Raw genomic sequence first — 112188 nt, 5'->3', positions numbered from 1 at the left:
CCTGGAGTGGCCCGAGGACCGGCTCGGCGGGGCACTCGCCTGTATCTCGTTCGGCTTGACCGGCCTTGTCGGCGGGCTGTGGACTCTCTTCGCGCGGGGCAACGGGCGTCACGCGAAAGCAGCGACTGTGGAGCGGTGGCACGGTGTCGGCATGGGCGGCGCAGCCATACTGACCCTCTGGGCGCAGGCGGCCAACGGCTGGCCGATGCGGGCGATCCCCTCGATCTGGGGGCCGATCGCGCTGCTCTTCCTGGCCTCCATGGTGGCGTTCGCCATCGCCGCCGTCCGCGGCGATTTGGATGACGAGGCCCCGTCCACCCCGCAGGTGCCCCCGCCCCCGCCACCGATGGGCGGACCCGGCCAAGGCAGACGCCGCGCACCCCCACGCTCAATGGGACGGTGAACTCGGACGCTCAGAAGTCCGACGGTCCCGATCTGAGATTCACCGGCACGTCGACCGCGCGGGAGCCCCCCATCTCGGTTCATGCCACGCCGCTCGACTTCGATATCACCGCGCGGTCCGCCGTTTCGTTCAGCCCGACCGCTCATGACTTCGGCAGTCAGGCCGTCGGCAGCAGCAGTGGTTCGCAGCAATTCACCCTGACCAACGGCGGCGACACGGCAGCGAACGTGAGCGGTGTGAGCATCGGTGGGACCAACCCGGGAGGCCTGCACGGTGACGGTCACCTTCACGCCCACCGCGACCGGCGCCCGCTCGGCGACGCTGAGCCTGGCCGACAACGCACCCGGCAGCCCCCACACCGCAGCCCTGGCCGGAACAGGCACCGGCAGCGGCGGGAACAACGGCGGCGGAGGCGGGGGCACATCGATCCTGCCCATCAACGTCTCTGGCCTTCTGTTCCCTACAACAACATCAACATCAAGAACAACATCAACAGCCACGACGTCACGTCGAACAACACCCATCAGCTGGACGTGGACATGCCGGAGGCACCCCGCAGATACGCGAGCAAGGCCCCGCCCGCAGCAGGGCGGTCCGGGCCTCTGGCCGTACGGTCGGCCGCAGGTCCTTCGACGTTGACACGCACCACACGCAGGCCCGATCCGCGCGTCGCGGCCGCGTCCGATCGTGACGCCGCAGGAGGTGACGGAGGCCTGCATCGGTCGGATGCGGCAAACCGTCCTGGCGGAGCTCCTGGACCACCCGGACCTGGCCGAACTCGGCACCCGGCTCGATGAGATCGCTCGTCCCGATCGAGCCGGCCGGAAGACTCGGGGGTCTGCCGGAGTCCAGGGGAGCCGGATCAGCGGCCCAGCATCCAGCGATACGCCATCCCGTGCCGAGTGCATCGTGACCGGGCCCGGCCACCCTTGCGGTACTGGGAGCAGCTGCACGAGGGACATGACCCAGTGCGGGCTTCGTCACCTTCCTGCGCCCTACATGGGGATTCGTCGCTGAGCAGCGGAGATGAGCCTTGGGCGCTGCTGGTGGCTTTGTTCGTACTCCATCACCTGCCGGGCCACGCTGACGGGTGCCTGCTCCAACCGGCCGATGATCTCGTCGGGGTCCATCGCGTCGTAGCCGGCCCAGGGTTCACCGCCGCGCAGCTGCTCGATGGCGTCCAGGACGGCGTGCCGGTTGTCATGCGCGTGTTCGTAGCCCTGGATCACCGTGAGGTCGGGACGGGACAGGCCGAGCAGGCGCTGCTGGATCTCCGTGATGCCCAATTGGCTGTAGCCGGCGATGGGCAGGTCTTCCTCACGGCTGGCCTCGCCCAGGATTTCCTCCTTGGCCCGGTGGGTGGCCTCGGGCGTGGCCCGGAGGATCTCCTCCGCCGCGTTGATCACCGTCCTGCGCTGTCGGTGGCGCTGCTCGTAAGCCAGGGCCTGACGAACCGCGCCGTCACCGACGTCGTGCAGGTGGATCTTGATCCGTTCCGGGTCCATCGCGTCGTAGCCGGCCCAGGGCTCGGCTTCGCGGAGATCCTCGATGGCATTCAGCGCTCCGGTCCGGCCCGCGTGTGAGCGTTCGTAGCCCTCGATCAGTGTGAGTTCTGTCTGGGACAGGCCACGCAGCCTGTGCCGGATCTCCGTGATGCCGAGCTGGCTGAAGCCGGGGATGGGCAGGTCCTGTTCGCGGGCGAGCGCGCCATGGGCCTCCTGGGCCATGCGGGTGGCGTCGGGCAGCTCCCACCAGGCGTCTTCAGCCGTCTCTCTCACGCGCCTGGTGGCTCTGCGGATGGCTGCTCGCAGCCGGGCCACGCCCGCGCGGACCGTGCGGATGACGTCGTCGAGGAGACTGCGTTCTTCTGTGGTCTCGGCCGGGGGCGGGCGGTGGCCGTCGGTAGCTGCCGCCACGGCCCGGGCGTGCCGGGCAAGATCCTCCTCGAGGGCCTCCAGCAGTTGTTCGTCCTTGCGGCGCAGCGTGGCCAGGAGGTCGGCGGTCTCCTGGTCGTGGAACTGTTCGGCGATGTCCTTGCCTGCCTGGCAGGTTGCGAGAGCCCGGGCTGCGGCCGCGTACTCGGCCTCGGCGTTCTTCAGCAGCCGGCGCTCGTGGGCCGGCTTGTGACCGCGCACCATCTCCGCCACGGCCGACACCCCTGCCTCCAGGGGCAGCAGGGTCGCCCGTACGACGCCGCGCATACCGATCCGCGTCAGCTGTGCAGCAGCGGACAGCAGTCCGTGGGAAGGGCGCATCTCACGGACGCGGTCCTCGATGCGTTCGAGGTGGTTCTGGGCCTCGGCCACCTGGCGCTCGAGTCTTTGCCGTTGGGCGCCTGGCGGTGTGAGGGTGACATCCGTGCGGAATCGGTCGACGACAGCGGCGTGAGCCTCGCGGGCGTCCTCCAGCGCCGGTATCAGTACATCGGTCATCGTTGCCATCAGCTGCTCCTGGGAGGTCGGTGCGGCATCGCCGCCGGGCACGAAGAAGGGCCGCCCGCCCGCGCGCCGGTACGTGGCATGGCAACCGGAACCCATCCTGCGGAAGGTTCTCGAAGATCGCCCGACGAGCCGGTTGGCCTGTGGGCCAGGACGTTGTCACCCCGGGCGTCGGTGTGGTGGCTGCTCAGGGATTGCCCGGGTTGTGCAATCGGTGATCTCAGGATTCGGTAGGCGGGTCGGGGGCGAGGGCTTTGCGCCGAAGAGGCGTTCTTCGAATACGTCCATCCCGATCAACAGCGCGAGCATCAGTACCGGAACAAGCAGGGCCAGGACCATGGTCGCCTCCCTGTACGGCTGGCCGTGTGCCGCGGTGACCGCGTGGTGCCGAAGCGGGCACATGGGGCAGGAGGCCGGGCGGGCATCAGGTCGGCGTCACTTCGGTGGGATGCGCCGCTCGCCGCCGCCATGCGGCCATCGTCACCCGGATGGCCGCCGTGCGGAAACGCGGACGCGCCAGCGGGAAGCATCCCGAGCACACCGGCGACGAGGCTCGAGGCATGCCCTGGACGTCGTCAGGAGTGCCTTGCACCGGCGCGGCGTCGCCGGGAACACCCACGCCGCGCTGGGCCGTTCGGGTGAAGCGACACTCTCCGCTGCCCGGCCGGGCAGCGCCCACGGCCCACGGCCCGGGGCCGTCGGCCGTGACGGGTCGGTCGATGGAAACCGGACAGGACGCACCGTTCCTTGGCAGTGAGCGGGAGTGAGTCCGCGCACTGGCACGCCCCGAACACCGCCGGAGAAGCCCACCACCTGCGAACTTCGAACTTCATCCCGGATCGCCACCACGCCCCCGAGGCCCACCGCCATCTGATCTCCCACGGGATCGCTCTGGTGGTGATCTGGGCGGGCGGCCCCACGGGGTAGTCGATGACACCTTGGGCTCAGGCGGGAATGTCGGTCAGCTGAGGTAGTTCGCGCGTCCATCGTCGTCGAGCTCGAAGGGACCCTCGGGGATGATGCAGAACTCATTGCCCTCGGGGTCGGCCATCACCAGGAACCCGCCGTCGGCGTAGTGCTCCATCCTGCGCCCGCCGAGCACCTCGACCCGCTGCTGCTCGGCGGCCAGGTCGGTTGAGGTGATGTCGAAGTGCAGGCGGTGCTTGTCGGACTTGGGCTCGGCGGTCTGCTGGAAGCCCAGGCCCAAGCCGTTCTCACGCCGCAGCCAAACGTACGGCCCCGTGCGGCCCACGACCGGCCTGCCGAGCAGCTCGGACCAGAACGCGGCAAGCCGCTCGGGGTCGGTGGCATCGACGATGAGGGTATTGATCTGCATGGGTGAGTACGCCATACCCTGATCCTTTAGGCCCGCAAGGCCGCTCAGCGGTGCCCCCACCTGCGCCGTGCGCGGCTGAAGAACCAGTCGGCCAGTGGCTGCTCGACCCGCCAGGGCTGGGTTCGGGCCTTCGCCGGTGACGCCGGCTACTTGGCCTCCGACACCTCCGCGCAGCTGAAGCTCCAGTACGCGACGGGCCGCGCCTGCGGCATCTCGGCGCACCTCGTCTCTCTCGGCCTCCCGTTGCTCGACGTCGAGCCGCAGCCCGACACCGGGATCCTCCGCACGGCGGACGCGACCACGGCCGACACCCCGTGCTCGGCCGAGTACAGCTCTCCCTTGCTGTCAGTGCAGAAGCTCTGCCCCAAGGTCACCACGACCCTCGCCCCCGGCAAGGGCACGGCATCGTCGACCGTGGCGCAGGCACGCATCGGGCTGCCCGGTGTGCCGCTCATCGAGGTGTCCGGGCTCACCGCGACCTCCAGCAGCGAGTGCGCCACGGCCACGGGCAGCACCACGCTCACCCTGAAGATCGCAGGAGTTCCGGTTACCGTGTCGGGTGATCCGAATACGGAGCTCCCGCTCGTTGGAGGTGGACGTCGATTCTCTATGGCCGCGGACACGGGCCGGTCATGGACTGTGAAGGATGCGTCCGCAGAGCAGGTCGAGCTTGGCCCGGCCGAACCCATGCGCTTGAGGCGCTTGAGCGTGTCGCATGCCCCTCGAACTGGCCGGAGCTCCATGAGCTGCTGAGGACAGCGGTAACTGCGTCGAAGTCGCGGCGTAGGCCGTTGACCAGGGAGTGCAGGGCAGGGAGTTCGTCCTGCGTGACCCGGTCCATCCAGGCCGGGAGTTGATCGCCGCGGAGGTCGAGCATCATGTCGGCGAAGTCGCGGACGTGGCGTGCGACGGCGTCGAGGTACGGGCAGGGGATACTGGCCCACCACCAGCGGACGATGGCCCGCAGGAAGCCCAAGCGCGGTCAGGCCACCTCCCGGGGCTACCGCGGGGCGAAGCGGCAGGCGGCAAAGGCGCACCAGAAGATCGCCCGGCAGCGCCAGGACATGGCCAGGAAGTGGGCCAGGCATGTGGTGCGGGACCATGACGTGCTGGCGGTCGAGGACTTCCGCCCCAAGTCCCTCGCCCGGACCACCATGGCACGCAAGGCCGCGGACGCGGCAATCCCAGCCACCAGGCATGAGTTGATCAACATGGCGCGCAAGCACGGGCGCATCCTGCACCTCGTGCATCCCGCGCACACCACCATGGACTGCGGCCGGGGCGGAGCGAGAGCCAAGCACGCCCTGCCGCTGTCGGAACGTACCTACACCTGCACCGCATGCGGAGCCATCTCGCCAAGGGACAAGAACTCCGCGCGCGTGATGCTGGTCCGGGCTGGTCTCCAGCCGGCTGGTGCCGATCGCAGAAGACTCGACCGTCCACCGGACGGCCAAGCAGCGTGAGCCAGGAATCCTCTTCCTTCAGGAAGAGGAGGATTCAATGGGCTGAGCCCGTGTCAGTTCGGCAAGCTGATCACCGCGCTGCGCCGCGAAGGCGTGGATGTGGTCCGCAGAGCACGGCCGCTACTTCGTGCGCAGCATGAGGGCGTAGCGGGTGTTGTCCCCGTACACGCCGGTCTCGTCCCCGCGGATGCCAAACCGTTTCTGGAATCGGGCCACAGCCTGCCGGACCTCCGTGTCGAAGCGGCCGTCGATCGCACCGCCGTCGTAGAGCTGCGGGATCTGGAGCAGACGCACCTGCAACTCGTACACCCCATGCCCGCTGTCGCCCTCACGCAGTACCCCGGTGCCGGGGATCTCGGGGAGCGAGGTGCCGCCGGGCAGTGGCTGTTCGGGTTGCTCCAGGGAGGCAGGTGGCGCCGCCGGCTCGGAGTGCTCGTTCGTGAGCAGCGATGAGGCAAGGATCAGTCCGCTCACGGCACCCAGCCCGAAGAATCCGGCGGCCCGGGCGTGCCGCCGGTTGGTGAACCGCCGATGTCCTGGGCTTCCCTTCAGCACGGTCGGCCGGACGGTGTCCGGGCGCGGTGGCGCCTGATGGGGCGGGGCGCCGAGAGGCGCGGTGTGTGGAGCAGAGCGTCCCGGGTCAGCCGTCCAGGAGGCGTCCGGAGGCGAGCCGGCTCCGCGGCCCACGCTCGCCCGCACAGGCCCGAGGACGGGACGGGTTGCCGACGGCTCGGACCGCGTCGGGCCTGCGTCGCTCGCGGTGGGCTGCTTCCCTGCCTCCTGCCGCGCGCCCTGCGACCACAGCGGCTGCACCATGGGGTCCTGCGGAGCCTGGCGCACATGACTGGTCCGCGGCGGATCCACGACGGACGGCGGAACGCCTTGCGGAGGGGCGGAAACCAGGCCTGCGGGCCCGGGCCCCATCCGCTGTGTTCGCGGATATCCGGCCGGAGGCGGGGGAGCCTGCGGAGACGAGGGGGCCTTGGCAGGATCTGCTCGGCTGCCGTTCGTGGCCGCTTCGTTGTGGTGATCGAAGGATCGCGGCGGGCTCGCCCTTCGTCGGCTTCCGTCCTCCACATGGAGCGCCGCGCGTGCGGCGTCAAGGGCGTCCAGGATCGCCTGGAAGGATTCGTGGATCTCTTGCGCGGCGTCACGCTCCAAAGCGAGGGCCGGCTGTGGTTCGGTGCCGTCGCGTTCCATCGGCATTCCTCCTCGACCCACATCCGTGGGGCGCCCGTTTCCTTGTGAAGCGATACGCAGTCCGTCCAGGGCTGTCTCAATCCGCTGTCAGGGGTCGGCAGATGGGGAACAGGAAGGACAGTGGCCGCATCGTCAACCGGTGGCGTGAGGACGGTGACCGGGGTGCCGAGCGCGGGCACGTGGAGAACGCCAGTGTCTTGCCGGGCGAGTTCATCGCCCGTTCCTCCTGTAGTCTGCCGAACCGGTGCAGCTGGTGGTGCTGTTCCAGTGGGTCACCTGCATTAGTGGGTCACCTGCATCAGGATATTCGTTGCGGCGAATGGCCACTGCCGCTCGTTGTCCGTGCTTACGCCGGGGCGGCGGGACTGCACCCAGTTCGAGGGACAGGGGACTTGGGCGTCCCTGCCGCCTGCCACAAGCGTGGACCCATCTGGCCTCGGCACCCTGACGGGTGCTGCACTCCTCTTCTGTCCGGGTACGGCCTCGACAGAGCATCGACCGACTTGGCAGCACCGCCGGGGTGATACTGCGCGACCTGCCGATCGAGGAAGCCACCGCGTGGCTCAACGCTGATCAACGCACCGGCCTGCACACGGTGTTCGCTGTGGCACCCTCGACCACCGACGCCCGACTGGCCCGTATCTGCGCCGCCGCCGGAGGCATGCTCTACGCCCCTGCCGTCGCCGGAGTTACCGGCTCGACGGACCCCGCTTCACGACGCTCTCCCCGACTTCGTGCTGCGCCTGCGGGCCGCCACCGACCTGCCGATCGGAGTCGGCATCGGCATATCCAATCCTGCGCAGGCCCGGGAAGCCAGCCGCATCGCCGACGTCACGATCGTGGGCTCCGCCCTCATCCGCAGCATCGACACCACCCAAGATCCGCGGCAGCAAGCCGACGCCGCGGCCAACCTCGCACGCCTGCTCAAAGCCGGGCTGCGCCGCTCCGCCACCCCACAGAGCGCCGCATGGCTCGCCCACTGCCTAGGTCTGCGCCACCCCCGCCCGACCCCCTCGACGCACGCACCGCCTTGGCGGAAGCCGTCGCGCCCGCGGCGGCCACACGCCACCTAGGCTGACTTCGGTACCAATTCGGCCTCGACGCCCGAATCTTCCGGTTGAATGGCAAGCCGGAACACAGGCGGAGGCGGGCATGTCCGAGTACCAGCACTACCAGTTCCTCGCCGCCGACCGCCCCCTGACCGACGAGCAGGTCGCCGAGATCCGCAAGCTGACCACTCGCGCCACTCTCACCCGCACCACGTTCGTGAACAGCTACCAATGGGGCGGCTTCGAGGGCGACTGCGACCAACTCATGGAGACCTATTACGACGGGTACCTTTACTTCGCGAACTGGGGCTGTCGCAAGGTCATCCTGCGCTGGCCCGCCCACGAGCTCCCCTTGCACGTCGCCGAGCGCTACTGCACAGGAACATCAGCCGAAGCCCGCCAGCACGGCGAATACGTGCTGATCACGCTGGTCTCCGACGACGAGTACAGCGGGTTCGACGACTTCAACGACCTGTTCGAACCCGACGACTATGGTCCGGACGCCCACCGGGAAGAAGAATGGCTGCCCTCGATCGCCCGGGCACGCCCGGACGTCGCGGCTGGCGACATGCGCCTGCTCTATCTGGCCTGGCTCCTCTGCCTGGGCAACGACGACCTTGGCGAGGACGACGTCGAGCCCCCATTGCCCGCCGGCCTCGCCGACTTGCCCGACTCTCTCATCGACGTGGCCACCTTCCTCCGCATCGACCCCGACCTGATCTCCACAGCCTCCGCCCCGCGTCCTCACCCCGATCCAGAGCCCACCCGTCCCATGTACGAGTCCTGGATCAGCGCGCTGCCGCAGGCGGAGAAGGACGCCACTTTGTTGCGTCTCCTCCACGACGGCGATCGCCACGCCGTGACCGACCTGCGCCGCCGGTTCCGCCTGGCCCACCCCGGTGCCGCCCCCATCGAGAGCAGCCGCACCGTGGCGCAGCTGCAGGCTGCGGCTCCCACCGTGACTGCTAAGCGCATTGCACGCGAAGAACATGAGCAAGCCGCACGCGAGGAAGCAGCGCGCCTGCAGGCCGAAGCTGCCCAGCAGCTTCGCATCGCCACCATCGCGAGCGACCCGGAGGCCGCCTGGAGCCGTGTCACCCAGCTGATCGCGCACCAGAGGGGCCGCAATTACCCCGCCGCCGTGCAGATACTTGGCGACCTGGCCGCCCTCGCGGACCGCGACGGCACCACCGAAGGCTTCGCAGAGCGCTACCGAAGGCTACGTCTCCAGCACCACACCAAGAAGGCCCTACTGCGTCTCTTGGACGCTGGGGGCCTGTGAGCGCCAACCGCGCTTCGTGGCCGACCAATTCAGCCGATGCCCGACCGTGGGCGACGACCGCCTCCGCGGCCGGGAACGGCGCGCCGAGCGGCGATCCAGCTCGGCCCGCAGGCCGGCTCCTTCGTCAGCCGGACGCCGGTGGGCGCGCCGGGGGCACGACGCTGGGGCCCGTCGCGGGTGTCTCCGTGATGGCGCGGCCATCCTCGTGGCGTGTCCAACTGACCCAGGTGGAATCGTGGTGAAGAGCCTGGATGGACGTGCAGTTGGGCTGCCGGCGACCTAAAGGGGGTGGCGCAGGAGGCCAGCCGAGGGATTCCCCGTCAGGGCCTGGCCGGTGGGGTTGCGGCCTAGGTGTGGGCGGGCTGGAACAGTTCAATGAGGTTGCCGGCGGGGTCGGCGATGAGGATCTGGCGTCCGCCTGGGCCGGAGACGACGTCGCTGCGGAAGGTCAGTCCGGCGGCGCGTAGCCGGTCGATCTCGCTGTCGAGGTCGTCGAGGATCAGGTGGATGCGGTTGCGGCCGGCGGCGGTGGCGTCGTCGGGGGTGGCGCGGGCTCCGGAGCTGGCGGCTCCGGAGAGCAGGAGCCGCAGGGACCCGCGGGTGACGTCGGCGAAGGCGGGTGCGGCGCTGGTGCGCAGGGTGAAGCCGAGATGGGTTGTGTAGAAGTCGATGGCGGCTTGGACGTCGTCAACGATGTAGCGGACGCTGGCGAGTTCGTCGGGGGTCGTCACGGCTGGGCCTCCTGTGTCTGGGCGAGGATGGGCAGCAGGTAACGGATGCGGGCGTCGATGTCGCCCGCTGTGCGTTGGAAGGCGGGGTGGCCGGCCTGGTCGGTGGCGCCGGCTGCCGGGTCGGGGACGCTCCAGTGGACTCGGCGTGGACGCCCCGGAAACACGGGGCAGACCTCCCGGACCTTGTCGCACAGGCTTTTCTACAACTTGGCGGGACAGCGTTTCGCACGCCTTCCAGTCCCGTCCGACGCCTAGGCTCGGCCCGTGGGACAGCCGGAGCGGCGCGCCGAGGGCGCAGGACCGTTCACCACCAGGCTCACGTGGCGCCTTCCCGACGGTGGCACCGCGGTGTGGGAGTCGCGTCTCGCGCGGCGGCGCGGAATGCTCGTCGTCCGTTCGCCCGGCGCGGCGGCCGGTGGGCAAACCCGTGCGGATGCTATTTCCATCGGCCGGCTGCGCAGACTCAACGTCATCGCGGCGATCGCCTTCGTCGTCGGCGGGGCGCTCTTCGCGGTCGGCGAGGCCGTTGCCCAATTCGGCTCCGGCGACGCCACCGAGTGCGCCTCGATCTACTTCGTGGGCGGCCTGTTCTTCAACACCGGCGGCTACGCCTCGCTGCTTCAGGTGATCAACGCACCCCGCTACGTCGGCGATGGCCAGGGCCGGCTGGTCACCCGCCGCTGGCGGTGGTGGAGCTACGAGCCGATGCGGTGGACTGCCTGAGTGCATGCGTCCTCTTCGCGGGCACGCTCGTCTTCGCCGTTCCCTGCTGGACTCCTTCCTGCTCGGCCTGAGCGTCCAGCAGGTCAACCGGCTGATCTGGGCGCCCGACGTGGTCGGCTAACGTGCTCTTCCTGGTCTCCGGGCATCTGGGCTTGGTCGAGATCTGCCACGGTCGGCCCTGCGTCCGCCCCCACAGCCTCAGCTGGTGGATCGTCGCCGTGAACCGGCTCGGTTCCTTCCTGTTCATGGTGTCAGCGCTCGCGGCCTTCACGCGCCCCGCCACGGGCAGCATGGTCAACGCCGGCATCGCCAACTGGGGCACCCTCACGGGCGTCCTGTGCTTCTCACTCGCCGGCCTCATCCAGCTCTACGAACACCCCTAGGCTCGCGCTGCGAGACCGCAAGACCATCACCGGCGCACTGGCCTTGGCTGGTTTTCCGGTGACCCCGTTCGGCGTACCGACCGCCCGCGGTGGTGCAGCGCGCCCCGTACCGTGGCGTCCGTGTACGGGCTTGTCGATCAACTGCATCCGGCGGGAAGAGTCGCGGGCCTCAGCCTGGGCTGCCTGGTCCCAGGGCACTTCGATCGTCCACAGGAACCGAAACCATCTCAGCAGGTCCATTCCGTACGAGCGTTGAGTCGTCGCGGGGCGACCGGCCGCTTGCAGGGCCTTGCAGAACGCCGTGGCGAGACGCCCCCCTCGGGGGTCGGATCAAGGAGCTTGTAGGGCTCTCAGGGATCGCCGGTAGCTTGCAGTATCCCCACCCCGGCACCTCACCGTCGCCAGGGCCCGCCCAGGATAACCAGCCACGGCAGACCCTCCCGTATCGATCTGGCGTGCACGCCCATCGCCGGTTGATCCACCTCTGTTCGCCGCTCGGTCACGACTTCCGCGTGGCCGGGCGGTGTCAGTTCGGCGACTCGGAATCCGCCATGAGTTGGAGCAGGTCGCGCAGTGTCTCGCGCTGTCGATCGTCCAGGGCGTGAAGCGGCTGGGTAGCGAACGGCATCCGGGTGCGCAGGTCGGCAGCCACGCGGAGACCGGTCTCGGTGGCGGCGACCAGCTTGACCCGGCGGTCGCCGGGGGCGGGGCGCCGTTCGACCAGTCCGCGGCCCTCCAGCCGGTCGATAATCGTGGTGACGTTGGAAGGTTCGGCGTGCAGGTACTCGGCGATCCGGCGCATGGGTACCGGCTCCTCGGCCGCAAGCAGCGCCTTGGCCTGCAGCGGAGTGAGGACGTGCTCGGCCGCGGCCTGCTCCGACTCCCGGGCGTACCGGCGGTTGATCGCGGCGAACAGGGCGACGATCTGGCGGGTGACGTCATCGGATCGGTGGGACATCACTCCACTCTAGCCATTCACTTGACAGGGACAGATATGGATCGCCATAGTTATGTAACACCTTAGTTATCGATCATAAGTATTGACTGAAAGTGAGACCGACCATGACCACCGGAACCCCGTCTACCGAGAAAACCGTCCTGATCACCGGCACCTCCTCGGGCATCGGCCTGGCTGCTGCCATCGCCTCGGCCCAGGCCGGCTGGAACGCCGTCGCGACCATGCGCGACACCTCCCGGGCCGAGGCCCTGCTCGCCGCCGCAGATGCGGCCGGAGTGGCCGGACGGATCCGGGTACGGCAGCTGGACGTCACCGACCCGGCCTCGGTGGAGGCCGCCGTCGCGGGCGTGATCGCCGAGCACGGGCGCCTTGACGCGGTGGTCAACAACGCGGGGGCTGGGCACGTGGGCACCCTCGAACAGGAGTCCATGGCCGGCGTCCGCCACGTGCTGGAGGTCAACTTCTTCGGCGTGTTGCACGTCACCAAAGCCGCGCTGCCGCACCTGCGCGCGACCGGTGGGCGGGTGGTGACCGTCACCAGCGTCGGTGGCGTCGTCGGTCAGCCGTTCAATGAGGCGTACTGCGCCGCCAAGTTCGCGGTCGAGGGCTTCATGGAATCGCTCGCGCCGGTCGCCGCGACGACGGGAGTGAGCGTCACCGTGGTCGAACCAGGCGCGGTGGCCAGTGAGTTCGTCAGCAACGTCGGCTTCGATCCCGCCGTGATCGATGCCGCGGGCCCTTACGCGCCCGCGCTGCGCGCCTACGTCGAGCGGACCCGTAATGCTTTCGCCAACGGCGCACAGTCCCCAGCGGACGCCGCCGCACCGATCATCGAGGCGCTCAGCGGCGACCGGCCCGCCTTGCGGATCCAGACCTCGGAGGCGGCCCGCTCCTTCGTCGGCACCAAGCTCGGCGACCTCGACGGCTCGTCCGTCCTGGCCGTGACCGGCAGCTGGGTCGCCTGACCCCGAGCTCCAAAGGGACGATCAACGTCGGGTGGTCCGCCAGCGGAAGGCGCCAGGGGCGGCCACCCCCTTCCCGCCGCGCTCGCACACGACCTTCAACAGCCGCTCGAACTGCCGCATCCGCAGCCCAGTGAACGTCTCCGCCCACAACGGCTCATTCGTGGGCGCCGGAGGCCCGAGGGGAGCAGACCGTTGGTGCGGGAACGGGAGACATACTTCCGGCTTGTGGATCAAGGAATGGGATATGCCGAGGCGGCGAGGGCTGTCGGCATCAGCGTCCGTACGGGCGAGCGGTGGCGAAACGGCCGAGGCGCATCGGGTCGGTTCAAGGCGGCACCACCGGTCAACGCGGCGGCGCCCGCCGCTGCGCCGACGCCTGCTGCCCCTTCCTGGTATCGGGGCGAGGCCGACCGTATCCCCATAACCGACCGGTTGCGGGAGAAGGCCACGATCCGGGCGATCGTGGCCGAGTTGGGCCGAAGCCCGTCGACCATCAGCCGCGAGATCCGCCGCAACTGCACCGTCCTGGCCAACGGCCGCTGGCGGTACCGGCCCCATGCCGCTCCGCGCCGCGCTGACGCCCGCCGACCTCGCCCCGAGACCGGAAAGATCGGCCACAACCCGGAACTGCACGACTTCATCCAAGCCCACTTGGCCCTGCGCTGGAGCCCCGAGGAGATCTGTCACGTTCTGCGCAGACGCTTCGCCCATCGACCGGAGATGCAGGTGAGGCACGAGACCATCTACCAGGCCCTTTACGTCCAAGGCCGTGGTGAACTCCGCTGCGAACCAACTCAGGCTCTGCGCACTGGACGTGCCATGCGTCGCCCTCGCCGCCCGGCCGACCGGCGGCGCTCCCGTGCCGTCAAGAACAGGTCGTGATCAGCGAACGGCCCGCGGAAGCAGTCGAACGGACTGTCCCCGCGGACCGTTGCGGAACACGCCCGACGGGGGACCCTGCCGACGGCGCGGACTCGGTCAGTTGTCGCGCAGACGCGCCAGCGTCGCGTCCAGGTCGGCCTGGCGGGGCCGGTTGTAGGGCAACTTGGCGAGCATGGCCGCGATGCCGCAGGTGTTGGTCACGGCGGAGAAGACCAGGCCGCCGGCTATGCCTGCGGACAGCATTCGGAAGGCCGGGTGGACCACCTCGCCCAGCGCCAGGCCGAGCAGGACCAGGGAACCCGCGGTGAGACGCACCTGGCGGTCCATGGCCCACTTGGCCTTCGCGGCTCCGCCCTCGGGACGGTGCAGGTCGTGGCCCTGCGCGGCCCAGGCGCCAGTCCCACCGGCCAGCGTGGCGGTGTGGATGCCCTTCTCGGCGAGCATCTGGCAGGCGTTCTCGGAGCGGGCGCCGGAGGCGCAGACGACGAGAACCTCGCCGCGCTCGGCAGCCGTGCGGATGTCGGACAGCGCCCGATCGAGCTGGTCGAGGGGGATGCTGAGTGCGCCGGGTATGTGGCCGCCTGCGTACTCACCAGGGGTGCGGACGTCGATGATGGTCAGTTCGTGGAGACGGGAGCGGGCCTGGCGGGGGTCGAGGGTGATGGGGGTGGTCATGGCAGATGTCATCCTTGTGGGTCGATGGTGCCCCGCTAAGGGGAGTGTTCATACCCCGCGGGGTGTCGGTGAGGAGTGGGTGGGGAGCTTGATCTGGCGGGTGCGGAGCCGCGGGCGGTGCTGAACCGGCTGCGCCGGGTGCAGGGGCAGCTCTTCGGGGTGATCCGGATGATCGAGGAAGGTCGCGACTGCGAGCAGGTCGTCACCCAGCTCGCCGCCGCCTCCCGAGCCCTCGACCGCGCCGGTTTCGCGATCATTGCGAGCGGCCTCCAGCAGCGCCTGGCCGACTTGGAGGACGGCCGGGGCGACGGCGAGGACCGTGAGCAGATGCGCGGCAGGCTGGAGAAGCTGTTCCTCTCAGTGGCTTGATCCCTGTTCATGTGCCCGAGATGTGCCGGTATGGTCAGGTCAGCACGTCGACGAGCATGAAGGCGGCGACCGCGAACAGCACGTAGGCGAAGAGACGCTGAAGCGTGTTGCCCTTGATCTTCTTCGACAATCGCTTGCCGTCCCAGGCGCCCAGGATCGCCGCCGCGGTGAACGGTGCGATGACCGGCCAGTCCAACCGCATTCCGGTGCCGGCCCGGGCGCCGAGAGCGGCCAGCGAGTTGACCGTGATGACCAACAGGCTGGTCCCGACGGCCCGGCGCATGGGCAGGCTCAGCACACTCACCAGGGCCGGTACGGCCAGGAAGCCGCCGCCCACGCCCAGGAACCCGGTCACCGCGCCGAGCCCGGCGCCCGCGGCACCGGCCTTGCCGGCGTGCACCTCGCCGGAGGACTGGGTGCGCGTGGGACGCAGCATGCGCAGGGCGGCGAGCGCCGCTATGACGGCGAAGGCGACCGTCAGCAGGGTCTGGGGTAGGTGTCCGGCGGCGGCCCCGGCGATCATTGCGGGCACGATGCCCGCCGCGGCGAACGGCAGCCCGGTGCGCCAGGAGATATTGCTCTCCCGGGCGTGCCCCACGAGCGCCGTGACCGATGTCAGGGTGACGATGACCAGGCTGGCCGTGGTCGCTTCCGCCGGGGTGAAGCCGAGCAGGTAGATCAGAGCGGGCACCGCCAGCACGCTGCCACCACCGCCCAGCCCACCGAGGGCCAGGCCGATGACGGCACCGGCGACGAGCGCAAGGATCAGAGCGGTCATCCTATCGAGCCGCTGTTCGCGCGTTCGTCGACGACCGGGTGACCGGCGGCGGCCCACGCGTTCATGCCGCCCTTGACGTCCACCGCCCGGGCGCCGCGTACGGCCAGCAGCTTGGTGGCCTGCTGCGAGCGGTTGCCGTTGCGGCAGATCACCACCGGCGGCCGCCCAAGGGCCGCGCTCGGCACTGACGCACCGGCGGCCAGGCCGGGCAGCGGCGTGTGTACGGCGCCGGGCGCATGCCCGGCGTTCCACTCGCCCCGCTCCCGCACGTCCAGCAGGACGGCCGGAGCGTCGGCGCCCTGGGTGCGCCGGTGGGCCTCGTCTACGATGACGCGGCCCTCGCTGCGACGGAAGAGGAACATCACACAACCTCTCGGAAGTTGGAGTGAACAGAGCGGAGGGGAAACGATTCAGCCGGTGACGATGGTCAGTCCGGCGTCGGCGGCGGAGTCGAAGCCGTCGTCGATGGCCACGACCTGCCGTCCGGCGGCGTCCAGCAGGGAGGCGGCGATGCCGGCCCGCATGCCACCGGCGCAGTGCACCCACACCGTGCCCGCCGGGACCTCGCCGAGCCGCTTGTGCATCTGGTGGATCGGAATGTGCACGGAGCCGTCGATGTACCCGTCGGCCCGCTCGGAGTGGCGGCGTACGTCCAGGACGACGATGCCGTCCGTGCCGTGCTGGGCCAGGCCGGCGAACGTGGACCGGGGGAAGGAGGTGAGGGAGTCGCCCTCGGGCACCCACTCCTGCGGTGTGCCGGTCGCGGCGGCCGCGGGCCGGTCGATGCCGACGCGGACCAGCTCGCGCTGGGCGGCGGCCAGCTGTTCGGGGGACTCGGCGAGTAGGGTGACCGGCTTGCCCCATGGGATCATCCACGCCAGGTAGGTGGCGATCTTGCCGTCGGCCTCGAAGTTGAACGATCCGGCGACGTGGCCTTCGGCGAAGGCGACCCGGTTGCGCAGGTCCACGACCCACTCGCCGGCCGCGAGGCGGGTGGCGATTTCGTAGGCGTCCGCGACGGCCGGGGGAGTCAGGTCCACCGGGGCGGGGCCGTCGGCGTTGGCGGGGCCCATGTGAGCGTAGTAGGCGGGCACGTCGTCGAGTTCGGCGAGCAACCGGGCGACGAAGGAGTCCACGTCCGTGGTGAGCGCCGTGTTGACGGATTTCTCCTTGCCGATGGTGGTGGCGTCACCCTCGGCCTGCGCGGAGGAGCAGAAGCTGCCGAAGCCGTGCGTGGGCAGCACGGACGTCTCGTCCGGCAGTTCGGCCGCCAGACGGTGCGCGGAAGCGTGCTGAGCGCGGGCCAGCTGCTCGGTCAGGCGAGGCTCCACCAGGTCGGGCCGGCCCACCGTGCCGATCAGCAGTGACCCGCCGGTGAACGCGGCCACCGGCTGCCCCTGCTCCTGCAGCACGTACGAGGTGTGGTGCGGAGTGTGACCCGGGGTGGCGACGGCGCGCAGCTCGAGTCCGGCGTCGACGGTGACGGTGTTGCCGTCGGCCACCGGCACTCGCGCGAACGACACCCGCGCGCCGGCCGGCACCAGATAAGCGGCTCCCGTCACTCGCGCCAGCTCCAGACCGCCGGTGATGTAGTCGTTGTGGATGTGGGTTTCCACCACATGAGAGATCCGCACCCCGCGCCGGGCCGCTGCCGTCAGCACTTGGTCGAAGTCTCGAGGTGGGTCCACCGCAACGGCCGTCTGCCTGCCGCCGGCCAGGTAGCCGCGGTTGCCGAGGCCCTCGAGCTCAATGGTGTCGATGAAGAACACGGAGATGTCACCTTCCCGATGATTACCCCGGGGGGTATGTGTTTACCAACGTAACACGAGTACCCCCGGGGGTATTTCGGAGCGCCTGTGAGTACTCCCTTACGGCGCCCTCGCGCGCGTGCCGCAGTGGCTGTCGGCATTTGGTGCGCGGCCGAAAGGGCGGGGTGTCACGAGCGGAGCTGGGTTCCTCCTCGATGCACCGGTCCCGCCGCAGCCACGCCGGTCAGGGCGGCGGTCAGCCCTGCCCCGGCGACGAAGGGCCACAACGGGCGCAGCGACGCCACTCGGCGCGGTCGGCCCGCCCGCAGCAGCGCGATGGCGACCAGCAGCAGCCCGTGCCCGGCATCGCCGAACATCAGGCCGAACATCACCACATAGACGAACCCGGCCGCCATCGTGGGGTAGGGCACGATTCCGGACGAGCTGACCAGAGGCGTGAAGGAACGGCGCACGGTCCTCGCCGTATGCCCCGGGGCGCCGTACCTGCTCCGGCCAGCGAGGCCAGCGGGTCGACACCCCTCAGGACCTGCAGCGGCACCAGCGCGCGCCCCCGGCACCGGTGATGCGCGCCGCCGCGACCGCACCGTGCCGGACCGCGCTGCCGAGCCGTTCCTCCAGCTGCGCCTTGCCCGCGCGCAGGGCCGTCCGGCCCTCGCGCTCCAGCGCCTCCAGGTCAGGGGGAGCCTCGCTGAGAACGGCCACGGCCGACTCGTTTTCTCGGGGCCCAGGTGCCTCATCCGGCGGGTATGCGGCAATCTCGGTGCGACGTCTCTCCTCAACCCTCCTCCTCGCCGCCCGTCGACCTGCGTATGCGTGCGAGGAGAGATACAAGGGAGGGAGGGAAGGAGACGACACGACGGGATCCGACGTTTCGCCGCCCTGCGGCCGCTGCAGTGTCTCCCCGGGCCCGAGAGTCCGGGGGCAGGATGGGCGATGAATGGACATGGAGAATGCCACCCCCCTTGGGGACGGCTCCGGTCAGCTTCCGGATCCGGCCACCTCAGCCACGGCAGTCGTCGACGCGCGGGGGACCGTGACGGGATGGAGTGCCGGCGCCCAGCGGATGCTCGGGTACCCGTACGAGGACGTTGTAGGGCGTCCCGCGGCGCGTCTGCTCGGCTGCAACGCCGACGTCACGGCGGACTCTTCCGCGGTTCTGGAGGGGCGGAGCGGGACCACCCTGCTGCGACACCAGGACGGCCACGACATGGAAGCCGAGCTGCATGCCTATGCGTCGCTCGACCGCGACGGCAACGCACAGTGGCTCATCTTGGCCACACCGTCACATCCACAAAGGGAGGAGGCGACGACAGAGGAGGCGTTCGCGCAGTGCCTGTTGCCTGTGATGATCTACGACACCGAGTTGCGGGCCCTGCGAGGGAGCGTCGGCGCGGCCCGGGAACTCGGACTCACGGAGGATCAGATGCGCGGTCGGCGTGTCACCGACATCCTGCCTCCCCACATCTGCAACACCGTGGAAGAGGGCATGAGCCGGGTGTTCGATACGGGAGAGCCGGAGCGATTTCACGTGCATGGCCGACCGCGGCGCGGAGCCCGCGAAAGGTTCTGGGCCGTCACCGTGTCCCCCCTCAGGAACTCGGCAGGGCTGGTGCGAGCCGTGCAGCTCATTGCGCTTGATGTCAGCGAACAGCACTGGGCCCGGGAGCGGCTCGTCCTTCTGAACGACGTCAGCACACAGGTGGGCAGCACCCTCGATGTGACGCGCACGGCCCAGGAAATGGCCGACGTGGCGGTGGGTCGGCTCGCCGACTTCATCAGCGTGGACCTGTTGGACTCTCTGTTCAGCGGCGGCGAGCCCAGTCCTTCCGCCGAGGGTTCCGTCGCCCTGCGTCGCGCCGCGCAACAGTCCGTCCTCTCCGGCATACCCGAGTCCGTGATCCGGCCGGGAGAGGTGGACTATTACCCGGAATCCTCGCCCCCCGCCCGCTGCCTGGTCACGGGCCGGTCCTCGCTGCACCACACCCTGGACGAAGCCATCGAGAATTGGCAGACGGACGACCCTCGGCGCGCAGCGAAGGTCCGGGCCCTCGGGATGCATTCGATCATGGTCATTCCGCTGTGCGCCCGCGGAATCACGCTCGGGGTGGCCGTACTCGTCCGCCACCGGCGCCGGGAGTCCTTCGACGAGGACGATCTGCTCCTCGCCGAGGAGATTGCCGCACGCGCTGCCGTGGCCGTGGACAACGCCCGCCGCTTCACTCGTGAGCAGACGACCGCGCTGGCCCTGCAACGGAGTCTGCTTCCGCAGCGGGCCGCCGCCCAGGAAGCGGTGGAGGTGGCCTACCGCTACCTCCCGGCTCGGTCCCGGGCTGGGCTGGGCGGCGACTGGTTCGATGTGATCCCGCTGTCGGGCGCCCGGGTCGCCCTGGTGGTCGGAGACGTAGTGGGCCATGGTTTGCGCGCCTCCGCCACCATGGGGCGGCTGCGGACCGCGGTACGTACTCTGGCGGACGTCGACCTGCCTCCCGAGGAGCTCCTCGTCCACCTCGACGACTTGGTCACCCACCTCGGGGCGGAGGAGGAGAGCACCGCCACGGATCCCGAGCTCGAGATCGGCACCGATCTCGTCGCCACATGTCTGTACCTGGTCTACGACCCGGTGTCGCGCCGCTGCACCGTCGCTGGTGCAGGCCATCCCCCGCCCGCCGTGGTCACGCCCGACGGCACGGCGGAGTTCGTCGATCTTCCTGTCGGCCCTCCGCTGGGCGTGGGCGGGCTGCCTTTCGAAGCGGTCGAATGGGAGCTGCCCCGAGGCAGCCTCCTCGTGCTGTACACGGACGGTCTCATCGAGGTCCCCGAACACGACCTCGGCAGCGGCATGGCGCTGCTGCGCCAGCGCCTGCAGCGGCCCGTCCGCTCGCTGGAGGCCACCTGCGACGACCTGATCCAGACACTGCTTCCCGCACGGCCGTCGGACGACGTGGCACTGCTCGTCGCACGCACCCGAGCCCTCGACACAGGCCAGGTCGCCACCTGGGATCTGCCTTCCGACCCGGCCGCCGTGGCCGGCGCCCGTGACAAGGTCTCCCGTCGCCTGGCGGACTGGGGTCTGCAGGAGGTCGCCTTCACCGCCGAGCTGGTGGTGAGCGAGCTGGTCACCAACGCGATCCGCTACGGCGCCCTTCCCATTCAGCTGCGCCTGATCCGCGACACCGCACTCATCTGCGAGGTCTCCGACGGCAGCAGCACCGCCCCCCACATGCGGAGAGCCCGCATGTTCGACGAAGGCGGGCGAGGCCTGCTGCTCGTCGCCCAATTCGCGGAGCGTTGGGGCACGCGCCACCGGGCCGGAGGGAAGTCGATCTGGGCGGAGATCAGCATTCAGAACGAGCGGCCGTGACTGCGCCCGCCCGCCTGACGCCACTCGTCTATCCCCGCCATCCCGCCCGGAGCGGTCCTGGCAGTCGGACCCGGCCCCGCTCTCCCGCGCACCGCGGGCACGCGCCACCCAGGAGAACGGCCCGCCCGAAGCAGCCGGAGCCCGACGAGTCCTGCGCGGAGCCCGTGGTGCATTGCAGTCCGGAGAAACGCCGGTGTCAGGGTCGTGCTCACGGCTCCAGCTCGATGTCGATCTCAGGCGGCTGGTGGAGGGTGTTGTGGACCGTGCAGTGCGAGGCCACCGCCAGCAGGGCCGCCCGGCGCTGCTCGGGAAGTTCCGGCGGTGGGACGACGACGAGGCGCACGGAGGCGACGCGGGCCGGGCGGTCGGCGGCCATGGTGAACTCGGTGCGGACGCGCAGTCCGGTGCGGGGCAGGCCGTGGCGGTGGAGGTAGCGGCCCGCGTAGAAGGCCACACAGGTGGCCAGGGAGGCCGCGAAGAGTTCGGTGGGGGTGGGTGCGGTGTCCGTGCCGCCGGCCTCGGTGGGTTGATCGACCCGAAGGCGGTGTCCGCGGATCTCCACGGTGTAGGCGTCCTGGTCGACGTGGGCGACCTCCAAACGGTGCACGTCCGGGTTGTGCGGCTGGTCGGTACTGAGGGTCTGCGGTGTGCTGCCGGTCATGGCCGGGCCCTTCTCGCTGGTGTCGGCTGCTGCGGATTCCAGTCGACCGCGCAGGGCGCGGCGGATCGAGAGGCCGACAGGGTGCGCCGGGGACCGTTCGGCCCTCGTCTGCGTCGGCGCGGCGATACACCCTGCCGGGTATTTCGTCAGGGGGTTCGGGGCGGGTAAGCGGGCCATGGGGGTCGTCGGGGCGGGTCGACGACATACCCAGGTGGGTACTCGGCTCGGGACCAGTGACCCATGCCTCGCGCTCATCTCCGCACGACAGTGGGGACATGGGCACATAGAGCGTGTTTCTCGGCGGCGGAACGGCCGGCACTATGACGGCCAACCGGCTGTGTCGCACGTAGGACGAGTGCGAGTACCGGATCACGGTCATCGACCAGGACGACGACCACCTCTACCGGCCCGGCCTGCTGTTCGTGCCGTTCGGGGCGGCCCAGCCGCACCACCCCTGACGTCGGCCACAAACACGAGGACATCCGCCACCTGGACTGTCGCCGTCGACCCCAAGCCGCCCGTGCACCTGCTCCTGAGGGCGAGTCGCCACCACATCGACAGGCTCTACGGCGAGGCGGCACAGCGGGTGGAAGCCCTGTGCCGCAACCGGTGACCAGCAGCACGCCCATCTGCGTGGATCAACTCTCCGGCAGCACGAGCGTGCACGTCTCCCCGGGCGCGATGGTCACGGCCCGGTCTGCCAGCACCACGCGGATCGGGGTCTCCTCCGAGTCGGGCACACCGATCTCCAGCTGCCCGCTCCGCCGCCGTACGCCGACACCCCAGTGACCGCGATAGCGCAGGGAGAACCCGTACTCGGAGAGCGCCGGAAGAGGTACCGGGTCCAGCCAGAGGGCGTCTTCGCGTGGCTCCAGTCCCGTCAGGCCGCGCTGGACCAGGTCGAGGGTCCCGGCCATGGCCCCGAGATGGATGCCCTCGCCGGTCGTGCCGCCCTGGATGTCGGCGATGTCCGCCTCCAGGGCCTCGCGGACGTACTGCCATGCCTCGGCCCGTCTTGCTCTGGCGAGGACGAACCCGTGGACGAGTTCGCTGAGTGTGGAGCCGTGGCTGGTGCGCTGAAGGTAGTAGTCGACGGTTCTGCACCAGATCTCGTCGTCCAGGTCGTACCCGAGGCGCCGGAACAGGTGCCGCAGGTCGGCGGGCGAGAACAGGTAGCCCAGCATGAGGACGTCGGCTTGCTTGGACGCCTTGTAGCGGTTGACCGTGTCGCCCTCGGCCTCGAGGATCCGGTCCAGCCGGCGGATGCTGTCGTAGCGCGCACGGTAGGCCTCCCAATCCAGCTCGGCGAGGTCGTCGTAGCCGTCGAACTGGCTGATGACGCCCTGGTGGAACGGCACCCGCAACTGCCGGGAGATCTCCTCCCACCTCGGGAGTTCGTCGCTGTCCAGCCGGACGCGATCGAACAGTTCCTCACGGCGCCATGCGGGAAGGCGCCGCAAGAGGTCCACGGCGCGGGTGAGCACCCAGGCGGCCATGACGTTGGTGTACGCGTTGTCGTCCAGCCCTGGCAGGGCGGCACCCGGGTAGGCGTCGTGGTATTCGTCGGGGCCGACGACGCCGCGGATGCGGTAACGGTCCGTGTCGGGGTCGAAGGCCGCGAGGTTCGCCCAGAAGCGGGCGATCTGCAGCAGCATCTCCGCGCCTTTGGTGTGCAGGAAGTCGGTGTCGCCAGTGGCTTCGCAGTACTGCCACACGTTGTAGGCGACGGCGGAGCCGACGTGGTGCTGAAGCCGGGATTGGTCGGGCAGCCAGCGCCCCGAGTGCGGATTGAGATGCCACTCCTGGGCTTCTTCGCGACCGTCGCTGCCGCTCTGCCAGGGGTACATCGCCCCGGCCCGGCCGGTCGCGGCGGCCGTCCGGCAGGCCCGCGGGAGGCGCCGGTAGCGGTAGTTCAGCAGTGCCCGGGAGACCTCCGGGAAGTGCAGGTTGAGATACGGCAGGACGAAAAGCTCATCCCAGAAGACGTGACCGCGGTACGCCTCGCCGTGCAGGCCCCGGGCGGGCACTCCCACGTCCAGATCCGCGGTATGCGGTGACAGCGTCTGCAGGACGTGGAAGAGATGGAGGCGCAGGACGCGGCCTGTGTGCAGAGCGATTCGCGCAACCGTTCGGCAGCGGGGTCGTAGCCCGTCCACTCCCATATCCAGTCCGACATCCGCCGCCCTTCCCTCTCCTCCGGGGGCCGTTGGGCCCGGGCCTGCGCGGTGAGCTTCAGACCCGTTGGGGAACGACGGCGACCGGGCATTCCGCGTGGTGCAGTAGGACGTGGGCGACCCTGCCGAGCTGAAGGCCGAAGTGACCGTGCCGGCGCTGGGCGCCGACGACGATCAGGTCGGCTTCGGCCGATGCCTCCAGGAGGGCCCCGTGGGCGGAGCCTTCGACCGGTCGGCGATGGATGTCGACCCGGGGATGGTCCCGTGCGGCCTCGCGCAGGGCGTCGTCGAGGCCGGCCGAGGCCCGTTCCTCGCGCAGCCGGGCGGCGTCGTCGGCGATCAGCATGTGGTCCACGGGCTCGTGGGCCGGGTTGCGCCAGGCCCGTACGGCCGTCAGAGCGCACCCGCGCACGTCGGCCTCGCGGACGGCGAACCGTACGGCACCCGCGCCGACGCTGGGGTCCCCGACCCCCACCACGACCCGGCCGGCCGGCCCACGGAGGTTCCGTTCCGCGCCACGGACCACGATGACCGGGCACGCGGCGTGCGCCGCCACCGCGAGGCTGACCGATCCCAGCAGCAGCCCCGCTATTTCGCCACGTCCACGAGAGCCGGTGACCAGGGCGAACGCCTCGGGTCCCGCCCGCAGCAACACGGACGCGGCATCGTCGGGAAGTACCTCGCCCGACGCCTTCACCGCGGGATTGCGACGCCGGGCACGTTCCACGCAGGAAGCGATGATGTGTTGCGCCAGTACCGCCTCAGCAGGACGGTCGGTGCTGAAGGACGGTTGGACTCCCTCGTATCGCTCCCACAGCGAGGCATGGACCAGGCGCAGCGGCACCCCGTGCCGTGCCGCCTCGTCCACCGCCCAGTCGACCGCCAGCAGACTGGAGTCCGATCCGTCGACGCCCACGACCAGCGGGAGTTCCATCGCTGCCACCGCCTTCTCCGTCCGGCTGCCGAGAGACCCCCTGTGAATACCGTCGCACCGTCCGAGTACCGCCGCGACACCCCGACCGGGTCTCGGATCGGGCGGCCTCCGGCCGGATTGCGGTCCACCAGGTCGCAGAGATGCTGGAGTCATACCGCCTGACCAACTCCGGTACGCCCCTGAAGGACATAGGACATGTCTGACGCTCCGCACATCGTGAGCGATGTGATGACCCTGCCCGTGGTGGCCGTCGGGCGCGATGCCGGGTTCAAGGAGATCGCGCGGGTTATGGGGCAGCGGCAGGTCAGTGCCGTTCCGGTCGTGGGGGGTGAGGGGCGGGTCGTCGGTGTGGTCTCCGAGGCCGACCTGCTGCCCAAGGAGGAGTTCCGGGATTACGGACTCACCCGCCACGATCGGATCCGTCGCCGGTCTGCCCTGGCCAAGGCGGAGGCGCTGACTGCTGAGGAGCTCATGAGCACGCCCGCGGTCACGGTCCGCCCCGACGTCACCTTGGCCCAGGCAGCCCGAATCATGGCCAAAGAGCACGTCAAACGACTGCCCGTGGTCGATGACGAGGACAGGTTGTCGGGCATCGTCAGCCGAGGCGATCTGTTGAAGGTCTTCTTGCGATCGGACGAGGACATCGAGGAGGAAGTCCGCCGCACCGTGGTGTCCTACCTGTTCTCCACGGTCAGTCACGCCATCCACGTGTCCGTCAAGGACGGGGTCGTCACGCTCCGAGGCCGCGTCCACGACACCTCGCTCATCTGGGTCGCCGAGCGCCTCGTCCGCGCTCTGGACGGCGTGGTGGGCGTCGAGGCACGGCTCAGCGGTGAGGACGCCGCCTCGGCCGGACGCGAGACCACGAAGTGAGCAGCGGCCGCTGCGCCGCTGATGGACGGCCAGGCACAGCGCATTGAGATCCCCGTCGACGCCGCGCCGCCGGTCAACCGGTCGCTCGCGAGCAGCACCAGTAGCGGAGCCTCCCCTCCAAGGTCGGTCGAGGGGCCGGCCTTCGTCGGCGCATCGGCGTCTACTGAGCGGCCGGAGTGATGCGACGGCCAGTGAGGCTCGTGGGCCGGATCGACACCCACATCTCGCGTTCCCCGCCGGCCCATGGGGTGGTGTGGGCGTGTCGGGTGAGCCTGCGCACGGCGTCGGGCTCGGTCACGACGCTCGCGGGGCCGACGGCGAGCACGCTCCAGCCCTGGCTCAGAGCCTCGTCCACGTGGTCGACCTCGAAGGCGACTTCCCTTTCCACGGCTGCTGCGGCCACCGAGTCAGGCGCGGTTCGGAAGACGATGGCTTCATCGACCACCTCGTAGTTGACGGGGACGACCGCCGGGCGGCCGTCGGACGCCGACACTGCGACGCGCCCGACGCCGTGCGTGGAGAGCAGCGTGCGGCATTCGTCCGGGTCGAGGTCCCGCAGCTGCGGCTGCAGGAGGGCGTGGCCCTGGCCGGGCGGGAGATCCATGCCTCCGCCGAGCAGAGCGGTGGCTGTGGTGCCGAGTGCGTCTGCCAGCCTGATGAGAGCCGCCATCGTGGGGTCGGCGGGCCGTTCCTCCAGGTAAGCCAGGTAGTGGGGGGACATTCGGGCTCGGCGGGCTGTCTCCTCCAGGGTGAGGCCCTGTCTGCGGCGCTCGACGCCCACGCGTCGGCCCATGTCGCCGGGGTTGGGTGTCCCGGTCGGCGAGCCGGCTGCAGGCGCAGGCTCCGCATCACCCGTATACGGCTGTGTCTCATGGGTGGTCCCGGGCTGTCCGTGCTCGAGATGGCGGATGTGCGCGTCGGGCCCGGGGAAGACCAGCGTCACTTCGTCCGTGTCCGACCACCGCACGTCGTAGGGAGGTGTCCCGTCCTCGTGGTGGAGCCCGATGATCTCGCCGTCGCGCTTGGCGCCGTCAGTCATCGGACTTTCGATGACGAGTTGGTCGCCGAGGTGAGCTCGCATGATCGCCGTCCTCTGCTCAGAATGGTGCTGTATCCAACCTGCCACGCGAGACACACCGCCGCATGTGACGCGAGCCCCGTATCCGCGAGGCGGGCGGCCCGTATCCGGGAGGCGACATGCACCACCGAACGGTCGAGGAGCTCATGACCCGGAACGTCGTCCGGGCACGGCCTGACACGCCGTTCAAGGAGCTGGTCAGGCTGCTGGCGGAGAACGACGTCACCGCCGTGCCCGTGGTGGACGATCTGGAGCGCCCCATGGGTGTGGTGTCCGAAGCCGACCTGCTGCGAAAGAGCGCCGACCAGGCCGATCCGTCGGGCAGGGCCCCCGTTCCGCACCTGGAGGCCTGGGAGCGGGCCAAGGCCGAGGGTTCCCGGGCCGAGGAACTGATGTCGGCTCCCGCAGTGTGCGCACGTCCGGAATGGACTGTGGTCGAGGCCGCACGCCTTATGGAGGCCCAGCACGTCAAGCGGCTGCCTGTGGTGGACGAGGCGGACCGGCTCCTGGGCATCGTCAGCCGTGGTGATCTGCTGCGGATCTTCCTGCGCCGTGACGACGCCATCCGCGAGGAGATCACCGGGGAATTGCTGCGGCGCACGATGGGGATCGATCCCTCGGAGGTGAGGGTCGAGGTCCGCGAGGGGCGGGTCGAACTCGGCGGCGCCGTGGAGTTCCGGAGCCTGATCCCCGTCATCGAGCAGCTGTGCCGCGGTGTCGACGGCGTTGTTTCGGTCGCCGGCCACATCGCGTACAGGACGGACGACGCCCGCCGTTCCCCGACCGGCACCTGACGAGGGTTTGCCGGCACGGTTGCGGGGAGCCGCCTCCGAGGTGTCACACGGGATCTGCCGTGGATGATCCTTCTTGAATCCGCCGGGTTTCACATAGGCCATCCGGCGGGCTGAACGGTGCCCGGCTGGCGCGTCTCCACGCCTTGAATGTCGTTTCCGGCGGCGTTCAGCAGCTGGTGGGCGAGGTCGTGCATGGCCCGGCCTGCGGCCAGTTCGTCACCGATCTCCGGCACGTTCGTGTCTGCCGGATTGCAGTGCGCGGTTCCGTGGCCGGTGAGCGCCGTGGTGCCGGTGTCCAGGACCACGTGCGCCTTCGTTGTTCCGTCATCGTCTTCGAAGAGGTGGAGACGAACCTTCCACTCAGCCGTGTGCGACATTGCCTTCCTCCTCACTCCGGCCCGTCAGTCACCGGCGGAAGCGCCCGGACCACAGCGGCTCCACCAGGTCCCATTCAACGTCCCACTGCGCGTACCTTCTCCGATCCAGGGCCAGACACATGGCTGCTCGCGCCGCGTAGAACCCGGCGACCACACAGAGTGCCGTCATACCGCCCACGAACCAGCCGTTGGCCTTCGCGGTGACCGCGTTCATCGGTGCAGCGGTGATGGTTCCGTCGCGGTCCACCCACACCCGCACGGTGGCGCCCTTGGATGTTCCCGGTTCCACGAGGGCGGTTCCCGTCCGCACAACGCCGTTCCGCTCGGTCCAGCGGATCTGCGCCGTTTGCTTGGAACGGTCATCGCCCAGGACGTTGGACGCGAGTCGGGCGGTGACCTCGTGTCGTTCCGCAGCCTGGGCATGCACGGTGCGCATGGATGACTCGTACGCCGTCAGCCCCGCGCTGAGCGCCGCCATCGGCAGTCCGAGGACGAGGAAGAGCATCAGCACGCGGCGGAACCAGGATTCGAACCTGTCGGACGTACGCCTCAGCGGGTTCGCCCCATGCGGCGCGTCCTCTTTGCGCGGCCGGGGGGGACCGGATGCGGACGGCGAACCGGGTGCGCTCATGGTGCGGCCTCCAGCACGTTGCTGGTCCGTTCCCCCCGCCTTGTCCACCATCGAACAGCAGCGGGCTTCGGTCACGGGGCCGAAAGTCCCTGCGGGACCGGCGTTCGGCCCCGAGCGGTCGGCTGTCGACGCGGTCAACCTCAGCAGGCGACGGTCATATCTGCGGCACGACCGCAGTGGGACAAGACGCGTGATGCAGTAGCGCGTGATTGATCAGGCCCAGTTGCAGGCCCCGATGCACAAGTCGCGGGCGGGCGCCGATGACCAGCAGGTCCGCTCCTGACGCCGTTTCCAGCAATGCCTGGCGCGCCGGTGCCTCGATCAGGCGCCGTTCAACCTGGGCGTCGCGGTCCCGCCCCGCGACGCGCAGGGCGTCGTCGAGCACTTGTGCAGGCGGTTGCGGGTGCGCCTCTAGGGGCCACGACGGAGCCTGAGGTGTGCTGAAAGCACCGGACGGGGCGCTCCAGGCGTGCACTGCCACCAGCCGACAGCGCCGCGCCTGGGCCTCGCGGAACGCGAACTCCAGCGCCGTGCCGCTGCTCTTCTCGTCCTCGACGCCGACGACAATGTTCCCGGACCGGGCATCCCGGTGAGCCACTTCGCCGCGGACCACGACGACCGGACAGTCGGCTCGCGCAGCCACGGCGAGGCTGACCGACCCCAGGAGCATGTCGGCGAGATCTCCAAGCCCTCTGGACCCGAGGACCAACGCGAAGGCGTTGCGCCCCTTGTCGATCAGGGCGGAGGCCGCGTCCTCCTGCGACACCTCGCTCGACAGCCGCACCCTGGGGGCGGACTGCCTGGCCCGTTCCGAGGCAGCTCTGATCAGGTCCGACGCTTCGTGACCGCCGGCAGCCGCGTGCAGGATGTGGAGCGGCACTCCATGCCGGACCGCCTCGTCGGCGGCCCAGTCGACCGCCTCGAGACTCGCCTCGGATCCGTCGACGCCGACCACCACGGGAATCGTCACCGCCCCTGTCTCCTCTCGTGCCGGATTCCACGCCTCCGGCCCCTCCTCCACAGGTCCACATGCGTCGCGGAGGGGATCGGGTGATCCTCGAATGAGAGAACGCACCGCGCTCGGCACGGAGGCGATGTTCGGACCATCCACTCGATCGGACTCGTCCACCGTCATTTCCAGCTTCTTATGAGCAGGAGGCCGCCGCCATGCAACCAGCCGTCACCGTGGGCCTCGACGGTTCGCCCGAGAGCCTTGCTGCTGCCCGCTGGGCCGCCGACGAGGCAGAGAAGCGCAAGCTCACCCTGCGCCTGCTGCACGCGTGGCCGCTGCTGGCGCCGGAACCGGCCCGCGTCCCGTCGGAAGTCGATCAGAACTACTGGGCGAAGCGTCTCGTCCACACCGCGCGAGCAGAGCTTCAGGGGCGCCACCCGGACCTGTCCATCGTCGGGAACCTGGTTGCCGACGACGCTCAGAACGCCCTGCTCCAAGCAGCGTCGGAGTCGGAGATGACGGTGCTGGGCTCGCGTGGGCTGGAGCCCGTCGAGAGCTACTTCCTGGGGGACGTCAGCATGCCCGTCGTGGCACGGGCGGAACGGCCGGTGGTGCTGGTCCGCGCCGAACCCCGGGAACAGGGACCGCACCTGACACCCGCGAGCCGTGTGGTCGTGGCCCTGAAACTGCACGGATCCTCCGACGCCCTGCTCGACTTCGCCTTCCATACCGCTGCGGCCAGGGGCATTCCTCTCCTGGCCGTCCACGGCAGAAGCGTGCCGCTCCATGCACGGGTGCCCTGGGGCGTGGACCACGAGGTCACCGGAGAGATGACGCGGGATGCGTACAAGCAGCTGAGCGAGGCGCTCCACCTGTGGCGGGGGAAGTACCCGCGGGTGGACGTGGCCGACAGCGTTCGTCTCGCAAGCCCCGCCAAGGCCGTCGTACAGGCCGCCGAAGGCGCCGCGCTGCTGGTCGTGGGCCGTCGCCGACATCGTCATGGTCTGGCGCCGCACCTGGGTCCCGTGGCGCAGGCCGCCATTCATCACGGGCGCTGCCCCGTCGCCGTCGTCCCTCATGACTGAGTCCGGCGGCCGCGGGACATCGGCGCGGTCGGCGCCTCGGGCCGATGCGTCCGCGCTCCGGACCGGTGCCCGGTACGACGGCGAGCCGCTGCCGCGCGCAGAGGTGTTCGAGACCCACACGGCGATCGTGTTCTTCGCTTGCGACCGCGCCTACAAGGTCAAGAAACCGGTCGATCTGGAGTTCTTGGACTACACATCGGTGGCGGCTCGCCGGACTGCGTGCGAGCGCGAAGTCGCTCTCAACCGCCGCTTCGCCCCCGACGTCTACCTGGGTCTGGGCGAGTTCCGCAGTCCTGACGCGAAGGAGTCCGAACCCGTCGTGGTGATGCGTCGCATGCCGGCGGATCGCCGCCTCTCCCACCTGGTTCGAGAAGGAGCCGCTGTCGACGACGTCCTCCGGACCGTCGCCCGGCACCTCGCCGGCTGGCACGCGGCCGCGCCCCGTGGCCGCGACGTGGACGAACAAGGCACGCGGGACTCGCTGTTGTCGCGTTGGGATGCCGGCTTCGCACAGGTCCGCGCACTGGCCGCCGAAGGCGTCATCCCCGACGGGGTGACCGAGGTCGAGCGGCTGGTTCGCCGCTACCTGGCCGGCCGGAAGCGGCTGTTCGACTCCCGCATAGAGCAGGGACGGGTGATCGACGGCCACGGTGACCTCCTCGCCGAGGACATCTTCTGCCTCGACGACGGCCCTCGCGTCCTGGACTGCCTGGAGTTCGACGACCATCTCCGCTACATCGACGGCCTGGACGACGCCGCCTTCCTCGCCATGGACCTGGAACAGCTCGGCGCCCCGGAGGCCGCGGCATATTTCCTCGGCCAGTACGGCGAGTACTCCGGAGATCCCGCGCCCCCTTCCCTGTGGCACCACTACGTCGCCTACCGCGCGTTCGTCCGCGCCAAGGTCTCCCTGATCCAGGCCCGGCAGGGGGCGCCCGGCGCGGCGGCGGCAGCGCGGCGGCTGGCCTCGATGGCGCTGCGCCACCTGCGCACCTCCGCCGTCTCGCTGACCCTCGTCGGCGGACTGCCTGGCAGTGGTAAGTCCACCGTTTCCGGAGCACTGGCTGACCGGCTGGGAGTCACCCTGCTCAGCAGCGACCGGCTCCGCAAGGAGCTTGCCGGTATCCCCGCGGAACAGTCCGCTGCGGCCGGCTACGGCGACGGCCTGTACACATCGGAGTGGACGGCCAAGACCTATGCCGCCCTGCTCGATCGTGCAGCCGCCCTGATGTCTTCCGGCGAGCCCGTCGTTCTGGATGCCACCTGGTCAGATGCGGGACAGCGTGAGGCGGCACTGCGCGTGGCCGAACACACCAGCGCCGACCTGGTGGCCCTGCACTGCCACGTGCCGGACTCCGTGTCGGCGGCCCGCCTGACCACGCGCGCCGCCGGCACATCCGATGCCGGCCCCGACATCGCCGCCGCCATGGCGGCCAGGGAATCGCCCTGGCCCGAAGCCGTCACGGTCGACACCAGCGGCCCATTGGAATCCGCGGTCGCCCAGGCGCTGACAGCCGTGCGCCCATGGGGCGCCGGTCAGGCCCCTGTCTTCCGGCGCCCCTACATGGAGCCGGACTGAGCTGCACGGGTGGCCGTGTGCCCGGGTGCACAGTGGGGTGACCGTGGAGGCGGGAGAGCGAGGGAGTGAGTACCGTGCGAGCGCTCGTCTATCACTGCCGGCAACAGACCTCCTGGGACACCGTCGCGGACCCTGCGATCGAGGAGGCGACCGACGCGATCGTGCGCGTCGACGCCACGACCGTCTGCGGCAGTGATCTGCACATCCTGCGGGGAGACCTCCCTGAGGTGAAGCCGGGGACGGTCCTCGGCCACGAGGCCGTGGGCGAGGTCGTGGAGGTTGGTGGGGAGGTCCATTACCTGCGCCCCGGGGACCAGGTGATCGTGTCGTCCGTATCGGCCTGCGGCCACTGCAGGGCTTGCCGTGACGCCATGTACGGGCAGTGCCACGGGGGCGGCGGATGGATCCTGGGGAGTCTGATCAACGGTACCCAGGCCGAATTGGTACGGGTGCCCTTCGCCGATCACTCCCTCACTCCACGCCCCACCGACCTCCCGTTCGACGACGCGGTGCTGCTCGCCGAACTCCTCCCGACCGCCTACGAGGTCGGCGTGCGGAACGGACATGTGAGCCCGGGAGACACGGTCGTCGTGGTGGGCGCGGGTCCCGTCGGTCTCGCCGTCGTAGTCGTTGCGCGGCTCTACTCACCCCGCAGGATCATCGTGGTGGACCTGGCCGGCGCCCGGCTGGAGACCGCCCTCCGCGTGGGGGCGGATCTCGCCGAATCGCCGGGGAAGATGATCGCCGACCTGTCCGATGGGCCGGGTGCCGACGTGGTCGTCGAAGCGTCAGGGGATCCGGACGGCTTCGTACTGTGTACGCGCGCTGTCCGAAGCGGAGGGCACATCGCCAACATCGGCGCGCACGGCAGACCGGCGACGCTGCATCTCGAGTCCCTGTGGCGTAAGAACGTGACGATCAGCACCGGTCAGGTGGACACGTCCTCCACGCCGTGGCTGCTCGACCTGATGAGGTTCGGGCGCCTGCCCGTCTCTCCGCTCGTCACCCACACCTTCGGTCTGGACCGGATGGAAGACGCCTACGAGGTGTTCGCACGCGGCAATACCACGGGAGCCCTCAAGGTCGTGCTGCACCGTGAGTGAACTCTCCCGATCGGCAGGAGCCCGACGGGGCTGCCCGATGCCAGGGTTCACGTTGCCGGGCTGGTCCTGTCCTTCGGCTCCGTCGACCTGTCGACCAGGAACCGTGCAGTGTCGGACAGCGTGGTCAGCTCGGGGTAGTCCTCCTCGTCGATACGGATTCCTGTGCGCTCGGAGAGCAGTTCCACCAGGCTGAGGAAGTCGAGCGAATCGAGTTCGAGCACGTCACGGAACTTGTCGTCCGCTTCGACCAGTGTGAAGTCCGCGTCGGGGATGATCCGGGTGATCGACTCCTTGACCACCGACAGGGCTTCCGCGTCGGTAAGGGGCTTCATCTGACTCACAACTCCTCCGGTCTCTGCAGCAGTCGGTCGACCACCGTCAGGTAGCGCGCCCCTACAGCACCGTCCGTGGCCCGGTGGTCGGCTGCCAGGGTCGCGGTCACCACCGGACGCACACCGAGCATGCCGCCAGCGGCCCAGGGCCGCTCGACGACCGCGCCGAAGCCGACCAGGGCCACCTGAGGCGGATGGATGACACCGAACACGGTCTCCACGCCCTGGTCGCCCAGATTGGTGACGGTCAGGGTGGCGCCGGACATCTCACTGCCGCGCAACCGTCCCCGGCGGGCGCGCTGGACCAGGTCTTTGAGGCCGGCCATGAGGGCGTCGGGTGACAGTGTGTCGGCGCCGTGGATGACCGGCGCGAGCAGTCCGCCCTGCCGAAGCGACACCGCGACACCCAGGTTGACCGCGGGGCCGGGGACGAATCCGTCGTTCTGCCAGTAGCCGTTGAGGCTCGGCACCTCATGTGCTGCTGCGGCTGCGGCCTTCAACAGGAGGGCCGCGGGAAGGAGGCGGTCGGTGGGCGGACGGCCACGGTTGAACCGCCGCAGCCAGTCCTCGGCCGCCGTGAGGTCGATCGTGGTCGACAGGTAGTAGTGAGGGATCTCCCGCTTGGAGCGGCTCATGAGGTCCGCGATGGCACGGCGCATGGCATCCGTGCGGCTGTCGGCCGGCACGGCCACGTGCCCATGATGCTCGCCGTCCCGCCGGCGCTCAGGCGCCCGCTCCGGTTCGTGCCGTCCGGTGCGTGCGCGCGTGGCCGTGTGTACGTCGGCGGCGCGCACGGCTCCGTCGTCCCCGGTGCCCCTGACCGTTGTCAGGTCGATGCCGAGGTCCCGGGCGAGCCGCCGGGCGTACGGGGTGGCCCGCACTCTTGGCACAGGGGTGGGCGCGGCGCGCTCCACGTCGGCACGGGTGATCCGTCCGCCGCGTCCGGTGCCGTGCACGGCGGTCAGATCGATGCCCCGCCGCAGCGCGAGGTGCCGTACCAGCGGTCCCGCCCCGATGGCTGATGCGGCCTCGGCATCCAGCGTCGGCGGTAGTTGTGTGGAGCTGTCCGATGTGCGCATGGGCTGCCTGGCAGGCTTGGTCCTGGACCCCGTGCCTACAGGCTTCTGGTCGGGCCTCGGCTCGCGGAGCACCGTCCGCCGAGGTTGCGGGTGTTCGGGCTGTGCGGCCGGCTCCTGCTCCGCCTCCGCGTGCGCGGGGACGCGGATTGTCGACCGCGGCACAGCCTCGGCGGTCACTGAGGCGACCGGCTCCGCGCCGGCCCTCAACGGCTCTTCAGGCGCGGCCTCGCCTTCGATCACCGCGAGTGGTGTCCCCACTGGCACTCGGGTCCCCGGCTGGACGAGCACTCGTCCCACGGTGCCGGACTCGAAGCACTCGACCTCGATGGCTGCCTTGTCGGTTTCCACGACGGCGACCACGTCCCCCTTGTGTACCAGGTCCCCTGGACCCACGAGCCACTCCTGCAGCAGGCCCTCGTCCATGTCCGCGCCGAGCGAGGGCATGGTGAACTCGGCCATCTCAGCTCGACCTCCCGGCGACCGCACCTGGTTCGTGCGCGCTGGTCGGCACGGGCTCGCCGAGCGCCCGGCGTGCGGCCGTGACGATTGCGGCGGGCTGCGGCAGCGCAGCCTCCTCCAGTCGGCGCGCGTAGGGTATGGGGACTTCGGCGCTGCACACCCGTTCGATGGGAGCGTCGAGGTCGTAGAAGTGCTGTTCGGTGAGGCGCGCGGAGATCTCCGCGGCGAGACTGCCGGTGCGCCACCCTTCGTCGACGACGACGGCGCGGTGCGTGCGCGCGACCGAGTCGCCGATGGTGGCGTCGTCCAGGGGACGCAGGGTGCGCAGGTCCACGACCTCCGCGCTGATGCCGACGCTCGCCAGGTCTTCGGCGGCGGCCAGCGCCTTGGGCAGCGAGCCGCCGTAGGTGATCAACGAGACGTCCGTGCCGGGTCGGCGAATGGCGGCGTGGTCGATGTCGACCGGGCCCGTCTCGCTGGGCAGCCTGCCGGAGGCGTTGTACAGGGTGCCGTGCTCGAAGATCAGCACGGGGTCGGGGTCGGCCAGTGCTGGGGCGAGCATGTGGCGAGCGTCCGTGATGGTCGCCGGGGCAAGCACGCGCAGGCCCGGGATGTGCGCATACCAGCCCTCCAGGCTGTGCGAGTGCTGGGCGGCCAGCTGCCGTCCGGCGCCCGTGGTCATCCGGATGACGATCGGGACGGGCAGCTGGCCGCCCGACATGTGCAGCAAGGTCGCTGCGTTGTTGAGGATCTGGTCCAGGGCCAGCAGGCTGAAGTTGACCGTCATGATCTCGACGATCGGCCGCAGGCCCGCCAGGGCCGCGCCGATACCGGCGCCGACGAAGGCGGACTCCGACAGCGGGGCGTCGCGGATCCGTTCGGGCCCGAACTCCTCCAGCAGGCCGAGGCTGACGCCGAAGCAGCCGCCATACCGGCCCACGTCCTCACCCATCAGGAACACTCGCTCGTCGGTGCGCAGGGCCTCGCGCAGGGCCTCGCGCATCGCCTCCCTATAGGTCGTCTTCTGGTCGCAGGACGTGGCGGGCCCGGCGGTACGGGTGTGGGTCGTGGTCATGGTCGGCTCGCTTCCACCGGGCTGGTGACGTACTTCAGCAGATCCTCGACGGGCTCTTCGGGAGCCCGCTCGGCGGCCTCGACGGCGCCGTCCATCTCGGCCGACAGACGGTCCTCCAGGGCGGTGCGGGCTTTGTCGGTCAGCTCCTTCGCTTCCCGCATCCGCCGGGCGAGGCCTTCGACCGGGTCGCGCTCCTTCCAGTGTTCGATCTCGGTCTTGTCCCGGTAACGGTCGGAGTCGTACATGGAGTGGGCGCGGAAGCGGTAGGTGCGCATCTCCAGGAAATGCGGTCCGGTTCCGGCATGCACCCCTTCGGCCGCCCGCCGGGCGGCGTCCTCGACGGCGAAGACGTCCATGCCGTCGACGGCCCAGGAGACCATGCCGTACGCGGCGGCACGCAGTGCGAGGTCGGTCTGGGCCTGGTGACGGGCCAGGGCCGTGCCCATCGCGTACAGGTTGTTCTCGCAGACCAGCAGCAGGGGCAGTCCCCAGAGAGCGGCGAGGTTGGCGGTCTCGTGGAACTCTCCCTCGGCGAAGGCGCCGTCGCCGAAGAAACAGCAGGTGACCCGGTTGTGACCGGTCATGCGGTCGGCGAGGGCGAGGCCGGCCGCGAGAGGGAGCCCGCCGGCGACGATCGCGTTGCCGCCGTAGAAGCGGCGGCCGGCATCGAAGAGGTGCATGGAGCCGCCGCGGCCACGGCTGCAGCCGGTGGCCTTGCCGAACATCTCCGCCATGATCGCCTCGGCCGGGACCCCGCGGGCGAGTGCATGGCCGTGTTCGCGGTACGTCGACACGACCGCGTCGTCGTCCGTGAGGGCCTCGTTGACGCCGACGGCCACGGCTTCCTCGCCGATGTAGAGGTGCATGAAACCGCGGATGCGGGCCGCGCTGTACAGCTCCACGCAGCGTTCCTCGAACCGGCGGACGCGCAGCATCGACTCCAGCAGGGCCAGACGGTGCGCGGCCTGACGGTTTGACCGGGCTGCGGGCCGGGGTTTGCGTGGAGCGCGGGTGGTGCTCATGTGGACGCCTCCGTCGTGTCCTGGGAGGAGCCGACCTGTTCCAGGGTGGAGATGTCGCCCTCGGGCAGGCCGAGTTCACGTGCTCGCAGCAGGCGGCGCATGACCTTTCCACTGCGGGTGTGGGGCAGGTGCTGGTCGAAGGCGATCTCGCGGGGTGCCACGGCCGGGCCGAGCCGGCGCCTGGCGAAGGCCACCAGTTCCTGCCGGGTTTGAGCAGTTGCGTCGAAGCCTGGCCGCAGCGTGACGAACGCCTTGACGATGTTCCCGGCGACGGGATCGGGCCGGCCGATCACCCCGGCCTCGGCGACCGCCGGGTGCTCCATCAGGGCGCTCTCGACCTCGAACGGCCCGATGAGGTGTCCCGCCGACTTGATGACGTCATCGGCGCGCCCGACGAACCAGTACCAGCCGTCCGCGTCGCGTCGTACCAGATCGCCGGTGAGGTACCAGCCGTCCGCGAAGGCCGCCGCGGTGCGTGGCTCGTCGTGCAGATAGCCGCGGAACATGGACGGCCAGCCGGGCCGGAGCGCCAATTCGCCCTCCACGCCTGGCTCCTCCAGTACGGTCACGTGGCCCTCGGTCCTCTTTGCCCGGCCGTCCTCGCCGCGCCGCAACACCGCCGCCTCCACGCCGGGGAGCGGACGCCCCATCGACCCTGGGCGGATCTCACAGGCGGCGAAGTTCGCGATCATGATGGCGCCGGTCTCGGTCTGCCACCAGTTGTCGTGCACCGGTAGCCCGAGGACGTCCTTTCCCCAGACCACGGCCTCCGGATTGAGCGGCTCACCGACGGATGCGAGGAACCGCAGTGCGCTGAGGTCGAACGAGCGGGGCAGATCGTACGGCCCTGAGCGCGGCGTCGTCCGCATCAGCATCCGCAGCGCCGTCGGCGCCGTGTACCAGACACTGACCCGCTGCTCGGCGAGGATCCGGTACCAGCGGCGGGCGTCGTAGTCGCCTTCGTCCACCACGACTGTGACCCCGTGCATGAGCGGCGCGACGATGCCGTATGACATGCCGGTGACCCAGCCCGGATCGGCCGTGCACCAGAACACGTCGTCCTCGTGGAGATCCAGGGCGTACAGCGCGGTCGCGAAGTGGGCGACGGCCGCCTCGTGCACGTGCACGGCGCCTTTGGGGGTGCCCGTGGTGCCGCTCGTGAAGTGCAGCAGGGCCATGTCGTGCGGCGAGGTCGGCGGAATGATGAAGGTGTCGGCCGCCTCGGCCATCAGCGCGGCGAAGGAAACCGTGCCGGGCAGCTCGTCCGCGCCTTCGCCGACGATCAGCACGTGGCGCACGGTGGCAAGCCTCTCGCGTTGCCCGGCGACCTTCCTGCGGTACAGCTCCGCCGTGGTGACCAGTACCTGCGTGTCGCTCAGTGTCAGGCGCATGGCGACCGGGTCCGGTCCGAAGGCGGAGAACAGGGGGCACAGGACGCTGGTGTTCTTGAGCGTGCCGAGGACCACGGTGTACAGCTCGGGGCACCGGCCCAACAGCGTCGCCACCCGGTCGCCGTGACCGATTCCGAGGATCCGGAGCACGTTGGCGAACCGTGCCGTGTTACGGGCCAGCTCCCCGTACGTCACACAGGTCACGGAGTCGTCCCGCCCGACACAGCGCAGCGCGACTGCCGCAGCATGGTCCGAAGCCGCGTGCCGGTCCACAGCCTCGTGCGCGATGTTCAGTCCCCGTCCACCGGGGAGCCCCTGCAGCGCGGCGCGCGCCTCCGACCAGGTGAAGCCCGCACACACCTTCTCGTAGTCGCTCAGATTCGGCTCGACGCGAGGCGCTGTGTCCTTTTGGATCGTTTCCCACCGCATGGCAGCCACCTTCCTGCCGGCCTTCTTCGACCATCTGTCCAGGCCGCCCCGCACGCACTGGGCCGAACGGCCCCTGCGTGTGGCCGTCGAGCCCTATGAGGCTCCGCACTGGTGAAGACGGCGGGAAGGGCGTCGGCCTGACCGAAGGGGCGGACGAAAGGACCCGGGCCGTGGCCCGCATGGCCCTACCCATGTGGTGCAGGACGGGAAATCCTGCGTTCGTGGACTGCATGAGGCACCGGGGATGCCCGACCCGCCCGGCCCGGAGCCGAAGGAGAACGGTCATGAGTGCAAACCCCGACGTGTACGACTCGTCGCCTCCCGCGTCCAGCGGGTTGGTGATGGACAGACACGGCATGGTCGCGCTGGTTGAGGTGTTGGCCGGGCGCGGCTTCACCGTGGTCGGCCCCACCGTGCGGGACGGCGCGATCGTGCTGGCCGAGCTGAACTCGGCCGACGAGCTGCCGCACGGATGGGGCGTGGAACTCGAAGCCGGAAGGTATCGGCTGCGGGAGCGGGCCGACGGTGCCGCCTTCGCGAACGCGGCGGGCCCCCAGTCGTGGAAGCAGTTCCTGCATCCGGCAAAGGTGCGGCAGTGGCGCGCCGATCGGGTGGGCGAGGAGACGGTGTTCACGCCCGAGGAGACCTCGCCGCCGCGGTACGCCTTCCTCGGGGTGCGTCCCTGTGACGCGCGGGCCATCGCCATTCAGGACCGGGTGCTCACCGGTGGGACCCACCGCGACCCCGAATACCAGGGGCGGCGTGCGGGAGCGCTGCTCATCGCGGTCGAGTGCACGGAGCCCGGCGGCACCTGCTTCTGTGTCTCCATGGGCACGGGACCCGCGGCCCCTCCCGGCTGTGACCTGGTGATCACCGAGGTGGTCGATGACGACGGCCACCGCTTCTGGATCCGCGGCGGCAGCCAGGAAGGCGACGAGATCCTCGCCGAGCTGCCCGTCCGCCCGGCAGACCGCGCCACCTGTGCCGCGGCCCGCGCAGGCGTTGCCGCCGCGGCGGACCGGATGGGAAGGACCATGCCCGAGGCCGACCTGCGGGACCTGATGGCCGGCACACTCGACGCCCCCCGCTGGGACGACGTTGCCGGGCGCTGCCTGACCTGCGGCAACTGCACCATGGTGTGTCCCACCTGCTTCTGCACCACGACCGAGGACGTCACCGACCTCACTGGTGACCACGCTGAGCGGTGGCGGTTGTGGGACTCCTGCTTCGACCTGGACTTCTCCCAGCTGCACGGTGGCCCCGTCCGTACGTCCCCGCGCAGTCGCTACCGGCAGTGGATGACCCACAAGCTCGGCACCTGGTACGACCAGTTCGGCTCCTCCGGCTGTGTGGGCTGCGGCCGCTGCATCGTGTGGTGCCCGGTGGGCATCGACATCACCGAGGAGGCGGCCGCCCTGCACGACTGGACGCGGTCGGGAACATCGGGGGAGGCCCCGTGACCGTGCTGCCGCCGCCTCTGGACCTCCTCCCGCTCGTACAGCGTGAACGGCTGCTGGGCGTCGGGTACGACGTGTCGTTCCCGGCCGGCACGCGCCTGTTCGACGAGGGCGGGGAAGCCGACCGCTTCTGGCTGCTGCGCAGGGGCGAGGTCGCCCTCGACATCTGCGTTCCCGGCAGACAGCCGGAGGCCCTCATAGAAACGCTTGGTGCGGGTCAGCTGCTGGGCTGGTCGTGGATCTGCCCGCCGTACCGCTGGCACCTCGGTGCACGGGCGGTGACCGCGGTGGAAGCCACGGAGTTCCCCGCCACCGACGTCCTCGCCCTCTGCGCGGCCGACCCGGAACTCGGATACGCCCTGATGCGCCGCTTCACCGAGGTGGTCGCCGAGCGCCTGCAAGCCACCCGCATCAGGCTGCTGGACCTCTACGCACCCCATGGGAGTGGCCCGCCATGAGCACCGTGACGCCGCCACTGCCGTACCGGGTCGCCGAGACCCGGACGGAGACCGTCGACACCCGTTCGCTGGAACTGGTTCCTGCCGGCAGGGAACTCCCGCCCTTCGCACCCGGTCAGTTCGCGATGATCTACGCGTTCGGGGTCGGTGAGGTGCCGATCTCGGTCAGTGCGCTGCACGGTCCGTACGGGGGGCTCGTGCACACCGTGCGCGCGGTGGGCGCGGTCTCCACCGCCCTGCACGACCTGCGCCCGGGGGACACCGTCGGGCTGCGCGGGCCGTTCGGCACCGGTTGGGACCTGGACGCGGCAGTCGGTCAGGACGTGCTGGTGATCGCCGGCGGCATCGGCCTGGCGCCACTGCGACCGGTGGTGCACGCGATCCTGGACCGGCCGGCCGCCTACGGTCGGCTGGGGATCCTGGTGGGCACCCGTACACCTGGCGACCTGATCTACCAAGAGGACGTCGAACGCTGGCGCGGCAGGGCCGAGGTGGGGGTGACCGTCGACCGCCCCGGCCCGGGCTGGCAAGGCTCGGTGGGGGTCGTGACCACCCTGCTGGACGCGTTCGCCCTCCGGTCGGACCGGACCCACGCGCTGGTGTGCGGGCCCGAGGTGATGATGCGCCACACCGCACGCGCCCTGCTGGGCCGAGGCCTCGCCGCGCAGCGCGTTCAGGTGTCGCTGGAACGCAACATGCGCTGCTCCACCGGCCATTGCGGCCATTGCCAGCTCGGTCCGCTGCTGGTGTGCAGGGACGGGCCGGTCGTCGGCTACGACCGCGTGGAACGTCTGCTGGCCGTACGGGAGTTGTGAGATGGAAACCGAGCGAGGACTGGCCGGCGACTCGGGACGGCCCAACGCCCGAGGACCGGCGAACTCCCACCCCCTGCCCACGCTCGCCGTGTGGAAGTTCGCCTCGTGCGACGGCTGCCAGCTGACCCTGCTCGACTGTGAGGACGAACTGCTCGGCCTCACCGAGCAGGTACGGATCGAGCACTTCCTGGAGATGTCCGGGGCCGAAGGCCCCGACGGGGGGCGCGCGGAGCTGGCCGGCCGGGGTCCGTACGACCTCTCCCTGGTCGAGGGCTCGATCACCACGGCCGAGGACGCCGAGCGAATCCAGCACATCCGGCGCATCTCCCGGCGGCTGGTGACCATCGGCGCCTGCGCCACCGCGGGCGGCATCCAGGCACTGCGCAACTTCGGGGACGTCGACGAGTTCCGTGCCGCGGTCTATGCCCGCCCGGACTACATCGCCACCCTGGAGACCTCGACCCCGATCTCAGCCCACGTACCGGTCGACTTCGAACTCCGGGGCTGCCCTATCGACCGCCGCCAGCTCCTCGAAGTCATCACCGCCCACCTGGTCGGACGCAAACCCCAGATTCCCAGCCACAGCGTCTGCTTCGAGTGCAAGAGGCGCGGCACGACCTGCGTCACGGTGGCCCATGGCACCCCCTGCCTGGGCCCAGTCACTCACGCCGGTTGCGGTGCCATCTGCCCCGCCTACGGACGCGGCTGCTACGGCTGCTTCGGGCCGACCAGCCGGCCCAACCTGCGTTCCATGGTTGCGCAACTCGGCCGCGACGGAATGAGTGAGGCGGACATCCTGCGTGTCTTCCGCACCTTCAACGCCGCGTCCCCGGAGTATGCCCCCGTGGCCGATCTCGCGGCCGAGGAGCAGGACACCGCTGGGGCAGGAACAGAAACCAACCCGGAAAGGCCCGCGTGAGCCATCGCGGAACCCGCGTCCTGCGGCTGGACGCACTGGCCCGAGTGGAAGGCGAAGCCGCCCTGCACCTGTGCGTACAGGAGGAGACGGTCACCGACGCCCGAATGCGCATCTACGAACCAACCCGGTTCTTCGAAGCCTTCCTGATCGGGCGCGCCCACGCCGAGCCGCAGGACATCACAGCACGGATCTGCGGCATCTGCCCGGTCGCCCACCAGATGAGCGCCCGCCAGGCGATCGAGAACGCCTGCGGTGTCACCGTGGAGGGGCCTCTCGCGGAGCTGGGCCGCCTGCTGTACTGCGGGGAATGGATCGAGAGCCACACCCTGCACATCTACCTGCTGCACGCCCCCGACTTCCGCGGCCGGACCGATGCCGTCGACCTCGCTCGCGACCATCGGGCAGCCGTCGAGCGCGGCCTGCGGATCAAACAGACCGGCAACGCGATCCTCGAACAGCTGGGCGGACGCCCCATCCATCCGGTCAACGTCCGTGTCGGCGGCTTCTACCACACACCGGCGCCCGAAGAACTGCGTCCGCCGGCCGAACGACTGCGGCAGGCCCACGACGACGCGCTGGAGACCGTCCGCCGGGTGGCGGCGTTCGACTCCCCCGACGCGGGCAGCGACCATGACCTGCTCGCACCGCGCGACCCGGGCCGCTACGCCATCGACTCCGGCACACCGACGGTCATCGCTCCCCATGGCCGAATGCCGGCGCCCCGAGAGTTCCCCGTGTCCGACCTCGAACAGCACGTTCACAAAGAGCAGGTGCCGCACAGCACCGCTCTGACCGCAGCGCTCGACGGCCGCCGCTACCTGACCGGCCCACTGGCCCGCTACGCGGTCAACGGCCGGTGGCTCCACCCGGTGGCGGCCGAGGCCGCCAGGGACGCCGGGCTGGGCGATCCCGTGGCCGGGGACAACTGCGCCAACCCCTTCCGAAGCATCGTCGTACGCGCTGTGGAGGTGGAGCAGGCCGTCGTCTGCTGGTGGTACACGGGTGGGACGTCCGCTGAGCTGCACAGATGGCGCACGTCAGGGGCTCCATGCGGTGCCATGGCCCGTGACTGGTCCAGATCTTGGATTGGGAGGAGCGATGCGGGCTGGTCCGCGGGCAAAGGTGAGGACCGATGGCACTGCCAGGCGTCAGGCAAGCCAGGTGATCAGCTTGCATCCCACGCGGCAGACGATCGGCTTTGCTGGTCAACTCCGGGATCTGGGCGTCAGGGTGTGAACGTGTGTCCCTGCGTCCGGGGCCGGCTCAGCGGTGCACGTGGGGGCCTCGACCTGACCGGCGGTGGCGAGCGAACGGCGCCGCGCCGTCAGCCCGTCTTGTGCCCCCATCGCGGGCCGACCAGATCCCACTCCCTGCCCCACTGGTCGATGCGCCGCCGGTCGAGACACCACCGGGTGGCGCCCCCGGCGCCGAACACCAGGCCGGTCACGGCGAGGGTCGATGCGACTCCGAGGAATCCCGCTTCGACTGACGCATCCGTGCCGCTCGGCGGTGGAGCGGTGAGGTTTCCTTGCGTGTTCGTCCAGAGGACGATCGTGGATCCGGCCTTTCGTCCGCCGTCCACCAGGGTCTTGTCGGTATGGGTGGATCCGTCCGCGAGGGTCCAGCGGACCTTCACGAGGGCCCGGTAGCCCTTCACCGGGGCCCGCGGGGCGTCCGCGAGGAGCACGGCCTGTACGGGGGTGAGCTCTGCACGCTGCTGTGCGAAGACGTCGTCGGCGGCCCGGGCAGTGAGCACACCGGCTAGCGTGCCGCCCACCGCGATGAGCGCCCAGACGGCCAGCACGAGCCACGCCTCGAGAACGTCGTCGCGTCGGCGCAGCGGGTTGGCCCGCCACCGCCACAGCCACCTCTTCGTTCGCCTGCCTGTACGCATCGGTGCGCACCTCCTCGTCGTCATTCGAGCAAGGTGACAGCCGCACCCGCATCGTGGTAAGGGCCGGACAGGGGGGAGCCGTGGGGCCGACCGGGGCCAAGTCCGGGAGATGGATGGGCCGTTCAGCCTCGCCGTCGCCGTCGCCGTCGCCGTCGCCGTCGCCGTCGCCGTCGCCGCGCGCCGTCACCGCCCACCGGGACGCCGCAGCCGCCCGCCCGCGGACCTGTGCGCTCCGCCCCCGCCACCGTCGCCATCGGTGGCCTGACCGGCCACCTGCCAGGGACCATCGGCCCCTCACCCGCGGTGCCGCCGCGCGCCCACTCTCGAAGGACATCACCACCTGTTCCGAGCCCCGTGCGGGAGGAGGGCACCATGCGATCCGTGCCTCTCGACGCCGAGACCCTGGAGGCCTGCGTAGCGGCCGCAGTGGCCGCGCCGTCGTTCTTCAACACGCAGCCCTGGCGCTTCAGGCTGGACCCCGACACCGTCGCCTTCGAGGTGCGCGCGGACCCGGAGCGGAGCCTGCGTCATGCGGATCCGGTCGGCCGTGCACTCCATGTGTCGGTGGGCGCGTCCGTCCTGAACCTGCGCGTCGCGGTGTCCCACTTCGGCTGGTCACCCGTCGTGCGGTTGCTGCCCCGACCCGAAGACCCCGGCCTGCTCGCCATCGTCCGGCCCACGGGATCGAGGGGCCGGCACACCACGGGACACCGCGGCGACCTCTACCCGGCGATCTGGCGCAGGCACAGCAGCCGCTTCCCGTTCTCCGGCAGGCCCCTGGCGCCGCAGGCCCGCGCCGAACTCGCCGAGGCCGCCCAGGCGGAAGGCGCCTCACTGACCTTCCCCGAGGTCGCCGAGACGGTACGTCTGCTGCGCGTGACGGGGGAGGCCGAGCACCGCAACCGCGCCGACGCCGATCGCGGCACGGAGAGCCGCCGCTGGGTGCACCGGGAGCCGGGCGAACCGTTCGACGCGGGCCTCCCGCAGACGGCACTCGGCCCGCAGGACGCCCGTGAACGCATTCCCATGCGGGACTTCACCGCCGCACGGCACCCCGGGTGGCTGCCCACCCAGGACTTCGAGACCGCCCCGGCCATCGCCCTGCTCAGGACCGAGCACGACCGGCGCACGGACTGGCTGCGCGCGGGAGAGGCGCTCGAACACGTCCTGCTGGTGGCCACGGCCCTCGGACTGCGTGCGTCCCTGCTGCATCAGCCGATGGAATGGCCCGACCTGCGCCGCCGCCTGAGCCCGGACCCCCACCATACCGGCCACGCGCAGATGCTGATCCGGCTCGGCTACGGCCCGCAGGGCCCCGCCACCCCGCGTCGTGTCCCGCATGCGGTGCTGGACGCGGAGGTGCCGAACCGATAGCCGGGTTCGGCCCTGCACCACGGGTCGCGCAGTCCCTCCGACACCGGTGACCAACGCGTCCCGGATCGGGGCACCGCCGCAGCGATGCGGCGGCGCCCCGATCTCTGCGTCCACTGCGTCCGCCGATGCGGGAGACACGCCTCAGATATACCCCAGTGGGTACCTGGGTGGGGACCAATGAACCCTGACTCCGCCTCACCTCCAGTACGAGAGTGGCGCCATGGGCAAACACATCGTGATTCTCGGCGGCGGAACCGCCGGCACCATGACGGCGAACCGCCTGTGCCGCACATACGACGAGCGTGAGCACCGGATCACCGTCGTCGACCAGGACGACGACCACCTTTACCAGCCCGGCCTGCTGTTCGTGCCGTTCGGGCTGGCCCAGTCGCACCACCTGGTCCGGTCCCGTCCGCGGCAGCTGAACGCTGCCGTCGACTACAAGCAGGCGCCGATCGAGCGGGTCGACCTGGACGAGCGGACGGTGCACCTCCACGGTGGCATCCGGCTGGGCTACGACGTGCTCGTCGTGGCCACCGGAGCGCGGCTGCTGCCGGAGGAGACCGAGGGGCTGACCGGCCCCGGCTGGGGCGAGAGGGTCTTCACCTTCTACGACCTGCCCGGCGCCGTCGGTCTGCATCATGCGCTGGAGCGCCTCGACGGCGGCCGCGTCGTGATCGACGTGGCGGACCTCCCGGTCAAGTGCCCCGTGGCACCTCTGGAGTTCGCCTTCCTCGCGGACTGGTACTTCCAGCGGCTGGGCATCCGGGACCGGGTCGAGCTGAGCTACGTCACCCCGCTGGACGCCGCCTTCACCAAGCCGGTCGCCGCGAAGGCGCTGGGTGGTCTGCTGGCGGAGAAGGAGATCGAGCTGGTCACCGAGTTCACGCTCGGCGAGGTCGACGGCCCGGGCGGCCGACTGCTGTCGTACGACGAGCGCGCGGTGCCCTTCGACCTGGCGGTGGTCGTGCCGCTGCACGGAGGCGCGGAGTACGTCGGATGCTCCGAGGGCCTGGGAGACGAGCTGGGCTTCGTCCCGGTCGACCCGCACACCCTCCAACACCCGCACCGCCCCGAGGTGTTCGCGATCGGCGACGCTGCGGGCCTGCCGGCGTCCAAGGCGGGCTCGGTGGCCCATTTCGAGGGCGAGGTGCTGGTGCACAACATCGGCCGCTTCCTCGCCGGACAGCCGCTGGACGCCTCCTTCGACGGGCACACCAACTGCTTCGTCGAGACCGGCTTCCACAAGGCCCTGCTCATCGACTTCAACTACGACACCGAGCCGCTGCCCGGCCACTTCCCGGCCTCGGTCGGCCTGCCGCTGCTGAAGGAGTCGCACGCGGGCCACCTCGGCAAGCTCGCCTTCGAATGGCTGTACTGGCACAGCCTGCTGCCCGGCCGGGAATTGCCCGGCATCGGCTCGGCGATGCCCGAGCGCGGCAAGAACCACATGCCCGTCTGAGGGGAGAGGACCCCGTCATGCCCACTGCCACCTACGATTCCGTCTCCGTCCCCGTCGACGACGAGGGCTTCTTGACCGACCCCGGCCGGTGGACCGAGTCCATGGCCGAGCAGATCGCCCGCGAGGTGGGGATCGAGACGCTCAGCGACCGGCACTGGACGGTCATCCGCTTCATGCGCGAGCAGTACGCCGCCAAGGGGACCGGCCCGACCGTCCGCGTCCTCGGCAAGACCTCCGGCGTGAGCGTCAAGGAGCTCTACCAGCTCTTCCCCAAGGGACCCGCGAAGATCGCCGCGAAGATCGCCGGGATCCCCAAGCCCCGCGGCTGCATCTGACCTGAAGGAGCACTCCGTCATGGCTGACACCGCCACGATCGAGAAGGTCTCGATCATCGTCTCCAAGGGGTCCCTGGAGGGGATCTACCCTGCCCTGATCATGGCCAACGGCGCCCGAGCCGAAGGGATCGAGGCCGACCTGTTCTTCACCTTCTTCGGCCTGGACGCCATTACGAAGAAGCACTGGGAGCACATCAAGCTGGCCACCGTCGGCAACCCCGGCCTGCACCTGCCCACGCTGCTGGGCGGCATGCCGGGCGTCCCGGACCTGGTCACCCACTACATGGGACGCAAGATGGACAAGCTCGACATCCCTCCCATCCCCGAGTTCATCGAGATGATCTCCGACACCGGTGCGGGCATCTACGCCTGCAAGGCCTCGGTCGACCTCTTCGAGCTCGACAAGGACGACCTCGTGGACCAGGTCCAGGGCGTGATCACCGTCGGCGAGTTCTACGAGCACGCGGCCGGCGGCCAGATCATCTACACCTGACCGGCACAGCTCCCGAGCGGTTCCGTCCGGCCGGACAGTGAGGGCCGACCGGCCCAAGCCCACCTACCGGGATCCGGACATCCTGGATCTGCTGGGCAATCCGGACGCCGGGTGTCGCCCGGCCGGGTGAGAGGGGGTGATGGGCCATGGCGGGAAAGGCACCGTCTCGGAGGGCAAAGGAACATGCGCTGGGCGATCTCGGGCGCCGTCTCGCCGCACGGCGCACGGATCTCGGACTGAGCCGGACGGAGACGGCCGCCCGCGCCGGCATGGCGCCGGGCTACCTCCAGTACCTCGAGGAGCACCCCGGTGCCGCACCCGGCTCGGGCGTTCAGCTCCGGCCGGCCGAGGTCCTGGCAACCACCGTGCGGGACCTCACGGGCGGCGACACCGATCTGCCGGACGGCGTGGGGCAGGCCGCCCGCAGTCCCAGCTTCACGTCGCTGAGCGTCTCGGAGTGCCGGGCCCTGCTCTCCACGCACGGAGTGGGGCGGATCGCGGTGCCCACGGTCTCCGGGCCCGTCGTCGTGCCCGTGAACTACAGCGTCGTAGACGGCGCGATCGTCTTCCGCACCGAACCCGGCAGCACACCGTCGCTGGCGTCCGGATGCCAGGTCGCCTTCGAGGTGGACCGCATCGACGACGCGTTCAGCAGGGGCTGGAGCGTGCTGGTGCGGGGCCGTGCCCGGACCGTGACGGACCCCGACGAGGTGCGTCGGCTCACCGACCGTGCCTGCAGCGCACCCTGGGTCGGCGGGCGCCGCGACCAGTGGGTGCGCATCGATCCCTTCGTCGTCACAGGGCGACGCATCACCGTGTGACGCGAGACGTTCTGCGGCCGGACCCGGACCGATGGACCCTCACCCCAGCCCCAGCCCCGGCCCTGGCCCCGGCCCGACGGACGATGGCCGAAACGCTCCAGCGTCCTACCCGGGCGAGAGACGGACTGGCTCATGTATCCCAACGATGGTTTCCGCGAACTCGAGCGGGCGGAGTGCCTGCGTCTGCTGGCGAAGGCGCTCCTCGGTCGCATCGTCCACACACGTCAGGCCCTGCCTGCGGTGCTGCCCGTCAACTTCTCTCTCGACGGTGACGGCGCGGTGCTGCTGCGTACCTCGGCGGCGTCGGAGTTGGTCCGCGCCGTCGATGGCGCGGTGGTTGCCTTCGAGGTCGACGAGGTCGATGCGGCGGCGCACTCGGGTTGGAGCGTCGTCATCACCGGGCCGGCCACGGTGGTGAGGGACCCCGAGGAGCACGAGCGCCTCATCCGGACCGGCCCGCGCTCCTGGGCACCCTCGCCCGAGTAGGTCTTCGTGTGCGTCGAGCCCGAGCTGGTCCCCGGCGCGAACTCGTCGGCGGGCGCACGTGATACGGAGTGGACCTGAACTCCTGAGCGCCGACCGGCATGGCCGGGTCCGGCGGCACGGCAGTGTGCCGAGGCCGGGGACCGAACGGTCCTGACGGACAGGGGCCGTACGGCGCGGTGACGGGTTCCCGGTGGCCCTGCCCCCGGCCGCGACGGGCGACGAGCATCGTCAGCGGAGACGCCGCGGGCGGCGTCACGAGCAATGCGGAGGCAGAGATGACGTGGGCACCCCACGCAGAAGCAAACCAGAGCGCCGTTGACGCGCCTGTCGAGGCGTGGCGCGGCCTCGGCGGCTCGCGCTGGCACGACACCATCGACGTACGCGACTTCATCCAGGCCAATTACACGCCGTACGAAAGTGGTTCCCAGTTCCTCGTGGGACCGACCCCGCGCACGCTCGCCGTCTGGCGCAGGGTCAGCAGCCTGTTTCCGGAGGAGCGACGCAGGGGCATCCTCGACGTCGACACCGCGACCCCGTCGACGATCACCTCGCACGCGCCCGGATACATCGACCGTGACCGCGAGTTGATCGTCGGACTGCAAACCGACTCCCCGTTGAAGCGGGCCATCATGCCCAACGGCGGGCTGCGGATGGTCGAGAGCGGGCTGGCGGCGTACGGATACGAGCCCGACCCGTTCGTCACCAAGGTCTTCGGCACCTATCGCAAGACCCACAACGACGGCGTCTTCGACGCCTACACCCCCGAGATGCGGGCCGCCCGCAAGGCGGGGATCATCACCGGGCTGCCGGACGCCTATGGCCGCGGCCGGATCATCGGCGACTACCGGCGCGTCGCGCTGTACGGCACCGACCGGCTGATCCAGGCCAAGCGCGCCGAGCGGGCTCTGCTGGACGCGCGGCCCTCCAACCCGGACGTCATCCGCGACCGTGAGGAGCTGGCAGAGCAGATCCGCGCGCTCGGCGAGTTGGCCGAGATGGCCGCCTCGTACGGCTGTGATGTCACCCGCCCTGCTGCCACTGCGCAGGAGGCCGTGCAATGGCTCTACCTGGGCTTCCTGGCGGCGGTGAAGGAGCAGAACGGCGCCGCGATGTCGCTGGGCCGCACCTCGACCTTCCTGGACGTCTACCTTCAGCGGGACATGGAGGAGGGCACGCTCGACGAGACCCGCGCCCAGGAACTGATCGACGACTTCGTGATCAAGCTGCGGATCGTCCGGTTCCTGCGCACCCCCGAGTACGACGCCCTGTTCTCCGGCGACCCGACCTGGGTCACGGAGTCCATCGGCGGCATCGGCGCCGACGGCCGCCCGCTGGTCACCCGTACCTCCTTCCGCTTTCTGCAGACTCTCTACAACCTGGGCCCCGCGCCGGAGCCGAACCTTACGGTTCTGTGGTCGTCGCGGCTGCCGGAGGGCTTCAAGCGGTTCTGTGCCCAGGTCTCCATCGACACCAGTGCCATCCAGTACGAGTCCGACGATCTGATGCGCCCGGGCACCGGCGACGACACGGCCATCGCCTGCTGCGTGTCGGCCATGGCGGTCGGCCGGCAGATGCAGTTCTTCGGCGCCCGCGTCAATCTCGCCAAGGCCATGCTGTACGCGATCAACGGCGGCCGGGACGAGATGACCGGCGAGCAGATCGCCCCCGAGATGCCCGCCCTGACGGGTGAGTACCTGGACTACGACGAACTGTCGGCGGCGTACGACCGGATGCTGGACTGGCTTGCGCAGACGTACGTCGACGCGCTCAACGTCATCCACTACATGCACGACCGGTACGCCTACGAACGCATCGAGATGGCGCTGCACGACCACCCGGTGCACCGCTTCATGGCCTGCGGTATCGCCGGGTTGTCGGTCGCCGTCGACAGCCTGTCCGCCGTCAAGCACGCGCGCGTGAAGGTCATTCGCGACGCGACCGGCCTCGCGGTCGACTACCAGGTGGAGGGCGACTATCCCGCCTACGGCAATGACGACGACCGTGCCGACACCCTGGCCACCGATCTGGTCCGCTCCTTCATGGCCAAGGTGCGCAGGCACCCCACCTACCGGGACGCCGAGCACACCCAGTCGGTGCTGACCATCACCTCCAACGTCGTCTACGGCAAGCACACCGGCAACACCCCCGACGGCCGGCGCGCCGGACAGCCCTTCGCGCCCGGCGCCAACCCGATGAACGGCCGGGACCGGCACGGGGTGGCCGCCTCCGCACTTTCGGTGGCGAAGATCCCGTACGAGCAGGCCCGGGACGGCGTCTCCCTCACCTCGACCGTCACCCCCGAGGGTCTCGGTCACGACCCCGCCGCGCGGGCCGGAAACCTCGTCGGCATCCTCGACGGCTACATGGGCGAGGGCGGCTTCCACATGAACGTGAATGTCCTGGACCGGGCCACGCTGGAGGACGCGATGCAACATCCCGAGAAGTACCCGGAGCTGACGATCAGGGTCTCCGGATACGCTGTCAACTTCGTCCGCCTCACGCGCGAGCAGCAACTCGACGTGATCAGCCGCACCTTCCACGGCGCACTGTGAACACCGCGACCGTGCCAGTGACGGGCCGGGTCCACTCCTGGGACCTGTCCACGGGAGTGGACGGTCCCGGGACCCGGTTCGTCCTCTTCGTCAGCGGCTGCCCGCTGCGTTGCCTGTACTGCGCGAACCCCGACACCTGGCACCTGCGCGACGGCAAGGAGACGACCGTCGACGACGTGACGGCGCGCATCGAGCGGTACCGGCCCTTCCTCACCACGGCGGGCGGGGGAGTGACGCTCACCGGCGGTGAGCCGCTGCTGCAGCCCGCCTTCACCGGCGCGGTGCTGCGCCGCTGCAAAGAGCTCGGTCTGCACACCGCCCTCGACACCTCCGGCTTCCTCGGTTCACGGGCGACCGACTCGCTCCTGGCCGACACCGACTTGGTGCTCCTGGACATCAAGTCCTTCGACATCACCACCTATCGCAAACTGACCGGCGGCCTGCTCGCCCCCACCCTGTCCTTCGCCGGCCGCCTGGACCGGCTCGGTATCCCCGTGTGGATCCGGTACGTCCTGGTGCCCGGCTGGACCGACGATCCGGAAGCCGTCGACGGTCTCGGTGCGTTCCTGGCCGGGCTGGGCAATGTCGACCGGGTGGACGTCCTGCCGTTCCACAAGCTTGGCGCCCACAAGTACGACGCCCTCGACATTCCCTTCCCCTTGCATGACACCCCCGTACCCGGCCCTGAGCTGACCGAGCGGGTGCGCGAGCAGTTCCGGGAGCACGGTCTGCAAGCGCTGTGAACCATGACGCAACTCCAGCGCAGCAGCGCAGAAAAGCGCCGAAGTACAGAGAACAGACAGGCGAGGACCTGACGACTGGGCCGGACGTGGTCGTCGGAGTGGACGGCTGAGCGATCGCCGTACGGACGCAGCACCGGTCCTGGGTTCGACCCTCTCACGGATGAACGCCCACCATCTCGGTCTGCCGGTCGTGGCCACGGTCGCCGAGAACGGCGCGGTACAAGCTCTGGCCGGCGCGAGCGAAGGCGCGGCTCTTGCCGTCGTCGGCACCCGCGGGTTGGGCGCACTCGCCGACACGCTGTTCGGCTCGGTGAGCCTGCGCCTGACCGCGCAAACGCGCAGCCCCCTGCTGGTGGCCCGCGGAGACCACCGGTGCGATGACGGCCGCGAGGTGCTGCTCGGCCTGGAGAGGAACGCCGACGGGGACGCGGCGGCCTCCGCCTTCCAGGGGCGGAGCGGCGCGGTGCCCGGCTGCGCGTCCTGCACTCCTGGACCCACCGGAGCGTCGCTCCCGAGCTGACCTCGCTGCTGCCCGCAATGAGCCCGGGCCAGGAGGAACGCCGTCCCGGGAGGGCCGGGGTGGATCAGGATTCTGACGCATCGCAGCGACACTCCACGGTTCCCGTGGTCGGCACTCAGCATCATGCTGATCAGCGAGCTGCACAGCATCACAGAGGCATCGGTTTCGGCCGGAACGACCCCTTCACGATCCCGAAAGACGCTCGCTCCCAGCAGGGCCCACAGAAGCACCTCCAGCGCGCGCTCGGATTTACCGTGCCCCCGGCGCGCGCCGAAGGCGCGCTGGACTGCTGACCAGCGTTCGGGCTGGGGTGCTCCCCGAGGGCAGCCACCCGGCTCGGCATGCGGATCATCACAAAACGAATATCTGAATTGCGAAATTTTGCAATTCATTACATGCTGTGGTGGCTACGTCTGTGCTGACCCGGTAGCCGCGGGCGCAGCACTCACGTGTGTGACGTGTGCCGTGTCCGGCCCCGCGAGGGTGGGGTCTTCGTAGGGGAAGCCGAGGAGTCGTGTCCGTTCCGCTGTACCAGGCCAAGGCCGAGTTCTTCCGGATGCTGGGGCATCCTGTACGGATACGGGTGCTGGAGCTGCTGCAGGACGGGCCGCGGCCGGTGCGGGAGTTGCTGGCGGAGATCGAGGTGGAGCCGTCCGGCCTGTCGCAGCAGCTGGCGGTGTTGCGGCGCTCCGGGATCGTCACCTCGACGCGCGAGGGCCAGGCCGTCGTCTACGAACTTGCGGGTGGGGACGTCGCGGACCTGATGAGGGCTGCGCGCCGGATCCTGACCGAGATGCTGGCCGGGCAGAACGAGTTGCTGGCCGAGCTGCGGGAATCCGAGGTCGCCGCGCGATGAGCACGACCCTCGGCCGGGCCTGGGCCCGAGTCACTTCCCTGCTGCCCACGCGTTCCGACCTCGCGGAGATGGGCCGCGACCCGCGGAGGGACCTGCTCGCCGGCCTGACCGTGGCGATCGTGGCGCTGCCGCTCGCGCTCGGCTTCGGTGTGTCGTCCGGGCTGGGCGCCGCGGCGGGGCTGGCGACCGCCGTCGTCGCGGGGGCGCTGGCCGCCGTCTTCGGCGGTTCGAATCTCCAGGTGTCCGGGCCGACCGGCGCCATGACGGTGGTGCTGGTGCCGATCGTCGGCCAGTACGGGGTGACCGGTGTGCTGACGGTCGGGGTGATCGCGGGCGTGCTGCTCGTCGCGCTGGCCGCGCTGCGGGCCGGCAAGTACATGCAGTACGTGCCCGCGCCGGTCGTCGAAGGCTTCACGCTGGGCATCGCCTGTGTGATCGGGCTCCAGCAGGTCCCGAACGCGCTCGGCGTGCCGAAACCCGAGGGCGACCGTGTACTGGTCGTCACGTGGCGGGCGGTCGAGGAGTTCGCGACGTCCCCGAACTGGACCGCTGTCGGCTTCGCGGTCGCTGTGGCCGCGGTCATGCTGGTCGGCGCCCGCTGGCGGCCGACGATTCCCTTCTCGATCCTCGCGGTGATCGCGGCGACGGCCGTGGCGCAGGTCGCCGGCCTTCATGCTTCGCGGCCGATCGGTGAGCTGCCGTCGGGACTGCCCGTGCCGTCGCTGTCCTTCTTCGAGCTCGGCTCGCTGGGCTCCCTGCTCGCCCCGGCGGTGGCGGTCGCGGCGCTGGCCGCGCTGGAGTCTCTGTTGTCCGCCTCCGTCGCCGACGGCATGACGGTCGGGCAGAAGCACGACCCGGACCGCGAGTTGTTCGGCCAGGGGTTGGCCAACATCGCGGCCCCTCTGTTCGGCGGCGTTCCGGCCACCGGGGCGATCGCGCGCACCGCGGTCAACGTCCGCACCGGCGCGAGCTCCCGGCTCGCCGCCCTCGTCCACGCCGCGATCCTCGCCGTGATTGTCTTCGCGGCCGCCCCCCTCGTCTCCAAGATCCCGCTGGCCGCCCTCGCGGGCGTGCTGCTGGCCACCGCGATCCGCATGGTCGAGGTCGGATCGCTCAAGGTCATGGCGAAGGCCACCCGGTCAGACGCGCTGATCCTGGTTTTGACGGCGGTCGCGACCTTGGCCCTCGACCTCGTCTACGCCGTGATCATCGGCCTGGTCGTCGCGGGTGCCCTGGCCTTGCGTGCCGTGGCCAAGCAGGCCCGTTTCGACAAGGTGCCCCTCGACCGCGGCGACCACAGCGCCGAGGAGCACGCCCTGCTCGCCGAGCACATCGTCGCCTACCGCGTCGACGGGCCGCTGTTCTTCGCCGCCGCCCACCGGTTCCTGCTGGAGCTGACCGAGGTGGCCGATGTACGGGTCGTCATCCTGCGCATGTCGCGGGTGTCGACGATGGACGCCACCGGCGCCCTGGTCCTGAAGGACGCCGTGGAGAAGCTCAACCGGCGTGGCATCGTCGTGATGACCTCCGGGATACGCCCCGGCCAGCGCCAGGTTCTCGACTCCGTGGGCGCGCTCGACCTGCTCCGGCTGGAGGGTCGGGAGTACGTCACCACCCCCGAGGCGATCCAGGGCGCCCGTGACCACCTGGAGACGGCCGGAGTGCTGCCCGCCGTCGCCGCGCAGAAGAAGCAGGGAACGACAGACGTCAGCGAGGAACAAGCCCGATGAGCATCACTCCCGCCCCCCTGAGCATGGTCGAGGTCTCCGGCGCGGAGGCCCTGTGGCTGCTGGAAGGGGCGGCGCCGGGGCGGCTGGTGTTCGTCCAGCGGGCGCTGACCGTCGTACGGCCGGCCCGGCACGTGGGGGAGTACGGGCAGCTGATCGTGCGCACCCCGGTGCGGGTGGCCGCGGTGCCGAGGACGGCGACGTACCACATGGACGAGGTCGGCGCCGTGACCGGAACTGGCCGGACGCACGGCCCGCACGACACGATCCCGCGCATCCACCCCCAGACGGTCGCCGGCTTCCGTCTCGCCCGCGGAACGGAGGGCTGATGTCCGGGCGGCTGGAGGCACTGCCCCACCGGCACGTGCTCACCCTGGCAAGCGAGCCGGCGGCGGTCCGCGTCGCCCGTCAGACCGCCGAACGGGCCCTGATCGAGTGGGGGATCGGCCTGCGCCACCCCACGGTGGACCCGGCCCTGCTGATCCTCTGTGAGCTGGTCACCAACAGTGTCCGGCACGCCGCCGTGCTCTCTCCACACGTCACGGTGATCTACGCGGCCGGCGCGGACTGCCTGGCCTTCGCCGTCCACGATCGCCATCCCTACCAGCCGTCGCTGTACGGGTCTGTCACCGGAAAGGGAGCCGGTGGCCTCGCCACCGTCAGGGAACTGGTCCTCGACCTGGGCGGAACCGCCGTCGTCCGGGCCGACGCCGACGGCAAGGGCAAGAGCATCTGGATCACCCTCCCGCTCTGACCGGAGAGCAGACCCCAACGCGTAATCCGCACAAGGAAGTTCACTTTCATGACCATCGACTGGCGCTACACGATCAAGCAGGACTTCGGCATCCTCTCCGTTGCCGGATACCTTGGGCCGGACGCGGTCCGCCGCTTCAGCGGGGCAGTCGGCTGGGTGCTCGCCCGCGGCACTGGTCCGGTCATCGTCGACCTCAGCGAACTGCGCAGCTGGTCTACCGAGGGACAGCTCGCGATCACGGAGGCCGCGCGCCGCCTCTCAGGGGCGGGCCGGAGGCTGGAGCTCGCCGCGATCCCCGCCGACGGGTCCCTCGTCCCCGTCGGCGACTGCCTGGACGTCCCCGTCCATGCCGACCTGGCTGCCGCGCTCGCCGCACACAACACAGGAGAGGCTGGAGACGAAGATCATCACTGGATCTGAGCCGCTCGACTCCTCGGCGCGGGTTCGGTCCTGCCGGTGTTGCACGCGAGGATGGGCCGTATGAGTGTGACGAGTGGGTGGATGCGACGTACCGACGTCCGGCCGGTGGGGCCGTGCTGTTGTGCCGAGGAGGGGACGGCACGGTGAGTACGCCGCTGTACCAACTCAAGGCCGAGTTCTTCAAGACCCTCGGGCATCCCGCGCGCATCCGGGTCCTGGAGCTGCTGAGCGAGCGCGAGCACGCGGTCGCCGAGATGCTGCCCGAGGTCGGCATCGAGCCCGCACATTTGTCGCAGCAGCTGGCGGTGCTGCGGCGGGCGAACCTGGTGGTGACCCGCAAGGAGGGGTCGACCGTCTACTACTCGCTGACCAGCCCGCACGTGGCTGAGCTGCTGAAGGTTGCGCGGACCATCCTGTCGGGCGTGCTGGCTGGGCAGGCCGAGCTCCTGGCCGACCTGCAGGCCGCGCAGGGCGAGGTGAAACCGCCGTCGTAGCGATCGCGTCGCCGATCTCGGCATGCTCTGCAACGACGTCGGCCACGGCATCCGCAACGCCCACGCCCAGCGGGTGCGCGAACAACTCCTGCACCTCAACCGGGAGATCACCGGCCACCGGCTGCTGCGCGGCCCCGGCGTGCAGGGCGGCGCCGCCCTGCACGCCGGGGCCGCGGTGGCCGGCAGCGCGGCCCCGGCGTGCGTACGGGCACGTTGCAAAGACCGCCGGCCGGTCCCTGCCCGAGCGCACGCTGCTGATCCAGTGGCGTCGCAAACACGGCGGCGGCGTGTTCCGCTCCTGGATCACCGACCCGCCGCCGGGCACGCCACTGTCAGTTCTGGTCAGGCACGCCACCAGCCGGTGGCACATCGAGACCGACTATCGGGAGATGGAACAGGCCCTCGGCCTGGGCGACTTCGAAGGACGGTCCTACGGCGGATTCCACCACCACGTCGCCCTGGTCTCAGCCGCCCATCCGTTCTGCCTGGAACAGCGGCTCAGCCCAAAAGCCGGGGACACGCCCTGAACCTCTACCAGGTCGTGTCCCTGATCCAGACATCCTTGATCGCGGTGCTGTGGCGCTGTCCGGCCTGCCACAGAGGTCCGTACGACCTCCTCGACCACGGTCGAGGACCATGACCAAGCTCTGTTCTTTCGTTCCGCCGTGCGTGCCTGCAAGGGGATCTCGAAGGGGACGAGGACGACCTTGCCGTCATGATCGACGGCAGACCCGTCACCGTGCCGACTCCGTTCCGCGCAGTTCGTCGAGCAGGTCCTGGCGCCCGGCCAGCAGCACGGACAGGATCCGGCGGGCTGCGGCCAGCAGCTCGGCGACGTCGCCGCCAGCCAGTTCGTACACCACCGTCGAACCGGTCCGGGTCGCGGTGACGATCCCGGAGCGGCGCAGCACCGCCAACTGCTGCGACAGGTTCGACGGCTCGACCTCGATCGCCGCCAGCAGGTCGCGCACCGGCTTCGGCCCGTCCTGCAGCAGCTCCAGCACCCGGATCCGCACGGGATGCCCGAGCATGCGGAAGAACTCGGCCTTCGCCTCGTACAACGGAACCGGCACCCCGGTCACCCCTCTTCCGCCGGCACGTCCGCGCCGACGTTGATGCCGTGCCCGTTCGCCACGCGCAGCGCGTCGTCGAGCTCGTCCTGCGCGACGGCCGTCTCGTAGGCGTCCTCGGCCTCTCGGGCGGCCGTGAGGGCGGCGCGCGCCGCGCGCACCCGCTCCCGTGCGGCCTCGGCGAACCCGCCCACCGGGGACCTCCTCCTGTGAACTGCCTGGCAAGGCAACTAGCGAATTGAAGAACTCTTCAAGAGTAGCCGATTGCAACGCCGCTGAAGTCCTCCGATCAGCACACTCGGTTTGTCCGACGTGACTCTTCACTCCGCCGACAGCACCGAGAGGGCGGGCCGCCGCGGGGTGGGGTGGGTCCGGGTGGCGTTGCCGAGGCGCAGGGGCATCTGCGCGACCTGTCCGGAGGTGATCGTCGCGCGCACCTCTGGCCGCAGGCGCGGCAGCTCGAGGGGCTGGGCGTGGAAGGCGGCCGAGACCCGATGAGCGGTGGCGTGCAAGAGGATTGCGGCGATGGGCGTGACCTTCGTCCTCACCGCGGTGTTCGACGCGCTGGCCGTCCGGCCGCTGCGTCGTCGTGCACCCCGGCAGCCTGCGCGGGCGCACCGTACCGGCCGGAGGCCGTCGGCCCTCCGTCCGCTGCTGACGAGGGGCGGCGTCTACACAGGCTGTCCAGCGTCGGGCAGGGCGGCCGTGATCTCGTCCCACACGCCCCAGTTGCGCCAGGTCTTGTACCGGCTCCGGACGGCCTTCCACACGCCCAAGCACTGGGGCAGATCTGCCCAGAGGACGCCGGTTCGCGCCTTGCAGAACATCGTGTTCGGCATCAGCCGGCTGGGGCGAAGGCGGTGGTTCGGGCGTGACCGACGGCAGGCTCGGCTTCGCGTACTCGGTCACGGCCTTGAACAGGGTGGACTCACGCTCGTTGTGCCGCCGCCACGAGCGAATCCAGGGCGGCCCCTCGATCGTCAGGACCTGCGCCGGCCTCGGATCCGGTACGGGTGGCCCGTTCAGCCGGTGTTGCCTGGCAGGGGGGCGATCCAACCGAGGACGGTGCCCGCCGGCGGGTTGGACGTGAGGGTGAGCGTGCCGCCCAGTTCCTCGGCCCGCCAGCGGAGATTGCTCAGGCCGCTGCGGCGGGTGACGGCCGGGTTGATGCCTCCGCCGTTGTCCGCCACCTGCAATCGCAGCTCTGTGGCCGTGACTTCGACGCTGACGTCGACGGCGGTGGCGTGGGCGTGCCGGGCGGCGTTGGACAGGGCCTCGCCGAGGACAGCCAGGAGGTGCTCGGCGTACTCAGCGGGCACGTCGGTGTCCAGCAGGCCGGTCATCCGCAGCGCGGGTGTGAAGCCGAGGGCCTCGACGGCCCGCTCGGTGGCCTCCACCAGCCGGGAGCGCAGGCCGCTGCCGCGACGGTCCTGGTCACGCTCGCCCAGCGCGTAGATGGTGGAGCGGATGACCTTGATGGTGTCGTCCAGGTCGTCCACGACCCGCTGGATCCGCTCGCCCACTTGAGGCCGGTCAGTGACCCGGCCTAGCGTGGACTGGAGCGATAGCGCGCCGGCGAACAGTCGCTGGATGACCAGGTCGTGCATGTCGCGGGCGATACGGTCACGGTCCTCCTGCACCTCGCGGTCGGCGCGGGCAGTGGCCAACTCGGCCTGGACGGCGAGTCTCTGGGTGATGTCCCGCGCCACAGTCGAGAAGCCGATCAGCGTTCCGTCGGTGTCGCGCATGGCCGACGCGGTGACGGCCACGTCGACTTCGGATCCGTCGACACGGCGCCACCGGCTCTCGTGGGGCTCGGCATGCCCCTGGCAGCGGATCTGCTCCGCGGCTGTGCGGAAGGCGTCGAGCCCTGCGTCGGGCATGAGTGTGTCGACGGGCTGCCCGATGATCTGCTGCTCGGTGTGGCCGAACAGCCGCCGTGCGCCAGGGTTCCAGGTCTGGATCAGGTGCGCGGGCGCGGGGTCCACCGAGATCATGGCGTCGTCCGAGGAGGTCACAATCGCTGCGAGCCGGGCCTCGGCACGCCGGGCGGCATCCAACTCGGTGTGCAGTGCGATGAGGCCCCGGTTGGTGTCTTCGAGTTCCTGGCGCAGGTCGGCGATCAACAGTGCGCTGTCAGTGGATTGAGGGTCTGGCAGCTCCCCCATGGCCGACCATCCTTCGTCACTTGTCATATGACGCGCCCCATCATGGCATGCCGCCGGCGCCCTGGACCACGAGCACACTTGCGTCGTCGGTGGGCCTGCCGTACTCGCGGTGCAGGACGGCGGCAATGATCGCGGGGTGGCGCTCCAGCAGGCGGGGATGGTCGTTCAGGTTCCAGCCGGAGCGGATCCCGTCGGAGACCAGGACGAGGGTCGATCCGGGCTCCCACCGGCAGTACTGGAGGTGCGTGCGGGGAACAGGGAGATGGGTGCCGAGGGTACCGGGCCGGTCCAACAGGTGGAGCGCCCGGCCGCCGGTCAGGATCCGTCCGGTGATGTTGCCGACCGCCGCGTAGGTGAGTTCGCCGCTGCGGGGGTCGATGACACACGCGCCCAGCACGCAGCCCCGGGTGGTGCGCATGGCCTCGTGGGCGCGCCTGATGAGGTGGTCGAGGTCGGTGACCGGGACCTGTTCGAACGTGGTGATCGCGGCGTGGGCCGCCACGGCGGCGGCCGGGCCGTGCCCGAGGCCGTCGACGACCATGGCGGCCGGCCTCCGGTCCGGCGCGACTGCCCAGGCGTCCCCGGATTCGCCGTCACCGCCGAGGGGGACGTTGACGCCGCCGAAGCGCCACCCACCTGCCGTGGTCGGCGAGTTGGTGCCGAGCCGGGCGTAGACGACCGTGCCGCGCCGGGTCGAGTACCAGTCGAACTCGGTGGCTTGCCGCCGTACGACGCCAAGTCCGGCGTTCAGTCCGCGCCCACGGGGCGGCGGCGCCACACTCACCGGTGTGGTGAGGTCTGCGGCGCTCATCCCCGGACCGTGGTCGACGGAGATCAGTTCGATCCCGTCTCCGGCCTTCCTGGCCAGGACATATCCGCCGGGGTGGGCGTGCCGCACCAGGTTGGTGCCCAGCTCGGTGGCCACCAGCTCGGCCACCCCTGCACCCAGGCCGCCCTGTCCGGCGGCCATCCGGGCCACCGCCCGGCGCAGCGCGCCCACGTCTTCGTCAGCCGCGACCGGATGGCAGCGGTGTTCGCTCTCGCTCAACGCCGACACTCCGTCACCGCTGCCACTTCACGATCACCACCGTCGTGCCCGACCCGGCAGCGGACGTGAGCGTCATGTCGTCCACCAGGCGCCGCGACCCCGGAAGACCCAGCCCCATGCTGCCGCGCGTGCTGAAACCGTCGGTCAGCGCCGCTTCGATGTCCGCGATGCCCGGGCCGTCATCGGCGAAGGTGGCCCGCACCCCTCGCCGGCGCTGCTGGTACACCCGCTCGACGCTGATCCGGCCGCGGCCGCCGGTGGCGTAGTTGAGGATGTTGCGGGCCAGCTCACTGCCCGCCGTGATCAGCTTGGTCGCGTCGACCAGATTGAGCCCCGCCTCCTCGGCCTCGGCGCGGAGCACCTTGCGTACACGGATCAGATCGGCCTCATGGGCGATCTCGAAGACGGCCGGCTCCCGGGCCGTTGCGGCATCCGTGGTCACGACCGGTCCGCGCCGGCGTCGTCACGGCGCAGCCGCCTCAGCAGCGCCAGGCCCTGCTCGGCATTGAGCGCGGTGTCCAGATGCCCCATCGGGACGCCCAGTTCCACCAGCGTGATGGCCACCGCCGGCTGGATCCCCACGATCGCCGCCTGCGCCCCGAGCAGCCGGATCATCGCCACAATCCTCGCCAGCACCCGGGCGATGAACGAATCGACCACGCTCAGCCGACTGACGTCGATCAGCATGCCCGACGCGTTGGTGCGCGCGATCTCGCGCGTGAGCTGCTCCTCGATCTGGATCACCGTCGTGTCGTCCAGGTCGCCCTGCAGCGCCACCAGCAGCGTGTCCCCGATCTGCATGACCGGTACGACGTCCTCGCTCACGCCCACTCCCCGGCGGACAGTGCTCGGGCGGCCGTCTTGGCGGTTCCCGCGCGCTCGGCCAAAACTGCCAGAGCGAGCTGCAGGGCGTCCTGCAGCGTGTTGCGGGATCGCAGGCGCCCCATGTCGATGCCCAGATGCACCATGGACTGCGCGGTCTCCGGCCGCACCCCGCTCATGATGCTCACCGTCCCCATCAGCGCGGCCGCCTGCACCGTCTTCAGCAGGTGCTGGGCGACCTGGGTGTCGATGGTGGGCACCCCGCTGATGTCCAGGATGGCCACCTCCGCCTGCGTCTGGGCGATCTTCTCCAGCAAGCCCTCGGTTAGCCGGGTGGCCCGCAGCGTGTCCAGCGTCCCGATGATGGGCAGCGCCAGCACCTTGTCCCACACCTGGATCACCGGCGTGGACAGCTCCAGGATCTCGTCCCGCTGCCGCTGCAGCCGCTGCTCGGTCTCGCGTCGCTCGGTGACGTCCCGGATCGCCGCCGCCACCAGCACCCCCTCGGCCGTCTCCAGCGGGCTCAGGCTGATCTCGACCGGGAACTCGGTCCCGTCCCGGCGCATCCCGTACAGCTCCAGCCCCGCTCCCATGGGGCGCAGCAGCGGGTGGGCGAGGAAGTCGGAGCGGTGGCCGACGTGCCTGTCGCGGAACCGCGGCGGTACCAGCACCTCGATCTCCCGGCCCACCAGTTCCTGCCGCTCGGACCCGAACAGCGCCTCCGCCTGCCGGTTGACCAGCACGATCCGCGCATCGGTGCTGATGATCACCATGGCGTCAGGGGCCGACTCGAGCAGGCCATGGAACAACGACTCGGCCCGCGCGCTCTCCGTGACGTCGCGGATGACCTTGACGAAGCCGGTCACCGCGCCGTCTTCCCCTCGCACCGGCGTCAGGACGATCCTGGCCAGGAACCGCTCACCGCTCTTGCGGATTCGCCAGCCCTGGAACTCCAGTCGGCCTTCCTCCCGGGCCGAGGCCAGCTCCTGCTCCGCCAGCCTGGCGCCTCGGTCTTCCTCGACGTGCAGCATCGACACCGGCCGCCCCACGACCTCGCGCTCGGCGTAGCCCGTCATCACCTGGGCGCCTTGGCTCCAGCGGACCACCTCCCCGCCCGGGTCCAGCTTGATGACAGCCTGGTCGGTGATTGCGTCCAGCATCGACTCAAGATCGCGCAGGCCCGCCTGTGGATCCTGTTCGTCTCCCGGTGGTGTCGTCATGACAGCGCCCCTCACCCTCCGCATCGTCACCCACCGGCCCAGGCCCTCTGACGGGCGGCCCCCACTGATCCCCGGTGCGCCCGATGCTACCGGGCCGTCGGCACCACCAACGGGCTGGCCGTGCCTTAACACGGGCGCTCCGATGGCCCGTTGCCGCCGAGGCCTCGAGCCAGCCTGCAGAGCCGACCTTCTCGCCCCGGGACCGGCCGCCTCCATCCCATGGACTCGGAGCGGTGGTGAACCGGTTCAGCCGAGCCGTCGTCAGCGGGTGTGCTCCCGAGCCGCGCCGCAGCCAACGCCGAACAGGGGTCAGCGGCCGTGTGGTTGGGGCGATCAGTTCCAGGTCACTCCGCGCACGAGACGCTCTTTGCCGTACGGGGCGCGGAGTGCAGGGAGGAAGCGAGACCAATGGCGCGTCCCGGAGTTGATCGAGGCCCCCGATGTCAATCGACGGATACTGGAAGTAGCTCGTCAGATGTGGACAGGCCGATACGAGCGCCTGGCGCCCGCAGCCCCGGCCGCGGCGGAAGGTGACCCGAGCGATCGCTCGCGTGCTGGGTTCTTCGTATGACGTCCGGTCGGTGGGTCGGCGGGTGCGTGAGGGGGATGCGATGGCCCTGCGGCAGCTCGACGAGCAGGTGGTGACCGCGTTGATCGCCGACGCCACGGCGGCTCCTTCCCTGCACAATGCGCAGCCGTGGCGTTTCCGCTTCAACGCCCTCGGGCGTCTTCTCCTTCTGTTCGCCGACCTCGGGCGCGCCATGTCCCGCTCCGATCCCGGCAACCGGGCACTGCACATCGGCTGCGGAACGGCACTGTTCAGTCTCCGCGTTGCCGGGGTGCACGCAGGCCTGGTCCCGGAGACCCTGCTGCCCATGACTCGGGCACTCCGGCCTTGCGGTCCGCTCGGATCGTAAGGCCGTACGGTGCCGTGGAGTTGTCCTTCCGGCCCTGTTCGAGTAGCGGGTGTGGCGGGCGTGGTTCGGGCGGGGGACGTGTCCGCGCGGGTACGCACTCGCGCGGACACCGCGGCCGACGACCCACGTACGGCCACGGCCCTTCGCAGATCCGTCCCCCTGGCGCGGACGCCGTTTCCGGTGAGGACGGGGAACCCCTTGCGGATGCCGTGCCCGGCGTCCGCGCCTGACTCAATGATCACTCCGTTGCCACGGGCGGATGAGGGGCAATCGGATCTGTCTTAGGGACGGTCGGGTCCTTGCCGGCAGGGTCCTCATGGTGGTTGCGGTGCGGCAGGGCCGGCCCTTGCTGCGGCGTTGCGGAGTCTGCCGCGGTGCCCTGACCGAGGGCGTCGCCCGTCTGCGGGACCGCATCCTCTCCCGGTATGCGGTGGCGTCGATCTGGCCGTGCTGCCGCTGTTCCCCCAGATGCCGCTCGGCCGCCTCGAGCGCCGCGCGACGCCGCCGGGGCCGAGGCCACGACGGACGGCGCCTTCCGGTCGGCGTCAGCAGACGTCCCGTGTCATACAACGCGTCCGCGAGAATCAGCAGTTGGAGCACAACAGCTATGGTGATCACGACATCGGCCTCGATGCGACAGCTCCGCCCGGCACGGGCGGTCACCGCCGGCGTGGGCCCCTGCAGGCGGGTGGGGAGAAGGGCCGCCCGGGGCACCGTAGGGGCCGTGCGGCCGCGGCGCGACGTGTGCTAGGTAGGCCTGCGGTCCGACGGGGCTCCTGGCCGGAGTACTGCCGAGGCGGGGCAACTCGACGCACTCGGCGGTGCGGACCACACATCTCAGCGCGATGCCGAACAGCCACGGCAAACCACGCACTCCCTGCTCGACCGGAACGATCCTCGGGGCGCCCAGGTCGAGCCGCTCGTCGCCCAGCCGCATCCGGCACCTGCCCGCGGCCCGGATGTTCTTCAACCAGTCGGACCGCCGCCCGAAGTTGATGCCGATCACGACCGTGGGGTCCCTGCGGAAAGCGCGCAGCGGCGCGTGACGCACCGTGCCGGAGACGCGCCGCGCTCGTCACACACACCGTCGTACGCACCGACGATCCCGCGTTCCTGCACCCGACGAAGTACGTCGGCCAGGTCTACCCCCTGGACGTGGCCCGCTCGCTCGCCCGCAAGCGCGGCTGGCGCATCGCCCAGGACACGACCGGCTGGCGGCGCGTCGTCGCCTCCCCGCTACCCGAGCGCATCGTGGAGACCGACACGATCCACGAACTGCTCAGCGGCGGCACGCTGGTGATCTGCGCCGGCGGCGGGGGCATCCCCGTCACGGCCGACCAGGACACCGGTGCTCTGAGCGGCGTCGAGGCCGTCGTCGACAAGGACCTGACGGCTGCCCTGCTCGCCGAGGACCTCAAGGCCGACTTCCTGCTCATCCTCACCGACGTGCCGAACGTCTACGTCGACTTCGGCACCCGGAAGCAGCGGCCCGTCCTCGACGCCACCCCCGCCGACCTGCGCCGTGCCGGCTTCCCCGCCGGCTCGATGGCCCCCAAGGCCGAAGCGGCCGCCCGGTTCGTCGAACGCACCGGGGGCCTGGCCGCGATCGGCGCCCTCGACGCGGCCTACGAGATCGTGCACGGCCGCTCGGGCACCCTCGTCCGGCCTGCGCTGCCCGCAGCCTGAGGACGTTCGGCGGCGCTGACGATGTGTCAAGTGCCGGGAAGGTGTGGGCCGATCGGTCCCCGGCAGGGACTTGAGGCCCCTCCTGCCGCACTCGCGCCGACCGGAAACTGGCATGGCATCCCCGAAGGAGGTCCGCACATGCCCACCATCACCGTCGGCCTCGACGGCTCACCACAGAGCCTCGCCGCCGCCGACTGGGCCGCCCGCGAAGCAGAGCAGCGCGAGGCAGCCCTTGGTCTCCTGTACGCCTGGGAACAGCAGCCGTTCCCGACCCCGCCGCTGGCCGGTGTTCCCGCGCCGGGCGCGATCGACACGCAGCGCGCATGGGCCGAGACCCTGCTGCACGAGACGCAGTCCCGGCTCGCCCACCGCCACCCCGGTCTGCGCATCGGCACACAGCAGACGGGGGGCCAGCCCGTGTCGGCCCTCCTGGCCGCGGCCGAGGAGGTCGACCTGCTGGTCCTCGGCTCCCGCGGCCTTGGCACCGTCGCCGGGTTCCTGGTCGGTTCCGTCTCCCTCGCCGTCGTGGCCCGCGCCCAGCGGCCCGTCGTTCTCGTACGGGCCGGCGAGCGCGCCCAGGACGAGCATTTGCCGGATGCCTCGGGCGGCTCGTCCACCACCACCCCGTATCGCGACGTGCTGCTGGGGCTGGATCTGGTCAACCCCGGCGACGCCGTCATCGGCTTCGCGTTCGACGCGGCCCGGCGCCGCGCGGCCGGCCTGCGGGTGGTCCACGGCTGGAACCTTCCGGCCTCCTACGGCTACGGCGCCGCCATGGACGTCGGGCTCAATGACGAACTGGCCCAACAGGTACGGCGGACGCTGACCGACGTGCTGCGGCCGTGGAGGGAGAAGTTCCCCGGCGTCGAGGTGCACGAGCAGGCCGTGGTCGGCAGCGCCGGCCGTCATCTCGTGCACGCCTCACGCGCTGCGGCCCTGGTCGTCGTAGGCCGCAGCGAACGCCACACACCGGTCGGCGGCCACATCGGCCCCGTGGCACACGCGGTGCTGCAACATGCCGCCGCGCCGGTCGCGGTGGTGCCGCACGACTGACCTCCCACGGTTCGCAGGGGAGAGCAGGGGGATCCGCCGCCGGCCCGCACTCAGTAGACGGAGGCGGGCCACGCACAGGCCACAGCAGTGATGACGCCCGCGTCCAGCAGTACACCGACGCTGAGCCACGGGTCGAACCAGAGCGCCTTGAGCACAAGGCCGCTCGACGCGGCGACCAGGGCGGCCGTGGGCCACCATCCGGTGCCCGCAAGCACTCCGGCGCCGGCGACGGCGTACACCACGGCCGTGTACCAGGCCAGCGCGAGCGCCGCGGCCTTGGCCGCGGCCGCGGAGACGCCCGCGGCCGCCAGCATCCACGAGTGTCCAGGGGCGAACGGGGCCGGCGTCCCGGGCTGCTGCGGCGCCGTCCACACGCCGGGGTGCAGCAGCCCGTGCACGATCAGGAACGTCCCCACCAGCAGGGTGATCACGGCAGGTCCTCGGGTGCGTAGGGTTCGGTTCCGCCCATGTCGAGCCGGAAGGGCGGATAGGTGTCCGTCATCAGGGCGGCGTAGGCGGCCACTCGCAGTACCCACCGGTTGAGCCCGAGGATCAGGTCGAACAGGGACCGGGGGTACTTCTCGGTGAACGCCAGGGCCACGGCCGCGATCAGCGCCAGCACGGCGACCAGTCCGCCGTCCCACGCGCCGAGATGGAAGCCGCCGAGGAAGAACCCGATGACGATGTAGTGCGGGATGGCCAGCAGCCACCACTTCACCAGCACCAGTCCCCGGGAGAGCCGCTCGGGGTAGGCGATGTCCAGCCGCGCGGGGTAGTCGGGCTCCTCGTCCAGACTGAACGGCGGATACCGGTCGGTGCCCAGGGCGCCGTACGAGTAGTACGCCACCCGCCAACTCCAGCGCAGCACGCCCAGGTTGAAGTCGAACAGGGACCGTGGATAGCGCTCGGTGAACAGGATGCTGAAGAACGCGACCACGCTCACGACGGTGAAGGCGATCCAGAGGAAGAACAGCACCACGTAGTGGGGAACCACCAGGATCCACTTCACCAGCCACAGCCACCGGGACAGCGGCGCATCGAGTACCGCGTTCACGCGCACGGGTCGGTCAGGTGTTTTCGCCAGGGTCGTCATGGCGATCAGCTCCTTCGGCCCATGGCGCCGCCGTGGCGACTTGGGCCCAAGTCCAGCGTGGGCGCGAAACCTCGGCCCGTGCGAGGGCCGTTGGGGTCGGCCCGGGGGCCATCGGTCCCGGTCGCGGGGCCCGGCTCAGCTGCCGGCGGGCCGGCTCGCGTCCGTGTCGGTGAGTAGGATCCCGGTGACCAGGTCGGGCCGGATACGGACCGCGTGGTCCATGGTCTGCTGCACCCAGGGATGCAGCAGTTCCTGATAGCGGGCCAGCTCCCGCGGGTCGGTCACCAACTGGGCGTAGCCGGTGGCCACGACGCTCCAGCCGAGGTGCGTGGCCGGGGCGATGGTGTCGGCCTCGTAGGCCACGACCACGCCCGAGGGGGCGGGCTCGCGGGTGCGGGAGGTCAGGGCCGCGCCCTCATGGGTGCGGATGACGATGTCACCGTTGTCCAGGATGTGGTTGACCGGGCGGATGGTCGGCAGCGCGTGTCGCGTGAAGACGACCCTCCCCACGGACACGCTGCCCAGCAGCCGCAGAGCTTCGCCGCTGTCGAGCTCGATGCTCCGGCGCGGCCCGACGGGGACCGGCTGGGTGTTGTCGCGCATGGCGGGTTTCCGTACAGCGGGGCTTCTGGCCGACCGGAGGCGGGCACCATGACCACGGGCACCGTGGAGTGGCGCAGGCACTCACGGCCCACCGGGCCCGCTGCGGGCTGCTCCCACTGCCTGCGGGGACCGCGGCCCAGGGCGAGCAGCAGGGCACCGCGTGCCTGTCCGAGCAGGACGTGCGCAGGTGGTCCCTCCACGAGCAGGGCATGCACGAAGGGGTCGCTGCGCGGGCCGAAGACCGCACGCATGCTGGTGGCGAGGACCTCGGCGGCCCGTTCGCGCTGCTCCGTGGGCGTGGGGCGCGCGGAGACGGGGGCATAGGGGGCGATGGCCGGTGCCGGCTCCCAGGCGTGCACGGCGACCACCTCCGCGTGGAGGGCGTGCGCCTGCCCCAGGGCCCAACGCAGTGCGGCGCGTGACGCCTCGGAACCGTCGATGCCCACGACGATGCCTTTGCCACCGGCACGTTCGGTCACGGCTGCCTCCCCTGAAGGTCTCTGGTCCCACAGTGCCCCGCGCTCAAGAGCCGTCGCGCGGGCCGAGTGGCACCGTGTCGGTGACCAACGGGCCCTGTCCGGCGGTTGCGACGAGCGGTCCCGGAGACATCGGGGCGGCCGCTGCGGCTCGAACCCGTACGTCAGTCGGTCGACGACCGCAGCGGCGCCCCGGGCCAGGGGCTGCAGGACCACGCCGGTGAACTGGTCGCCGAAACGACCTCAGTGTGGAGGGGGTCGTGTGGCGGGCGCGTCACGTCCGTGGCCGGGTCGTCGCCGTCAGCCAGGACAGGGCGCGGCTGACGTCGGCGAGTGTGACGATGCCGACGAGGTGTCCGGTGTCGAGGAAGAGGGCCCGCCGGTCGCGGTTCGCATCGAGGCGCGGGAGGAGGTCCACGACCGGTTCATCGGGGACCGTCGTCGCGACGTCCGCGAGGGGGCGCGCCACGTCGGCGACGGTGGTCGCCGAACGGTCCTGCGGGGGGACCCGGTTGATGAGTCCGACCGTGACCAGCCCGGTCGGCGTGCCGTCCGCTGCGAGCACCGGGAAGGTGGAGTGACGGTAGGCGTCGAAGGGGCCCTCGGCCAGGAATCCGGCGACGGTCGTCGTGGCGCGGACCGTGACCGGGTCGCGTGTCATCTCCTGACGGACCGGCAGTCCGGCCAGGATGCCGCCCAGTTCGGCCCGGTGCGCCTCCTCGGTGGCGGCCGTGATCAGGAACCAGCCGACCAGCGCGGGCCACAGGCGGGACAGGTTGCCACGGCCGTGGGGACCGTCACCCTACCGGCCCCGGCTCGGCCACGAGCCGGCACGGACACCGCCCTGACCGTGGCGTTCACCGCGTTCGTCCTGTACCAGCTGTTCAACTCCCTGGTCGCCCGCGCGGACGGCGGCCCCCTGTTGGGCCGCTACCAACTGCGCAACCGGGCGCTGTGGCTGTGCCTGGTCGCAGTCCTGGTCGTGCAGATCGTGGCCGTCCACCTGCCCTGGCGCGCAGCGTCTTCGGCACCGTGCCGCTCGACGTCACCCAGGGGGCGGTGTGCCTGGGCACCGCGGCCACCGTGCTGCTCGCCGAACTGGCCGTGTGCGCCGTGGGGACTGTCGTCCGCGGCCGGGCGCCACGGCGGGACGGACGGTAGAACGGCACTGTCCCGCCTGCAGCTTCACCCGAGCCGTCCGCAGCACCGTGCGGACACCGAGGGCCGACCGGCCCCCATGTCACCGCCGGTCAGCCTATGGGACCCCGCCCCATTTCGCTGGACGCTCGAAGTGAACAGACAGCTGGAGGAGATCCGCGATGACGGACGACAAGCCCAAGTGGCCCCCGGTCCATGCCCTGCTCGCGGACGGCACCACCGTGTGCATCCGTCCCGTGGCGGCCGACGACCACGAACAACTGCAGGGGCTGTACGAGGAGATGTCCCCGGAGAACCTGCGGCTGAGGTTCTTCGGCGTGAGCCGGCGCTCGGCAGAGAGGGCCGCCGACCGTGCCTGCGCCGCACCGCGCCCCGGATACCGGGCGCTGCTGGCCGAGCGGACGGGCCAGGTGGTCGGTCTCGCCGAGTACGACAGCGGCGGCGCCGGAACCGAGGCCGACGTCTCCATCGCGGTCGCCGACGGGCTGCACCACCGCGGTGTCGGCACCCTTCTCGTCGAACACCTCGTGTCCGCGGCGCGTGCCGAGGGCGTCACGGCCTTCACCGCCGACTCGCTCAGCGAGAACCGCGAGGTGCTCCGGCTCTTCGCCGACCTCGGCCTGCGCACCGCCCGCCGCTTCGAAGGACCCGAGGTGCGCTGCACCATCGAACTCACCGAGGACGACACCTACCTTTCGGCGGTGGACGAGCGCGGCCGGGCCGCCGACGTGGCCAGTCTCGAGCCGCTGCTGCGACCGGAGGCGGTCGCCGTCGTCGGCGCCGGACGCAAGCCGGGCTCGGTGGGCCGGGCGATCCTGCACCACCTGAAGGCCGGCGGCTACACCCGGCGGGTGTTCGCGGTGAACCCCGCCGCGACCTCCCTCCTCGGCGTGCCCTCCCATCCTTCGATCAGCGCCCTGCCCAGGACCCCCGACCTCGCCGTCGTCGCCGTGCCCGCCGCGAGTGTGGCGCAGGTGGCCGAAGAATGCGGGAAGGCGGGCGTGCGCTCGCTGCTCGTGGTCACCGCCGGACTCGATGCCGACCAGGCACAGGTGCTGATGGCCGCCTGCCGCACGTACGGCATGCGGCTGGTCGGGCCGAACTGCCTGGGCGTGTCCAACACCGATCCGGCCCTGCGTCTGGACGCCACCTTCGCCGCCACCCACCCGCGCCCCGGCACGGCCGGTGTCGCGGTGCAGTCCGGCGGGGTCGGCATCGCCCTGCTGGACGGGCTGTCGCGGCTGGGCATCGGCGTGTCCACGTTCGCGTCGCTGGGCGACAAGTACGACGTCAGCGGCAACGACATGCTCCAGTGGTGGGAGAGCGACCGTCGCACCGACCTCGCCCTGCTGCACCTTGAGTCGTTCGGCAACCCGCGCGCGTTCTCCCGCACCGCCCGCCGCGTGGCGCGCCGCATGCCCGTGCTGACCGTCGACGCCGGCCGCACCGACGCGGGCCGGCGCGCCGCCGCCTCGCACACCGCCGCGGCTGCCACCCGCACCATGACCCGCACCGCCCTGTTCACCCAGGCAGGCATCACCGCCACCCACTCTGTGGGCGAACTCCTCGAGGCCGTCGCCCTGCTGCACTCCCAGCCCCTGCCGAACGGGTCCCGCATCGCCATCGTCACCAACGCCGGCGGCGCCGGAGTCCTGGCCGCCGACGCCTGCGCCGAAGCTGGACTCACCCTCCCCCCGCCCACTCCGGAACTGATCGACGACCTGCTCGCTCTGTTGCCCGACGGCGCCGCCGTCGGCAACCCCGTCGATGCCACCGCGGCCGTGACGGAAGAGCAGCTCGGCGAGTGCGTCGACCGGATCATGCGCCATGGAGGCGCCGACGCCGTCCTGGTCGCCCTCGTCCCCACGGCGGTCGCCGCCGCCACTGGCGACGACCTCGTCCGGGCCGTGACCCGGGTGTCCGGACCCCGGCCGAAGCCGGTCGTCGCGGTACGGCTGGAACAGGCGATGCCCGTGGAGCTGCTGCCCACGACCGACGGTGGTACGGTCCCCTCGTACGCCGAACCCCAGGCGGCGGCAAGGGCGTTGGCTCACGCGGTGCACCGCGAGGCCTGGCTTGCCCGTCCCGCCGGTACGGTCCCCGACCTCGGCGGCATGGACCCTGCCCGTGCCCACTGCGTCGTCGACTCTTTCCTCGAGGCTCACCCCGACGGAGGCTGGCTCGAGCCACATGCCTGTGTCGAACTCCTCGACAGCTACGGCATAACCCAGCTGCCGTGGGCCTGGGCCGACACCGAGGACGACGCCGTCCTGGCCGCCGAGCGGCTGCGCGGCGCCGACGGCCGCGTGGTGATGAAGGGGCACTGGCCAGGGCTGCTGCACAAGACCGCCGAGCACGCCGTCCACCTCGACCTGCGGGGTGAATCCCAGGTGCGCGCCGCATTCCGGGACCTGGAGACCCGCTTCGCGGGGCTGCTGACCGGAGTGGTGGTGCAGCCGCTCGCCGACCGGGGCACCGAGCTGTTCGCCGGCGTGGTCCAGGACCAGGTCTTCGGTCCGCTCGTGGTGTTCGGTCTCGGCGGCACAGCGACCGAGGCGCTCGCCGACCACGCCGCCCGCCTCGCCCCGCTCACCGACCACGACGTGCACGACCTGATCACGACCCCGCGCTGTGCGCCCCTGCTGTTCGGGGCGCAGGGCAACGGGCCCGTCGATCTGCCGGACCTCGAGCAACTGCTGCTGCGGCTCTCCCACATGGCGAGCGACCTGCCGCAACTCGCCGAGGCCGACTTCAACCCCGTACTCGCGACACCGGGCGGAGTGACCGTGCTGGACGCACGGGTGCGCCTGGTGCCGCGCAGGTCCCAGGACCCGTATCTTCGCCGACTCCGCTGAGGAGGGAACGTCATGAAGCACAACAAGGTCGGCTCCGTGATGACCATGCAGGTCATCCGCGCCGAGTACGGCACCCCGTTCAAGGAGGTGGCGCGCCGGCTCGGTGAGCACCGCATCAGCGGACTGCCGGTGGTCGACGAGGACGACAAGGTCATCGGAGTCATCTCCGAGACCGACCTGATGATCCGCCAGGCGGACACACCCGATCCCTACGAGCCGAAGAAGCGCTTCCGGCTGGCCGGTCTGACGCCGAGCGCGAGGAAGCAGGCCGCGAAGTCCAGGGCGCGCACCGCCGGGCAGCTGATGACCGAACCGCCCATCAAGGTGCACGCCGACGACACGATCGTCGAGGCCGCCCGGACCATGGCCCGGCATCATGTCGAGCGGCTGCCCGTCGTGGACGAGGCGGACCGGCTCGTCGGCATCGTGACCCGCCGTGACCTGCTGCAGGTCTTCCTGCGGCCCGACGCGGACATCCGCACCGAGGTGATCCAGGAGGTCCTGGTGCGGGCGCTGTGGCTGCCGCCGCGTAGCATCGACGTCGCCGTGACCGAGGGCGTGGTCACGCTCACCGGCCACATGGAACGCAAGAGCGAGAAGGAGATTGCCCTCTCCATGGCCCGGCAGATCGACGGAGTCGTCGCCGTGGTCGACAAGCTCACCTTCCAGCTGGACGACGCCAAGATCAAGCCCCAGGAGCAGGCCCTGCACGGCGTGGCCGACGACTGGCTGCGCAGGTTGTGAGAGGAGGCGGGCCGTCATGCCTGGCAACGTGCTGGTCGCCTACGGGACGACGAATGGATCCACCGCGCAGATCGCCGAGGCCGTGGCCGAGGTCCTGTCCAAGGAAGGGCTCGCCGCTGAGGCACTCCCCGCCGGGTCCGTCGACGACGTGACGCGCTACGACGCGGTCGTGGTCGGCGGCGGGCTGTACGCGGGACGCTGGCACAAGGACACCCGCCGATTCGTGCGCCGCAACCGTCGTGCCCTGGCCGTACGCCCGCTGTGGCTCTTCAGCAGCGGCCCGCTCGACGCCTCGGCGTCCGAGAAGGACATCCCGCCCGTGCCCGGCGTGCGTCGTGCCCTGACCCGGCTCGACGCAAGGGGGCACATCACCTTCGGCGGCTGCCTGCAAGAGGGCGCCGAGGGACGTATCGCCCGGTTGATCGTCCGCAACGGAAAGGGCGGCGACTTCCGCGACTTCCCCGCGATCGAGGCGTGGGCGGCGCGGGTCGCCCGCGAACTGCTCGAGGAGCCGGAGCAGAACCGACCGTACGGCTCAACCTCCCCAAGGGGGGGCACATCATGAGCATCCGTCGGATCCCCACGGTCACGGCTGAGGCGGTGCTGTATCTGATCGCCGCGATCCTGGTGTTCTTCTGCATCGGGCTGACCGCCTCGGTGGTGGGCTTGCCGCTGGTCCCCTTGGTGATCCCGGCCGTCGTCGCGCTGGTCCTGCTGGCCCGGCGCCTGGGCCGCAGTCACCACCTGCCCGCCGCCAAGGCGTAGACCGCCAAGGGATGAAGGAGTGGGAGGGAGGCCGACCGGTCCGCTTTGGACGACCCCCGGTCCGCAATGCATGACCCCGGCGCGATGACGCGCCGGGGGTTCTCGTGTCGTCGGCCGGTGTCAGCGGTTCACGGTCAGCGGCACGGTGTCGACGGTCACGGGCCGGCCGTCCTTTGGCGACACGAAGTACGCCGTGAGGAGGCCCGGCCCCGTACGGGCGGCCTGGTAGGGGAAGGTCACGTCGAAGGTGCCGTGGGTGCCCGTGCCCGACGTCGCCCTGACCAGGACGCCGGAGGCGGTGCGCCCGGTGGTGTCGGTGACCTTGAGCCGGAACTCGGCCTCGAACGTGTCGGCGCTGCCCCGGACCCGCACCGGGGTGCGGACGGCGTCGCCGATGAGCGGGGACTCGACCAGGACGGCGGGCGACAGATCCTCGAAGTCGGCCCGGCCGACCGGCCCGTTCAGCATGATGCCCTCGCCCCCGAACTGATGCACGGGCTTGCCGTCGAGTTCGAAGGCGACCTTGTGCACGGTCGGGAAGCGGGTCACGGTGAAGACGACCTGAGCAAGCCGCTCGCGCATGGACAGGCTGCCGCCCCCGTCGTCGTACCGGCTCGTGAGGTCGACGGTGGCCACGTGGTCCCGGATGACGAGTGAGCGCAGCTGCGTGCCGGACGGGACGGCCGTGGTGCGTCCGTGGCGGCCCTCGTAGCCGCTGGGCCCCGCCAGCAGCGCCCGGACCGCCGCGGTGGCGGTGGCGGGCGCGGTCACGGTACGCGGGGCGGGCGAGACCTTCTCGCCGTGCAGGAAGTAGGCGGCCGTGCGGACACTCTTCGCTGAGCTGCTGCCGGAGCCGGTCGTCGGGGGCGTGGACGCGGAGGGCGCGGGGGCGCCCGAGGCGCCGCCCGAGGTCCCTGTGTCCGCCGACGAACCGGAGGGACGGCCGGTCTCGGCCGGTGTGCCGGGTGCGGTGTTCGTGCCGCAGGCGGCGAGTGCGAGCGCCGGAAGCGCCAGCGCCGTGGTGAGCAGGGCGCGGCGGTGACGGCGGGTGTGGGTGACGGCCCCTGGCTGTCTGGACATGGCATCCTCCTCCGACACTTCCAGCGAACTGCTCGCCCCTAGCCGCCTGAAGTGCCGCATGGCTTGCGTCGCAGGGCCGAACGGGGTGGGCCCCCAGGGCCGTTCGGCGGGGGAGACCCTCAGCCCCGACGCCCTCGGCGGCCGGGGCCGAAGGAGGGCCGCTGAGGCCGGGCAGGCGGGACGGACGGCCGATGTGCCCTGGACCGGCGGGCGCGGACACTGAAGGTGAACGCTTCGCGAAAGGCGGGATGCATCATGTCGGTCACATACGAGAAGCCCGGTCGCGCCGCACTGCACCTGGCCCGCGCCGCCTCGCTCGCGCCCTCGCCGCACAACAGTCAGCCCTGGTTCTTCGCCGAGGAGGGCCACGACCACGGCTTCGACGTGCACCTGGACGGCGGGCGGCGGAAGGTTGTGGCCGACCCGTTCGGCAGAGAGGCCGTCATCGCGTGCGGGGCGGCGCTGTTCAACGTGCGGATCGCCGTACGGCACCTCGGCTTCCGTCCGTCGTCGACCTGTTGCCTGCTCCCGGGAACTCCGGCCTCCTGGCCCACGTCGGCTTCGCGGCTCACGCGCCGAGCGCTCCCGAGGAGGAGCTGCCGGCCCGGGCCATGGCCCACCGGTACACCTACCGGGGACAGTTCGTGGCCGAGCCGGTCGCGGACGCTCCTCGACGACCTGCACGAGCAGGGCCGCACGCGCCGTCGAACGCGACCTCGACGGGCTGAGGGCCGAGCGGCACGCCGTGTCCGCGGTGGTCACCGAGGACGCGAACCGGATCATCGGGGTCGAGGGCGCGGACGGCGACCGGGCACGGACCACCGTCCGCTGGACCGCGGCGGACGGTACGGCCCGGACGGGGGTCGCCCGGGTCGACTCCGCGAACAAGGCCGGAAGCAGCACCCGTGTCCGGCTGGATGAGAGGGGTCGCATCGTGCCCGAGCCCGCGACGGCCGATGAGGCGGAGCTCCAGAGCGCCGTGCTGGGCACGGCGGCCACCGTGAGCGCAAGCACGGCGATGATTCTCGTCGGCTGCCTCACATGTGCACGCCTGGACCGGCGGCGGCAGGAGCAACGGGACACGGAGTGGGCGCTGACCGACTCGCAGTGGGGCCGGAAGGCCGGCTGACGCGGGGCCCGGCAGCCGCCGACCGCCCCGGTCTTCAGCTCTTCAGCAGATACGGGGGAGCTGCTCGCCCAGCGGAAGTTCCACGATGCGCCGGGCGCCCACCAGCGTCCGCAGGGTGACCCGTCCCTGCGGTCCCCGCGGCAGCACCTCACCGATCCGCACCGCCTGCGCCCCCTCGGGCAGCGACCGCAGGGCGGCCAGCGCCCCCTCGGCAGCGTCGGCGTCGACGAAGGCGACCAGACAGCCCTCGTTGGCGACGACCAGCGGGTCCAGGCCGAGCAGGTCGCAGGCGGAGGCCACCGCCTCGGGCACAGGGACGGCGCTCTCCTCGATCTCCACAGCGACGGACGAGTCCCGGGCGATCTCGTTGAGAGCCGCGGCCAGCCCGCCCCGGGTCGGGTCACGCAGCACATGGACTGCGGCGCCCAGCGGGGCCAGGGTGCGCACCAGCCGGTGCAGCGGCCGCGTGTCCGAGGCGATGTCGCTCTCGAAGCCGAGGCCCTCGCGGGTGCTGAGCACGGTCGTGCCGTGCAGCCCGATCGGGCCGGACAACAGAACCACATCGTCCGGGCGGGCGGACGCCGCCGACGGGTACAGAAGCTCGTGCCGCTGCCCGATGCCCGTGGTGTTGATGAAGAGACGGTCGGCCGCACCACGGCCCACGACCTTGGTGTCTCCCGTGATCACAGGCACCCCGGCATCCTGAGCCGCCTTGCCCAACGAGGCCATGACGGAACGCAGTTCGGCCAGCGGCAGTCCCTCCTCGATGATGAGGGACACGGACAGCGCGAGCGGCCACGCACCGCGCATGGCGAGGTCGTTGACCGTGCCGTGCACGGCGAGGGACCCGATGTCCCCGCCGGGGAAGAACAGCGGGCTGACGACGAAGCTGTCGGTGCTCATCACCAGGCCGGGACGGCCGGGCAGCAGCGCGGCGTCCTCCAGCGGACCTGCGCCGTCGACGGCCGGCAGGATCGTCCCGTCGAGCAGCTCCGCGGTGAGGCGTCCGCCGGCACCGTGGCCCAGCAGGACCACCTCTTCCTCGTGGTTGGGGGTGGGGCATTGGATGCTCATGCCGTGCTCCTCGTGGCAGTGCGTCCGGCCGCGTGGAAGGCGGCGCAGGTGCCCTCGGACGACACCATCGGCGCGCCCAGGGGGTGACGGGGTGTGCAGCGGGTGCCGTAAGCGGCGCAGTCGGTGGGCAGCTTGGCCCCGGTGAGGATGGCGCCCGCGATGCACTGCGTGTCCTCGACGGGACACAGCCCGCCCACGTCGAAGCGGCGGGCCGCGTCGAACTGCCGGTACTCCTGGGCCAGTTCGAGTCCGCTGTCGGGCAGCGCCCCGATGCCGCGCCAGGCCCGGTCGGTGACCCGGAAGACCGTGCGGACGGCGTCCTGGGCGTCGGCGTTGCCGGATCGGCGCACGGCCCGTACGTACTGGTTCTCCACCTCGGACCGGCCGGACTCCAGCTGCCGTACGGCCATCAGGATGCCCTCCAGCAGGTCCAGCGGTTCGAAGCCGGTGACCACGATGGGCACCCGGTAGCGGGCGGCGATCGGCTCGTATTCGGTCCAGCCCATCACCGCGCACACGTGCCCGGCCGCGAGGAACGCCTGCACCTCGCAGTCGGGGTCGTCGAGCAGTGCCGTCATGGCGGGTGGTACGAGGACGTGGCTGACCAGCATCGAGAAGTTCGTCAGGCCGAGGCGGGCCGCGTGCAGCACCGCCATCGCGTTGGCCGGCGCGGTCGTCTCGAAGCCCACCGCGAGGAAGACCACCTCCCCCTCGGGGTGGTCGGCGGCCAGGCGCACGGCGTCCATCGGGGCGTACACGACGCGCACGTCGGCGCCACGGGCCCGGAGGGAGAGCAGGTCGGTGTCCGTGCCGGGCACGCGCAGCATGTCGCCGAAGCTGGTGAGGATCACGTCGGGCCGGGCGGCGATGGCCATGGCCCGGTCCAGGGTCTCCAGCGGGGTCACGCAGACCGGGCAGCCGGGGCCGTGGATCATCCGCATCCCGGCGGGCAGCAGTTCGTCGATGCCCTGGCGGACCAGGGTGTGGGTCTGGCCGCCGCACACCTCCATGATCCGCCAGGGCCGCGTGGCGGTCTGCCGCAGCTCGTCCAGCAGCCGCCGGGCGAGCACGGGATCGCGGTACTCGTCGAGGTACTTCATCGGTGCGTGAGGTCGAGCCGGACGTCCACGACCCCCTCCACCGCCCGCACCGCGCGCGCCACCACGGGCACGAGCGTCCGGTCGGGCAGGGAACCGCCCAGCGTGACCGCGCCCTCGGCCACACTCACCGTCAATGGAGTCATGACCGGGAGCTGGCCCAGGACGGTGTGCCGGATTTCCCCGGCGATCTCCTCGTCGTCACGGAGGAAGACCTTGAGCAGGTCGCTGCGGCTGACCACGCCCTGCAGCAGACCGACTCCGTCCACGACGGGCAGCCGCTTGACGTGCCGGCGCGCCATGATGCGGGCGGCCTCGGCCAGCGAGGCGTCGGCGTGCACGGTCACGGCCGGGGCGCTCATCAGCTCGCCCACGGTCACCGCGTCGGCCTTCCTCCGTTCGGCCGGATCGCCCTCCTCGGTGTCCCGGAACTCCTCCTTGGCCAGCAGGTCCGCCTGGGAGACCACCCCCACGACACGGCCCTCGCCCGCCAGTACCGGCAGGGCGCTGACCTTCCACTGATCGAGCAGCTCGACGATCTCCTTGAAGGGCGCCTCACTGCCGACGGCGACGACGGTGTGCGTCATCACGTCGCTCACGGTGTATGGAGATTCAGGCATCGCAGCCTCCCTGGGTGTCGGACGAGGTACGGACGACCGTCAGGTCGAGGAAGTGGGTGGAGCACGAGATGCACGGGTCGTGGTTGCGGATGGCCCGCTCGCACAGTGCCGTCAACTCGTTGTCGTCCGGGTCGTGTTCGCCGATCGCATGCTGGGTGAGGCGGCGCAGGTCGTCCTCGATGGCGCCCTGGTTCTGTGCCGTCGGCGGCACCAGCAGGGCACTGGTCACGAGGCCGTCGGCGTCGAGTTCGTAGCGGTGGTAGAGCAGCCCGCGGGGCGCCTCGGTGGCGCCGTGGCCCACCCCCGCGACCGGCGGCACCTCGGTGTACGGGCGCGCGGGCGGCTCGTAGCCGTCGATGATCCGCAGCGCCTCCCCGACGGCGTACACCGTTTCCACCGCCCGCACCAGGATCGACCGGAACGGATTGCGGCACACGGCGCCCTCCCGCGGATCGCCCAGCCCCGCCTCCACGGCTGCCTGCAGCGCGACCGGCGACAGCCGTGCGCCGCCGATGGCGAATCGGGCAAGGGAGCCGGTGAGGTGCAGCCGACCGTCGAGCCGGGAGTGCAGCGCGGTGGAGTGCTCCACCTGGGTTTCGGCGACGTGCTCGGTGAACTCCCGCACCGGGAAGGAGGCGGTGCTCCCGTCCGCGCGCAGCACCGTCGGGGTGCCGCGCTCGATGGCGTACGTGTCCGGGGCTGCCAGCGCCAGCAGGTCGGCCTCGACGCGGGCATCGGGGAACTCAAAGCCGACCACCCAGCGCACGGTCTCCCATGCGTCGTCCAGCGCCTGCTTCAACTGCTCGGCGAGCGGCCGCAGTTCGGCCCGTGTCGGCGCTCGGTAGAAGCCGCCGAGCCGTACGTTCACGGGGTGCACGGCCCGCCCGCCCAGCACCTCCATCAGGGCGTTGCCGGCCTTCTTCAGCCTGAGCCCCCGCTCGACCTCCGCACGGTGGGTGCGGGCCAGTTCGATCACGTTCGCACGGCCCAGGAAGTCCGGGGCGTGCAGCAGGTAGATGTGCAGGACCTGGCTCTCGATCCACTCCCCGCAGTACAACAGCCTGCGCAGGTCCCGGATCACCGGGTCGACCGTCACCCCGCACGCGTCCTCGATCGCCGCGCACGCGCTCATCTGGTACGCCACCGGGCAGATCCCGCACACCCGCGCCGTGATGTCCGGCGGCTCGGTGTACGCACGCCCGCGCAGGAACGCCTCGAAGAAGCGCGGCGGTTCATAGATCTCCAGCCGTGCGTCGGTGACCGTGCCGTCGTGTACCTGCAGACGCAGGGCGCCCTCGCCCTCGACCCGGGACAACGAGCCGACGTGCAGGACACGGGATCCGCGGTGCGTCATTGGTCCAACTCCTTGTCGAAAGCGGCGGTGTTGAAGGTGTGCAGGAAGCGCCCCACGGCGTCCTCGTCCATGCCGTCGCGGCGCAGCAGCGGGATCAGCGCGGCCAGGTTCACCGACCCGGACGGACCGAAGCAGCCGAAGCAGCCGCGGTCGTACGCCGGGCACAGCGCCCCGCACCCGGCGTGCGTGAGCGGGCCCAGGCAGGGGGTGCCGTGGGCGACCGTCACGCAGACCGTGCCGCGTCGCTTGCACTCGAAGCAGACGCTGTGGTTCGGCACTTCCGGCTTGCGGCCGGCGAGGTACGCGGTGATCACCTAGTTGAGCTGGCGTCGGTCGATGGGGCGGCCACGCAGCTCGAAGTCGACGTCCACATGGGCTGACACAGGAGTGGAGGTGGCGAGCGTGGAGACGTACTCGGGGTGTGCGTAGACCGTGCGCCGGAACTCGTCGACGTCCGCGAAGTTCCTGAGGGCCTGGTTGCTGCCGGCCGTGGCGCACGCCCAGATGGTCACCAGGTGTCGGGAGGCGGCCCGGATCTTCCGGATGCGTGCGGCGTCCGCGGACGTGGTCACCGAGCCCTCGACCGGGGACAGGTCGTACGGGCCGGGCGCCACCGCGCTGGACGCCTCCAGGAAGTGCGCGATGTCCACCTCGCCCGCCAGCGCCACGAGTTCGTCCTCGGGTTCCTTGCGGGAAGGCGACCTCGCGGCCGACGTGCAGCAGCCGTTCGCGGTGCTCGACGGGCGGGGCGTGGGCCATGCGCAGGGCCATCGAGGGGGGCATCAGTCCGCCTCCGTTCCGAGTTCGGTCTCCAACGCGGCCACTTCCTCCGTGATGTCCATGCCGGCCGGGCACCAGGCGATGCAACGCCCGCAGCCGACGCAGCCCGAGGTGTCGAACTGGTCGTGCCAGGAAGAGAGTTTGTGGGTGAGCCACTGCCGGTAGCGGCTGCGGGCCGAGCGGGGCACCGGACCGCCGTGCAGATACGAGAAGTCCAGATCGAAGCAGGAGTCCCAGCGCTGCCGGCGCTCCGTGTGGTCACCGGTCAGGTCGGTGACCTCCTCCGTCGTCGTGCGGAAGCAGGTCGGACACACCATCGTGCAGTTGCCGCAGGTCAGACAGTCGGCCGCGACATCGTTCCAGCGCTCGGCATCCAGGCTCGCGCCCATCAGCGCACGCAGGTCGACCGGGGGCAGCGAGCGGCCCGTCCGGTCGCGCGCCGCCTCGACCGAGGCGCGGGCGGTGGCCTCCGTGACCATGTCGGCCGTCCGGTGCGGGACCTGGTCCAGTAGCCGGGCACCCTCCTCGCTGCCCACGCGTACCAGGAACCGGTGGCCGCCCTCGTCCACCACCTCGGTCAGTGCGAGGTCGTAGCCGGGTCCGGCCGAGGGCCCGCCGCCGGTGGAGACGCAGAAGCAGGTCGCCCCGGGGTCGGTGCAATCGGTGGTGATCAGCAGCGCATTGCGGCTGCGCTTCCCGTAGCCGCCCTCCTCGTACCGTCCACCGGTCAGTACACGGTCCTGGATGGCGATGGCCCGCAGGTCACAGGGCCGGACACCGAGGAAGGCGTACGCCGGGGCCTCGGGCTCGTGCGCGGTGAACGTCAGCTCACCCTCCGCGGTCCGGTCGGCACTCCACAACCGTTCCCGCGAAGGGTGCAGGAAGTTCTTCCAGGACTGCGGACCCGCGCTGTGCGCGAAGGCGGCACCGTCCTCGCGGGGCACCAGCCGGTACCGCCCGGCGTCGGGCTCGACACCCCAGCCGTACGGCAGTGCGTCCGCCGAGGTCAGCTCGGACAGCATGATCGCCCCGTCACGGACGGTAGGCCCGACGACGGTCCGTCCCTCCGCCACGAGCACCGAGACCAGGGCACTGAGCCCGTCCCGATCGAGCACGGCCGGGGTTACGGTCACGTCGCTCCTCCTCGTCGCTGGCTCCACTCCCAGCTTCCGACCGATCCCGCAGCCCAAGGCAGGGGCCAACCGGCCCTGCCAAACAAGCCGACCGGACCTCCAGCGCCCCTGAAAGGGGCGCGGGGCTGTGTCGATATGCGGCTCCGCCGCGTGGGCGCGACCAGCCACATACGGCCCGCATTTTGAGGACGGCCTGCCGTTTTCAGATCGGCACTCGGCGGAGCGTTATGGCAGGGGCTCACCCAACTCGCCCTCCACCGCCCCCGCCATCGCCCGCAAAACCGACAGCGTCCTGCGCGCCTCCGTCTCGTCGACCAAGGTGATCGCAAACCCGACATGCACGATGACGTACGACCCGACATCCGCCTCAGGCGTACAGCTGAGGCACACCTCGCGCCGTACCCCACCGAAATCGGCCGTCGCCATGCGCAGCCCCGCGTCGTCGTGGATCTCCACGACCCGGCCCGGGATGCCCAGACACATACGCGCTCACCTCTCCTCGGCCAGCCGTGCGGCGGCGACCGCCGCCTGGCCGTAACTGATTCCGCCGTCCCCGACCGGGACCTGACCACCGACCAGCACACGCAGTCCCTGCGCGTGCAGCCGACGCTTCACCTCCGTCAGCAGTCGGCGATTGACGAAGCAGCCGCCACCGAGACACACCGTGTGCGGCGCACCCTCGGTGACGGCCCGCGCGACGAGGTCCGCGGTGACGATCCCGAGCGTCAGGTGGAAGGCCGCCGCCAGCCGGGCCACCGATTCCCCGTTCAGCCGCCGCCGCAGCAGATCGGCCAGCGTCGGCGCGGGGTCGTACACCCACAAGCCTTGCGCCCGTACCACCCGATGGGCGAGGGCCGCGGAGTGCTCGGTGCCAGCCGCCGCTTCGAGCAGGACGGCCGCCTCGCCCTCGTAACTTGCCTGGTCGCAGAGCCCCAGCAGTGCGGCGACCGTGTCGAAGAGGCGTCCGGCGCTGGACGTGCGCGGGCAATTCACACTCTTGGCCACCATGGCGCGCACGGTGGCGACCTCTGCCGGGTCCAGCCGGTCCGTGAAGGACCGGGTGAGCCACGGATACGGGCGCGGGGAGCCCAGCGTCTCGGCGCCGAACAGTTGGCCCAGGGCCGTGCGGGAAGGATGGCGTACCGCCGCGTCGCCGCCGGGCAGGGGCGCGGTCGCGAACCTGCCCACGCGACGGTAGCCGCTCAGATCGGCGACGAGGATCTCACCGCCCCACAGGGTGCCGTCGTCGCCCAGCCCCAGACCGTCGTAGGCGACACCGAGGAAGCGCCCCTGCACCCCGTGCTCGGCCGCGCAGGCGGCCACGTGCGCGTGATGGTGCTGCACCGGAATCCGGCGCAGCGACTGCGCCTCGGCCCACTGCGTGGACAGGAAGCCGGGGTGCAGGTCGTGGCCCAGGACCGCCGGCTCGATCCCGGTGAGCCGTTTGAGGTGCTCGTACGACTCCAGGAAGGCGTCGTGGGCGGCCAGGTCGGCGAGGTCCCCGGTGTGCGGGCCGAGGTGGGCCCGGCCGTCGGCGGCCAGGGTGAAGGTGTGCTTGAGCTGGGCCCCGGCCCCGGCGACCGGCTCGCGGACGGGAAGCGGCAAGGCGGCGGGGGCGAGCCCGCGCGCCCGGCGGACCGTGATCCGGGTCCGTCCGGCGAACTGCACCACCGAGTCGTCGTAGCGGGACCGGATCGGCCGGTCGTGGGTGAGGAAGCCGTCCGCGACACCGGCCAGGGCGCGCCGGGCCTCGGCGTCGTCGATGGCGATGGGCTCGTCGCTGAGGTTGCCGCTGGTGACCACCAGGGGGCGGGCCAGTTCGTCGAGGAGGAGGTGGTGCAGGCCGGTGGTGGGCAGGAACAGACCGACGCGGGTCAGGCCGGGATGCACCTCGCGGGCGAGCGGGGCGGTGCCGTGCCACCGGCGCCGGGCGAGCAGCACCACCGGGCGCTCCGGGGACGTCAGGGCCTGCCACTCGGTGGCCCCGATCCGCGCCAGCCGGGTTGCCGTGTCGATGTCGCGGACCATGACAGCGAACGGCTTCGCCGGACGGTGCTTGCGGCGCCGCAGCTCCGACACCGCCGCAGGATCGCCCGCGTCGCACACGAGTTGGTAGCCGCCGAGACTCTTCAGCGCGACGATCCCGCCGGCCTCGACCGATTTGACCGCCGCCCGCAGCGCCTCCTCGCCGCGCAGCTTTTCCCAGGCCAGCCGGGGGCCGCAGGCCGGGCAGGCGACGGGTTCGGCGTGGAAGCGCCGGTCGGCCGGATCGGCGTACTCCGCCGCGCACTCCGCGCACAGCGGGAAGCGGCGCATGGTCGTGCGGATACGGTCGTAGGGCAGGTCCTCGATGATCGTGGCGCGGGGCCCGCAGTCCGTGCAGTTGATGAACGGGTAGCCGTGGCGGCGGTCGCGGGGGTCGTGCAGCTCCGCCAGACAGGCGTCGCAGATCGCCGCGTCGGGCGGGATCTCGCGCGGCGCCGTGTCAGCGTCGGCGGGCGCGCTGTGTCGTACCTGGAAACCCCGCCTGTACTCCGGCTGCGGTGTGCCGCCGGTCAGCCGGACGCGGCGCACCCGGGCGAGGGCCGGCGCGTCGGCGCGCAGCCGGGCGGCGAACTCGTCGATCGCGCGCGGTGGTCCGGCGACCTCGCCCTCCACGTGCCCGTTGACGTTGGCCACCCAGCCATCCAGACCGAGTGAGGACGCGGTGCGGTACACGAACGGGCGGAAGCCGACGCCCTGGACGATGCCTTCCACGCGGAAGCGCCGCACGGTCATGCCGGCCTCCTCGCCTGCGCCTGCCGGTACCGTGCGGCCTCGTCCTCGACGCTTCGGGCGAGCGGTTCTACGGCGGCCTGAACGGCGGGGGAGAGACCGGTGCCCAGCGCACTCTCGGTGCCCTCCACCGCGTACACGACGAGGTGATCGGGCAACACGCCCAGGACCCCGGCGAGTTCCACGGCCTCGCCGAGGCCGAGGCCGTGCGAGCTGGTCGTCGGAGGCTGTGCCAGGTGTCCGGCATCGAGTTCGAGACGGTGCACGCGGCCAGGTGTGCCAGGGTGCGCATGGGCCGCGTCCACGACCACCGCGAGGCCAGCGCCCTCCCACAGCCCGATCAGCCGACCGGGATCGCCATCGCAGGTGGCGAGCACGGTGCCCGGCGGCAGTGGCCGTTCCACGGCGCGGTCCCGCAGTCGGGCGAGCACGGCCCAGCCCACGCCGTCGTCGCGCCGGAACTCGTTGCCGACGCCTATGACGGCGATCCGTGTTCGCGTCCTCATGTCCTCACGGTGCGCCGACGCCATCCGTCCCCACAGGGGCCGAACGACCCAATCACCGGGGCCGACCCTCCCGGGCTACGCGAGAACGACGGCGACCGGGCACCGGCAGTGCTCCAGCAGTTCCCCGAGCGTGGAATGCGGGGCGGAACGCCGTCCGATCACCACCGGTTCGGCGCCTTCCGAGGCGTGGACGACGGCCTCCACTGGGGTGAAGAGCACGACGTCCTCCAGGACGTCGACGTCCGGGTACTTCGTGGGCCACGGGCGCAGCGCGTCGGACAGCAGCTGCACCTCGTGGTCCTCCCAGGTGGCTCGGTCCTCCTCCAGGATCGGGAAGGGCGAAGCGGCGGCGTGTGCGGGCAGCTTCCAGGCGTGGACGGCGTGCAGTCGTGCGGCGCGCAGCCGGGCCGCCTCGAAGGCGAAGTGGAGCGCGCCGCTCACCGGGGCCCGGAAGTCGACTCCGACGGTCACGCCGGCGGAGGGACGCGGAGGACCTTCGTCGGCCGGTGTGCAGGGGACCAGGACCACCCGCCCGGCGGATTCCGCGGCCGGGGCCGCCGCGGCACCCTGGCTGCGCGCCCTTGGCGCGCGCAGGGGCCGAACGGGCCCGATCGGAGACCTGGCGGCCCATACCTGCCGGTAGGCCACGGGACGAAGCTGGTTGCGAGGAGCAGACCGAGCGCTGGAGGTGCGCATCATGCTTCCGCCCGTCATAGCCGGAATCGATGGATCCGCCGAGAGCCTCGCCGCCGCCGAGTGGGCCGCCCGTGAGGCGGTACGCCGCGACCGGCCGCTGCGGCTCGTGCATGCCTGGAACTGGCATCCTCGCCAGGAGGACGGCGAGATCGCCACGGCCGCTCAGCGACACCTCGCGCGGCGCTCCCTGCGTCAGGCGGAGGACCGGATCCGCCATACCTGCCCCGGCGTCAAGCTCGAGGACGAGCAGGTCGAAGGTCCCGCGACCGCCGCCCTGCTGAAGGCGGCCGAGCGGGCCGACCTGCTGGTGCTGGGCTCGCGCGGTCTCAGCGGGTTCACCGGGTTCCTCGTCGGTTCGGTCGCGCTGGGCGTGGTGGCGCGGGCCGGCCGGCCCGTTGTCCTCGTCCGGGCCGAGGAGGAGGTCGCCGACGAGCATCTTCCGGACGGTGACGGCGGCGCGTCCACGCGAACCGGATACCGGGACGTCGTCCTTGGCATCGACCTCGCCGAACCATGCGACGACGTGATCGAGTTCGCCTTCGAGGAGGCCCGGCTGCGGGGCGCGCGCCTGAAGGTCGTGCACGCCTGGCAGCAGCCCTCCCCGATCGGACTCGGCTCCGGAGACATCGGCCTGGTGAGCGGTCCGGACCGGGCCGAGGAGTGGCTGGGCTTCCTGACCGCTGTCCTGCAGGTGTGGCGCGAGAAGTACCCCGGGGTCGAGGTCGTCGAGACCGTGACCGAGGGCCGCCCGCAGTCCGTGCTGGTGCGGGCCGCATCAGGAGCGAGCCTGCTCGTCGTTGGCCGCCGCACCACCGAGCGGCCCACCGGTCCAGGCACCGGCCCCGTCGCCCACGCCGCCATCCATCACGTCGGCTGCCCCGTGGCCGTCGTACCCCACGCCTGAGAGGCCATCCATGAGCAAGCCGACGAAGTACGTGTACGCGTTTGCCGAGGGCGGCCGCGACATGGCCGCCCTGCTCGGCGGCAAGGGCGCCGGACTCGCCGAGATGACGAGGATCGGACTGCCCGTCCCGCCTGGCTTCACCGTCACCACCGACGCCTGCAAGGTCTACCTGGAGACGGGGGAGGAGCCGCCCGAACTCGGCGTCGAGGCGGCCCACGCCCTCACCAGCCTGGAGCAGGCCATGGGCCGCACCCTCGGCGCGCCAGACGATCCCCTACTGGTGTCCGTGCGCTCGGGCGCCCGCTTCTCCATGCCCGGCATGATGGAGACCATCCTCGACATCGGGCTCAATGACCAGTCCGTCATCGGGCTCGCCAAGGCGTCCGGGCAGGAGCGGTTCGCCTGGGACTCCTACCGCAGGCTCATCCAGATGTTCGGGCACACCGTGATGGGCGTCGACGGCGACCTGTTCGAGCAGGCCATCGCCGCCCACAAGGCCAGGCACGCGGTCGCCGACGACCACTTGCTCGACACCGGTGAACTCGCCCGGATCACCATGGAGTTCAAGGCCATCATCAGCAAGGAGACGGGCGAGGACTTCCCGCAGGACCCGGCCGACCAGCTCTCCCGCGCTATCCGTGCGGTCTTCGACTCCTGGAACACCGAGCGCGCCCGCGTCTACCGCCACCGCGAACACATCCCGGAGGACCTCGGCACCGCCGTCAACGTGCAGGCAATGGTCTTCGGCAACCTCGACTCCGACTCCGGCACCGGCGTCGCCTTCACCCGCGACCCCGCCACCGGCGGACGCGGCATGTACGGCGACTATCTGCCCGACGCGCAGGGCGAGGACGTCGTCGCCGGCGTGCGCGACGCCCTGCCCCTGAGCGAGCTGAAGACGCTCGACCCGCGCGCGTACGCCGAACTCGGCGACCACCTGCGCACCCTGGAGAACCACTACCGCGACCTGTGCGATGTCGAGTTCACCGTCGAACGCGGCAAGCTGTGGATCCTGCAGACCCGGGTCGGCAAGCGCACCGCCGAGGCCGCCTTCCGCATCGCCCACGACCTGCGCGAGGAACAGACCATCACCGCCGACGAGGCCCTGGTCCGCGTGGACGGCGCCGAACTGACCCGGCTGATGTTCCCCCGCTTCGATGTGAAGGCCACCGACCTGCCCCTCGCGCGCGGCGTGCCCGCCTCGCCGGGTGCCGCGGTGGGCGCCGTCGTCTTCGGCTCCGCCGAGGCGGTACGCCGTGCCGCGACCGGCGAGAAGGTCGTCCTGGTGCGCAGGGAGACCACCCCCGACGACCTGCCCGGCATGATCGCCGCCCAGGCGGTCCTGACCAGCCGGGGCGGCAAGACCAGCCACGCCGCGGTCGTCGCGCGCGGCATGGGCAAGGTGTGCGTGTGCGGCGCCGAGGCCCTCGCCGTCGACACCGCCGAACGCCGATTCACCACACCGTCGGGCGTCGTCGTATGCGAGGGCGACACCGTCTCCGTCGACGGCACCGCGGGCACTGTGCATCTCGGCGAACTCCCCCTCACCGCGTCCGACGTCGGCCGCGCACTGGAGACCGGCGCCGCAGCAGGCCCGCTCACCGAAGCGGTGCTCGGCGCGTTGGCCCACGCCGACTCCGTACGCCGCCTGGAGGTGCGGGCCAACGCCGACACCCCCGAGGACGCCGTGCGCGCCCGCAGCCTCGGCGCGCAGGGTATCGGTCTGTGCCGCACCGAGCACATGTTCCTCGGCGAGCGCAGGGCGCTGGTCGAGGCGATGATCCTGGCCGGTGACGACATCGCACGCGAACAGGCCCTGGCTGCCTTGCTACCTCTGCAGCGCGAGGACTTCACCGGAATTCTCGAGGCGATGGACGGCCTGCCGGTGACGATCCGGCTGCTGGACCCGCCGCTGCACGAGTTCCTGCCCGACCGCACGGAACTCGCCGTCCGCCTGGCCCGGGCCACCGATGGGGACCCGCGCGACCATGAACTCCTCGCCGCCGTGGAGCGCATGCACGAGCAGAACCCGATGCTCGGTCTGCGCGGCGTGCGCCTGGGCCTTGCCGTGCCCGGCCTGATGGCCATGCAGGTCCGCGCCGTCGCCGAAGCCGTCACCGCCCGTCTGCGGGCCGACGGCCACCCGCGCGCCGAGATCATGATCCCGCTCGTCGGCGCGGTCGAGGAACTGCGCCTGGCCCGGGCCGAGACGGGACGCGTCCTCGCCGAGGTCGCGGCCGAGACCGGCATCGCACTGGACTGCCCCATTGGCACGATGATTGAGCTGCCCCGCGCCGCGCTCACCGCCGGCCGCATCGCCGAGTCCGCCGACTTCTTCTCTTTCGGCACCAACGACCTCACCCAGACGACCTGGGGCCTGTCCCGGGACGACGCGGAGGCCTCCTTCTTCCCGCTGTATTTGGAGAAGGGCGTCTTCGGGGTCTCACCGTTCGACTCGATCGACCAGGAGGGCGTCGGGCGCCTCGTGGAGCTGGCCGTCGAGGCCGGCCGCTCGGTCAACCCCCGCCTGGAGACGGGCGTGTGCGGCGAGCACGGCGGTGATCCTGAATCCATCCACTTCTTCCACCGGGCCGGTCTGGACTACGTCTCCTGCTCTCCGTTCCGCATCCCGGCGGCCCGGCTGGAGGCGGGACGTTCGGCGCTCATGGACACCATCGGGATCAGCGACAGCAGGTGAGACGCCCGAGAACAGGGAGAGGAGGGCCGGTGTCCCACGCGATCCTGCGGGAGACACCGGCCCTTCAGCACGGGTCGTGCTATTGCTGCAGGCCGTGCCGGAAGCGGTCCCCGATGGCCAGCGTGCCTGGCGCGTTTTTCGCGCGCGAGGGAATCGCCCCGTGCGAGGCAGCCTCTTGACGCCTGAACAGGGAGGCCAACCGGAATGGGCCGGAAACGTGCCGTAGGACCGGGCCGTCGCCCGGACTGAAGGACGGCCGCGTCGCGCTCGCCGAAGCAGAGGCCGCGCCCGCCGCCCAGGCTCGGTGATCGACGGGCGGTACGTCTGCGGTGGCCGGCCGGCTGTATCCGCAGGTCGCGCAAGCGTTCGGCGGTCGGTTTCGGCAGTGCCTCATCCGCGATGTCCCCGCATACCGGCTGGGAGCCATGTCCCCGAGTCCCGACAGCGGCCAGGGGCTCGGGTGGGCCGGACGTCGGCGGATGCGGGTCGGATGGCCCTGGGCGGGCTGTCCGGCCCGGCGGGAGGCTGGTGAGTAGGTAGGCAGTGGCCCCACGCGGGCGGCCAGGGGGGATCGACTGCGAGGTGAGGATCATGAACCGTCAGCGCACACGTGCGGCAATCCTGGCATCGCTCGCCCTGGCTGGCACGGTCGCCGTCGGCGCGTGCGCGGCGAGCGGCGGTGGCACCGGAACCGGCAACGGCACCACCCCCACGTCGACGACCGCTACGACGCCCGGCAATCTCACGAGCGGTGCGCCCACCCCATCAGGCCCGACCAGTGGATGGGGACCGGGCATGTGGAGCGGTGACCAGGGCCCCGGCATGATGGGCGGCGATGGGAACTCCTGGGCGCCCGGCATGATGGGCTCCGGCATGACGGGCAACTGGTGGCTGGCGGGCAACGGCAGCCAGGTTCGGACCCTCGACCAGGCCCGTGAGCGGGCCGGCGCGTTCGCCGACCGGCTCGGCCTGCAGGTCGGCGAGGTCATGCACTTCACCCGCAACTTCTACGCCCAACTGGAGACCGCCGGCGGCCGCCAGGCCACCGAGGTGCTGGTCAACCCGGTCGACGGCGCCGTGCAGATCGAGTACGGGCCGGCGATGATGTGGAACACCGCCTACGGCATGCACTACGGCAGTCAGAGCGAGGCCACGGTCTCGGCCTCGCAGGCCCGCCGTCATGCCCAGCGGTGGCTGCGCGACCGTGGCACCACGCTCACCGCGGGCGATCCGGAGTCCTTCCCGGGCTACTACACCCTGCACACCCTCCAATCCGGGAAGATCACCGGCATGCTGTCGGTCAACGCCACCACCGGCCAGGTCTGGTACCACAGCTGGCACGGCGACTTCATCGCGATGAGCGGCCATGGATAGCCAGCCGAGCATCTGGGGAGGTTCCCGTCCGGCCGCCTCTGCCGTAGGACCGAGCGCGGCTGCCGCACCCCGGGCACGTGGCGTCAGGCGTCCGCGCCGGGTTGGGTGAGTGAGGCGAGGGCGGCGTCGAGGCGGCGAGCGGCCTCCTCGGCGATCGGGCGCAGGGCGTCGAGTTCGCTGAGGGCGACCATCGTGTTCGGGTCGAGGGCCTGTAGGGGGGTGCGGTCGACGTCGGCGCGGACGTCGACGTCGCAGGGCAGCAGCAAGTCAATGGTGCGGTCGGCCTCCAGCGCGCGGTGGGCGAGCGGCGGGTTGCAGGCAACGACGATCACATAGTCCTCCATGTCCTGGTCGAGCTTGACCTTGAGCGTGTCGGTGACGTCAATCTCGGTGAGGATGCCGAAACCCTGCGCGGCCAGGGCGGGGTCCCATACTGGTGGGCTCGCCTATTCGACTGTCGCCGGTTCCCCGCGCGGCCCAATCCGATGGGTGACCGTAAGTGATCTGCGAGGCGTGCCGGGCCCAGGCAGCACCGGGTTGGGCAGCCAGCTTGGCGGTGGCGACGTGGCAGTAGCCGAGGTCAGGTCGTGACGACTGGTGCCCGCAGCTCGGCCACCGACGCGTCCGGATTCTCCGAGGAGTTGAGCGTGACCTCCCGCGCATGCCCGTCGAACCGGTAGCCGTGCGCGTCGACCTGGCGGACGAGCAGTTGGCTGGTGCTCAGAAAGCCGTGCGTCATGCCGCGGTGCACGATTGTGGCGGCGGGTTCGACCGGGGGCAGAGAGACGTGAGGGGTGGCGCGCGGTCGCGCCTCCCCGGCTCACTCGATGTCGAGCACGTCTCGCACGGGGCGGCGGGATGTCTCGGGGCCTTCGGGGCCGTACCCGAGACGCAGCACCATTGACACATATCCGATCGCCGACTGCGGGTCGCGCGCCACCCATCGCAGGTCAGTCCATTCGAGGGCGTGGGAGGTGAGCGAAGTGGCCAGCCCCTCCAGGGTGGCCAGGAGCAGGACGCGTTCCATTGCCTGGCCCGCGCGCAGCCAGTCCTCAGGCCGGTCGTTGGTCGTGCCCAGCAGGGCCAGATGGGGCGACTTCTCGAATATGGCGGCACTGCGGCCAGCGACTCGTCGCCTGCCCGCAAAATCGCGTACTGGAGCCTTGCCGTCCCGCTTACTGGGTCCGAAGGCGTACTCCGGGACCCCGTCGGTCGCCGTATCGGCGATGTCGGTGCCGATACGGGTCCAGCGGGCCAGGTCCTCGGCGCGTCCGGGGTCTACGGCATCACGGCCCTCCGCATCGTGGACCAGGTCCAGCAACAACTGCACATGCCACGCGCCGGGGAAGATCAATTGGGCTCCTTCCCGGCGGGCGGCGTCGGCCAGGGCGGCTTGCACGGATGCGGGTATCTCCGTCTCCGCGAACGGGTAGCGGCTGGTGTGCCGACGGTAGATGGCGGGGTACAGCGAGGCGAGGGCGCTGTCGGGGCGCGCGGGTTCGGTCAGCCGAACCGTGGCGAGCAACTCGGGGTCGGCGGGGTCGGGTAGCAGGTGGGTGGCCGGCTCCCAGCCCGCGTGGACAGCGGCGACCCGCAGGTTGAACAGGGCCGCGCCGCAGCCGAGGTGGAGGGCACGGGTGTCGGGGTCGGAGTGTGGCATGGCGCGCCCGAGGTCGGAGCGCACGTGGAAGGTGCTGCTGTCGCGGCTGAAGCGGAACCTCCACGGCTGCGCGTTGTGCATGGACGGGGCAGCCGTGGCGTCGTGGACGAGGGCCGTCACGGTCTTCGTGTCAAGTGGTTGTACCGACACCGGGGCCTCCCTCGGCGAACCAACGGGCCTTGCGAAGGCGATCCGTCTCCTACGTCCACTATTCCACGGGGGCCCGGGGGCCCGGGGGCACGTCGGCGCCGGAGGGACGATGGGTCTCTGCCCGGGGGCGGCCGTCCCTTCAGTCGGCAACAACCCTGACAGCCCGCATTGCGGTGAAGTGCACCCTTGTGGATGCGCCTTCGCCTCGCGCGTCCCGCGAGTGCACGCGCACGGGGAGTGCCGGCCGGGTGGAGGGAATCACCAACGGTGGACATCTGGCGGTGCGCCCCTACCGTGAGCCGCTGCGGCGGGGATGGACGAGCCATGGGCCTATTGCTTTTGGAAAGGGCCGAAGGGCCCCTCGTGCCCTGGTGCGTGAGGGTGCGACGGTGAAGTGGTCCCATGCGCTGCAGGTCCCGTGCGCTGCAAGCCCCATGAAAGGCGGTGGGGACGATGGCACTCCCTCTGGTTGTAGGCATCGACGGATCGGACTCGAGTCTGCTTGCCCTCGACTGGGCCGTGGACGAAGCAGTCCGCCATGGTGTCCCCCTCAGGCTCGTCTACGCCTCCCTCTGGGAGCGATACGAGGGTGCCCTGCCGTCCACCGGCCTGAAGCGCCCCTCTGAGCGGGTGCTGGCGGAACACATCGTGGCTTCCGGAGCGGAGCGCGCCGAGCGGCGCAACCCTGATGTGAAGGTCACCACCGACATCAACCCGGAGGAGGCCGCAGCCGCCCTCGTGCGCGAGGGGGATGGCGCGTCCGCGCTGGTGACGGGGTCGCGCGGGCGCGGTCAGCTCAAAGGAATGCTGCTCGGGTCGGTCGCTCTGGCCGTGGCGGGCCGGGCCCGTTGCCCTGTGATCGTGGTCCGAGGCGACGGGGCGGGCCTGGCGGGTAAGCATGAGCGGATTCTGCTTGGTCTGGGAGACGCCGACAGGGCCGCCGATGCCGTGCGGTTCGCTTTCCACGAGGCCGAGGTGCGCGACTGCGTCCTGGACGTGGTCCGGGCCTGGCGCAGCCCCGCCCACCTGGGCCGTCATCCTGAGGAAGCGACCCACACTCCCGAGGAGGAGGCCTCCGCACTGCTTGACTCGCTGCTCGGAGAAGCGATCGCCGAGTATCCGCGGGTACGGGCGCAGCGTACGACGCGCGAGGGGCCGGCCGGCAAGATCCTCGTGCACCGATCGGCAGCCGCTGACCTCGTGGTCGTCGGGGCCCGGCCCCGGACGGGCCATGTCGGGCTCCAGCTCGGCCGGGTCAGCCACGCACTTCTGCACCACGCCCAGTGCCCGGTCGCGGTCGTGCCTCAGAGGCCGTGACGGACGCGTCGCCCGGTTTCAGCCGAACAGACTTTGCACTCGGATCGTTTCGACGTGCCGCCAGGTGCCGCCTGGGAGTAGCACCCAGTCGCCGGCCGCGCCGCGGGTACTCGAACGGACAGAGCCGCCCGTCGCCCGCGCGGCCGCGACCTGCGACGGCAACCGGGCGCTGCCACTGGCGCGTTCGGCCACCCGCTTGGCTCGCCTGCACTTGCTCATCGATCCTCTCCACCCGCCGGGTCGCGGTCCTGATACGCCCAGCATCGCTTCCGAACCGTTCCGCCCTGTGGGGCCGAACGGCACTCACGAGGACCGTCGGGCCCGTACCAGGCCGCTCTGTGGCGCGAGAGGGTGGAACGGTATCGGAACCGACGACTCCAGAGCGGAGGGCCGTGCCATGCCGACACCGCATCTCCCTGGCCACCGAACCGCCTCCGGTCCACGCGGAAAGCGCGCTCCGCTTGGACCTCAGGTAGCCCGGAACCCCCTGGAGCGGCCGGTAGATAGGCTGGAGCGGAGGCTTCGCACCTTCTTTGCGGTCGCCGCCGCCGTGGCGCTGCCTCTGGCGACGGTGCGTGCTGGGTACGCGGCATACAGCCACTATGCACATGAGCGCCAGGCGCAGGTGGCGCTGCTTCACTCGGTCAGCGCACGCCTGCTTTCGGATGCGAAGCCGGATCGCGACCGCCCCGGTGCCCAGCCTGGATTCCATGCCCTCGTCCGGTGGAGTGATCAAGAGGGCGGCCATACCGGAGTCACGCCGGTGCGGGCCTGGTCGCAGCGAGGGGCCGCGGCGACCGTGTGGCTGGACGCCCGCGGTGACATCTCCGCGCCGCCACTCGCCCGGGATCTCTCGATGACCGCCGGCGTGGCGGTGGGCTTCGCGACCGCGTTCGGCGGCGTGGCCGCCGCTTTCGGCGCGTGGTGGGCGGTCAACAGGTCCCTCGACCGCCGCTGCCTCGACCAGTGGACCCGGGAATGGGAGCGAGTGGAACCCGGATGGGCAGCACGCCACGAAAGCTGACCAGAGTGCCATCCGTCATACGCCTGGAGCTGCATCTCTCGCGGCGTGGTGATACCGGGCACAAGGTGGTGAAGGCGAAGAAGGTACGACCGGTCGGGCGCCGTGAGAGCCGTAGGAGAGGTGGGGCAGATGGACAAGGATGTCTCCGAGCCGAGGGTCGTGGTCGGTGTCGACGGGTCGACGTCCTCGTACGCGGCCCTGCGATGGGCCGTTCGCTACGCGGGCCTTGTGGGCGGCACCGTGGACGCGGTCGCCGTATGGGAGCTGGCGGGGCTGTACGGCTGGTCGGCCCCCGCCGTGGACGTGGATGTCGACGAGGACGATGCCCGGCAGCGGATGCGACAAGAACTGACCGACGTGCTGGGCGCGGACGCGGCCGGGTCTGTCAGGACACACGTGGTGCACGGCAACCCCGCCGACGTCCTGTTGCGGGCCGCCGAGGGAGCAGAGGTCCTGGTGGTGGGCAGCCGGGGCAGGGGCGGGTTCGCCCGCGCCCTGCTCGGTTCCGTCAGCCAGCACGTGTCACAGCACGCGAACTGCCCGGTCGTCATCGTGCGCTCCGAGACGTCGTGACCTGAGCGGGGGCGCGGGACGGCCCGGGCCGGTCACTGGAAGACTGCATGGATCTCCTGCTCGGTGGCCTCGTGCGAGACGAGCAGGAGTTCGTCGCCCGGCAAGAGCCGTACCTCTGGGCTCGGCACCGTGGGATGTCCGTCGCGGACGACGGTGGCGACGACGGTACCGGCCGGCAGCGTGATCTCCCCCAGCATGTGCCCCGCGGCCCGGGACTCCTCCGTGATCGCTGTCTCGATGACTTCGACGCCCGCCTTGCTCAGCCGCAACAGCGCCACCGTGTCCGTGGCACCAGTGGCCTCCTCGATCAGTGAGATCAGCGGGGTGGTCGCGGGTACGGCTACGTCCACCCCCCAGCGTGGGTCGAAGAGCCAGGCGTTTTCTGCGTCGTTGACGCGCGCCGCCACCCGTCCGGCGCCGAACCGGCGCTTGGCAAGCAGGCTGATGACGAGGTTGTCCTCATCCCGGCCGGTGGCGGATACGACGAGGTCGCAGGTGAGCGCACCCGCACGCTCCAGGAGTGCGGGCTCGCAGGCGTCCCCGCCCACCAGGTGCACGGACGGCATGCCTTCGAGTTCTGCGAAGCGGTCCTCGTCGTGCTCGATGAGGGTGACATCGTTGCGTGCGGCGGAGAGCACCTGGGCGATCTGAGTGCCAAGGCGGCCCGCGCCCGCGATCAAGACCTTCACGTTCCCAGCTCCTTGTCGAGGAAGCCGCGCAGACGGCCCAGCGCGGTCGCCGCGACGGCGAACGTGACGAGGTCGCCGGGTTCGGCGAGGACACCATGGGCGGGCAGCAGCGAGCGTCCGGCGCGGGTGATCTCCACGACGCGGATCTCTCCGTCGACATCGAACTCGGTCAGCTGCCGTCCGGTGAGATAGGTCGGCAGCCGGGACCGGAACAGGAGGGTCTCGCCGTTGCCGAAGGAGAGTTCGGGGGTGAGGTGGCGGTGCAGCAGCATCTGGTGGATGCGGCCGACGGCCCAGCGGACGCTGGAGATCGTCGGGATGCCCAGGTCCCGGCAGATGTCGGCGCGGCTCGGGTCGTGGATACGGGCGAGGACCACCGGAACCCGGTACGTGTCCTTGGCGGTCCGGGCGCTCACGATGTTGCTGTTGTCCCCCGAGGTGACCGCGACGAACGCGTCCGCGTGCACGACCCCGGCCGTTTCCAGCACGGAGCGGCTGAAGCCGTTGCCCAGGTGGAAGGTGCCAGGGAAGCCCGGTGGCAGCAGCCTGCGCGCCTTGGGCTGCCGGTCGACGAGACGCACGTCGTGGCCTTCGGCCACGAGCTGTGCTGCGAGGGTGGAACCGACCCGGCCGCAGCCCACGATGACCACTCTCATCATGTCCCTCCTCCCTTCGGGGGCCTCCTCCGCCGCCGCAGCACCCACTTACGGGCTTCCTCGGCGGCCAGCAACAGTGCGCCGAACCCGGCGAGAACCGCCCAGTCGGCGGGGGCCAATGGCGCGGTGTTGAAGATCGCCTGCAGTGGCGGTGCGTAGCTGATGGCGGCCATCAGCGCGATGCCGACGCAACCGGCGCCGATCAGCCAGGGGTTGGACAGCAGACCTGCTCGGAAGACGCTCTGCCGGTCGGTGCGCACCGCGAGGGCGTTGAAGAACTGGCTGACGACGATGCCGGCCTGGACCATGGTGATCGCCTCCCGGTAGACGGGATCGTCCCTGGTGAAGTCCGCGTACGGGATGCCGGAGGCGTGGATGTGCCAGAAGAAGACGGCGCACACACCGAGGGCCTGGATGCCGCCGAGGAAGAGGATTCGGCCCATCACGGCGGTCGAGAAGAGCCGTTCCCGGCGCGGTCGCGGTCGGCTGTCCATGACGTCGGCTTCCATCGGCTCTGCGCCGAGCGCGAGCGCGGGCAGTACGTCGGAGCCCAGATCGATGGCGAGAATCTGCACGGCCGTGATCGGTACCAGCGGGAACCCGGCGAAGGTCGCCGCGAGGATCGGCACCAATTCGGCGATGTTGTGGCTGAACAGATAGATCAGGAACTTGCGGATGTTGCGGTAGACAGAACGGCCCAGCCCCACCGCGGTGGAGATGGAGGCGAAGGAGTCGTCGAGCAGCACCATCACAGCTGCCTCACGGGCGACATCCGTGCCGGAGGCCCCCATGGCGACACCGATGTCCGCATGTTTCAGGGCGGGCGCATCGTTGGCGCCGTCCCCGGTGACGGCGACGACCTCACCGCGCCGCTGCAGCGCGGTGACCACGCGCATCTTGTGCTCGGGACTCACTCGGCACAACAGCAGTTCGGTGGACGCCGCCAGCAGTCCGTCCAGGGCGCCGTCGTCCAGTGCGTCCAGTTGCGCGCCCGTCACCACCGACGGGGCCGGTCCCCGTACGATGCCGACGCGGCGGGCGACGGCCTCCGCGGTCAGGGGATGGTCGCCGGTGACCATGACGATGCGGATCCCGGCCCGTCGGCACGCGTCCACCGCGTCCCGCACCTCCGGGCGTGGCGGGTCGTACATCCCGGCGAGTCCCAGCAGGGTCAGCTCCGATTCGACGTCCCCGAGTGCAGGGCGACGCCCCGTTACCCGCCGCCGGGCGACCGCCAGCACGCGCAGGCCCTGCCCGGCCATGTCGTCCGCGGCCGCGACCACCTCGGCGCGGGAGCCTTCCGTCAGCGGCGTGCGCGTGCCCACCCGGTCGATGGAGTCGCAGCGGGCGAGCAGCTCCAGGGGCGCGCCCTTGACGCACACGTTGTACGTGCCGTCTCCCTCCCGGTGCACGGTGCTCATCAGCTTGCGGACGGAGTCGAAGGGAAACTCCGCCACCCGTGGCGTTCGGGCCTCCTCCACCGCCGGATCCAGGCCTGCTTTCATGGCGGCCACCACGAGTGCGCCCTCAGTGGTGTCGCCGAGCACTCGCCACCCGTCCCGGCCCGTCGGCGACACCAACCGGGCGTTGCTGCACAGAGCCGCCGTCCGCAGCAGCTCCTGCACGGAGCCGGCCTCGGCGACCTCGCCGACAGGCTCGTATCCCACCCCCGCCACGGCGTGCGACGCGCCGTTCGCCCACACGCGTACGACGGTCATCTCGGCCTGCGTGAGTGTCCCGGTCTTGTCGGTGCACACCACGCTGGTCGAGCCGAGCGCCTCCACCGCCAGCAATTGCTTGACCAGCGCGTGCCGACGGGCCATACGGCGTACACCGATCGCCAGCGACACCGAGAGCGTCGCCGGCAGACCCTCCGGAACGAGGGCGACCATCACTCCGAGAGAGAAGACGAATGTGTCGACGAACGGCTGCCCGCTGGGCACGCGCACCGCCAACAGGACGGCCCCGGTCGCCAGCGCGACCCCCGCCACCCGGCGGGCCATGGCCGCGACCTGGCGTTGCAGTGGGGTCACCTGGCGGGGGGCCGCGGCGGTGAGCCGGAAGATTCTCCCGAACTCTGTGGCCGCCCCGGTGGCGGACACAACCGCCTTGCCCGTGCCCGCGACCACGTCGGTGCCCATGAACACGCAGTTGCGTGCCTCCAGCGGCGGCCCCGCCGGCACCGGTTCGGCAACCCGCGCTACGGCATCGCTCTCGCCTGTGAGTGCCGCGTTGTTGACGGCGACTTCGTGCGCCTCGACCAGCCGGCAGTCGGCCGACACCGCGTCCCCGGCCTCCAGAAGCACGACATCGCCGGGAACCAGGTCCCGAGCGGGCAGCTCCCGCGGTTCCTCGTCCCGCAGTACCCGGCACGTGTGCGGCACCATCGCCTGCAGGGACTCCGCCGTGCGCTCGGCGGAGTACTCCTGGGCGAAACCGATGCCCGCGTTCAGGAGGACGACGCCGAGGATCGCCAGGGCCAGCTGAAGCGTTGCCGGATCCCGGGGCTGCTCCAGTGCGTAGGCGAGGAAGGTGATCGCGGAGGAGACGAGCAGCACCACCGCGAAGAGGTCGGTGAACTGTGCGACCAGCCGCCTCCACACATGCCCGCGGCCCACGCTGGGCAGCTCGTTGGGGCCGTAGCGGGCCTGCCGTGTGGCGGCCTCGGCGTGGGTGAGACCGCGGGGGGAACCGTCCAGGGCGGCGAAGACGTCCGGGACGGGCAGGGACGTGATGGACGGGCCGAGCGCGCCGGGTCGGTCCCGGGGTGGGCCGGTGGCCGAGGCCACGTCGTCCGTCGGCGGGTCGCTGTCGCACAGCGCGGTTGTACCGGGCGCGCGATGCGGGATCGCTTCCCGCTTGGCCGGTTCAGGGGTCATGCGGGGCTCCAACTACCTTGGGTGGCCCGGGCGGCTCCTGGAGCACGCGCCGGGCGAGGGGACCGAGCAGGTCGGCCAGTCGCCGGAAGACGTACAGGAACATGTCGGCGATCGTCAGCATCCCCATCACCCGGCTCCCGTTGGGGACCGAAGGCGGCGCACGCCGGTGCGGCGGAACATCCGGTAGGCCACTTGGAGGCCGTCGTCCGCGTCAAAGAGCGCGGCGTCACAACCGAGATGCAGGCCTCGCTTCGTCCGGATCGGTTTGCGGCGGAGTTCGCTCCAGGTCGGCGTACGGGCGCAGGACGGCGCTGTCGTGCAGAAAGCGGAACCTCCAGGGCCGTGCGTTGTGCGGGGAGGGTGCCGCCGCGGCCTCGCCAGGATCGCGGAGACGGCTTGCACGTCCAAGGGTTGTGCAGTCACAGTGGCTTCCCTTCTCTGTACGGGCGTGCCGCCTGGGCCTCACGTCGGTCGAGACGGAACGGCGATGACGGGGCAGCGGGCGTGGTGCAGCACTCCCTGGCTGACCGAGCCGAGCAGCATGCCGGTGAAGCCTCCGTGGCCCCGGGTCCCCACCACCAGGGCCAGCGCGTGGGCGGAGGCGTCGGTGAGCACCTGCACGGGATGTCCGACCACCAGTTCGTGGTGCAGGTCCACTTCTGGATAGCGGTCGTGACGGCCGGCCACGGTCTCGGAGAGCAACCGGCGGGCTTCCTGCTGCGGGGCGTACTCGTCGAAGATCCTGAGCGGACCTGCCTCCCAGACATACAGGGCCCGCAGCTCGGCGCCGCGCAGGGCCGCCTCCTCGAATGCCACGTCGACCGCGGCGGCCGAGTGTTCGCTGCCGTCGACGCCGACGACGCAGTACGCGGGTTCCTGGGTGATGTGCTCGGGCTCGGGCACGACGACCAGGGGGCAGTGCGCGTGGGCCATGACCGGCAGGGCGACCGAGGCGGAGCCGAAGACCTCCTGAGCCCGGCTCAGATGTCGCGAGCCCAGCACGACAGCCGTGGCCTCGCGGCTCTGCTCCCGCAGCACCCATACGGGGTCGCCCTCCGCGAGCACAGCGTCCACCTCGATCTGCGGGTGCCGCGCCGTGACGAAGTCCGCGGCTTCTTCGAGCACCTGCTTTCCGGCCTTGTGCAGCGCCGCGTTCCATTCCTCCCAGGAGGGCGGGATCTCTCGCCCCCGATAGCCCCTGGTCGGCACGCCCTCGACGTGGACCGGCCGCAACGGCAGCCGACGGCGGGCGGCCTCGTCGGCCGCCCAGGCCAGCGCCGTCTGCCGACTGGGATCGGGATTGACACCCACCACGATCGGCCGGCGATCACCGGGCCGCGACATGGCCGCCTCCAGTCACGAGCTCGTCGGGAGCTGACGATGCGTGCGCAGACGCGCTTGCCGGGTGCGGCGCAGGCGCCAGATGCCTGATGCAGGCGTCGGGCCCGGGGAAGTACAGGGTCACCCGTCCGTCCTCGGCCCAGCGCACGTCGTACGGCGGGCTGCCGTCCGGATGGTGGAGCCCCACGACCTCGCCGTCCCGGGCCACGATCCCGGCTGTTGTGCCGCGTACGACGATCTCGTCGCCCACTTGGGCGCGCATCGAGGTGCCGGTCGCCTCGGGTCCGGTACTCGGCATGGTCCGGTCGTGCTTCCTTGTCGGTGCGGGAGCGGACATCTCGCTCGCCTCCTCCCTGCGGCGGCGCGGAGCAGCGCCGCCGATCTCATCGAAGACCTGGCGCGGTCGGGGTTCCAGGGGCCATTGGTCCTCGCCTCGTCCCTGTCGGCCCACCGCAGGGCCGTTCATGGTGCGCCGGCTGACAGCGCCGAGGAGCTGGAGGCAGCGGCGAGGCGGTCCGGGCGGAACCGTGCCTTGATGTCCGCGCGTACCATGGCCGTCAGGTCCTCCAGAGCCCGGGACCGGACCGGCCGGACCGGTTCGGGGTCCTCGATGCGAAGCGCCGGGCCGGGAAGACCGGCGATGTCCTCGCGGAACCGGTCGCGGGCGTGCTGCCAGCGGTCCGGCGGCCCCGTCCGACGTCCGCCGTGCATCACCGTGCGCAGCAGAGGCCGTGCCGTCTCCGGCGGTTCTTCCCGCCACAGCGCGATGACGTCGGGTTGCCCGGGGCGGCGGAAGACCTGCTTGCGGCCCGGGGCCGTGACCTTCGCCGAGGACAGCTTCATCACTGGGCGGCCGTCGTACTCGACGAGCTTGTACGCCGCGTCCAGGTACGGGGCGTCCGCGGCCACGCCCACGCGCGTTCCCACGGCGTACACGTCGATCGGCGCACCGGTGCGCACCAGCCGGGCGACGCCGTACTCGTCGAGCCCGCCGCTCGCCACGATCCATACGTCGGCCAGCCCCGCTGCGTCGAGAAGTGCGCGTGACCGGCGCGAGAGCGCGTCGAGGTCTCCGCTGTCCAGCCGGATCGCGCAGCCGGGACCGCGCCCCAGATCTCCGAGCACCCGGGCCGCGATCCGCACGCCCTCCTCGGTGTCGTAGGTGTCGACAAGGAAAGTGACCGGGCCGGGATGACTGCGCGCGAAGGCCCGGAAGGCTTCTTCCTCGCCGGGGAACGCCTCGATGTACGAATGCGCCATGGTGCCCGAGGCCGGGAACCCCAGGGCGACGGCGGCGGCGACGTTGCTGGTTCCGGCGAAGCCCACCAGGGCACCCAGCCGGGCCGCGTGGTAGCCGGCCCAGGGGCCGTGCGTGCGGCGAAGCGAGAAGTCCACCACAGGCCGCCCGGCGGCGGCCAGGACGCAACGGGCCGCCTTGGACGCCACCACCGTCTGGTGGCAGACCTGGTTCAGTAGGTAGGTCTCGACGAGCTGGGCCTGCGGCAGCGGGGCGGTCACCTCCAGCAGCGGCTCACCGGAGAACACCTCACGGCCCTCCGGCACGGCGCGCACCTCGCCTTCGAAGGCGAGGCCGAGGAGCGGTTCGAGATCCCGTACCGGGCGGTGCAGCGCGTCCGCGAACCCCTCGACATCCTCCCGTTCCACGCGGTAGTCGGCCAGGAAGTCCAAGGCGGGCTCCAGCCCTGCGGCGACCAGGAAGCCCCGGCCGGGTGGGAGGTCGCGGACGAAGAGGCTGAAGGTGGCCGGAGCCCACATGTCCTCCTGGAGGTAGGACATGGCCATGGTCACTTCGTAGAGATCGATGGTAGTGACGTCGGACATGGTGATCGCCGCCGAATGTGGTCGTCCCTTCCTCATCAGTCTGACCACCCACGCGCGGGAGGAAAGGGACTTCAGGGACCCCTGGCATGGGCTGTTCGGCCTCAGCGGTACGGGCCCGTGCGCGCTGGACTGGAGGTGTCGACAGGTTAGGCAACAGCCGAGGAGGTACGGGCGATGGCCACACTGACACGCAGGCAGAGGTTCGCTTTCCCGGAGATGTCGGACTGGTTCGAGAACCTTCCGGCCCGGTTCGCGATGCCCACGATGGGTGACCTGTACACGGTTCGCATCGAGGCGTACACGGAGGACGGCCGCTATGTGATGCGAGCGGAGCTTCCGGGCATGTCACCTGAGGACATCGACGTCTTCATCAGTGACGGGGTGCTGACCGTCCAGGCCGAACGTACTGAGAAGGAAGTGGCGAAGGATCACAGCGAGATCCGGTACGGCGCGATGAGCCGCAGCGTGACGCTGCCGCCCGGCGCCGACGAGGACGACGTCAAGGCCGACTACACCGATGGCATGCTCACCGTCAGCGTCGGTCTGGGCGCCGAGAAGGCGGAGGCCAAGCACGTCGAGATCCAGCACGGCAACTGACGACAGTTGACGGCGGTGGCGGGCCCCGGCATGGGCCCGCCACCGCCGTGCGCTCCTCGCTGCGCCATCACCGGGCGCCGTGGGAAGCGGCCCAGCGGCGGCGTACCGCTTCCTCGTGTTCGGCTTCCTCCAACGCCAGCTCCACCGCCGCCAGTTCGCGCTGCAGCCGGGGGATCCAGTGTCGGCGCAGGGCGCGCACCCGCTGCCGGGTCCGTTCGGCTTCGGCGGCGAGCAGTTCGGCGGCTGTCCGGTGGGCGGCGTGTTCCGCCGCGGCGCGGACTGCGGCACGGTAGGCCGTCTCGGCGTGCGCGAGCGCGGTGTTGGGCGGTGTCGGCTCCGGCGGGGAGCGGACGGGGGCCCTCCAGGTCACGCCCGCGGGATGGCGTACGCCCATCAGCGCGGCCCACTCGACGTCGACGCGCGCTCGGTCCGCGGGTACCGCCTGAGTCAGCCCCTGTTCGCCGCCGAGCAGCACCCCGCGCACCAACCAGGTGTCGGCGTCGGCCAGCTCTTCCCGCCATGCCGAGCCCGCATCCTCGGCCGCCTGTCGTTCCGCGCGCTCCCGGTCCAGCAGCAGCCGGAGCTTGCGTTCCAGCAGGTCTGCTCCGCGCAGCGCGGTGGCGAGGTTGCGGCGAAGCCGCAGCCGTCCGGCCCGTCCCGGCGGCACCCGGCGCCCGTGCGTGCTCACGACGGCTCCTCGTCCCGCAGCGGGGCATGGGTGTCGAGCAGGTCCGCCGGAATCATGCCGAGCTGGCTGCGTGGCAGGGTGAGCAGCACCTCCCAGGCCCGGTCCAGGGACTCGTTCAAGGACCGGTTCTCGTCCGGTCCTTGGGCGAGGAACCGGTGCCGGAAGGCGTCCTCGAGGTCGAGGTGGCGCAGGTCGGTCGGGCTGAGTGCCGAGCGCCCGATCAGGTCGGCGAGTTCCCTCACCTGCCGAGACCGGGCCAGCGCAGCGATCAACTGCGCGGCGACGGCAGGATGGTCCGCGCGCGTGCGTTTCGCTCCGGTTCCCTTCAGCATGAGACGCGACAGTGAGGCGAGCGGATCGACGGGTGGGTACGTGCCGGTGCCGTACACCTCTGCGGACAGCACGATCTGCCCCTCGGTGATGTAACCGGTGAGGTCCGGCACGGGGTGGGTGATGTCGCCCGCCGGCATGGTGAGCACCGGCAGCACGGTCACCGACCCCGGGCGGCCCCTGATCCTGCCGCAGCGCTCGTAAAGGGACGCGAGGTCGCTGTAGAGGTAGCCCGGGTACGCCCGGCGGGCCGGGATCTCGCCCCTCGCAGCGGACACCTCGCGCAGCGCCTCCGCGTAGGCCGTCATGTCGGTCATCACCACCAGGACGTGACGGCCCTCGGTGAACGCCAGGTGTTCGGCGACGGTCAGGGCGAGGCGAGGGGTGAGCAACCGTTCGATCACCGGGTCGTCGGCCGTGTTGATGAGGAGGGCCAGTTGCCGTGCGGCGGAGCGGGCGGCCAGCCCGTCACGGACGAATGCGGCGTCGGCGTGCGTGAGCCCCATGCCGGCGAACACCACCGCGAACGCCTCGCCGCCGCACGTCGCCTGTGCCGCGATCTGCACAGCCAGCTCCAGATGCGGCAGCCCGGCCGCCGAGAACACCGGCAGTTTCTGACCCCGCACCAGCGTGGTGAGCACGTCCACGGCGCCCACGCCGGTGAGTACCGGCTCGTTCGGCGGTTCCCGGCGCACCGGGTTGATCGGGGCGCCGCCGACCGCGGCGTGCGACGCGCCCAGCACCGGCGGTCCACCGTCGGCCGGCTCGCCCCGCCCATTGCACACCCGCCCCAGCCATCCGGTGCCGACCGGGATCCGCAGCGGCATGCCGGAGAAGGCGATGCGGGTGCCGGTCCGGTCCATGCCCGCCGTGCCTTGAAGGACCTGCACCACCGCGAGATCCCGGTCCACCTCCAGGACCAGCCCGTGACGTCGTTCACCGGAGTCGAGGACGATCACCGCGAACTCGTCCCAGCCGACCCCGCTCACGCCTTCGATGACCACGAGCGGGCCACGCAGTTCCCGTACGCCCGTGTACTCGATGCCGACGAGGCCGCTCATGCCGCCTCCTTGAGCTGGGCCAGCACACGGTCCCGGGCCGCCGCCACGGGAGCGGTCTCCGTCGGACCGGCCGCTTCGCGTGCTCGCAGCAGCGGGGTGAAGTCGACCGCCTCGACGGTGTCCGCCTGGGTACCGCTGTCCACCAGTTCCAGACAGCGGTCGATCACTGTCAGCACGGCCTCCACGAGAGCCGCGGTCTTCTCGGGGGCGCTGTAGGCGTCCGCCGGTGACAGCGCGCTCTGCTGGATCAGGGCCTCACGCAGCAGCGTTCCCGCCAGCACGCTGATCCGCTCCCGGGACGGCAGAGCCGTGATACCGACCAACTCGACGAGGTCGGCCAGCCTGTCGGCCTCGGCGAGCAGCAGCGCCACCCGTCCGCGTCGCGCGGCCCACTCGGGGTCACCGGCCCGGGCGTGTGCGGTGGCCAGCGCGGTGGCGTCCCGCGAGAAGGAGTACGCCCAGGAGACGGCCGGGTAGTGCCGTGCGTAGGCGAGATCGCGGTCCAGGCTCCACAGACACCGTACGAAGCGTTCCGTGTGCGCCGTGACCGGCTCCGTGCGGTCGCCGCCGGGCGGGGACACGGCGCCGATGACCGTGACGGAGCCGCTCGCGCCGCCGAGAGTGCGCACCGCGGCGGCCCGCTCGTAGAAAGCGGCCAGTTGGGAGCCGAGCCCCGCCGGATAGCCCTCCTCGGCGGGGAGTTCGCCCATGCGGGAGGCGAATTCGCGCAGCGCCTCCGCCCAGCGGGAGGTCGAGTCGGCGATCAGGACGACGTCCAGGCCCATGTCGCGGAAGTACTCGGCGACCGTCGCACCTGTGTGCACGCTCGCCTCGCGGGCCATCATCGGCATGTTGGAGGTGTTCGCGATCGTCACGGTCCGATCCGCCAGACGGCCACCGGTACGTGGATCGGTCAGCTCGGCCAGCTCCTCGATGACGTCCGCCATCTCGTTGCCGCGCTCGCCGCACCCGACGTAGACGATCACGTCGGCGTCGCACCACTTGGCGATCTGCTGCAGCAGCATGGTCTTGCCGGTGCCGAAGCCGCCCGGCACGGCGACCGTGCTGCCGCGGGCCACCGGGAAGAGCAGGTCCACAGCCCGCTGCCCGGTGTTCAGTGGCAGGTCCGCCGGCAACCGCTGCGCGACCGGCCGCGGCCTGCGCACGGGCCAGGACTGTGCCATCCGCACGTCGTGCCCGCCCACGACGGCGAGCACGGCCTCGGCGGAGTGCTCGCCCGCCGCCGCGACCTGGGTCACCTCGCCCGAGCGGTCCGGAGGCACCAGGAGCCGCAGCGGTACGCTCGCCCCGATCTCCCCGAGGACGTGCCCGGCCGCGACCCGCGCTCCCTCGGCCACCCGTGGTGTGAACGACCAAGTAGGCAGTTCCAGTGCTTCGCTCGGCCCGCTGGTCATGAGAAGGTCGCCGGCACCGGCCAGGGGGCGCAGCAGACCGTCGTACACGCCGCCGAGCAGATCCGGGGCCAGGCGCACTGACAGCGGGCGGCCTTGGGGCTCCGCAGGATGCCCAGGGGCCAGTCCACCGGTGTACTCGTACGCCTGGGCGGTGGCCGTGTCGCCGCGGATGGCGACCACCTCGCCCGGCAGCCGGGCGGCGCCGAGCACGACCAGGTCGTGCATGGCAACCGAAGCGGGGCAGACGAACTCCACCAGAGAGCCGGCGACCCGGAGGATCCGTGAGCCGGACGTCTGGAGGGGCCCTGCGCCGGTACGCGTGGCCTGCGGGCCTGCCTGTGGGCTGCTGGGTGCGGTCACGGCGGCCTCCACAGCGTCTCGGCCTGCACACCCAGCCGTTCCAGGGCACGGTCGGCGAGAGCATCCGCCGACAGGTCGACCCGTCGGCCGGGCACCTCGGCCCTCACTCCACCCTCCGCGGCAGCCGTGACCCGCGCCTGCCTCCCCAACAGCGCCCGCGCCGCCTCGGCGAGTCGGGCCTGCGGTACGGCACCCTCCGACAGAGCTCGGCGCACGCCTGCGCGGACCGCGGCCCTGAGTTCGGCGTAGACCTCGGAGCGAACCGCGAGTTCCACGGCCCAGGAGTCCTGCACTGCTCGCACCCGCTCCCGGGTCGCCCCGGCGGTGCCGTCGGCCTCGCCGAGGTCCCTGGCCCGCGTGAGCACCTCATCAGCGGTGCTGCGTGCTGCGCGCAGGGTTTCCTCCGCGTCGGCTCGCGCTCGTTCCAGGACGGCGTCGGCCCAGGCCCGTGCCGCGCGCAGCAACTCGGCGCGCACGGGGTCCAGTGCGTCCACCGGCGCGGCCATCAGGGCATCACCACGGTCAGCGGCCGGGAAGGGACGGGCGTCATCGCCTCGACCCCCAGCACTTCGGCGGCCTCGGCCGTGAGGATCACGAGGTCGACTGTGCCCGGGAGCGTCCGCCAGGTTCGGCGGACGGCGTCCGGATCTTCCGCGACCAGCACGTCGACTCCTGCCAGGGCCAGACCGCACACGCTGGTCCGTGCGCCGATGGCGGCGACGCTACCCATCGTCATGCCTTTCCGATCAGCAGGATCGCGACCACCAGGCCGTACACGGCGATGCCCTCCGCCAGACCGACGATCACCATCGCCCGGCCGAACATCTCCGGTCGCTCACTCAGCGCTGCCAGGGCCGCGGCGCCCGTGTAGGCGACCGCGATCGCGGCCCCGAGCGAGGCTCCGGCCACGGCGATGGCGGCTCCGATCAGAGCAGATCCGTTGACCCCGCCAGACGAGGCAGCCTGCGCCGACGCCTGCGCGGGACCCGCGAGCGCCGTGCCGAGGACGGCACATGCGCCGCCCAACAGGGCGAGGTTCGTGGCCAGCAGCCAGCGGAAGGCGTGTCTGGCCCGGCGCCGCCGCAGCAGCCGGACGGTGCCGAGCACCGCGGCCAGGACCGGCAGGACGATCAGCCAGGTGAGCATGGGATCACCTTCGTAGTGCTGTCGGCAGGTTCCGCCGGGGGAACGTGCCACGGACGGAACGGGCGGCCCTCCGTCTCGAAGAGCCGGGAGAAGAGTTCGTAGAATTCCAGCCGCAGGGCCTGCACACCGGCCACCAGGGCCTCCAGGCCGAACGAGAGGGCCGTGCCCACGGTGAACAGCAGCACCGCCCCCGCGACTCCGGCGGCACCGCGCCCGGCCAGGCCGGTGGTGCCGCGCCACACCAGGTCGGCGAGCGCGGCGTGAGTGAGGCCGAAGGCCGCGAGCCGGGCGAACGACAGGGTGTTGGTGCCCGTACGCACGACAACGTCGAACAGTCGTACAACCGTCTCGGCGCACCCGGCGCCGCCGCCCGCGGTAGCCCGGAACAGGCCGAAGGCCGCCAGCGCCAGCCCCATTACGGCGAGTGTGGCCCCGGCGACGGCCGCGGGCGGCCGGTGCAGGAGCAGGCCCGTCGCGGCCAGCGCCAGCCCCAAGTAGAACAGCAGCCCGGCGCAGCCGGACGCCGCGTACAACGCCGTGCCCCAGCCGTTCTCACGCACGCGGTTGACCGCGCCGGCGGCATGCGCGACGGCAAGGAGTCCCGCTCCGAAGACCACTGCGGCGGCCAACAGGCGGGCAGGGCTGTCCAACGGGCTCAGCCACAGCACCGGCAGCAGCCCGGTCGGACCGAAAAACTCTCCGTATGCGGCCCCCGCGAGCATGGCGGCGACTCCAGCGCCCGCCAAGAAGGGCCACAGCCGGCTCAGCCGCACGAGCCGACGGGGCCGCCCGACGCGCAGCGCGAGCGCGCCGAGCAACAGTAGTGCTCCGTGCCCCACGTCACCGAACATGATCCCGAACATCGCGACGTAGGCGAGGCCCGCCGGCCACGACGGGTCGAGGTCTGTGTACGCCGGTGTCCCGTAAGTCGTCACCAGCGGCGTGAAGGAGACGGGCCTGCCCGGTTGAAGCAGCGTCGGCGGATCGGTGCCGCGTGGGGACGGCAGCGGCACCAGTGCGCCTCCTGCGGCGGCGAGTCGGCCCGCTACACGGGGCACCTCGGCGGCCGGGCACCAGCCGGCCAGCGCGGCCACCTCACCGCGCCGTACGACGCCCTCCGCGCGTTCCTCCAACTGGGCTTCGCCCTCCAGCAGTTCGACGCTGCGCCGCTCTTCGAGAAGATCGAGGTCGGGCACGTCCGCGGCCAGGACGGCTGGGACAGCGCCTTCGGGCTCGGCCGTCGTGGCACGTCCTCGCAGCCGCCGCAGCCGCAGCGCCGCCGCTCCCGGATGTGCCTCTTCGGCGCGGTCCAGCTCCACGCATCCCGCCTCGGCGATCCGCACCAGCGCGTCCCGCAGGGCCGCCTGCGGCACGACCACTGCCACACGGCGCATCCGGACCGGCGCCATCGCCTCAGGCCAGGGCATCGAACACCTCCCCGGGCCGTCCGCCACGCGCCGCCGACTCCAGCGCTGCCCGCACCCGCCAGGCGTCCACGGACAGCACCGCGACCGCGCCCACGACCACGCGCGGGCCGAACCGGCCGTCCCGCAGCATCACCGCGCCGTCGTTCTGCACTCTCCGCCACCAGGCTGCCTCGGCCCGCCACAGCCCGCCCAACTCCGCCACGTCCGCCACGGCCCAACGGGCCGCCGAGGGGAGGCCCTCGCGGAACTCCTGGTACGAGGCTGCGGACGGTGCCCGCGTCCCGAGCAGCCGGGCCGCGTCACGCCGCACGGGCCTCGGCAAAGAGCGCTGGTACACGAACAGTTCACGGGCCATCAGCAGAGCGGCGCGCCCCTCGGCCCAGCGGCGCGCGGGTGGTACGGCGAGGGCGGTGCGCCGTGCGGCGGCCATCCGCATGCCGGTGACCAGTGCCCAGGGCGTGTCGCCGCCCGGATCGCCCCACGGTGAGGCGGTGAGCGCAGCCCGCAGTTCCGCGGGTGTTCCGGCATGTTCCAAACTCCGCCAGGCCGTCTCGAGCGCGCCGAGCCGGTACGGCTCCGGGGCCTTCGTACGGTGACTGCCCTGTGTGAGCAGCCGGGAGGTCACGTTGGCGATCTCGAACCCCGCGGCGAGCGGAACGAGCAGGCGGGCACCGTCCCTGGGCAGCCAGCCGGCCAGCACCCGCAGATGCCACAGGAGCGTTGCGGTCACCGCCCGCTGGGCCTCGGGCAGGCCCACCGCCG

112 protein-coding genes and 14 pseudogenes (2 of these 126 cut by a window edge) are annotated in these 112188 nt (G+C 71.0%); 58 read left to right on the top strand and 68 right to left on the bottom strand.

Annotation, left to right across the window (positions count from 1 at the left end; genetic code table 11):
• A protein-coding gene (locus OG390_RS02640) for a hypothetical protein (RefSeq protein ID WP_406164799.1) crosses the window boundary here: on the top strand, positions 1-403 show its 3' portion. Its footprint begins 224 nt before the window's first position; the window shows 403 of its 627 coding nt (coding positions 225-627); the start codon falls outside the window, past its left edge; the stop codon is at positions 401-403.
• A gap of 995 nt (positions 404-1398) precedes the next feature.
• Here the strand turns inward: OG390_RS02640 and OG390_RS02635 are convergent.
• Entirely contained in the window at positions 1399-2844 is a 1446-nt protein-coding gene (locus tag OG390_RS02635) for a hypothetical protein (RefSeq protein WP_406164798.1), read from the bottom strand.
• 750 nt (positions 2845-3594) lie between these two features.
• On the opposite strand from OG390_RS02635, the gene OG390_RS02630 reads away from it, so the two are divergent.
• On the top strand, positions 3595-3768 hold the full coding sequence (locus tag OG390_RS02630) for a hypothetical protein (RefSeq protein ID WP_406164797.1): 174 nt from the start codon (positions 3595-3597) through the stop codon (positions 3766-3768).
• Between the two features lie 34 nt (positions 3769-3802).
• Here the strand turns inward: OG390_RS02630 and OG390_RS02625 are convergent, their stop codons facing one another.
• A complete protein-coding gene (locus OG390_RS02625) occupies positions 3803-4192 on the bottom strand; it encodes a VOC family protein (protein WP_406164796.1) in 390 nt (129 codons plus the stop codon).
• Positions 4193-4327: 135 nt separating this feature from the next.
• Between OG390_RS02625 and OG390_RS02620 the strand changes: the two genes are divergently transcribed.
• The 3 genes and pseudogenes from OG390_RS02620 to OG390_RS02610 form a co-directional block, all read left to right on the top strand.
• A complete protein-coding gene (locus OG390_RS02620) occupies positions 4328-4930 on the top strand; it encodes a choice-of-anchor P family protein (protein ID WP_406164795.1) in 603 nt (200 codons plus the stop codon).
• Positions 4931-5055: 125 nt separating this feature from the next.
• Positions 5056-5640, top strand: a complete 585-nt coding sequence (locus tag OG390_RS02615; protein WP_406164794.1) for an RNA-guided endonuclease InsQ/TnpB family protein — start codon at positions 5056-5058, stop codon at positions 5638-5640.
• A 42-nt stretch (positions 5641-5682) separates the two neighbouring features.
• A pseudogene (locus tag OG390_RS02610) lies at positions 5683-5760 on the top strand (IS5/IS1182 family transposase); the annotation flags it as partial.
• Here OG390_RS02610 and OG390_RS02605 read toward each other — a convergent pair.
• Positions 5761-6195 (bottom strand): peptidoglycan-binding protein, encoded by a 435-nt coding sequence (locus OG390_RS02605; protein WP_406164793.1) that lies wholly within the window; start codon positions 6193-6195, stop codon positions 5761-5763.
• A gap of 1096 nt (positions 6196-7291) precedes the next feature.
• Between OG390_RS02605 and OG390_RS02600 the strand changes: the two are divergent.
• From OG390_RS02600 to OG390_RS02590, 3 genes and pseudogenes are all read left to right on the top strand, one after another.
• Positions 7292-7492 (top strand): annotated as a pseudogene (locus tag OG390_RS02600) (tryptophan synthase subunit alpha); the annotation flags it as partial.
• The gene (locus OG390_RS02595) at positions 7410-7913 is read left to right on the top strand and encodes a tryptophan synthase subunit alpha (protein WP_406177459.1); all 504 of its coding nucleotides are present in this window, start codon (positions 7410-7412) and stop codon (positions 7911-7913) included. The pseudogene OG390_RS02600 and the gene OG390_RS02595, both read left to right, overlap by 83 nt.
• A gap of 79 nt (positions 7914-7992) precedes the next feature.
• Positions 7993-9171, top strand: coding sequence for a hypothetical protein (locus OG390_RS02590; protein ID WP_406164792.1), 1179 nt, complete (start codon positions 7993-7995; stop codon positions 9169-9171).
• A 347-nt stretch (positions 9172-9518) separates the two neighbouring features.
• Here OG390_RS02590 and OG390_RS02585 read toward each other — a convergent pair whose 3' ends face one another.
• Both OG390_RS02585 and OG390_RS02580 read right to left on the bottom strand, forming a co-directional pair.
• Entirely contained in the window at positions 9519-9902 is a 384-nt protein-coding gene (locus OG390_RS02585; RefSeq protein ID WP_406164791.1) for a VOC family protein, read from the bottom strand.
• A complete protein-coding gene (locus tag OG390_RS02580) occupies positions 9899-10066 on the bottom strand; it encodes a hypothetical protein (protein ID WP_406164790.1) in 168 nt (55 codons plus the stop codon). The genes OG390_RS02585 and OG390_RS02580 overlap by 4 nt, the downstream gene beginning before the upstream one ends.
• Before the next feature lie 100 nt (positions 10067-10166).
• Between OG390_RS02580 and OG390_RS02575 the strand changes: the two are divergent.
• Positions 10167-11008, top strand: a pseudogene (locus OG390_RS02575) (hypothetical protein).
• A 526-nt stretch (positions 11009-11534) separates the two neighbouring features.
• On the opposite strand, the gene OG390_RS02570 reads toward OG390_RS02575, so the two are convergent.
• Positions 11535-11966: a MarR family winged helix-turn-helix transcriptional regulator gene (locus OG390_RS02570; RefSeq protein ID WP_406164789.1), complete on the bottom strand. Its 432-nt coding sequence runs from the start codon at positions 11964-11966 to the stop codon at positions 11535-11537.
• Between the two features lie 104 nt (positions 11967-12070).
• Here OG390_RS02570 and OG390_RS02565 point away from each other — a divergent pair, with 104 nt between their 5' ends.
• Complete coding sequence (locus OG390_RS02565; protein WP_406164788.1) at positions 12071-12931, top strand: SDR family NAD(P)-dependent oxidoreductase; 861 nt, start codon at positions 12071-12073, stop codon at positions 12929-12931.
• A 19-nt stretch (positions 12932-12950) separates the two neighbouring features.
• Here OG390_RS02565 and OG390_RS02560 read toward each other — a convergent pair.
• Positions 12951-13051, bottom strand: a pseudogene (locus tag OG390_RS02560) (IS5/IS1182 family transposase); the annotation flags it as partial.
• A 117-nt stretch (positions 13052-13168) separates the two neighbouring features.
• Between OG390_RS02560 and OG390_RS02555 the strand changes: the two are divergent.
• Positions 13169-13813, top strand: a complete 645-nt coding sequence (locus OG390_RS02555) for a transposase (protein WP_406164787.1) — start codon at positions 13169-13171, stop codon at positions 13811-13813.
• Between the two features lie 96 nt (positions 13814-13909).
• Here the strand turns inward: OG390_RS02555 and OG390_RS02550 are convergent, their stop codons facing one another.
• Complete coding sequence (locus OG390_RS02550) at positions 13910-14488, bottom strand: rhodanese-like domain-containing protein (protein WP_406164786.1); 579 nt, start codon at positions 14486-14488, stop codon at positions 13910-13912.
• Positions 14489-14563: 75 nt separating this feature from the next.
• Here OG390_RS02550 and OG390_RS02545 point away from each other — a divergent pair, with 75 nt between their 5' ends.
• Positions 14564-14857: a metal-sensitive transcriptional regulator gene (locus OG390_RS02545; RefSeq protein ID WP_406164785.1), complete on the top strand. Its 294-nt coding sequence runs from the start codon at positions 14564-14566 to the stop codon at positions 14855-14857.
• Between the two features lie 34 nt (positions 14858-14891).
• On the opposite strand, the gene OG390_RS02540 is transcribed toward OG390_RS02545, so the two are convergent.
• The 5 genes from OG390_RS02540 to OG390_RS02520 all read right to left on the bottom strand — a co-directional run bounded on the left by OG390_RS02540 (position 14892) and on the right by OG390_RS02520 (position 18106).
• Positions 14892-15635: a sulfite exporter TauE/SafE family protein gene (locus OG390_RS02540; RefSeq protein WP_406164784.1), complete on the bottom strand. Its 744-nt coding sequence runs from the start codon at positions 15633-15635 to the stop codon at positions 14892-14894.
• A complete protein-coding gene (locus tag OG390_RS02535; protein ID WP_406164783.1) occupies positions 15632-15997 on the bottom strand; it encodes a rhodanese-like domain-containing protein in 366 nt (121 codons plus the stop codon). The genes OG390_RS02540 and OG390_RS02535 overlap by 4 nt, the downstream gene beginning before the upstream one ends.
• A gap of 48 nt (positions 15998-16045) precedes the next feature.
• Complete coding sequence (locus OG390_RS02530; RefSeq protein WP_406164782.1) at positions 16046-17404, bottom strand: rhodanese-like domain-containing protein; 1359 nt, start codon at positions 17402-17404, stop codon at positions 16046-16048.
• Positions 17405-17571: 167 nt separating this feature from the next.
• Entirely contained in the window at positions 17572-17856 is a 285-nt protein-coding gene (locus OG390_RS02525) for a hypothetical protein (RefSeq protein ID WP_406164781.1), read from the bottom strand.
• Between the two features lie 67 nt (positions 17857-17923).
• Positions 17924-18106, bottom strand: coding sequence for a hypothetical protein (locus tag OG390_RS02520; protein ID WP_406164780.1), 183 nt, complete (start codon positions 18104-18106; stop codon positions 17924-17926).
• Positions 18107-18341: 235 nt separating this feature from the next.
• Here OG390_RS02520 and OG390_RS02515 point away from each other — a divergent pair, with 235 nt between their 5' ends.
• Positions 18342-20765, top strand: a complete 2424-nt coding sequence (locus OG390_RS02515; RefSeq protein ID WP_406164779.1) for a SpoIIE family protein phosphatase — start codon at positions 18342-18344, stop codon at positions 20763-20765.
• Positions 20766-20973: 208 nt separating this feature from the next.
• Here the strand turns inward: OG390_RS02515 and OG390_RS02510 are convergent, their stop codons facing one another.
• The 3 genes and pseudogenes from OG390_RS02510 to OG390_RS02500 form a co-directional block, all read right to left on the bottom strand.
• On the bottom strand, positions 20974-21426 hold the full coding sequence (locus OG390_RS02510; RefSeq protein WP_406164778.1) for an OsmC family protein: 453 nt from the start codon (positions 21424-21426) through the stop codon (positions 20974-20976).
• A gap of 638 nt (positions 21427-22064) precedes the next feature.
• Positions 22065-23531: pseudogene (locus OG390_RS02505) on the bottom strand (glycosyl hydrolase family 65 protein); the annotation flags it as partial.
• 127 nt (positions 23532-23658) lie between these two features.
• A complete protein-coding gene (locus tag OG390_RS02500; RefSeq protein WP_406177458.1) occupies positions 23659-24534 on the bottom strand; it encodes a universal stress protein in 876 nt (291 codons plus the stop codon).
• Between the two features lie 195 nt (positions 24535-24729).
• Between OG390_RS02500 and OG390_RS02495 the strand changes: the two genes are divergently transcribed.
• Positions 24730-25407, top strand: coding sequence for a CBS domain-containing protein (locus OG390_RS02495; protein ID WP_406164777.1), 678 nt, complete (start codon positions 24730-24732; stop codon positions 25405-25407).
• A gap of 160 nt (positions 25408-25567) precedes the next feature.
• Here OG390_RS02495 and OG390_RS02490 read toward each other — a convergent pair whose 3' ends face one another.
• Positions 25568-26488, bottom strand: coding sequence for a pyridoxamine 5'-phosphate oxidase family protein (locus OG390_RS02490; protein ID WP_406164776.1), 921 nt, complete (start codon positions 26486-26488; stop codon positions 25568-25570).
• 116 nt (positions 26489-26604) lie between these two features.
• Here OG390_RS02490 and OG390_RS02485 point away from each other — a divergent pair, with 116 nt between their 5' ends.
• Positions 26605-27279: a CBS domain-containing protein gene (locus tag OG390_RS02485; RefSeq protein WP_406164775.1), complete on the top strand. Its 675-nt coding sequence runs from the start codon at positions 26605-26607 to the stop codon at positions 27277-27279.
• Positions 27280-27368: 89 nt separating this feature from the next.
• Here the strand turns inward: OG390_RS02485 and OG390_RS02480 are convergent, their stop codons facing one another.
• The 3 genes from OG390_RS02480 to OG390_RS02470 all read right to left on the bottom strand — a co-directional run bounded on the left by OG390_RS02480 (position 27369) and on the right by OG390_RS02470 (position 29257).
• Positions 27369-27656, bottom strand: a complete 288-nt coding sequence (locus OG390_RS02480) for a DUF1876 domain-containing protein (protein ID WP_406164774.1) — start codon at positions 27654-27656, stop codon at positions 27369-27371.
• A gap of 28 nt (positions 27657-27684) precedes the next feature.
• Positions 27685-28287: a hypothetical protein gene (locus tag OG390_RS02475; protein ID WP_406164773.1), complete on the bottom strand. Its 603-nt coding sequence runs from the start codon at positions 28285-28287 to the stop codon at positions 27685-27687.
• A gap of 154 nt (positions 28288-28441) precedes the next feature.
• Positions 28442-29257: a universal stress protein gene (locus tag OG390_RS02470; protein ID WP_406164772.1), complete on the bottom strand. Its 816-nt coding sequence runs from the start codon at positions 29255-29257 to the stop codon at positions 28442-28444.
• Positions 29258-29454: 197 nt separating this feature from the next.
• Between OG390_RS02470 and OG390_RS02465 the strand changes: the two genes are divergently transcribed.
• The 3 genes from OG390_RS02465 to OG390_RS02455 all read left to right on the top strand — a co-directional run bounded on the left by OG390_RS02465 (position 29455) and on the right by OG390_RS02455 (position 33006).
• Positions 29455-30324, top strand: a complete 870-nt coding sequence (locus OG390_RS02465; protein ID WP_406164771.1) for a universal stress protein — start codon at positions 29455-29457, stop codon at positions 30322-30324.
• Positions 30325-30427: 103 nt separating this feature from the next.
• Positions 30428-31903, top strand: a complete 1476-nt coding sequence (locus tag OG390_RS02460; RefSeq protein ID WP_406177457.1) for an AAA family ATPase — start codon at positions 30428-30430, stop codon at positions 31901-31903.
• A gap of 74 nt (positions 31904-31977) precedes the next feature.
• A complete protein-coding gene (locus tag OG390_RS02455; protein ID WP_406177455.1) occupies positions 31978-33006 on the top strand; it encodes an alcohol dehydrogenase catalytic domain-containing protein in 1029 nt (342 codons plus the stop codon).
• Positions 33007-33053: 47 nt separating this feature from the next.
• Here OG390_RS02455 and OG390_RS02450 read toward each other — a convergent pair whose 3' ends face one another.
• From OG390_RS02450 to acsA, 5 genes are read right to left on the bottom strand one after another with little or no spacing between them, the layout of a single operon-like run.
• Positions 33054-33338, bottom strand: a complete 285-nt coding sequence (locus OG390_RS02450) for an acyl carrier protein (protein ID WP_406164770.1) — start codon at positions 33336-33338, stop codon at positions 33054-33056.
• Positions 33339-33343: 5 nt separating this feature from the next.
• Positions 33344-34876, bottom strand: a complete 1533-nt coding sequence (locus tag OG390_RS02445; RefSeq protein ID WP_406164769.1) for a dihydrolipoamide acetyltransferase family protein — start codon at positions 34874-34876, stop codon at positions 33344-33346.
• Between the two features lies 1 nt (position 34877).
• Positions 34878-35951: an alpha-ketoacid dehydrogenase subunit beta gene (locus OG390_RS02440; RefSeq protein WP_406164768.1), complete on the bottom strand. Its 1074-nt coding sequence runs from the start codon at positions 35949-35951 to the stop codon at positions 34878-34880.
• Complete coding sequence (gene pdhA, locus OG390_RS02435) at positions 35948-36973, bottom strand: pyruvate dehydrogenase (acetyl-transferring) E1 component subunit alpha (protein ID WP_406164767.1); 1026 nt, start codon at positions 36971-36973, stop codon at positions 35948-35950. Before pdhA ends, OG390_RS02440 begins: the two co-directional genes overlap by 4 nt.
• Positions 36970-38793, bottom strand: a complete 1824-nt coding sequence (acsA, locus tag OG390_RS02430) for an acetate--CoA ligase (protein ID WP_406164766.1) — start codon at positions 38791-38793, stop codon at positions 36970-36972. The genes pdhA and acsA overlap by 4 nt, the downstream gene beginning before the upstream one ends.
• Before the next feature lie 284 nt (positions 38794-39077).
• Between acsA and OG390_RS02425 the strand changes: the two genes are divergently transcribed.
• The 22 genes and pseudogenes from OG390_RS02425 to OG390_RS02320 all read left to right on the top strand — a co-directional run.
• A complete protein-coding gene (locus OG390_RS02425) occupies positions 39078-40253 on the top strand; it encodes a 4Fe-4S dicluster domain-containing protein (protein WP_406164765.1) in 1176 nt (391 codons plus the stop codon).
• The gene (locus tag OG390_RS02420) at positions 40250-40708 is read left to right on the top strand and encodes a Crp/Fnr family transcriptional regulator (RefSeq protein ID WP_406164764.1); all 459 of its coding nucleotides are present in this window, start codon (positions 40250-40252) and stop codon (positions 40706-40708) included. The genes OG390_RS02425 and OG390_RS02420 overlap by 4 nt, the downstream gene beginning before the upstream one ends.
• On the top strand, positions 40705-41523 hold the full coding sequence (locus OG390_RS02415; RefSeq protein WP_406164763.1) for an FAD/NAD(P)-binding protein: 819 nt from the start codon (positions 40705-40707) through the stop codon (positions 41521-41523). The genes OG390_RS02420 and OG390_RS02415 overlap by 4 nt, the downstream gene beginning before the upstream one ends.
• A gap of 1 nt (position 41524) precedes the next feature.
• Positions 41525-42442, top strand: coding sequence for an oxidoreductase (locus tag OG390_RS02410; RefSeq protein WP_406164762.1), 918 nt, complete (start codon positions 41525-41527; stop codon positions 42440-42442).
• A pseudogene (locus OG390_RS02405) lies at positions 42439-43425 on the top strand (Ni/Fe hydrogenase subunit alpha); the annotation flags it as partial. The gene OG390_RS02410 and the pseudogene OG390_RS02405, both read left to right, overlap by 4 nt.
• Before the next feature lie 1020 nt (positions 43426-44445).
• The gene (locus OG390_RS02400) at positions 44446-44601 is read left to right on the top strand and encodes a hypothetical protein (RefSeq protein WP_406164761.1); all 156 of its coding nucleotides are present in this window, start codon (positions 44446-44448) and stop codon (positions 44599-44601) included.
• Positions 44602-44708: 107 nt separating this feature from the next.
• Positions 44709-45710, top strand: a complete 1002-nt coding sequence (locus tag OG390_RS02395; protein ID WP_406164760.1) for an Acg family FMN-binding oxidoreductase — start codon at positions 44709-44711, stop codon at positions 45708-45710.
• A 220-nt stretch (positions 45711-45930) separates the two neighbouring features.
• Positions 45931-47172, top strand: a complete 1242-nt coding sequence (locus OG390_RS02390) for an NAD(P)/FAD-dependent oxidoreductase (RefSeq protein WP_406164759.1) — start codon at positions 45931-45933, stop codon at positions 47170-47172.
• A gap of 17 nt (positions 47173-47189) precedes the next feature.
• Positions 47190-47507 (top strand): TusE/DsrC/DsvC family sulfur relay protein, encoded by a 318-nt coding sequence (locus OG390_RS02385; RefSeq protein ID WP_406164758.1) that lies wholly within the window; start codon positions 47190-47192, stop codon positions 47505-47507.
• 19 nt (positions 47508-47526) lie between these two features.
• Positions 47527-48000, top strand: a complete 474-nt coding sequence (locus OG390_RS02380) for a DsrE/DsrF/DrsH-like family protein (RefSeq protein ID WP_406164757.1) — start codon at positions 47527-47529, stop codon at positions 47998-48000.
• A gap of 146 nt (positions 48001-48146) precedes the next feature.
• Complete coding sequence (locus OG390_RS02375; RefSeq protein ID WP_406164756.1) at positions 48147-48821, top strand: helix-turn-helix domain-containing protein; 675 nt, start codon at positions 48147-48149, stop codon at positions 48819-48821.
• A gap of 132 nt (positions 48822-48953) precedes the next feature.
• A pseudogene (locus OG390_RS02370) lies at positions 48954-49369 on the top strand (pyridoxamine 5'-phosphate oxidase family protein).
• A gap of 213 nt (positions 49370-49582) precedes the next feature.
• Complete coding sequence (gene pflB, locus OG390_RS02365) at positions 49583-51859, top strand: formate C-acetyltransferase (protein ID WP_406164755.1); 2277 nt, start codon at positions 49583-49585, stop codon at positions 51857-51859.
• Entirely contained in the window at positions 51856-52602 is a 747-nt protein-coding gene (pflA, locus tag OG390_RS02360) for a pyruvate formate-lyase-activating protein (protein ID WP_406164754.1), read from the top strand. Before pflB ends, pflA begins: the two co-directional genes overlap by 4 nt.
• A 160-nt stretch (positions 52603-52762) precedes the next feature.
• Positions 52763-53122 carry a universal stress protein gene (locus tag OG390_RS02355; RefSeq protein WP_406164753.1) on the top strand — a complete coding sequence of 120 codons (360 nt, stop codon included), beginning with the start codon at positions 52763-52765 and terminating at the stop codon, positions 53120-53122.
• A gap of 514 nt (positions 53123-53636) precedes the next feature.
• Positions 53637-53978: an ArsR/SmtB family transcription factor gene (locus tag OG390_RS02350; protein ID WP_406164752.1), complete on the top strand. Its 342-nt coding sequence runs from the start codon at positions 53637-53639 to the stop codon at positions 53976-53978.
• On the top strand, positions 53975-55708 hold the full coding sequence (locus OG390_RS02345) for a SulP family inorganic anion transporter (protein WP_406164751.1): 1734 nt from the start codon (positions 53975-53977) through the stop codon (positions 55706-55708). The genes OG390_RS02350 and OG390_RS02345 overlap by 4 nt, the downstream gene beginning before the upstream one ends.
• Positions 55705-56034, top strand: a complete 330-nt coding sequence (locus OG390_RS02340) for a pyridoxamine 5'-phosphate oxidase family protein (protein ID WP_406164750.1) — start codon at positions 55705-55707, stop codon at positions 56032-56034. The genes OG390_RS02345 and OG390_RS02340 overlap by 4 nt, the downstream gene beginning before the upstream one ends.
• A complete protein-coding gene (locus tag OG390_RS02335; protein WP_406164749.1) occupies positions 56034-56459 on the top strand; it encodes an ATP-binding protein in 426 nt (141 codons plus the stop codon). Before OG390_RS02340 ends, OG390_RS02335 begins: the two co-directional genes overlap by 1 nt.
• 48 nt (positions 56460-56507) lie before the next feature.
• Positions 56508-56879, top strand: a complete 372-nt coding sequence (locus OG390_RS02330; protein WP_406164748.1) for an STAS domain-containing protein — start codon at positions 56508-56510, stop codon at positions 56877-56879.
• Between the two features lie 143 nt (positions 56880-57022).
• Entirely contained in the window at positions 57023-57373 is a 351-nt protein-coding gene (locus OG390_RS02325; protein WP_406164747.1) for an ArsR/SmtB family transcription factor, read from the top strand.
• 329 nt (positions 57374-57702) lie between these two features.
• Positions 57703-57900: pseudogene (locus OG390_RS02320) on the top strand (IS701 family transposase); the annotation flags it as partial.
• A gap of 207 nt (positions 57901-58107) precedes the next feature.
• On the opposite strand, the gene OG390_RS02315 reads toward OG390_RS02320, so the two are convergent.
• From OG390_RS02315 to OG390_RS02275, 9 genes and pseudogenes are all read right to left on the bottom strand, one after another.
• Complete coding sequence (locus OG390_RS02315; RefSeq protein ID WP_406164746.1) at positions 58108-58446, bottom strand: ArsR/SmtB family transcription factor; 339 nt, start codon at positions 58444-58446, stop codon at positions 58108-58110.
• Positions 58447-58451: 5 nt separating this feature from the next.
• A complete protein-coding gene (locus tag OG390_RS02310) occupies positions 58452-58637 on the bottom strand; it encodes a hypothetical protein (protein ID WP_406164745.1) in 186 nt (61 codons plus the stop codon).
• A 126-nt stretch (positions 58638-58763) separates the two neighbouring features.
• Positions 58764-58991 (bottom strand): hypothetical protein, encoded by a 228-nt coding sequence (locus OG390_RS02305; RefSeq protein ID WP_406164744.1) that lies wholly within the window; start codon positions 58989-58991, stop codon positions 58764-58766.
• 123 nt (positions 58992-59114) lie between these two features.
• Positions 59115-59297, bottom strand: a pseudogene (locus tag OG390_RS02300) (transposase); the annotation flags it as partial.
• A 168-nt stretch (positions 59298-59465) separates the two neighbouring features.
• Positions 59466-60611: a PAS domain S-box protein gene (locus OG390_RS02295; protein ID WP_406164743.1), complete on the bottom strand. Its 1146-nt coding sequence runs from the start codon at positions 60609-60611 to the stop codon at positions 59466-59468.
• A gap of 40 nt (positions 60612-60651) precedes the next feature.
• Entirely contained in the window at positions 60652-61668 is a 1017-nt protein-coding gene (locus OG390_RS02290; protein WP_406164742.1) for a SpoIIE family protein phosphatase, read from the bottom strand.
• Between the two features lie 4 nt (positions 61669-61672).
• Positions 61673-62101: an ATP-binding protein gene (locus OG390_RS02285; RefSeq protein ID WP_406164741.1), complete on the bottom strand. Its 429-nt coding sequence runs from the start codon at positions 62099-62101 to the stop codon at positions 61673-61675.
• A complete protein-coding gene (locus OG390_RS02280; protein ID WP_406177454.1) occupies positions 62098-62460 on the bottom strand; it encodes an STAS domain-containing protein in 363 nt (120 codons plus the stop codon). The genes OG390_RS02285 and OG390_RS02280 overlap by 4 nt, the downstream gene beginning before the upstream one ends.
• A 20-nt stretch (positions 62461-62480) precedes the next feature.
• Positions 62481-63701 carry a PAS domain S-box protein gene (locus tag OG390_RS02275; RefSeq protein WP_406164740.1) on the bottom strand — a complete coding sequence of 407 codons (1221 nt, stop codon included), beginning with the start codon at positions 63699-63701 and terminating at the stop codon, positions 62481-62483.
• A 611-nt stretch (positions 63702-64312) separates the two neighbouring features.
• Here OG390_RS02275 and OG390_RS02270 point away from each other — a divergent pair.
• From OG390_RS02270 to OG390_RS02260, 3 genes and pseudogenes are all read left to right on the top strand, one after another.
• Positions 64313-64618 (top strand): hypothetical protein, encoded by a 306-nt coding sequence (locus OG390_RS02270; RefSeq protein WP_406164739.1) that lies wholly within the window; start codon positions 64313-64315, stop codon positions 64616-64618.
• 1050 nt (positions 64619-65668) lie between these two features.
• A pseudogene (locus tag OG390_RS02265) lies at positions 65669-66304 on the top strand (carbamate kinase); the annotation flags it as partial.
• Positions 66305-66442: 138 nt separating this feature from the next.
• A complete protein-coding gene (locus OG390_RS02260; RefSeq protein ID WP_406164738.1) occupies positions 66443-67357 on the top strand; it encodes a universal stress protein in 915 nt (304 codons plus the stop codon).
• A 50-nt stretch (positions 67358-67407) separates the two neighbouring features.
• Here OG390_RS02260 and OG390_RS02255 read toward each other — a convergent pair whose 3' ends face one another.
• The 5 genes and pseudogenes from OG390_RS02255 to OG390_RS02235 form a co-directional block, all read right to left on the bottom strand.
• On the bottom strand, positions 67408-67788 hold the full coding sequence (locus OG390_RS02255) for a hypothetical protein (RefSeq protein WP_406164737.1): 381 nt from the start codon (positions 67786-67788) through the stop codon (positions 67408-67410).
• On the bottom strand, positions 67785-68450 hold the full coding sequence (locus OG390_RS02250; protein WP_406164736.1) for a DUF4389 domain-containing protein: 666 nt from the start codon (positions 68448-68450) through the stop codon (positions 67785-67787). Before OG390_RS02250 ends, OG390_RS02255 begins: the two co-directional genes overlap by 4 nt.
• Positions 68451-68585: 135 nt before the next feature.
• Entirely contained in the window at positions 68586-69053 is a 468-nt protein-coding gene (locus OG390_RS02245; protein WP_406164735.1) for a pyridoxamine 5'-phosphate oxidase family protein, read from the bottom strand.
• A gap of 101 nt (positions 69054-69154) precedes the next feature.
• Positions 69155-69499: pseudogene (locus tag OG390_RS02240) on the bottom strand (universal stress protein); the annotation flags it as partial.
• 304 nt (positions 69500-69803) lie between these two features.
• Positions 69804-70190: a CBS domain-containing protein gene (locus OG390_RS02235; protein ID WP_406164734.1), complete on the bottom strand. Its 387-nt coding sequence runs from the start codon at positions 70188-70190 to the stop codon at positions 69804-69806.
• Here OG390_RS02235 and OG390_RS02230 point away from each other — a divergent pair.
• From OG390_RS02230 to OG390_RS02205, 6 genes and pseudogenes are all read left to right on the top strand, one after another.
• Positions 70107-70481: pseudogene (locus OG390_RS02230) on the top strand (hypothetical protein); the annotation flags it as partial. The gene OG390_RS02235 and the pseudogene OG390_RS02230 sit on opposite strands and share 84 nt — an antisense overlap.
• Positions 70482-70561: 80 nt before the next feature.
• The gene (locus OG390_RS02225; RefSeq protein WP_406164733.1) at positions 70562-70690 is read left to right on the top strand and encodes a hypothetical protein; all 129 of its coding nucleotides are present in this window, start codon (positions 70562-70564) and stop codon (positions 70688-70690) included.
• 158 nt (positions 70691-70848) lie between these two features.
• Positions 70849-73542, top strand: a complete 2694-nt coding sequence (locus OG390_RS02220) for a GNAT family N-acetyltransferase (protein ID WP_406164732.1) — start codon at positions 70849-70851, stop codon at positions 73540-73542.
• A gap of 12 nt (positions 73543-73554) precedes the next feature.
• Positions 73555-74286, top strand: a complete 732-nt coding sequence (locus tag OG390_RS02215) for a CBS domain-containing protein (RefSeq protein ID WP_406164731.1) — start codon at positions 73555-73557, stop codon at positions 74284-74286.
• Between the two features lie 16 nt (positions 74287-74302).
• A complete protein-coding gene (locus tag OG390_RS02210; protein WP_406164730.1) occupies positions 74303-74851 on the top strand; it encodes a flavodoxin domain-containing protein in 549 nt (182 codons plus the stop codon).
• On the top strand, positions 74848-75051 hold the full coding sequence (locus tag OG390_RS02205) for a hypothetical protein (RefSeq protein WP_406164729.1): 204 nt from the start codon (positions 74848-74850) through the stop codon (positions 75049-75051). Before OG390_RS02210 ends, OG390_RS02205 begins: the two co-directional genes overlap by 4 nt.
• Positions 75052-75171: 120 nt before the next feature.
• Here OG390_RS02205 and OG390_RS02200 read toward each other — a convergent pair whose 3' ends face one another.
• Positions 75172-76131: a GerMN domain-containing protein gene (locus OG390_RS02200; RefSeq protein ID WP_406164728.1), complete on the bottom strand. Its 960-nt coding sequence runs from the start codon at positions 76129-76131 to the stop codon at positions 75172-75174.
• A 518-nt stretch (positions 76132-76649) separates the two neighbouring features.
• Here OG390_RS02200 and OG390_RS02195 point away from each other — a divergent pair.
• Together OG390_RS02195 and OG390_RS02190 are read left to right on the top strand one after the other, a co-directional pair.
• Entirely contained in the window at positions 76650-76859 is a 210-nt protein-coding gene (locus OG390_RS02195; protein ID WP_406164727.1) for a hypothetical protein, read from the top strand.
• Positions 76860-76876: 17 nt separating this feature from the next.
• The gene (locus tag OG390_RS02190; protein WP_406164726.1) at positions 76877-77260 is read left to right on the top strand and encodes a hypothetical protein; all 384 of its coding nucleotides are present in this window, start codon (positions 76877-76879) and stop codon (positions 77258-77260) included.
• A 42-nt stretch (positions 77261-77302) separates the two neighbouring features.
• On the opposite strand, the gene hypE is transcribed toward OG390_RS02190, so the two are convergent.
• The 10 genes and pseudogenes from hypE to OG390_RS02140 all read right to left on the bottom strand — a co-directional run bounded on the left by hypE (position 77303) and on the right by OG390_RS02140 (position 87070).
• Positions 77303-78334 carry a hydrogenase expression/formation protein HypE gene (gene hypE, locus OG390_RS02185; protein WP_406164725.1) on the bottom strand — a complete coding sequence of 344 codons (1032 nt, stop codon included), beginning with the start codon at positions 78332-78334 and terminating at the stop codon, positions 77303-77305.
• On the bottom strand, positions 78331-79434 hold the full coding sequence (hypD, locus tag OG390_RS02180; RefSeq protein ID WP_406164724.1) for a hydrogenase formation protein HypD: 1104 nt from the start codon (positions 79432-79434) through the stop codon (positions 78331-78333). The genes hypE and hypD overlap by 4 nt, the downstream gene beginning before the upstream one ends.
• A complete protein-coding gene (locus OG390_RS02175; protein WP_406164723.1) occupies positions 79431-80051 on the bottom strand; it encodes a CBS domain-containing protein in 621 nt (206 codons plus the stop codon). The genes hypD and OG390_RS02175 overlap by 4 nt, the downstream gene beginning before the upstream one ends.
• Positions 80044-81405 carry a Ni/Fe hydrogenase subunit alpha gene (locus tag OG390_RS02170; protein WP_406164722.1) on the bottom strand — a complete coding sequence of 454 codons (1362 nt, stop codon included), beginning with the start codon at positions 81403-81405 and terminating at the stop codon, positions 80044-80046. The genes OG390_RS02175 and OG390_RS02170 overlap by 8 nt, the downstream gene beginning before the upstream one ends.
• A pseudogene (locus tag OG390_RS02165) lies at positions 81402-82085 on the bottom strand (oxidoreductase); the annotation flags it as partial. The gene OG390_RS02170 and the pseudogene OG390_RS02165, both read right to left, overlap by 4 nt.
• Before the next feature lie 102 nt (positions 82086-82187).
• Entirely contained in the window at positions 82188-83318 is a 1131-nt protein-coding gene (locus tag OG390_RS02160) for a 4Fe-4S dicluster domain-containing protein (protein WP_406164721.1), read from the bottom strand.
• 225 nt (positions 83319-83543) lie between these two features.
• Entirely contained in the window at positions 83544-83801 is a 258-nt protein-coding gene (locus tag OG390_RS02155; RefSeq protein WP_406164720.1) for a HypC/HybG/HupF family hydrogenase formation chaperone, read from the bottom strand.
• 6 nt (positions 83802-83807) lie between these two features.
• Positions 83808-86096 carry a carbamoyltransferase HypF gene (hypF, locus tag OG390_RS02150; protein ID WP_406164719.1) on the bottom strand — a complete coding sequence of 763 codons (2289 nt, stop codon included), beginning with the start codon at positions 86094-86096 and terminating at the stop codon, positions 83808-83810.
• Entirely contained in the window at positions 86093-86599 is a 507-nt protein-coding gene (locus OG390_RS02145; protein ID WP_406164718.1) for a hydrogenase maturation protease, read from the bottom strand. The genes hypF and OG390_RS02145 overlap by 4 nt, the downstream gene beginning before the upstream one ends.
• Positions 86600-86674: 75 nt before the next feature.
• On the bottom strand, positions 86675-87070 hold the full coding sequence (locus OG390_RS02140) for a universal stress protein (protein WP_406164717.1): 396 nt from the start codon (positions 87068-87070) through the stop codon (positions 86675-86677).
• Positions 87071-87296: 226 nt separating this feature from the next.
• Here OG390_RS02140 and OG390_RS02135 point away from each other — a divergent pair, with 226 nt between their 5' ends.
• The 3 genes from OG390_RS02135 (at position 87297) to OG390_RS02125 (ending at position 92271) form a co-directional block, all read left to right on the top strand.
• On the top strand, positions 87297-88199 hold the full coding sequence (locus tag OG390_RS02135; protein ID WP_406164716.1) for a universal stress protein: 903 nt from the start codon (positions 87297-87299) through the stop codon (positions 88197-88199).
• 10 nt (positions 88200-88209) lie between these two features.
• The gene (gene ppdK / locus OG390_RS02130) at positions 88210-90897 is read left to right on the top strand and encodes a pyruvate, phosphate dikinase (RefSeq protein WP_406164715.1); all 2688 of its coding nucleotides are present in this window, start codon (positions 88210-88212) and stop codon (positions 90895-90897) included.
• A 591-nt stretch (positions 90898-91488) separates the two neighbouring features.
• The gene (locus OG390_RS02125) at positions 91489-92271 is read left to right on the top strand and encodes a hypothetical protein (protein ID WP_406164714.1); all 783 of its coding nucleotides are present in this window, start codon (positions 91489-91491) and stop codon (positions 92269-92271) included.
• An 83-nt stretch (positions 92272-92354) separates the two neighbouring features.
• On the opposite strand, the pseudogene OG390_RS02120 reads toward OG390_RS02125, so the two are convergent.
• The 3 genes and pseudogenes from OG390_RS02120 to OG390_RS02110 all read right to left on the bottom strand — a co-directional run.
• Positions 92355-92693: pseudogene (locus tag OG390_RS02120) on the bottom strand (DUF302 domain-containing protein); the annotation flags it as partial.
• A gap of 158 nt (positions 92694-92851) precedes the next feature.
• Positions 92852-93010 carry a hypothetical protein gene (locus OG390_RS02115; protein WP_406164713.1) on the bottom strand — a complete coding sequence of 53 codons (159 nt, stop codon included), beginning with the start codon at positions 93008-93010 and terminating at the stop codon, positions 92852-92854.
• 81 nt (positions 93011-93091) lie between these two features.
• The gene (locus OG390_RS02110; protein ID WP_406164712.1) at positions 93092-94081 is read right to left on the bottom strand and encodes an Acg family FMN-binding oxidoreductase; all 990 of its coding nucleotides are present in this window, start codon (positions 94079-94081) and stop codon (positions 93092-93094) included.
• Positions 94082-94534: 453 nt separating this feature from the next.
• Between OG390_RS02110 and OG390_RS02105 the strand changes: the two genes are divergently transcribed.
• From OG390_RS02105 to OG390_RS02095, 3 genes are all read left to right on the top strand, one after another.
• Positions 94535-95398, top strand: coding sequence for a universal stress protein (locus OG390_RS02105; RefSeq protein ID WP_406164711.1), 864 nt, complete (start codon positions 94535-94537; stop codon positions 95396-95398).
• 763 nt (positions 95399-96161) lie between these two features.
• The gene (locus tag OG390_RS02100) at positions 96162-96422 is read left to right on the top strand and encodes a hypothetical protein (RefSeq protein WP_406164710.1); all 261 of its coding nucleotides are present in this window, start codon (positions 96162-96164) and stop codon (positions 96420-96422) included.
• A 129-nt stretch (positions 96423-96551) separates the two neighbouring features.
• Positions 96552-96995 carry a universal stress protein gene (locus OG390_RS02095; RefSeq protein ID WP_406164709.1) on the top strand — a complete coding sequence of 148 codons (444 nt, stop codon included), beginning with the start codon at positions 96552-96554 and terminating at the stop codon, positions 96993-96995.
• Between the two features lie 32 nt (positions 96996-97027).
• Here OG390_RS02095 and OG390_RS02090 read toward each other — a convergent pair whose 3' ends face one another.
• The 7 genes from OG390_RS02090 to OG390_RS02060 form a co-directional block, all read right to left on the bottom strand.
• A complete protein-coding gene (locus tag OG390_RS02090; RefSeq protein WP_406164708.1) occupies positions 97028-97684 on the bottom strand; it encodes a potassium channel family protein in 657 nt (218 codons plus the stop codon).
• Entirely contained in the window at positions 97681-98340 is a 660-nt protein-coding gene (locus OG390_RS02085) for a potassium channel family protein (RefSeq protein ID WP_406177452.1), read from the bottom strand. The genes OG390_RS02090 and OG390_RS02085 overlap by 4 nt, the downstream gene beginning before the upstream one ends.
• On the bottom strand, positions 98340-101219 hold the full coding sequence (locus OG390_RS02080; protein ID WP_406164707.1) for a cation-translocating P-type ATPase: 2880 nt from the start codon (positions 101217-101219) through the stop codon (positions 98340-98342). The genes OG390_RS02085 and OG390_RS02080 overlap by 1 nt, the downstream gene beginning before the upstream one ends.
• Positions 101209-101346: a hypothetical protein gene (locus tag OG390_RS02075; protein WP_406164706.1), complete on the bottom strand. Its 138-nt coding sequence runs from the start codon at positions 101344-101346 to the stop codon at positions 101209-101211. Before OG390_RS02075 ends, OG390_RS02080 begins: the two co-directional genes overlap by 11 nt.
• 335 nt (positions 101347-101681) lie before the next feature.
• Entirely contained in the window at positions 101682-102563 is an 882-nt protein-coding gene (locus tag OG390_RS02070) for a universal stress protein (protein WP_406164705.1), read from the bottom strand.
• Entirely contained in the window at positions 102547-102858 is a 312-nt protein-coding gene (locus OG390_RS02065) for a DUF1918 domain-containing protein (protein ID WP_406164704.1), read from the bottom strand. Before OG390_RS02065 ends, OG390_RS02070 begins: the two co-directional genes overlap by 17 nt.
• Positions 102859-103022: 164 nt before the next feature.
• Complete coding sequence (locus OG390_RS02060; protein ID WP_406164703.1) at positions 103023-104402, bottom strand: nicotinate phosphoribosyltransferase; 1380 nt, start codon at positions 104400-104402, stop codon at positions 103023-103025.
• A 174-nt stretch (positions 104403-104576) separates the two neighbouring features.
• Here OG390_RS02060 and OG390_RS02055 point away from each other — a divergent pair, with 174 nt between their 5' ends.
• Positions 104577-104999: an Hsp20/alpha crystallin family protein gene (locus tag OG390_RS02055; RefSeq protein WP_406164702.1), complete on the top strand. Its 423-nt coding sequence runs from the start codon at positions 104577-104579 to the stop codon at positions 104997-104999.
• A gap of 67 nt (positions 105000-105066) precedes the next feature.
• On the opposite strand, the gene OG390_RS02050 is transcribed toward OG390_RS02055, so the two are convergent.
• The 8 genes in view from OG390_RS02050 to OG390_RS02015 are tightly spaced (each overlapping or abutting the next) and all read right to left on the bottom strand, a layout consistent with a single transcriptional unit that may run on beyond the window.
• Positions 105067-105687: a V-type ATP synthase subunit D gene (locus OG390_RS02050; protein ID WP_406164701.1), complete on the bottom strand. Its 621-nt coding sequence runs from the start codon at positions 105685-105687 to the stop codon at positions 105067-105069.
• A complete protein-coding gene (locus OG390_RS02045; protein ID WP_406164700.1) occupies positions 105684-107078 on the bottom strand; it encodes a V-type ATP synthase subunit B in 1395 nt (464 codons plus the stop codon). The genes OG390_RS02050 and OG390_RS02045 overlap by 4 nt, the downstream gene beginning before the upstream one ends.
• Positions 107075-108853, bottom strand: coding sequence for a V-type ATP synthase subunit A (locus OG390_RS02040; RefSeq protein WP_406164699.1), 1779 nt, complete (start codon positions 108851-108853; stop codon positions 107075-107077). The genes OG390_RS02045 and OG390_RS02040 overlap by 4 nt, the downstream gene beginning before the upstream one ends.
• Positions 108850-109359 carry a hypothetical protein gene (locus OG390_RS02035; protein ID WP_406164698.1) on the bottom strand — a complete coding sequence of 170 codons (510 nt, stop codon included), beginning with the start codon at positions 109357-109359 and terminating at the stop codon, positions 108850-108852. Before OG390_RS02035 ends, OG390_RS02040 begins: the two co-directional genes overlap by 4 nt.
• Entirely contained in the window at positions 109359-109589 is a 231-nt protein-coding gene (locus OG390_RS02030; protein WP_406164697.1) for a V-type ATP synthase subunit F, read from the bottom strand. Before OG390_RS02030 ends, OG390_RS02035 begins: the two co-directional genes overlap by 1 nt.
• Positions 109586-109999, bottom strand: a complete 414-nt coding sequence (locus OG390_RS02025; RefSeq protein WP_406164696.1) for an ATP synthase subunit C — start codon at positions 109997-109999, stop codon at positions 109586-109588. Before OG390_RS02025 ends, OG390_RS02030 begins: the two co-directional genes overlap by 4 nt.
• Entirely contained in the window at positions 109984-111426 is a 1443-nt protein-coding gene (locus OG390_RS02020) for a V-type ATPase 116kDa subunit family protein (RefSeq protein WP_406164695.1), read from the bottom strand. The genes OG390_RS02025 and OG390_RS02020 overlap by 16 nt, the downstream gene beginning before the upstream one ends.
• Positions 111413-112188, bottom strand: the 3' portion of a protein-coding gene (locus OG390_RS02015; RefSeq protein ID WP_406164694.1) for a hypothetical protein. 154 nt of this gene lie beyond the right edge of the window; only the last 776 of its 930 coding nucleotides appear in the window; the start codon falls outside the window, past its right edge; it ends in the stop codon at positions 111413-111415. Before OG390_RS02015 ends, OG390_RS02020 begins: the two co-directional genes overlap by 14 nt.

The sequence above is a fragment of the Streptomyces sp. NBC_00996 genome (assembly GCF_045162675.1).
Classification (GTDB): domain Bacteria; phylum Actinomycetota; class Actinomycetes; order Streptomycetales; family Streptomycetaceae; genus Streptomyces.
The sequence above is the reverse complement of the archived record's forward strand: the minus strand, read 5'-3'. Positions and strand labels throughout refer to the sequence as shown.

Coding starts and splice junctions, on each gene's coding strand:
- OG390_RS02095 (WP_406164709.1), top strand. CDS start 96,552: ATGGACAAGGATGTCTCCGAGCCGAGGGTCGTGGTCGGTGTCGACGGG.
- OG390_RS02425 (WP_406164765.1), top strand. CDS start 39,078: ATGAGTGCAAACCCCGACGTGTACGACTCGTCGCCTCCCGCGTCCAGC.
- OG390_RS02410 (WP_406164762.1), top strand. CDS start 41,525: ATGGAAACCGAGCGAGGACTGGCCGGCGACTCGGGACGGCCCAACGCC.
- OG390_RS02475 (WP_406164773.1), bottom strand. CDS start 28,287: ATGAGCGCACCCGGTTCGCCGTCCGCATCCGGTCCCCCCCGGCCGCGC.
- OG390_RS02245 (WP_406164735.1), bottom strand. CDS start 69,053: ATGCGCGACAACACCCAGCCGGTCCCCGTCGGGCCGCGCCGGAGCATC.
- OG390_RS02215 (WP_406164731.1), top strand. CDS start 73,555: ATGAAGCACAACAAGGTCGGCTCCGTGATGACCATGCAGGTCATCCGC.
- OG390_RS02035 (WP_406164698.1), bottom strand. CDS start 109,359: ATGGCCGCGCCGGTGGACGCACTGGACCCCGTGCGCGCCGAGTTGCTG.
- OG390_RS02295 (WP_406164743.1), bottom strand. CDS start 60,611: ATGGGGGAGCTGCCAGACCCTCAATCCACTGACAGCGCACTGTTGATC.
- OG390_RS02590 (WP_406164792.1), top strand. CDS start 7,993: ATGTCCGAGTACCAGCACTACCAGTTCCTCGCCGCCGACCGCCCCCTG.
- OG390_RS02625 (WP_406164796.1), bottom strand. CDS start 4,192: ATGGCGTACTCACCCATGCAGATCAATACCCTCATCGTCGATGCCACC.
- OG390_RS02105 (WP_406164711.1), top strand. CDS start 94,535: ATGGCACTCCCTCTGGTTGTAGGCATCGACGGATCGGACTCGAGTCTG.
- OG390_RS02055 (WP_406164702.1), top strand. CDS start 104,577: ATGGCCACACTGACACGCAGGCAGAGGTTCGCTTTCCCGGAGATGTCG.
- OG390_RS02495 (WP_406164777.1), top strand. CDS start 24,730: ATGTCTGACGCTCCGCACATCGTGAGCGATGTGATGACCCTGCCCGTG.
- OG390_RS02210 (WP_406164730.1), top strand. CDS start 74,303: ATGCCTGGCAACGTGCTGGTCGCCTACGGGACGACGAATGGATCCACC.
- OG390_RS02515 (WP_406164779.1), top strand. CDS start 18,342: ATGGACATGGAGAATGCCACCCCCCTTGGGGACGGCTCCGGTCAGCTT.
- OG390_RS02115 (WP_406164713.1), bottom strand. CDS start 93,010: ATGACGCACGGCTTTCTGAGCACCAGCCAACTGCTCGTCCGCCAGGTC.
- OG390_RS02020 (WP_406164695.1), bottom strand. CDS start 111,426: ATGCCCTGGCCTGAGGCGATGGCGCCGGTCCGGATGCGCCGTGTGGCA.
- OG390_RS02060 (WP_406164703.1), bottom strand. CDS start 104,402: ATGTCCGACGTCACTACCATCGATCTCTACGAAGTGACCATGGCCATG.
- OG390_RS02280 (WP_406177454.1), bottom strand. CDS start 62,460: ATGCAGATCGGGGACACGCTGCTGGTGGCGCTGCAGGGCGACCTGGAC.
- OG390_RS02125 (WP_406164714.1), top strand. CDS start 91,489: ATGAACCGTCAGCGCACACGTGCGGCAATCCTGGCATCGCTCGCCCTG.
- OG390_RS02175 (WP_406164723.1), bottom strand. CDS start 80,051: ATGCCTGAATCTCCATACACCGTGAGCGACGTGATGACGCACACCGTC.
- OG390_RS02555 (WP_406164787.1), top strand. CDS start 13,169: ATGGGATATGCCGAGGCGGCGAGGGCTGTCGGCATCAGCGTCCGTACG.
- hypD (WP_406164724.1), bottom strand. CDS start 79,434: ATGAAGTACCTCGACGAGTACCGCGATCCCGTGCTCGCCCGGCGGCTG.
- OG390_RS02340 (WP_406164750.1), top strand. CDS start 55,705: ATGAGCATCACTCCCGCCCCCCTGAGCATGGTCGAGGTCTCCGGCGCG.
- OG390_RS02065 (WP_406164704.1), bottom strand. CDS start 102,858: ATGCCGAGTACCGGACCCGAGGCGACCGGCACCTCGATGCGCGCCCAA.
- OG390_RS02550 (WP_406164786.1), bottom strand. CDS start 14,488: ATGACCACCCCCATCACCCTCGACCCCCGCCAGGCCCGCTCCCGTCTC.
- pflB (WP_406164755.1), top strand. CDS start 49,583: ATGACGTGGGCACCCCACGCAGAAGCAAACCAGAGCGCCGTTGACGCG.
- OG390_RS02270 (WP_406164739.1), top strand. CDS start 64,313: ATGGCCCTGCGGCAGCTCGACGAGCAGGTGGTGACCGCGTTGATCGCC.
- OG390_RS02380 (WP_406164757.1), top strand. CDS start 47,527: ATGGCTGACACCGCCACGATCGAGAAGGTCTCGATCATCGTCTCCAAG.
- OG390_RS02490 (WP_406164776.1), bottom strand. CDS start 26,488: ATGCGAGCTCACCTCGGCGACCAACTCGTCATCGAAAGTCCGATGACT.
- OG390_RS02400 (WP_406164761.1), top strand. CDS start 44,446: ATGGATGGGCCGTTCAGCCTCGCCGTCGCCGTCGCCGTCGCCGTCGCC.
- OG390_RS02155 (WP_406164720.1), bottom strand. CDS start 83,801: ATGTGTCTGGGCATCCCGGGCCGGGTCGTGGAGATCCACGACGACGCG.
- OG390_RS02445 (WP_406164769.1), bottom strand. CDS start 34,876: ATGGCCGAGTTCACCATGCCCTCGCTCGGCGCGGACATGGACGAGGGC.
- hypE (WP_406164725.1), bottom strand. CDS start 78,334: ATGAGCATCCAATGCCCCACCCCCAACCACGAGGAAGAGGTGGTCCTG.
- OG390_RS02085 (WP_406177452.1), bottom strand. CDS start 98,340: ATGAGAGTGGTCATCGTGGGCTGCGGCCGGGTCGGTTCCACCCTCGCA.
- OG390_RS02615 (WP_406164794.1), top strand. CDS start 5,056: ATGTCGGCGAAGTCGCGGACGTGGCGTGCGACGGCGTCGAGGTACGGG.
- OG390_RS02075 (WP_406164706.1), bottom strand. CDS start 101,346: ATGGGGATGCTGACGATCGCCGACATGTTCCTGTACGTCTTCCGGCGA.
- OG390_RS02275 (WP_406164740.1), bottom strand. CDS start 63,701: ATGACGACACCACCGGGAGACGAACAGGATCCACAGGCGGGCCTGCGC.
- OG390_RS02080 (WP_406164707.1), bottom strand. CDS start 101,219: ATGACCCCTGAACCGGCCAAGCGGGAAGCGATCCCGCATCGCGCGCCC.
- OG390_RS02415 (WP_406164763.1), top strand. CDS start 40,705: ATGAGCACCGTGACGCCGCCACTGCCGTACCGGGTCGCCGAGACCCGG.
- OG390_RS02375 (WP_406164756.1), top strand. CDS start 48,147: ATGGCGGGAAAGGCACCGTCTCGGAGGGCAAAGGAACATGCGCTGGGC.
- OG390_RS02135 (WP_406164716.1), top strand. CDS start 87,297: ATGCTTCCGCCCGTCATAGCCGGAATCGATGGATCCGCCGAGAGCCTC.
- OG390_RS02070 (WP_406164705.1), bottom strand. CDS start 102,563: ATGTCGCGGCCCGGTGATCGCCGGCCGATCGTGGTGGGTGTCAATCCC.
- OG390_RS02335 (WP_406164749.1), top strand. CDS start 56,034: ATGTCCGGGCGGCTGGAGGCACTGCCCCACCGGCACGTGCTCACCCTG.
- OG390_RS02260 (WP_406164738.1), top strand. CDS start 66,443: ATGCCCACCATCACCGTCGGCCTCGACGGCTCACCACAGAGCCTCGCC.
- OG390_RS02510 (WP_406164778.1), bottom strand. CDS start 21,426: ATGACCGGCAGCACACCGCAGACCCTCAGTACCGACCAGCCGCACAAC.
- OG390_RS02540 (WP_406164784.1), bottom strand. CDS start 15,635: ATGACCGCTCTGATCCTTGCGCTCGTCGCCGGTGCCGTCATCGGCCTG.
- OG390_RS02565 (WP_406164788.1), top strand. CDS start 12,071: ATGACCACCGGAACCCCGTCTACCGAGAAAACCGTCCTGATCACCGGC.
- OG390_RS02345 (WP_406164751.1), top strand. CDS start 53,975: ATGAGCACGACCCTCGGCCGGGCCTGGGCCCGAGTCACTTCCCTGCTG.
- ppdK (WP_406164715.1), top strand. CDS start 88,210: ATGAGCAAGCCGACGAAGTACGTGTACGCGTTTGCCGAGGGCGGCCGC.
- OG390_RS02385 (WP_406164758.1), top strand. CDS start 47,190: ATGCCCACTGCCACCTACGATTCCGTCTCCGTCCCCGTCGACGACGAG.
- OG390_RS02535 (WP_406164783.1), bottom strand. CDS start 15,997: ATGTTCCTCTTCCGTCGCAGCGAGGGCCGCGTCATCGTAGACGAGGCC.
- OG390_RS02250 (WP_406164736.1), bottom strand. CDS start 68,450: ATGACGACCCTGGCGAAAACACCTGACCGACCCGTGCGCGTGAACGCG.
- OG390_RS02170 (WP_406164722.1), bottom strand. CDS start 81,405: ATGACGCACCGCGGATCCCGTGTCCTGCACGTCGGCTCGTTGTCCCGG.
- OG390_RS02465 (WP_406164771.1), top strand. CDS start 29,455: ATGCAACCAGCCGTCACCGTGGGCCTCGACGGTTCGCCCGAGAGCCTT.
- OG390_RS02220 (WP_406164732.1), top strand. CDS start 70,849: ATGACGGACGACAAGCCCAAGTGGCCCCCGGTCCATGCCCTGCTCGCG.
- OG390_RS02500 (WP_406177458.1), bottom strand. CDS start 24,534: ATGGAACTCCCGCTGGTCGTGGGCGTCGACGGATCGGACTCCAGTCTG.
- OG390_RS02330 (WP_406164748.1), top strand. CDS start 56,508: ATGACCATCGACTGGCGCTACACGATCAAGCAGGACTTCGGCATCCTC.
- OG390_RS02205 (WP_406164729.1), top strand. CDS start 74,848: ATGAGCATCCGTCGGATCCCCACGGTCACGGCTGAGGCGGTGCTGTAT.
- OG390_RS02635 (WP_406164798.1), bottom strand. CDS start 2,844: ATGGCAACGATGACCGATGTACTGATACCGGCGCTGGAGGACGCCCGC.
- OG390_RS02570 (WP_406164789.1), bottom strand. CDS start 11,966: ATGTCCCACCGATCCGATGACGTCACCCGCCAGATCGTCGCCCTGTTC.
- hypF (WP_406164719.1), bottom strand. CDS start 86,096: ATGACCGTGCGGCGCTTCCGCGTGGAAGGCATCGTCCAGGGCGTCGGC.
- OG390_RS02235 (WP_406164734.1), bottom strand. CDS start 70,190: ATGACACGCGACCCGGTCACGGTCCGCGCCACGACGACCGTCGCCGGA.
- OG390_RS02030 (WP_406164697.1), bottom strand. CDS start 109,589: ATGACGATGGGTAGCGTCGCCGCCATCGGCGCACGGACCAGCGTGTGC.
- OG390_RS02145 (WP_406164718.1), bottom strand. CDS start 86,599: ATGAGGACGCGAACACGGATCGCCGTCATAGGCGTCGGCAACGAGTTC.
- OG390_RS02200 (WP_406164728.1), bottom strand. CDS start 76,131: ATGTCCAGACAGCCAGGGGCCGTCACCCACACCCGCCGTCACCGCCGC.
- OG390_RS02395 (WP_406164760.1), top strand. CDS start 44,709: ATGCGATCCGTGCCTCTCGACGCCGAGACCCTGGAGGCCTGCGTAGCG.
- OG390_RS02045 (WP_406164700.1), bottom strand. CDS start 107,078: ATGAGCGGCCTCGTCGGCATCGAGTACACGGGCGTACGGGAACTGCGT.
- pdhA (WP_406164767.1), bottom strand. CDS start 36,973: ATGAGCACCACCCGCGCTCCACGCAAACCCCGGCCCGCAGCCCGGTCA.
- OG390_RS02025 (WP_406164696.1), bottom strand. CDS start 109,999: ATGCTCACCTGGCTGATCGTCCTGCCGGTCCTGGCCGCGGTGCTCGGC.
- acsA (WP_406164766.1), bottom strand. CDS start 38,793: ATGCGGTGGGAAACGATCCAAAAGGACACAGCGCCTCGCGTCGAGCCG.
- OG390_RS02390 (WP_406164759.1), top strand. CDS start 45,931: ATGGGCAAACACATCGTGATTCTCGGCGGCGGAACCGCCGGCACCATG.
- OG390_RS02355 (WP_406164753.1), top strand. CDS start 52,763: ATGAACGCCCACCATCTCGGTCTGCCGGTCGTGGCCACGGTCGCCGAG.
- OG390_RS02480 (WP_406164774.1), bottom strand. CDS start 27,656: ATGTCGCACACGGCTGAGTGGAAGGTTCGTCTCCACCTCTTCGAAGAC.
- OG390_RS02440 (WP_406164768.1), bottom strand. CDS start 35,951: ATGACCACGACCCACACCCGTACCGCCGGGCCCGCCACGTCCTGCGAC.
- OG390_RS02450 (WP_406164770.1), bottom strand. CDS start 33,338: ATGAAGCCCCTTACCGACGCGGAAGCCCTGTCGGTGGTCAAGGAGTCG.
- OG390_RS02485 (WP_406164775.1), top strand. CDS start 26,605: ATGCACCACCGAACGGTCGAGGAGCTCATGACCCGGAACGTCGTCCGG.